Annotated in this window: 106 protein-coding genes, 1 tRNA gene and 8 pseudogenes (1 of these 115 cut by a window edge); 58 read left to right on the top strand and 57 right to left on the bottom strand. The window is 63.9% G+C overall.

What is annotated here, in order from left to right:
* Positions 1–176 precede the first annotated feature (176 nt).
* Positions 177–253 (top strand) — tRNA-Met (locus ACIU1A_RS24070).
* 286 nt (positions 254–539) lie between these two features.
* Here the strand turns inward: ACIU1A_RS24070 and ACIU1A_RS24065 are convergent.
* Together ACIU1A_RS24065 and ACIU1A_RS24060 are read right to left on the bottom strand one after the other, a co-directional pair.
* Positions 540–1,047 (bottom strand): annotated as a pseudogene (locus ACIU1A_RS24065) (Hsp20/alpha crystallin family protein).
* Positions 1,048–1,125: 78 nt separating this feature from the next.
* Entirely contained in the window at positions 1,126–1,608 is a 483-nt protein-coding gene (locus tag ACIU1A_RS24060) for an Hsp20 family protein (protein WP_140522628.1), read from the bottom strand.
* A 26-nt stretch (positions 1,609–1,634) separates the two neighbouring features.
* On the opposite strand from ACIU1A_RS24060, the gene ACIU1A_RS24055 reads away from it, so the two are divergent.
* A complete protein-coding gene (locus ACIU1A_RS24055) occupies positions 1,635–1,784 on the top strand; it encodes a hypothetical protein (protein ID WP_404925446.1) in 150 nt (49 codons plus the stop codon).
* A gap of 37 nt (positions 1,785–1,821) precedes the next feature.
* The gene (locus tag ACIU1A_RS24050) at positions 1,822–2,193 is read left to right on the top strand and encodes a DUF982 domain-containing protein (RefSeq protein WP_348642923.1); all 372 of its coding nucleotides are present in this window, start codon (positions 1,822–1,824) and stop codon (positions 2,191–2,193) included.
* 124 nt (positions 2,194–2,317) lie between these two features.
* On the opposite strand, the gene ACIU1A_RS24045 is transcribed toward ACIU1A_RS24050, so the two are convergent.
* Entirely contained in the window at positions 2,318–2,596 is a 279-nt protein-coding gene (locus ACIU1A_RS24045) for an usg protein (protein ID WP_404925445.1), read from the bottom strand.
* Between the two features lie 23 nt (positions 2,597–2,619).
* Complete coding sequence (locus ACIU1A_RS24040; RefSeq protein ID WP_246676616.1) at positions 2,620–2,961, bottom strand: hypothetical protein; 342 nt, start codon at positions 2,959–2,961, stop codon at positions 2,620–2,622.
* Positions 2,962–3,297: 336 nt separating this feature from the next.
* Between ACIU1A_RS24040 and ACIU1A_RS24035 the strand changes: the two genes are divergently transcribed.
* The 4 genes from ACIU1A_RS24035 to ACIU1A_RS24020 all read left to right on the top strand — a co-directional run bounded on the left by ACIU1A_RS24035 (position 3,298) and on the right by ACIU1A_RS24020 (position 6,320).
* Complete coding sequence (locus tag ACIU1A_RS24035; protein ID WP_140513826.1) at positions 3,298–3,612, top strand: co-chaperone GroES; 315 nt, start codon at positions 3,298–3,300, stop codon at positions 3,610–3,612.
* A 57-nt stretch (positions 3,613–3,669) separates the two neighbouring features.
* Entirely contained in the window at positions 3,670–5,301 is a 1,632-nt protein-coding gene (groL, locus tag ACIU1A_RS24030; protein ID WP_404925444.1) for a chaperonin GroEL, read from the top strand.
* Positions 5,302–5,373: 72 nt separating this feature from the next.
* Positions 5,374–5,685 (top strand): hypothetical protein, encoded by a 312-nt coding sequence (locus ACIU1A_RS24025; RefSeq protein ID WP_224655820.1) that lies wholly within the window; start codon positions 5,374–5,376, stop codon positions 5,683–5,685.
* Positions 5,686–6,023: 338 nt separating this feature from the next.
* On the top strand, positions 6,024–6,320 hold the full coding sequence (locus ACIU1A_RS24020; RefSeq protein ID WP_140513824.1) for a DUF982 domain-containing protein: 297 nt from the start codon (positions 6,024–6,026) through the stop codon (positions 6,318–6,320).
* An 86-nt stretch (positions 6,321–6,406) separates the two neighbouring features.
* Here ACIU1A_RS24020 and ACIU1A_RS24015 read toward each other — a convergent pair whose 3' ends face one another.
* Entirely contained in the window at positions 6,407–7,324 is a 918-nt protein-coding gene (locus ACIU1A_RS24015; RefSeq protein ID WP_404925443.1) for a LysR family transcriptional regulator, read from the bottom strand.
* A 134-nt stretch (positions 7,325–7,458) separates the two neighbouring features.
* Between ACIU1A_RS24015 and ACIU1A_RS24010 the strand changes: the two are divergent.
* Positions 7,459–8,098 (top strand): annotated as a pseudogene (locus tag ACIU1A_RS24010) (DsbA family protein).
* Positions 8,099–8,132: 34 nt separating this feature from the next.
* Complete coding sequence (locus tag ACIU1A_RS24005) at positions 8,133–8,744, top strand: NAD(P)-dependent oxidoreductase (RefSeq protein ID WP_140879511.1); 612 nt, start codon at positions 8,133–8,135, stop codon at positions 8,742–8,744.
* Positions 8,745–8,822: 78 nt separating this feature from the next.
* Here ACIU1A_RS24005 and ACIU1A_RS24000 read toward each other — a convergent pair whose 3' ends face one another.
* Positions 8,823–10,277, bottom strand: coding sequence for an ROK family protein (locus ACIU1A_RS24000; protein ID WP_404925442.1), 1,455 nt, complete (start codon positions 10,275–10,277; stop codon positions 8,823–8,825).
* Between the two features lie 35 nt (positions 10,278–10,312).
* A complete protein-coding gene (locus ACIU1A_RS23995; RefSeq protein ID WP_140558312.1) occupies positions 10,313–11,221 on the bottom strand; it encodes a tagatose-bisphosphate aldolase in 909 nt (302 codons plus the stop codon).
* A gap of 285 nt (positions 11,222–11,506) precedes the next feature.
* On the opposite strand from ACIU1A_RS23995, the gene ACIU1A_RS23990 reads away from it, so the two are divergent.
* From ACIU1A_RS23990 to ACIU1A_RS23975, 4 genes are all read left to right on the top strand, one after another.
* Complete coding sequence (locus ACIU1A_RS23990) at positions 11,507–12,412, top strand: sugar-binding transcriptional regulator (protein ID WP_404925441.1); 906 nt, start codon at positions 11,507–11,509, stop codon at positions 12,410–12,412.
* A 426-nt stretch (positions 12,413–12,838) separates the two neighbouring features.
* Positions 12,839–13,816: an ABC transporter substrate-binding protein gene (locus ACIU1A_RS23985; protein ID WP_140500438.1), complete on the top strand. Its 978-nt coding sequence runs from the start codon at positions 12,839–12,841 to the stop codon at positions 13,814–13,816.
* A 99-nt stretch (positions 13,817–13,915) separates the two neighbouring features.
* Positions 13,916–14,977: an ABC transporter permease subunit gene (locus ACIU1A_RS23980; RefSeq protein WP_140500436.1), complete on the top strand. Its 1,062-nt coding sequence runs from the start codon at positions 13,916–13,918 to the stop codon at positions 14,975–14,977.
* Entirely contained in the window at positions 14,970–15,716 is a 747-nt protein-coding gene (locus tag ACIU1A_RS23975) for an ATP-binding cassette domain-containing protein (RefSeq protein ID WP_140500435.1), read from the top strand. The genes ACIU1A_RS23980 and ACIU1A_RS23975 overlap by 8 nt, the downstream gene beginning before the upstream one ends.
* Before the next feature lie 12 nt (positions 15,717–15,728).
* Here the strand turns inward: ACIU1A_RS23975 and ACIU1A_RS23970 are convergent, their stop codons facing one another.
* The 7 genes and pseudogenes from ACIU1A_RS23970 to ACIU1A_RS23940 form a co-directional block, all read right to left on the bottom strand.
* Positions 15,729–16,235 (bottom strand): L-2-amino-thiazoline-4-carboxylic acid hydrolase, encoded by a 507-nt coding sequence (locus ACIU1A_RS23970; RefSeq protein WP_140500433.1) that lies wholly within the window; start codon positions 16,233–16,235, stop codon positions 15,729–15,731.
* Positions 16,232–17,023, bottom strand: a complete 792-nt coding sequence (locus tag ACIU1A_RS23965; protein WP_404925440.1) for an ATP-binding cassette domain-containing protein — start codon at positions 17,021–17,023, stop codon at positions 16,232–16,234. Before ACIU1A_RS23965 ends, ACIU1A_RS23970 begins: the two co-directional genes overlap by 4 nt.
* A pseudogene (locus ACIU1A_RS23960) lies at positions 17,020–17,583 on the bottom strand (ATP-binding cassette domain-containing protein); the annotation flags it as partial. The pseudogene ACIU1A_RS23960 and the gene ACIU1A_RS23965, both read right to left, overlap by 4 nt.
* Before the next feature lie 230 nt (positions 17,584–17,813).
* Positions 17,814–18,023 (bottom strand): annotated as a pseudogene (locus tag ACIU1A_RS23955) (ATP-binding cassette domain-containing protein); the annotation flags it as partial.
* Entirely contained in the window at positions 18,020–18,850 is an 831-nt protein-coding gene (locus ACIU1A_RS23950; protein WP_404925439.1) for an ABC transporter permease, read from the bottom strand. The pseudogene ACIU1A_RS23955 and the gene ACIU1A_RS23950, both read right to left, overlap by 4 nt.
* Positions 18,847–19,833, bottom strand: a complete 987-nt coding sequence (locus ACIU1A_RS23945) for an ABC transporter permease (protein WP_404925438.1) — start codon at positions 19,831–19,833, stop codon at positions 18,847–18,849. Before ACIU1A_RS23945 ends, ACIU1A_RS23950 begins: the two co-directional genes overlap by 4 nt.
* A 138-nt stretch (positions 19,834–19,971) precedes the next feature.
* A complete protein-coding gene (locus ACIU1A_RS23940) occupies positions 19,972–21,582 on the bottom strand; it encodes an ABC transporter substrate-binding protein (RefSeq protein ID WP_404928009.1) in 1,611 nt (536 codons plus the stop codon).
* Positions 21,583–21,949: 367 nt separating this feature from the next.
* Between ACIU1A_RS23940 and ACIU1A_RS23935 the strand changes: the two genes are divergently transcribed.
* Positions 21,950–23,137, top strand: a complete 1,188-nt coding sequence (locus ACIU1A_RS23935; protein ID WP_404925437.1) for a M24 family metallopeptidase — start codon at positions 21,950–21,952, stop codon at positions 23,135–23,137.
* 123 nt (positions 23,138–23,260) lie between these two features.
* Here ACIU1A_RS23935 and ACIU1A_RS23930 read toward each other — a convergent pair whose 3' ends face one another.
* Genes ACIU1A_RS23930 through ACIU1A_RS23915 form a run of 4 tightly spaced genes read right to left on the bottom strand, consistent with a single transcriptional unit; the run spans position 23,261 to position 26,299 of the window.
* Positions 23,261–23,734: a hypothetical protein gene (locus tag ACIU1A_RS23930; protein ID WP_140500419.1), complete on the bottom strand. Its 474-nt coding sequence runs from the start codon at positions 23,732–23,734 to the stop codon at positions 23,261–23,263.
* Between the two features lie 51 nt (positions 23,735–23,785).
* Positions 23,786–24,220: a cupin domain-containing protein gene (locus ACIU1A_RS23925; protein WP_140500417.1), complete on the bottom strand. Its 435-nt coding sequence runs from the start codon at positions 24,218–24,220 to the stop codon at positions 23,786–23,788.
* Between the two features lie 2 nt (positions 24,221–24,222).
* Positions 24,223–25,092, bottom strand: coding sequence for a phosphoenolpyruvate hydrolase family protein (locus ACIU1A_RS23920; protein ID WP_404925436.1), 870 nt, complete (start codon positions 25,090–25,092; stop codon positions 24,223–24,225).
* Positions 25,093–25,102: 10 nt separating this feature from the next.
* Positions 25,103–26,299, bottom strand: coding sequence for a Tm-1-like ATP-binding domain-containing protein (locus ACIU1A_RS23915; protein WP_404925435.1), 1,197 nt, complete (start codon positions 26,297–26,299; stop codon positions 25,103–25,105).
* A gap of 120 nt (positions 26,300–26,419) precedes the next feature.
* Here ACIU1A_RS23915 and ACIU1A_RS23910 point away from each other — a divergent pair, with 120 nt between their 5' ends.
* The 7 genes from ACIU1A_RS23910 (at position 26,420) to ACIU1A_RS23880 (ending at position 33,128) form a co-directional block, all read left to right on the top strand.
* Positions 26,420–27,103: a TetR/AcrR family transcriptional regulator gene (locus tag ACIU1A_RS23910; protein ID WP_140896811.1), complete on the top strand. Its 684-nt coding sequence runs from the start codon at positions 26,420–26,422 to the stop codon at positions 27,101–27,103.
* Positions 27,104–27,460: 357 nt separating this feature from the next.
* Positions 27,461–28,777, top strand: coding sequence for an ABC transporter substrate-binding protein (locus tag ACIU1A_RS23905; RefSeq protein WP_140500410.1), 1,317 nt, complete (start codon positions 27,461–27,463; stop codon positions 28,775–28,777).
* Between the two features lie 69 nt (positions 28,778–28,846).
* Positions 28,847–29,752 carry a carbohydrate ABC transporter permease gene (locus ACIU1A_RS23900; protein ID WP_140500408.1) on the top strand — a complete coding sequence of 302 codons (906 nt, stop codon included), beginning with the start codon at positions 28,847–28,849 and terminating at the stop codon, positions 29,750–29,752.
* Between the two features lies 1 nt (position 29,753).
* Complete coding sequence (locus ACIU1A_RS23895) at positions 29,754–30,713, top strand: carbohydrate ABC transporter permease (protein ID WP_140500406.1); 960 nt, start codon at positions 29,754–29,756, stop codon at positions 30,711–30,713.
* The gene (locus ACIU1A_RS23890) at positions 30,710–30,943 is read left to right on the top strand and encodes a hypothetical protein (protein WP_140513808.1); all 234 of its coding nucleotides are present in this window, start codon (positions 30,710–30,712) and stop codon (positions 30,941–30,943) included. Before ACIU1A_RS23895 ends, ACIU1A_RS23890 begins: the two co-directional genes overlap by 4 nt.
* Positions 30,940–32,043 (top strand): ABC transporter ATP-binding protein, encoded by a 1,104-nt coding sequence (locus tag ACIU1A_RS23885; RefSeq protein WP_140500402.1) that lies wholly within the window; start codon positions 30,940–30,942, stop codon positions 32,041–32,043. Before ACIU1A_RS23890 ends, ACIU1A_RS23885 begins: the two co-directional genes overlap by 4 nt.
* Complete coding sequence (locus ACIU1A_RS23880; protein ID WP_404925434.1) at positions 32,043–33,128, top strand: ABC transporter ATP-binding protein; 1,086 nt, start codon at positions 32,043–32,045, stop codon at positions 33,126–33,128. The genes ACIU1A_RS23885 and ACIU1A_RS23880 overlap by 1 nt, the downstream gene beginning before the upstream one ends.
* Before the next feature lie 328 nt (positions 33,129–33,456).
* On the opposite strand, the gene ACIU1A_RS23875 is transcribed toward ACIU1A_RS23880, so the two are convergent.
* From ACIU1A_RS23875 to ACIU1A_RS23865, 3 genes are all read right to left on the bottom strand, one after another.
* Positions 33,457–33,888, bottom strand: a complete 432-nt coding sequence (locus ACIU1A_RS23875; RefSeq protein ID WP_404925433.1) for a DUF4437 domain-containing protein — start codon at positions 33,886–33,888, stop codon at positions 33,457–33,459.
* A gap of 146 nt (positions 33,889–34,034) precedes the next feature.
* The gene (locus ACIU1A_RS23870) at positions 34,035–34,949 is read right to left on the bottom strand and encodes an AraC family transcriptional regulator (RefSeq protein ID WP_404928008.1); all 915 of its coding nucleotides are present in this window, start codon (positions 34,947–34,949) and stop codon (positions 34,035–34,037) included.
* Between the two features lie 162 nt (positions 34,950–35,111).
* A complete protein-coding gene (locus tag ACIU1A_RS23865) occupies positions 35,112–36,098 on the bottom strand; it encodes an AraC family transcriptional regulator (protein WP_404925432.1) in 987 nt (328 codons plus the stop codon).
* 91 nt (positions 36,099–36,189) lie between these two features.
* Between ACIU1A_RS23865 and ACIU1A_RS23860 the strand changes: the two genes are divergently transcribed.
* Complete coding sequence (locus ACIU1A_RS23860) at positions 36,190–37,404, top strand: MFS transporter (RefSeq protein WP_140664932.1); 1,215 nt, start codon at positions 36,190–36,192, stop codon at positions 37,402–37,404.
* A 120-nt stretch (positions 37,405–37,524) separates the two neighbouring features.
* Here ACIU1A_RS23860 and ACIU1A_RS23855 read toward each other — a convergent pair.
* A pseudogene (locus tag ACIU1A_RS23855) lies at positions 37,525–37,871 on the bottom strand (GFA family protein).
* Between the two features lie 120 nt (positions 37,872–37,991).
* Between ACIU1A_RS23855 and ACIU1A_RS23850 the strand changes: the two are divergent.
* A complete protein-coding gene (locus tag ACIU1A_RS23850; RefSeq protein WP_404925431.1) occupies positions 37,992–39,287 on the top strand; it encodes an amidase in 1,296 nt (431 codons plus the stop codon).
* Between the two features lie 18 nt (positions 39,288–39,305).
* Here ACIU1A_RS23850 and ACIU1A_RS23845 read toward each other — a convergent pair whose 3' ends face one another.
* From ACIU1A_RS23845 to ACIU1A_RS23825, 5 genes are read right to left on the bottom strand one after another with little or no spacing between them, the layout of a single operon-like run.
* On the bottom strand, positions 39,306–39,695 hold the full coding sequence (locus ACIU1A_RS23845) for a hypothetical protein (RefSeq protein ID WP_404925430.1): 390 nt from the start codon (positions 39,693–39,695) through the stop codon (positions 39,306–39,308).
* 41 nt (positions 39,696–39,736) lie between these two features.
* A complete protein-coding gene (locus tag ACIU1A_RS23840; protein WP_140500385.1) occupies positions 39,737–40,717 on the bottom strand; it encodes a hydroxyacid dehydrogenase in 981 nt (326 codons plus the stop codon).
* Positions 40,718–40,722: 5 nt separating this feature from the next.
* The gene (locus tag ACIU1A_RS23835; RefSeq protein ID WP_140513801.1) at positions 40,723–41,439 is read right to left on the bottom strand and encodes a FadR/GntR family transcriptional regulator; all 717 of its coding nucleotides are present in this window, start codon (positions 41,437–41,439) and stop codon (positions 40,723–40,725) included.
* A 2-nt stretch (positions 41,440–41,441) separates the two neighbouring features.
* Positions 41,442–42,611, bottom strand: coding sequence for a mandelate racemase/muconate lactonizing enzyme family protein (locus tag ACIU1A_RS23830; RefSeq protein ID WP_140500381.1), 1,170 nt, complete (start codon positions 42,609–42,611; stop codon positions 41,442–41,444).
* Between the two features lie 56 nt (positions 42,612–42,667).
* Positions 42,668–43,555 carry a sugar phosphate isomerase/epimerase gene (locus ACIU1A_RS23825; protein ID WP_140513800.1) on the bottom strand — a complete coding sequence of 296 codons (888 nt, stop codon included), beginning with the start codon at positions 43,553–43,555 and terminating at the stop codon, positions 42,668–42,670.
* 399 nt (positions 43,556–43,954) lie between these two features.
* On the opposite strand from ACIU1A_RS23825, the gene ACIU1A_RS23820 reads away from it, so the two are divergent.
* From ACIU1A_RS23820 to ACIU1A_RS23810, 3 genes are read left to right on the top strand one after another with little or no spacing between them, the layout of a single operon-like run.
* Entirely contained in the window at positions 43,955–45,010 is a 1,056-nt protein-coding gene (locus ACIU1A_RS23820; protein WP_140513799.1) for a sugar phosphate isomerase/epimerase, read from the top strand.
* Between the two features lie 55 nt (positions 45,011–45,065).
* On the top strand, positions 45,066–46,259 hold the full coding sequence (locus tag ACIU1A_RS23815) for a Gfo/Idh/MocA family protein (RefSeq protein WP_404925429.1): 1,194 nt from the start codon (positions 45,066–45,068) through the stop codon (positions 46,257–46,259).
* 34 nt (positions 46,260–46,293) lie between these two features.
* Positions 46,294–47,145: a sugar phosphate isomerase/epimerase gene (locus tag ACIU1A_RS23810; RefSeq protein ID WP_140657240.1), complete on the top strand. Its 852-nt coding sequence runs from the start codon at positions 46,294–46,296 to the stop codon at positions 47,143–47,145.
* Positions 47,146–47,490: 345 nt separating this feature from the next.
* Here the strand turns inward: ACIU1A_RS23810 and phnE (ACIU1A_RS23805) are convergent, their stop codons facing one another.
* The 11 genes from phnE (ACIU1A_RS23805) to phnG all read right to left on the bottom strand — a co-directional run bounded on the left by phnE (ACIU1A_RS23805) (position 47,491) and on the right by phnG (position 57,427).
* A complete protein-coding gene (gene phnE / locus ACIU1A_RS23805; protein WP_404925428.1) occupies positions 47,491–48,849 on the bottom strand; it encodes a phosphonate ABC transporter, permease protein PhnE in 1,359 nt (452 codons plus the stop codon).
* 3 nt (positions 48,850–48,852) lie between these two features.
* A complete protein-coding gene (gene phnE, locus ACIU1A_RS23800) occupies positions 48,853–49,809 on the bottom strand; it encodes a phosphonate ABC transporter, permease protein PhnE (RefSeq protein ID WP_404925427.1) in 957 nt (318 codons plus the stop codon).
* Positions 49,810–49,867: 58 nt separating this feature from the next.
* Complete coding sequence (gene phnD, locus ACIU1A_RS23795; RefSeq protein WP_224681368.1) at positions 49,868–50,776, bottom strand: phosphonate ABC transporter substrate-binding protein; 909 nt, start codon at positions 50,774–50,776, stop codon at positions 49,868–49,870.
* 91 nt (positions 50,777–50,867) lie between these two features.
* Positions 50,868–51,716 (bottom strand): phosphonate ABC transporter ATP-binding protein, encoded by an 849-nt coding sequence (gene phnC, locus ACIU1A_RS23790; protein WP_140500368.1) that lies wholly within the window; start codon positions 51,714–51,716, stop codon positions 50,868–50,870.
* 261 nt (positions 51,717–51,977) lie between these two features.
* Positions 51,978–52,595, bottom strand: coding sequence for a DapH/DapD/GlmU-related protein (locus ACIU1A_RS23785; RefSeq protein WP_404925426.1), 618 nt, complete (start codon positions 52,593–52,595; stop codon positions 51,978–51,980).
* Positions 52,592–53,299: a phosphonate C-P lyase system protein PhnL gene (gene phnL, locus ACIU1A_RS23780; RefSeq protein ID WP_404925425.1), complete on the bottom strand. Its 708-nt coding sequence runs from the start codon at positions 53,297–53,299 to the stop codon at positions 52,592–52,594. Before phnL ends, ACIU1A_RS23785 begins: the two co-directional genes overlap by 4 nt.
* A 205-nt stretch (positions 53,300–53,504) precedes the next feature.
* Positions 53,505–54,281 (bottom strand): phosphonate C-P lyase system protein PhnK, encoded by a 777-nt coding sequence (gene phnK, locus ACIU1A_RS23775; protein WP_140513793.1) that lies wholly within the window; start codon positions 54,279–54,281, stop codon positions 53,505–53,507.
* Positions 54,278–55,243 (bottom strand): alpha-D-ribose 1-methylphosphonate 5-phosphate C-P-lyase PhnJ, encoded by a 966-nt coding sequence (locus tag ACIU1A_RS23770; protein ID WP_404925424.1) that lies wholly within the window; start codon positions 55,241–55,243, stop codon positions 54,278–54,280. Before ACIU1A_RS23770 ends, phnK begins: the two co-directional genes overlap by 4 nt.
* Positions 55,240–56,352 carry a carbon-phosphorus lyase complex subunit PhnI gene (locus tag ACIU1A_RS23765; protein ID WP_404925423.1) on the bottom strand — a complete coding sequence of 371 codons (1,113 nt, stop codon included), beginning with the start codon at positions 56,350–56,352 and terminating at the stop codon, positions 55,240–55,242. Before ACIU1A_RS23765 ends, ACIU1A_RS23770 begins: the two co-directional genes overlap by 4 nt.
* Positions 56,353–56,354: 2 nt before the next feature.
* On the bottom strand, positions 56,355–56,966 hold the full coding sequence (gene phnH / locus ACIU1A_RS23760; RefSeq protein ID WP_404925422.1) for a phosphonate C-P lyase system protein PhnH: 612 nt from the start codon (positions 56,964–56,966) through the stop codon (positions 56,355–56,357).
* Positions 56,966–57,427, bottom strand: a complete 462-nt coding sequence (gene phnG / locus ACIU1A_RS23755) for a phosphonate C-P lyase system protein PhnG (RefSeq protein ID WP_140657250.1) — start codon at positions 57,425–57,427, stop codon at positions 56,966–56,968. Before phnG ends, phnH begins: the two co-directional genes overlap by 1 nt.
* Positions 57,428–57,558: 131 nt before the next feature.
* Here phnG and phnF point away from each other — a divergent pair, with 131 nt between their 5' ends.
* The gene (phnF, locus tag ACIU1A_RS23750) at positions 57,559–58,293 is read left to right on the top strand and encodes a phosphonate metabolism transcriptional regulator PhnF (protein WP_404925421.1); all 735 of its coding nucleotides are present in this window, start codon (positions 57,559–57,561) and stop codon (positions 58,291–58,293) included.
* A 123-nt stretch (positions 58,294–58,416) separates the two neighbouring features.
* Here phnF and ACIU1A_RS23745 read toward each other — a convergent pair whose 3' ends face one another.
* The 6 genes from ACIU1A_RS23745 to ACIU1A_RS23720 all read right to left on the bottom strand — a co-directional run bounded on the left by ACIU1A_RS23745 (position 58,417) and on the right by ACIU1A_RS23720 (position 66,028).
* The gene (locus ACIU1A_RS23745) at positions 58,417–59,436 is read right to left on the bottom strand and encodes a zinc-binding alcohol dehydrogenase family protein (protein ID WP_140513788.1); all 1,020 of its coding nucleotides are present in this window, start codon (positions 59,434–59,436) and stop codon (positions 58,417–58,419) included.
* Positions 59,437–59,498: 62 nt separating this feature from the next.
* A complete protein-coding gene (locus ACIU1A_RS23740; RefSeq protein ID WP_140500307.1) occupies positions 59,499–60,467 on the bottom strand; it encodes an ABC transporter permease in 969 nt (322 codons plus the stop codon).
* Positions 60,464–62,017 carry a sugar ABC transporter ATP-binding protein gene (locus ACIU1A_RS23735; protein WP_140657254.1) on the bottom strand — a complete coding sequence of 518 codons (1,554 nt, stop codon included), beginning with the start codon at positions 62,015–62,017 and terminating at the stop codon, positions 60,464–60,466. Before ACIU1A_RS23735 ends, ACIU1A_RS23740 begins: the two co-directional genes overlap by 4 nt.
* 62 nt (positions 62,018–62,079) lie before the next feature.
* Positions 62,080–63,075, bottom strand: a complete 996-nt coding sequence (locus ACIU1A_RS23730; RefSeq protein WP_140500303.1) for an ABC transporter substrate-binding protein — start codon at positions 63,073–63,075, stop codon at positions 62,080–62,082.
* Positions 63,076–63,411: 336 nt separating this feature from the next.
* Entirely contained in the window at positions 63,412–64,410 is a 999-nt protein-coding gene (locus ACIU1A_RS23725) for an aldo/keto reductase (RefSeq protein WP_140522562.1), read from the bottom strand.
* A 112-nt stretch (positions 64,411–64,522) separates the two neighbouring features.
* Positions 64,523–66,028 carry a UxaA family hydrolase gene (locus tag ACIU1A_RS23720; RefSeq protein WP_140513784.1) on the bottom strand — a complete coding sequence of 502 codons (1,506 nt, stop codon included), beginning with the start codon at positions 66,026–66,028 and terminating at the stop codon, positions 64,523–64,525.
* A gap of 253 nt (positions 66,029–66,281) precedes the next feature.
* Between ACIU1A_RS23720 and ACIU1A_RS23715 the strand changes: the two genes are divergently transcribed.
* From ACIU1A_RS23715 to gndA, 6 genes and pseudogenes are all read left to right on the top strand, one after another.
* Positions 66,282–67,184: an FCD domain-containing protein gene (locus ACIU1A_RS23715; RefSeq protein WP_404925420.1), complete on the top strand. Its 903-nt coding sequence runs from the start codon at positions 66,282–66,284 to the stop codon at positions 67,182–67,184.
* Between the two features lie 138 nt (positions 67,185–67,322).
* A complete protein-coding gene (locus tag ACIU1A_RS23710; RefSeq protein WP_140549462.1) occupies positions 67,323–67,679 on the top strand; it encodes a DUF2946 family protein in 357 nt (118 codons plus the stop codon).
* 102 nt (positions 67,680–67,781) lie between these two features.
* Positions 67,782–68,324 carry a copper chaperone PCu(A)C gene (locus ACIU1A_RS23705; protein WP_140522558.1) on the top strand — a complete coding sequence of 181 codons (543 nt, stop codon included), beginning with the start codon at positions 67,782–67,784 and terminating at the stop codon, positions 68,322–68,324.
* A gap of 38 nt (positions 68,325–68,362) precedes the next feature.
* Positions 68,363–68,881 carry a YcnI family protein gene (locus ACIU1A_RS23700; protein WP_224705828.1) on the top strand — a complete coding sequence of 173 codons (519 nt, stop codon included), beginning with the start codon at positions 68,363–68,365 and terminating at the stop codon, positions 68,879–68,881.
* Positions 68,882–68,934: 53 nt separating this feature from the next.
* A pseudogene (locus ACIU1A_RS23695) lies at positions 68,935–70,568 on the top strand (copper resistance CopC/CopD family protein).
* Between the two features lie 115 nt (positions 70,569–70,683).
* The gene (gndA, locus tag ACIU1A_RS23690) at positions 70,684–72,132 is read left to right on the top strand and encodes an NADP-dependent phosphogluconate dehydrogenase (RefSeq protein WP_404928007.1); all 1,449 of its coding nucleotides are present in this window, start codon (positions 70,684–70,686) and stop codon (positions 72,130–72,132) included.
* A 101-nt stretch (positions 72,133–72,233) separates the two neighbouring features.
* Here gndA and ACIU1A_RS23685 read toward each other — a convergent pair whose 3' ends face one another.
* Complete coding sequence (locus ACIU1A_RS23685; RefSeq protein WP_140500287.1) at positions 72,234–73,277, bottom strand: LacI family transcriptional regulator; 1,044 nt, start codon at positions 73,275–73,277, stop codon at positions 72,234–72,236.
* 403 nt (positions 73,278–73,680) lie between these two features.
* Between ACIU1A_RS23685 and ACIU1A_RS23680 the strand changes: the two genes are divergently transcribed.
* The 8 genes from ACIU1A_RS23680 to ACIU1A_RS23645 all read left to right on the top strand — a co-directional run bounded on the left by ACIU1A_RS23680 (position 73,681) and on the right by ACIU1A_RS23645 (position 81,649).
* Positions 73,681–74,919, top strand: coding sequence for an ABC transporter substrate-binding protein (locus ACIU1A_RS23680; protein ID WP_404925419.1), 1,239 nt, complete (start codon positions 73,681–73,683; stop codon positions 74,917–74,919).
* 99 nt (positions 74,920–75,018) lie between these two features.
* Positions 75,019–75,912: a carbohydrate ABC transporter permease gene (locus tag ACIU1A_RS23675; protein ID WP_404925418.1), complete on the top strand. Its 894-nt coding sequence runs from the start codon at positions 75,019–75,021 to the stop codon at positions 75,910–75,912.
* Complete coding sequence (locus ACIU1A_RS23670) at positions 75,905–76,840, top strand: carbohydrate ABC transporter permease (RefSeq protein ID WP_404925417.1); 936 nt, start codon at positions 75,905–75,907, stop codon at positions 76,838–76,840. Before ACIU1A_RS23675 ends, ACIU1A_RS23670 begins: the two co-directional genes overlap by 8 nt.
* Positions 76,840–77,940 (top strand): ABC transporter ATP-binding protein, encoded by a 1,101-nt coding sequence (locus tag ACIU1A_RS23665; RefSeq protein WP_404925416.1) that lies wholly within the window; start codon positions 76,840–76,842, stop codon positions 77,938–77,940. The genes ACIU1A_RS23670 and ACIU1A_RS23665 overlap by 1 nt, the downstream gene beginning before the upstream one ends.
* Before the next feature lie 39 nt (positions 77,941–77,979).
* Complete coding sequence (locus ACIU1A_RS23660; protein ID WP_404925415.1) at positions 77,980–78,726, top strand: sugar phosphate isomerase/epimerase family protein; 747 nt, start codon at positions 77,980–77,982, stop codon at positions 78,724–78,726.
* A gap of 11 nt (positions 78,727–78,737) precedes the next feature.
* Positions 78,738–79,880 (top strand): Gfo/Idh/MocA family protein, encoded by a 1,143-nt coding sequence (locus ACIU1A_RS23655; RefSeq protein WP_404925414.1) that lies wholly within the window; start codon positions 78,738–78,740, stop codon positions 79,878–79,880.
* Between the two features lie 134 nt (positions 79,881–80,014).
* Positions 80,015–81,061 carry an L-glyceraldehyde 3-phosphate reductase gene (gene mgrA / locus ACIU1A_RS23650; RefSeq protein ID WP_140560237.1) on the top strand — a complete coding sequence of 349 codons (1,047 nt, stop codon included), beginning with the start codon at positions 80,015–80,017 and terminating at the stop codon, positions 81,059–81,061.
* 183 nt (positions 81,062–81,244) lie between these two features.
* Complete coding sequence (locus tag ACIU1A_RS23645; protein ID WP_140500273.1) at positions 81,245–81,649, top strand: Fur family transcriptional regulator; 405 nt, start codon at positions 81,245–81,247, stop codon at positions 81,647–81,649.
* 39 nt (positions 81,650–81,688) lie between these two features.
* On the opposite strand, the pseudogene polA reads toward ACIU1A_RS23645, so the two are convergent.
* Positions 81,689–84,642, bottom strand: a pseudogene (gene polA, locus ACIU1A_RS23640) (DNA polymerase I).
* Positions 84,643–85,101: 459 nt separating this feature from the next.
* On the opposite strand from polA, the gene ACIU1A_RS23635 reads away from it, so the two are divergent.
* The 7 genes from ACIU1A_RS23635 (at position 85,102) to ACIU1A_RS23605 (ending at position 91,295) form a co-directional block, all read left to right on the top strand.
* Positions 85,102–86,499 carry a M20/M25/M40 family metallo-hydrolase gene (locus tag ACIU1A_RS23635; protein WP_404928006.1) on the top strand — a complete coding sequence of 466 codons (1,398 nt, stop codon included), beginning with the start codon at positions 85,102–85,104 and terminating at the stop codon, positions 86,497–86,499.
* A gap of 148 nt (positions 86,500–86,647) precedes the next feature.
* Positions 86,648–87,268 (top strand): ribonuclease D, encoded by a 621-nt coding sequence (locus tag ACIU1A_RS23630; RefSeq protein ID WP_404925413.1) that lies wholly within the window; start codon positions 86,648–86,650, stop codon positions 87,266–87,268.
* An 83-nt stretch (positions 87,269–87,351) separates the two neighbouring features.
* A complete protein-coding gene (locus tag ACIU1A_RS23625) occupies positions 87,352–87,555 on the top strand; it encodes a hypothetical protein (protein WP_140522542.1) in 204 nt (67 codons plus the stop codon).
* 110 nt (positions 87,556–87,665) lie between these two features.
* Positions 87,666–87,920: a GlsB/YeaQ/YmgE family stress response membrane protein gene (locus tag ACIU1A_RS23620; protein ID WP_140500262.1), complete on the top strand. Its 255-nt coding sequence runs from the start codon at positions 87,666–87,668 to the stop codon at positions 87,918–87,920.
* Positions 87,921–87,943: 23 nt separating this feature from the next.
* On the top strand, positions 87,944–88,090 hold the full coding sequence (locus ACIU1A_RS23615; RefSeq protein ID WP_140500260.1) for a hypothetical protein: 147 nt from the start codon (positions 87,944–87,946) through the stop codon (positions 88,088–88,090).
* A 137-nt stretch (positions 88,091–88,227) separates the two neighbouring features.
* Positions 88,228–90,492: a transglycosylase domain-containing protein gene (locus ACIU1A_RS23610; RefSeq protein WP_404925412.1), complete on the top strand. Its 2,265-nt coding sequence runs from the start codon at positions 88,228–88,230 to the stop codon at positions 90,490–90,492.
* Between the two features lie 50 nt (positions 90,493–90,542).
* Positions 90,543–91,295, top strand: a complete 753-nt coding sequence (locus ACIU1A_RS23605; protein WP_140500256.1) for an SDR family NAD(P)-dependent oxidoreductase — start codon at positions 90,543–90,545, stop codon at positions 91,293–91,295.
* A gap of 27 nt (positions 91,296–91,322) precedes the next feature.
* Here the strand turns inward: ACIU1A_RS23605 and ACIU1A_RS23600 are convergent, their stop codons facing one another.
* Positions 91,323–92,243, bottom strand: a complete 921-nt coding sequence (locus ACIU1A_RS23600) for a zinc-binding dehydrogenase (RefSeq protein WP_404925411.1) — start codon at positions 92,241–92,243, stop codon at positions 91,323–91,325.
* Between the two features lie 143 nt (positions 92,244–92,386).
* Here ACIU1A_RS23600 and ACIU1A_RS23595 point away from each other — a divergent pair.
* Together ACIU1A_RS23595 and ACIU1A_RS23590 are read left to right on the top strand one after the other, a co-directional pair.
* Positions 92,387–93,176, top strand: a pseudogene (locus tag ACIU1A_RS23595) (AraC family transcriptional regulator).
* Between the two features lie 91 nt (positions 93,177–93,267).
* Entirely contained in the window at positions 93,268–93,705 is a 438-nt protein-coding gene (locus ACIU1A_RS23590; RefSeq protein ID WP_404925410.1) for a VOC family protein, read from the top strand.
* Positions 93,706–93,809: 104 nt separating this feature from the next.
* On the opposite strand, the gene ACIU1A_RS23585 is transcribed toward ACIU1A_RS23590, so the two are convergent.
* A complete protein-coding gene (locus tag ACIU1A_RS23585; RefSeq protein ID WP_404925409.1) occupies positions 93,810–95,612 on the bottom strand; it encodes a cation:proton antiporter in 1,803 nt (600 codons plus the stop codon).
* Positions 95,613–95,827: 215 nt separating this feature from the next.
* Positions 95,828–96,277 (bottom strand): host attachment protein, encoded by a 450-nt coding sequence (locus ACIU1A_RS23580; protein WP_140500246.1) that lies wholly within the window; start codon positions 96,275–96,277, stop codon positions 95,828–95,830.
* A gap of 432 nt (positions 96,278–96,709) precedes the next feature.
* On the opposite strand from ACIU1A_RS23580, the gene cysG reads away from it, so the two are divergent.
* From cysG to ACIU1A_RS23555, 5 genes are all read left to right on the top strand, one after another.
* The gene (cysG, locus tag ACIU1A_RS23575) at positions 96,710–98,155 is read left to right on the top strand and encodes a siroheme synthase CysG (protein WP_140513764.1); all 1,446 of its coding nucleotides are present in this window, start codon (positions 96,710–96,712) and stop codon (positions 98,153–98,155) included.
* Positions 98,152–98,445 (top strand): DUF2849 domain-containing protein, encoded by a 294-nt coding sequence (locus tag ACIU1A_RS23570; RefSeq protein WP_404925408.1) that lies wholly within the window; start codon positions 98,152–98,154, stop codon positions 98,443–98,445. The genes cysG and ACIU1A_RS23570 overlap by 4 nt, the downstream gene beginning before the upstream one ends.
* Before the next feature lie 48 nt (positions 98,446–98,493).
* Positions 98,494–100,164, top strand: a complete 1,671-nt coding sequence (locus ACIU1A_RS23565; RefSeq protein WP_404925407.1) for a nitrite/sulfite reductase — start codon at positions 98,494–98,496, stop codon at positions 100,162–100,164.
* Positions 100,139–100,903, top strand: a complete 765-nt coding sequence (locus ACIU1A_RS23560) for a phosphoadenylyl-sulfate reductase (protein WP_140500238.1) — start codon at positions 100,139–100,141, stop codon at positions 100,901–100,903. Before ACIU1A_RS23565 ends, ACIU1A_RS23560 begins: the two co-directional genes overlap by 26 nt.
* Before the next feature lie 161 nt (positions 100,904–101,064).
* Positions 101,065–101,598 (top strand): DUF934 domain-containing protein, encoded by a 534-nt coding sequence (locus ACIU1A_RS23555; protein WP_404925406.1) that lies wholly within the window; start codon positions 101,065–101,067, stop codon positions 101,596–101,598.
* A gap of 108 nt (positions 101,599–101,706) precedes the next feature.
* On the opposite strand, the gene ACIU1A_RS23550 is transcribed toward ACIU1A_RS23555, so the two are convergent.
* Together ACIU1A_RS23550 and ACIU1A_RS23545 are read right to left on the bottom strand one after the other, a co-directional pair.
* Complete coding sequence (locus ACIU1A_RS23550; protein ID WP_404928004.1) at positions 101,707–102,729, bottom strand: fatty acid desaturase; 1,023 nt, start codon at positions 102,727–102,729, stop codon at positions 101,707–101,709.
* Positions 102,730–102,894: 165 nt separating this feature from the next.
* Positions 102,895–103,095: a hypothetical protein gene (locus ACIU1A_RS23545; protein WP_404925405.1), complete on the bottom strand. Its 201-nt coding sequence runs from the start codon at positions 103,093–103,095 to the stop codon at positions 102,895–102,897.
* 238 nt (positions 103,096–103,333) lie between these two features.
* Here ACIU1A_RS23545 and grpE point away from each other — a divergent pair, with 238 nt between their 5' ends.
* Entirely contained in the window at positions 103,334–103,969 is a 636-nt protein-coding gene (gene grpE, locus ACIU1A_RS23540; protein WP_140500232.1) for a nucleotide exchange factor GrpE, read from the top strand.
* Positions 103,970–104,142: 173 nt separating this feature from the next.
* On the top strand, positions 104,143–104,775 hold the full coding sequence (locus ACIU1A_RS23535; protein ID WP_404925404.1) for a trimeric intracellular cation channel family protein: 633 nt from the start codon (positions 104,143–104,145) through the stop codon (positions 104,773–104,775).
* Between the two features lie 117 nt (positions 104,776–104,892).
* On the opposite strand, the gene ACIU1A_RS23530 is transcribed toward ACIU1A_RS23535, so the two are convergent.
* The 6 genes from ACIU1A_RS23530 to ACIU1A_RS23505 form a co-directional block, all read right to left on the bottom strand.
* Positions 104,893–105,780: a GNAT family N-acetyltransferase gene (locus ACIU1A_RS23530; RefSeq protein WP_140500229.1), complete on the bottom strand. Its 888-nt coding sequence runs from the start codon at positions 105,778–105,780 to the stop codon at positions 104,893–104,895.
* Between the two features lie 183 nt (positions 105,781–105,963).
* Positions 105,964–108,273, bottom strand: coding sequence for a response regulator (locus ACIU1A_RS23525; RefSeq protein ID WP_404925403.1), 2,310 nt, complete (start codon positions 108,271–108,273; stop codon positions 105,964–105,966).
* 85 nt (positions 108,274–108,358) lie between these two features.
* Positions 108,359–109,351, bottom strand: coding sequence for an MDR family oxidoreductase (locus tag ACIU1A_RS23520; protein WP_140500225.1), 993 nt, complete (start codon positions 109,349–109,351; stop codon positions 108,359–108,361).
* 62 nt (positions 109,352–109,413) lie between these two features.
* Positions 109,414–109,902 (bottom strand): signal peptidase II, encoded by a 489-nt coding sequence (gene lspA / locus ACIU1A_RS23515; RefSeq protein ID WP_140500223.1) that lies wholly within the window; start codon positions 109,900–109,902, stop codon positions 109,414–109,416.
* 13 nt (positions 109,903–109,915) lie between these two features.
* Positions 109,916–110,776 carry an RNA methyltransferase gene (locus tag ACIU1A_RS23510; protein WP_140624417.1) on the bottom strand — a complete coding sequence of 287 codons (861 nt, stop codon included), beginning with the start codon at positions 110,774–110,776 and terminating at the stop codon, positions 109,916–109,918.
* Positions 110,776–111,849: a class I SAM-dependent rRNA methyltransferase gene (locus tag ACIU1A_RS23505; RefSeq protein ID WP_140566082.1), complete on the bottom strand. Its 1,074-nt coding sequence runs from the start codon at positions 111,847–111,849 to the stop codon at positions 110,776–110,778. The genes ACIU1A_RS23510 and ACIU1A_RS23505 overlap by 1 nt, the downstream gene beginning before the upstream one ends.
* Positions 111,850–111,983: 134 nt before the next feature.
* Between ACIU1A_RS23505 and ACIU1A_RS23500 the strand changes: the two genes are divergently transcribed.
* Positions 111,984–112,052, top strand: the 5' portion of a protein-coding gene (locus ACIU1A_RS23500; protein ID WP_140816785.1) for a YafY family protein. It continues 618 nt past the right edge of the window; only the first 69 of its 687 coding nucleotides appear in the window; its start codon is at positions 111,984–111,986; its stop codon lies off the right edge, out of view.

The following is a 112,052-nucleotide window of genomic DNA, read 5'->3' as shown; positions in this document are numbered from 1 at the left end:
CGCGTAAGCGGCCCTTTCAATTTGGCGGCGCGAAGCAGGCAATCGCCCGCTTCCAAACATCGAAGCAGAAACACCTGCTTCCAGAGATCGAAGCAGAAAACACCTGCTTCCAGAGATCGAAGCAGAAAACACCTGCTTCCAGAGGTCGAAGCAAGCTCACGCTTGCTCATAGGTGGCGCGGGGTGGAGCAGCCCGGTAGCTCGTCAGGCTCATAACCTGAAGGTCACAGGTTCAAATCCTGTCCCCGCAACCAAATCAAAACAGCCCGGCTCTCACCCCGGGCTGTTCTTGTATCCGGCTGATCGTGCCCGGCTGATTTGAACCCTCATCACGGGCCCGCAAACACCCAAAGCCGACGCCCAAGGTCAAAAAGAAATCCAAGCCAAGCCAAAGCGTTCAGCCGGCCACCGCACAAAAGGCAGACCTGTCGCCGAAGATAATCCAGCCAGCAAGCGATCGCGTCCGCAGTGTAAGCCGTCAATACTGCCGTCTCGACCAGAACCGGCGGGTGGGTTTGTCCCACCGCCGGCATAGGTGGTTCAACTCTTGATCTCGATCCGCTTTGCCTGCGCTTGCGCTCTCGCGGTCTTCGGCAATGTAACCGTCAGGACGCCGTTCCTGAAGCGCGCTTCGACATTGTCTTGCTCTACCTCGATGCCGAGCGGAATGCGGCGCTCGAAACGGCCGTAATAGCGCTCGGAGAACTGGCGCTCCTTGTCCTCGCTCTCGGACCGCTTTTCGCCCTTCAGGGTCAGCACGTCGTCATCGAGCAGGACCTCGATGTCCTTTTCCTCCATGCCGGGCACTTCGGCCGTGACACGGACCTCCTTTCCAGTGTCGGAGATCTCGACGCTCGGCCAGCGTCCGCCGTTCGCGGCAACGGAAGACAAGGATGGCAGACCGGAGCCGAAACCGCGGAAAACATCGTCGAAAAGACGGTTGACCTCGCGGTGCAACGACATGAACGGATCACGTTCGCCATCGCGCAAAAAGGCTGGGCACCTGTCCGCGTTCCCGGCCAAAAGGAATGAGATCACGTACGCTCATTGTCTTTCTCCTCTTTGCTTGCGTCTCCACCACCGGGCGACCGGCGTCCGGTTGGTGGAAGACCTGACCCGAATTGCCTCACGCGGCCTGTTTTTCCACTTGCACGGGCTTTGCCGCGGATTTTTCCTTGGCTTTGGCCATGCTGGTGCCGATCTCGATCTTGCGCGGTTTCATCTCTTCGGGAATCTCACGCTGGAGATCGACGGTCAGGAGACCGTTGACGAGGCCGGCGCCGGTCACCTTCACATGGTCGGCAAGTTCGAAGCGGCGCTCAAACGGCCGTCCGGCGATGCCGCGATGCAGGTATTCGCCATTGTCCTCTCCGGCACGCTCGCCGGCGATGACGAGCATGTTGGGTTCATGCACGATGCTCAATTCGTCTTGACTGAAGCCGGCTACCGCCATGGTGATGCGGTAGGCGTCGTCACCGGTCCTGGAGATATCGTAGGGCGGCCAGTTGTCGACGTTCGCCGTGCGGCTGGCATTCTCCAGCAGGTCGAAAATACGGTCGAAGCCTATGCTCGACCGATAGAGTGGTGAAAAGTCGAAAGCGGTTCTCATAGCCATATCCTCCTTCGCTGAGCAACATGGGTACGAGGAGTGCCAAGGATGCGGCACTCCTTGACCTGCCGGCCCTTTCGGCGCCGGCGGAATCGATCTGGGAACTGACGGGCGTGGCGTCAAGAGGCCTGATCGAACGTCTTACCGAAATTCCGGCGGCCCTTGACGCGGCCTGAACGGCTGACCATCTCGATCACGGATGGAGGGTCGCCGATGACGCCATCCGATTGCTTACTCGCAAAAAGACGTCAAAAAACGGAGGAAGTGATGAACGATATTCGGTTTCCTCAACCGATTACCCTCGAATTCTCGAATGCCCCGCGTAAGGTCGCCAGCAGCTTCGAGGCTCTGGAATGCCTGGATCAACAATGGCCGAAATGGGCGCGCGGACCAAGCTGGCGCGCCGCCGGTCGCGCATGCCGTGATGCGCTGGATGGCTGGCGCAGCGGGCGTGCTGCCTACAAGGCTTTCTTGAAGGCGGCCAAGCGAGCCGGCCTGACGAGGGGCCGCTCCCCTTCGCCTCGCCAACCCCGCTCCGCGAGGATGCCAGGGGCGGCCCCGCTGATGGCTGTCAGAGCAGGATAACACGAATTCCTACCGCCCATCCTGCTCGGAAGCTCTGACTTTAGGTATGCTCAATGGGGCCTTTGAGCGCGCCGCGTTGCAGGCGACGCGCTTCAGGTTTTTTGATCCGCTCAATGTGATCCGCTCAATGGATGGCAACGATGCCGTTAACGGCGCGCCATTCCGACGGTGTGATTAGACGATGATGTGCGACGCGCACGGAATGCAGCGCGCCGTCCAGTTCGCTTTCCCAATAGCCAAGGAAGCCCTTCAGCTCCGGAAAATCGGGAGCGAGGTCGTATTCCTGCCAGACATAGAGCTGCAGCAGGTTGGGGTAGTCAGGCATATGATAGTGAATCTCGGCCGTGGTCAGGCCGTAGCCATCCATCTGCAGGCGGAATTCTCTGCTGACCGCAGTCACCATATGTTTCTCCTTTCGCTGACGACCTATGCATTCATCCTGGCGAAGTCGTGCCGGAATTCGTCCGGCGTGGACCGCGGCGCCGGAACGTCGATGTCGAGCTTGCATAGGGCCTCCATGATGTGGTCGAAGCAAACCGGCCGCTCGACTCCCGGCGGCAGGCGCAGTTCCGGCATCGACTCCACCGCGCAGGCATCCGAGGCCCAAGACGACAGGATCGCCCGCTTTTCCCAGAGGTCGAGCGCGCCGTCTTCCAATACCTCGTCAGGATGTTTGAAGTGCCTCGCCGGCGAAAGCAGCCGGTCAAGCGAGGTGTCGGGCGTGTCAGTCAGGGAAGGCATGATCGGCGAAAATTTCTGTCGGTCCATCGCTGTCCTCCGTCTGCAAAAACTCCTCGATAGCGTCCAGTTTCCGGCTGTGCTTTGGCAGCGCCGGCCAGGATAATCTTGTTGGCTCTTCACCAAAATTCAAGCGGTGAAATCGTCGACCTGGCGAGAATCCCTGCATGATAACAACGCGTTGGCACTCTCATGCGACGAGTGCCAAAATTTTTGCGCGGACCTCTTGAAACCGGAAAATTCCAAAACTAGCTCGATATGCGCGCGCGATGCCTGAACAAGGGTCGCGGCACCTCTTGCTGGGCCGATATTGCCGGTCCGGCGCGGAGGAACCTCAAAAACTGTTTGTCCTTGAAGGAGAACGACATGACGTTCCGCCCATTGCACGACCGTATCCTGGTCCGCCGCATCGAAGCCGAGGAGAAAACGGCTGGCGGTATTATCATTCCCGACACAGCCAAGGAAAAGCCGCAGGAAGGCGAGGTGATCGCCGCCGGCCCCGGCGCCCGAAACGAAGCCGGGCAGCTACAGCCGCTCGACGTCAAGGTGGGTGACCGCATTCTGTTCGGCAAATGGTCCGGCACCGAGATCAAGCTCGGCGGCCAAGACCTGATCATCATGAAGGAAAGCGATGTGATGGGCGTGATCGAGCAGACCGCGACCGTGAAGAAGGCCGCCTGACGGCTTCTTGCCAAGTTATCAGTCAACGAAAGCTGCCTAAATTGAAGGAGTGATCCAATGGCTGCCAAGGAAGTGAAATTCCATACCGAAGCCCGCGAGAAGATGCTGCGCGGCGTCGACATTCTGGCCAATGCGGTGAAGGTGACGCTCGGTCCCAAAGGCCGCAACGTCGTTATCGATAAATCCTTCGGCGCGCCGCGCATCACCAAGGATGGTGTGACGGTGGCCAAGGAGATCGAACTGGAAGACAAGTTCGAAAACATGGGCGCGCAGATGGTGCGCGAAGTCGCTTCGAAGACCAACGACATCGCCGGCGACGGCACCACGACCGCGACCGTTCTGGCCCAAGCCATCGTCAAGGAAGGTGCCAAGGCCGTTGCCTCGGGCATGAATCCGATGGATTTGAAACGCGGCATCGACAAGGCCGTGGAGGCGGTCGTCGCCGAACTGAAGGCCAACGCTCGCAAGGTGACGAAAAACGATGAGATCGCCCAGGTCGGCACCATTTCGGCCAATGGCGATCCCGAGATCGGCCGGTTCCTCGCCGAGGCGATGGAGAAGGTCGGCAATGAAGGTGTCATCACGGTGGAGGAGGCCAAGACCGCCGAGACCGAACTGGAGGTGGTCGAAGGCATGCAGTTCGACCGCGGCTATCTCAGCCCGTACTTCATCACCAACCAGGACAAGATGCGCGTCGAGCTCGAAGAGCCCTACGTGCTGATCCACGAGAAGAAACTGTCCAACCTGCAAGCCATGCTCCCCGTCCTCGAGGCAGTCGTGCAGTCGGGCAAGCCGCTGCTGATCATCGCCGAGGATGTCGAGGGCGAGGCGCTCGCCACGCTGGTCGTGAACAAATTGCGCGGCGGCCTGAAGGTCGCGGCAGTCAAGGCGCCCGGCTTCGGCGATCGCCGCAAGGCGATGCTGGAGGATATCGCCATCCTCACCGGCGGCACGGCGATCAGCGAGGATCTCGGCATCAAGCTCGAAAACGTCACGCTGCAGATGCTGGGCCGCGCCAAGAAGGTGGTGATCGAAAAAGAAAACACCACCATCGTCGACGGCGTTGGCCGCAAGGAAGAGATCCAGGGCCGCATCGCCCAGATCAAAGCGCAGATCGAGGAGACCACCTCCGACTACGACCGCGAGAAACTGCAGGAGCGGCTGGCGAAGCTCGCCGGTGGCGTCGCCGTCATCCGTGTCGGCGGTTCGACGGAAGTCGAGGTGAAGGAGCGCAAGGACCGTGTCGACGACGCGCTGCATGCGACCCGTGCGGCGGTCGAGGAAGGCGTGCTCCCGGGCGGCGGCGTCGCGCTGCTCCGGGCCGCCAAGGCGCTCGATGCCTTGCCGATCGACAATGCCGACCAGAGGACCGGTGTCGAGATCGTGCGGCGTGCGATCGAGACCCCGGTGCGCCAGATCGCGGAGAACGCCGGCGCCGAGGGCTCGATCATCGTCGGCAAGCTGCGTGAGAAGAGCGAGTTCGGCTGGGGCTGGAACGCCCAGACCAACGAGTTCGGCGATCTCTACGGTCAAGGCGTCATCGATCCGGCAAACGTCGTGCGCACCGCGCTTCAGGACGCCGCTTCCGTCGCTGGCCTGCTGGTCACCACCGAGGCGATGGTGGCCGAGAAGCCAAAGAAGGAGGCCGCGACCCCTGCCATGCCCGCCGGCGCGGGCATGGACTTCTAGGACGCTGGGAGGCCGCCCGCTCCCACAAGTGGGAGCGGGCGCTTCCCGGGGAAAGTTTGGAGAGAGACCACTATGACCGGTATCGGTTCCGTTTCGGCGCCCACGCATCCGGCAAACGAATTTCTCGCCTACGAGGCAGAATGCAGGAGCGTGCTGGGGCCATTGTTGATGCGCGTTCTCGACATGGCCGAGTCCGCAGGCTGGAGCCGCCGTACGGCGGCGTCGACGCTGATGTTCCTGGCCGCGCAGCATGTGTCGGCAGCCTCGGAAAGCTCCGGCGGCTCAACCAGGGATGGAGGACGCGATCATCGGAGCCCCACAGCAAACGATGGACCGATGTCCGGTTGGGAGGAGGACCGACATGATCGTGGGCCAATTGCGTGAATGCCTGAAAACGTTGAGGTGGAAAGCGGCAGACCTCGTCGACGAGCTTGGTTGCCCGCAAAGCCAGGTCGCTGCCTGGCTCGATGGGCGGGCGCTTCCGCCGCTTTCCGTCCTTGCCTGGCTCGAGGCGCTCGCCAGGGCGCATAGGGCGCTACCGGCGCCCGGCCGAGGCTCGCCGGTGCTCAAGCCAAGCCCGGTCGAGCCAGCCGAGATCAGGCTCGCGGCTGCCGGAAATCCGACGACACCGGCGCACCCGCCCTATCCGCGCCGACCTGTCTTCGCGCACCAGGCTGCCCGACATGCTTCGGTTCGTTTGCCGTCGAATGGAGGTTTAAACCATGGCACAGATGCGCTTTGAAGAACCCGTGACGATCTTGGTCGGAATGGGGCTTCCGGTAACGATCGAGACTGCGATGGAAGCATATGCCGTGCTGCAGGACTGGCCCGTTGCCAGCCGGAACGGCGCCCATGCCGTCGCCCTCAACGCTTGCAAAGCCGGCATTGCCGGCGAGATCGATGCGGAAACCGTGCGGGCGACCTTGATCGCCTTCGCGCGCCGCAATGACATTCTGGTGCCGAATATGATCTCGCCTGCGAGTACCGCGCCCAGCGGCCGCACCGTGCGAGCGGATTGAGGATCTATACGCGACCTATCGGTGAGCGCCCGGCGACCAAAACGATCAGCCCGTCAGCCTTGAGCTGGCGGGCTGTCTCCGTCGCCTCAGGCCGTTTCGACGAGACGCGAGCGTTTCTTCTCGGCGGCCGCCAGCAACTCGACGAAGGCGCGGACCTTGGCTGGCCGGAACCGGGCCGGAGGGAAAACGGCATGGATGCCGCCGGCAGGCAACATCCAGTCGGCAAATACCGGCACGAGACGCCCCTCGGCGATATCGTCGCCGACACTGTAGTCGGGAAATACGCCCAATCCGATACCGGCGAGCACGCAGGCAAGAGCCGCCGGGCTCTTGTCGCACATGATGACCGGGTTGAGTTCGGTCAACACCGTTTCTCCCTCTCTTGAAAACAGCCATTGGCCGATGCCGCGCAGCTGGGCGTTGCCGACCCAGGCAAGCGATCTTGCCTGGCGCGGGGTGACATCGGGCGGCAGGCTTGCGGCGAAGGTCGGGTTCGCCACCACGACCTGCTGTATCGCGCCCAGGCGCCGCGCCTGATTGGACGAATCCGCAAGCCAGCCGACGCGGATGCCGAGGTCGATCTGCTCGTCCACCAGATTGCTGACGGCGTCATCGAAAATCGCCTCGACGCGCATATGCGGATAAGTTCGGAGATAGGCGGCCATGACCGGCGCAACGATCTTCGTGCCATAGTCGAGCGGCGCGGTCAGCCTCAGCATTCCCTTGGGTTCGATCGCCCCGTGCGAGATCTCGCCATAGGCCGCTTCGGCTTCGCGCAGGATGATCATCGCGCGGTCGTAGAACAGGCGACCCTCCTCGGTCGGCGTGACACGCCGCGTCGTGCGCCGCATGAGCGTCGCGCCCAATTCCTGTTCAAGCCTGCCGATCTGATGGCTGACCACGGCCTTGGCCACGCCAAGCCGGTCCGCCGCCGTGGTGAACGAGCCTGTCTCCATCACCGTGGTGAAATAGACAAGGCGATTGAGATTGAGGAGTTCGGTCACATGCTTTGTCTGATTAGATCAGACAGTTTGTATTATTGGGCACCGTTTATTGCAAGACCATCACCTGCCACATGTAAGCCAAGACATTTGGCGGACGGGGCAGCCAACGCCACGGTAACGGAGACCGGACGATCGTGAGCAATCCAGAAGTGACCTACCTTTTCGATCCGCTCTGCGGCTGGTGCTATGGCGCAAGCCCGATGCTCGAAAAACTGTCCGGCAGCGGCGTGCGCATCGAGCTCTTGCCGACCGGCCTGTTTTCGGGGGCAGGCGCCCGGCCGATGGATGGCGGTTTTGCCGCCCATGCCTGGGCGAACGACCAGCGCATCGAGCGGTTAACGGGACAGGTTTTCACGCAGGCCTATCGGGACAACGTGCTGAATGTTCGCGGCACGTTGCTGGATTCCCCATGCCGCGACCCTCGCGATCACCGCAGCGGGCCTGGAAAATCCCGGCCGCCGGCTGGCCGCGCTGAAGGCGATCCAGAACGCGCGCTATGTCGATGGGCGCGATATCGTCACGGTCGGCGGTGTCGCCGAGGTGCTCGCCGACGCCGGCATGGCCGATGCCGGCGAACTGGTGAAGGCGCCAACCGAAGGATTGCTGACAGCTCACCGCGAACTGGTCGGCCGAGGCCGCGCGCTGTTCCAGCGCCTGCATTCCAACGGCGTGCCTTCGCTCGCCATCATCAGCAACGATGCGCCGCGCCTCATCGGTTCGAACGCGCTGTTCGGCAGTTTCGACAATCTCCTCGCTCATATCGCGGCCGCGTGATCCCCAACCGACTCCAACAAGGATGGAAAAAGACATGGCAAAAGTCGCTCTCATCGGCGCATCGGGCGCAGTCGGTTCGCGCCTGCTCAAAGAACTCTCCGGCCGTGGCCACACGGTCACCGGCATCGCCCGCAATCCTGAAAAAATCGCGGCGCTGCCTGGCGTGACGGCCAGGAAGGGCGATGTCTTCGACATGGAAGGCCTGGCCAAGCTGATCCGCGGCCATGATGTGGTGACCAGTTCGGTGCATTTCCTCGACAGCGATGCCGACACGCTGATCGCCGCGGTGCGAGCCTCCGGCGTGAAGCGCTACCTGGTCGTCGGCGGTGCGGGCAGCCTTGAGGTCGCGCCCGGCAAGCGGCTGGTCGACACGCCCGAATTTCCCGACATCTACAAGGCCGAGGCGCAGAAGGGCGCCGACTTCCTCGACAAGCTGAAGACCATCGATGACCTCGATTGGACGTTCCTGTCGCCATCCGCCATGTTCATCCCGGGCGAGCGGACCGGCAAGTTCCGCCTCGGCAAGGACACGCTTCTGGCTTCGGACAAGGGCAGCAGCATTTCCTTCGAGGATTACGCCATCGCGATGGTCGACGAGATCGAGAAGCCCGCCCACATAAAGCAGCGCTTCACCGTCGGTTATTGACTAGGCAGGCCTGGCCAGCTCGAAAACGAAACGGCTTTTCAATTTGGCGAGCCCAACTGCTTCCTGTCCACCAACGTTCTAAACGTCGCCCGTCATCATCGCTCGCAGCCATGCCGTGATGGCGTCGAAGTCGATCGGTTTCGTCGTGTCGACGTCGAAGAGCGGGCCGCGCCGCAGCGGTTCGGCACGCCTGGCGAGTTCGATCAGTTCGGGGATATAGGACGCGCCTGGATGACCGGGGAGACGCTGGCCGAGCCGGGCGCCGTAACGCTCGGCAAGGACTTCGCCGGGCGCATGGCACCAGATTTCGACGGTCTGTTCGAGCCCGGCATTCCTGAGATGATCCTCGAGCAGCTCGGGCGGCTGGAAACCGAACCAGGCGTCGACGATGAATGTGGAGCCCGCCGGGGCTTCGCCGACGACGGACCAGATCGCCTGATAGCTGGCCCGGCCGAGCGTGCGGTTGAAGGCGCGGTCGCCGCCGCCGAGCGCTTCGAGAAACGGATTCTTGATCGTGTCGAGCGCAAGCAACGGCCATCCCATGCGGTCGGCTATGCCGCGCGACACCGTGCTCTTGCCGCTGGCCGGGATGCCGTTGACCAGCACGGCGCGCCTGGCCGCGCCGGCTTGCACAAAATGCCGGCCAAAAATCGGCGCTGTCGCCATGTCTGTTCCGGCCAGCGCCTGCAATCCCGCCCCGATCACGCCGGCGTCGTCGCCGAGCTGCGCCGGCTCGACCGGGCACTGGTACCACGGCGCCAGGGCCGGCGCGCGGCCGAGCGCCTTGTGTGCCGCCCAGCCAAGACCGCCGCCGAGCAGGACGACACCGGGGTCGAACATGGCGACGCTGGTATCGATGGCGGCACGTAAGGGCATTGCCCAGGCTTCGAGTATAGCGCGCGCCTGGATGTCTCCGGCGGCGTCGCGGGCAAAGAGCTGGTCGACCGGAAGGTCGGTACGCAAGCCGGCCCGCGCGATGTGACGGCCAAGCGCGGTGCCCGAACTGGTGGTCTCGACACAACCGCGCCGGCCGCAGGCGCAGATCTCGCCATTGACGTCGACAGTGATGTGGCCGAGCTGCCCTGCCGTTGCCCGGCCACGCACGATCCGCCGATCTTGAGCGACGGCGCCGCCGATGCCCGTGCCGATGGTGAACATGGCGATGTCGTCGTGGCCCCGGCCGGCGCCGAGCGCCATCTCGGCGATCAGTGCCATGTTGCAGTCATTGTCGATGACGACGGGCTTGCCGGCCATGTCCTCCAGGCACTGCGCCAGCGAGACGGAGGCCAGATTGACGTAGCCGCCGGACAGGACCGCGCGGCGATGCGCGTCGACGCGACCGGGAACACCGATGCCGATGGCCGAAACCTCCGATGCATCGAGCCGGCGCACCATCCCGGCGATCCGCGAGAGCACAGCCTGCGGGTCTGGCGCGCTCTTTTCGGACAGACGTTCGAGGATTTCGCCGGTGCCCGAAATGCGGGCGGCCCGCAGATTGGTGCCGCCTATATCTATCCCTATGCTGAGAGGCATGATGTCCTGCAGGTGCCGGTGATCCAACGCAGATATCAGGCGGCGGCCTTGCGCCGGTGATACCCGATCACCGCCTGGATCTCACGCAATCGCGGCACCGCGATGGTCTTAAGCCTTTCGCGCTGAATGTCACGATCGAGCGAGATGCAGTCCTTCCACAGCGAGCGGCCGGCGATGACGCCGGAGGCGCCGTTCTGCATGGCAATCTCGACCTGGCCGAGGAAGGTGGCGTGGTTGACGCCGGCCGAAAGCACCGCCCACGGCACCTCGCCGGCCATTCTGGTGATGTTGGCGCAGGCTTCCGGCGTTCCGGGATACGGAAGCTTCAGCACCTTTGCCCCGCACTCCAGCGATATCCTTGTGCCTTCCTCGACGAGCCAGGGGGTCTTCGCCGCATAATCTTCCGGGCTTTCGTCTTCGAGCTGATAGGTCAGGAATTCGACGACGAGCAACAAATCTTCCTGCCCGAAATCGGCGATGCATTGGCGCAGGATGGCGATGTTGTGCTCATTCGCTTCGGGCTTGTCGGCCCGCAGATACACCATGATCTTGCCGCCCGTGCCACCCAGTTCGCGCACGCGGCGCGCATCGATGCCGGGGACAAGGCGCGACAGGCGATAGCCTTCAGGCGAGACGTCGAAACCCGAGGCGTCGAGGCCGATAAGCAGCGCGGTATCGCGGTTCAGCACGCCCTCCTCGACAACCCGCGGCACCGCGCAGAGCGGGTCGAGCAGCACGCAGGACGCGGCACTTGCAAGGTAGCGCGTGATGTCGGCCTTGGTGTCGCCGAGCATGTCGTTGGTGATCCTGGCCTGTTCGGCCGGATCCGACGCCAGCAAGGTGCGCATGCCGCCGCGCTGGTCGCAGGCGATGGCCAGCATGGCCCCGTCCTTGCCGCATATCTGCTGATAGCCGCGCAGCTCCGCGGTGGTCATCTTTGTCATGGTCTCTGTCCGATGTTGGCGCTCTCTGGCCGAGGGCGCGGATCCCGTGGAAACAAGAATGTTCAGTTTTTGCCCGCCTGCCGGCAGGGGAGAATTGCCGTCTTGATGCGCCGTCGATTGCCCGGAAAAGCACACCTTGCCGGCGCCTGGGCAGGACGGCCTCAAGTTGCGGGTTCGCCGGATTTGCGCGATAACTCCCATCGGCGTATACGTGTGTAACACGTTGCTGAAAGGAATTGCAAGCTGGCTGTCCCTCCCATTCAGGATGCGACCGCATCGCGCACGATGCTGCACACGGTCGCCAAACTGCATTACGAGGCGGAGATGTCGCAGGTCGATATCGCGCGGCAGCTTGGCGTCTCCACCGCGACCATATCGCGCCTCTTGCAGCGGGCGCGGGCGGAAGGGATCGTCCGTATCGAGGTTCTCGACCTGGCGGCACCTGAGGAGATCACCGGACAGCTGATCGATAGGCTAGGCCTGCGTGACGCAGCGGTGGTCGAGACGCCGGCCGCAGGCGCGCTGACGGCGCTGGCCGGCCCGCTCGGCGGCCTTCTCAAGCAGGCGCAATTGGTGGCCGGCTCCGTGGTCGCCATCGGCTGGGGGCGCGCGGTGCGCGAGGTGATCCGCGCCGGCCTGCCGCGCATTCCGGGCGTGCTGACCGTTGCCGCCACCGGCGGCATGCAGCAGCACGCGGCGCATTTTCAGGTCAACGAATTCGTCCGCCTCGCAGCCGAGGAGTTCGGCGGGATACCGCACTTCATTCATGCGCCCTATCTGCCTTCCAGTGAATTGCGTGAAGTCTTCCTTGGTGATGCCGCCATCAGCGATGCCGTCGCGCTGTGGGACAGGACCGATGTGGCGATCGTCGGCATCGGCCTGCCGCATGCCATCAATGCACCCGAGGCGAGCGCCGCCACGCCGAGCGAGCAGGCGCTGGTCCATGCGGCTGGCGATGTCCTTCGGCATTATTTCGATGCCGATGGCGCGCTGATCGCCTGGGAAGGAGAGGGCCGGATGATCGCTATGTCGCCGGCGCAGCTCCGCGCCGTGCCGCTGGTGATCGGTGTCGCGGCGTCGCCGGAAAAGGCGACGGCGATCATCGGCGCCGCTCGCGCTCAGCTGATCAACGCCGTGATAACGGATACGAAGACGGCGCAAGCCATCCTCGCTACCCTGCCGCCGCGATAGTGCGCCCGCCGCCCCGCCGCCGCATTCCAGTTCGCGAGGGCGATTCTACGAAATCGGTTGTGCCGCCGAGAAGTCGAGGCAATAGTTCGGCGGGACTTTGTGGAGCAGTCGGATGTTGCGTGAAAAATCCGGCGTTGCGACCCGGAAAACCGAGTTGCAATTTATTTCTGCAAAGTGTTACAAGTTTGTGAACTTGGTGTGCAATGCATGCCGGGTGCTGTGGTTCTCTGACCCCACGGAGGCGAGGAAGTGACCGTGGCTATCGTGCCGGTCGGCTGGACCGGCTGACATATCGACTGGAGGGCGCTTGGGAGGAGCTGCCCGCGAAAAGCAAACAGGCGTTCCCGGCCGTCTTGTCCCAAGCGGACGACGGCCATTCGATGTCACTTGCAACGGCAGATCTGCCAACACAATGAGGAGGATGTCATGAAGAAGATCGTTGCCGCGCTCGCGGCTCTCGCCGTCAGCGCGACGGTGCTTATCGCGCCCGCGCAGGCGCAGGACAAGAAATACACCATCGCGCTCGTTCCGGGCCTGACCACCGACGGTTTCTACATCACCATGCGCAAGGGCGCCCAGGCCGCGGCCGACGCGCTTGGCGTGAACCTGGTCTTCCAGGGCGCTCCTGAGTTCAATCCGGTCACCCAGGTGCCGGTGCTCGACGCGGTCATCGCCAAGAAGCCGGACGCGATCCTGATCGCGCCTACCGACAAGGTCCAGCTGGTCGAGCCACTGCGCAAGGCCAATGACGCAGGCATTCCGGTCATCACCGTGGATACGTTCATCGGCACCGGCGCCTATCAGACCGGCGCGGGTGACGCCGATTTCCCGCTGGCCTACATCGCCTCGGACAATGTGCTGGGCGGCGAGATCGCGGCGCGGGCGCTTGCCAAGGCCGTCGGCGACAAGGGCAAGGTCTATGTCTCCAACGTCAAGCCCGGCATCTCGACCACCGACCAGCGCGAGGAAGGCTTCAAGAAGGAGATGGCCAACCATCCCGGCATCACCGTTCTCGAGACCCAGTTCAATGACGACGACGCCAACAAGGCGGCCTCGCAGCTGCAGGCGGTGTTCGCGCGCAACCCCGACCTCGTCGGCGTGTTCGGCGCCAATCTGTTCTCGGCGCTGGGCGCCGCCAATGGCGTCAAGCAGGCAGGGCAGACGGGCACCGTCAAAGTGGTTGCCTTCGATGCTCCGACCAGCATCGTCGACAACATCAACACCGGCCTTGTGGATGTGGCGATCGCCCAGCATCCCGCAGAGATCGGCTATTTCGGCGTCGTCTCGGCCTATGCCCACCTGACCGGCCAATCCATCCCGGTCACGATCGGCACCGGCTTCACGATCATGGACAAGTCCAACATCGCCGATCCGAACATCTCGAAGTATCTCTATTCCGAGTAAGTCCGGACCAGCTTGGCTCTTCCCGGTGCGCCGGGAGGAGCCTGTGCCGGTCCCGCCAGGGCGGGACCTGTTTGAAGGCAGCCGCGCCGCGGAGTACTCATGACCTCGACATCACCAGCACAGCCAGCCGAGAAGCATGTCGCCCCCCAGGCTGACCACGGCGATCCCGCCAGGAGCTGGATCGCACGCATCGCCGAGGGGCGCGCCTGGCTGTTTCTCGCCGGCCTGATCATCTGTTTCGAGATCTGGTCGCGGAGCGCCTTCGGTGCCACTTTCGTGCTCAATCCGTTCAATCTGCAATCCATCGCGATTTTCGCCGTGGCGCCGCTGCTTTTGGCGACCGGGCAGACCTTTGTCATCATATCAGGCGGCATCGACCTTTCGCTGGGCTTCATCATGGGCCTTGCCGCGGTCATCGCCGCGCATGCCACCAACATGGCGGGCGCCGCCATTCCGTTGCCGTTGGCCATGCTGGCCGGCATCCTTGCCGCGGTGATCGTGGCCGGCGTGCCCGGCGTCATCAACGGCTTGCTGATCTCGCGGCTCAGGGTTCCGCCCTTCATCGGCACGCTCGGCATGTTCGGCGTCGCCCGCGGTGTCGCCTTCCTGCTTGCCGGCGGCACGACGGTGCCGGTACAGAATTCCTGGTTCGCACTGCTCGGCAACGGCAAGTTCCATGGCGTGCCCTATCTGGTGATGATCGCCGCTGTCTTCGTCGTCGTGATGCACTATCTGCTCAGCCAGACCCGGTTCGGCCAGCACAATTACGCTATCGGCGCCAATGTGCAGGCCGCGCGCCGCGCCGGCATCGACATCAGGGGCCATATCCTGCGGCTTTATGTGCTGTCGGCAATGTGCGCCGGCCTTGGCGGCGCGCTCTATGCCGCGCGCTTCACGGCGGGAGCAGCGCAGGCCGGCGAACCGCTGCTGCTCGACAGCGTCGCGGCGGTGGTGATCGGCGGCGCCAGCCTGTTCGGCGGCTCCGGCACCATCTTCGGCACCGTCGCCGGCGCGCTGGTGATCGCGGTCATCCAATACGGGCTGGTCTTCGTCAATGTGGAGCCGTTCTGGCAGTTCATCGCCGTCGGCGTCGTCATCATCATTTCCGTTCTCATCGACCAGGCGCAGCGCCGGTTCAGTGGAGCCCGTCAGGATGAATAGCACCGAGCCCCTCCTCGAAGTCCGGAACCTTTCCAAGCACTTCGGTGCGGTACGGGCGCTCAACGATTTCTCCATGGCCGTGCGGCCGGGCGAAGTGGTGGCGCTTGCCGGCGACAATGGCGCCGGCAAGACGACCCTGATCAAGGCAATATCGGGCGTGTTCCAGCCGACGGGCGGAGAAATCCTGCTCAGAGGTCAGCCGGTGGCTTTCGCCACGCCGCAGGAGGCGCGCGAAAAGGGCATCGAGACGATCTACCAGGATCTCGCGCTGGCCGACAATCTGTCGATCGGTGCCAACATCTTCCTCGGCCGCGAACCGATGCGCAAGGCGTTCGGCTTCCTGCCGGTGCTCGACCGCAAGGCCATGGCCGAGGCCGCCAGGGAGACGATGAAGCGGCTGGACTTCCACGTCAGCCGATTGAACGCGCCGGTCAGCAATTTCTCCGGCGGCCAGCGGCAGGCCGTGGCCATCGGCCGCGCCGTCTACTGGGACGCGCAGATCCTGATCATGGATGAACCGACGGCCGCGCTCGGCGTGCCGGAGCAGCGCAAGGTGATTTCGCTCATCCATCAGCTCAAGGCGCAAGGGCGCGGCGTGATCTTCATCTCGCATAATCTGCAGGACATCTTCGCCGTTTCCGATCGCATCGTCGTGCTGCGGCGTGGGATCCAGGCCGGCGAGCGCAAGATTTCCGAGACCAACCATGACGAGGTCGTCAGGCTGATGGTCGGCGGCTAAGGCCGTCGATTGCTAGCCGGCATCGCGGTTGGTCAGCGCGATGTGGCAGCAGCCGCTGCCGTGGCCGGGCGTCCAGGTGACATTGTCGAAACGCACGCCGGTCGCCTCGAACAGGCCACGGTCGAAGGCGCCGGCGATGCGGCAGAGCGTCGCGAGTTTTTCCTCCCCGACGCCGGCCTCGACCCAGGCATCCTTGAGAGGGCAGCGTTTCACCTTGAAGGCGATGCGGTCGGGCCCTCGTTCGACATCGGTCGGATACATCCGGCCGTCATCCGGGCTGACCGACAGGAAAGCTTCGCCGATTGAGCGCGCGTCGTTGGGACCGAATGCGGCGAAGGCGGCTGCGGCCACTTCCTTGCCGCGCTGCTCGATGGTCCGGGTCATTATCGCCTCGGCTCTTTCGGCGCCCAGCTCTCCGGTCAACTCATCCAGGAACAGGCGATAAAGGTCGGCCCGGTTGCGGAATGCGGAATCGAGTTCGCGCGACAGTTTCTCGGCTCTGGCTTCGGGGTCGATCATGATGCTTCCTGCGTGGTTCTTCTGAGCTTTGGTGCGGCGGCCACAAGCGCCTTGCCGATAGCCGATCGCGGCGCGTCGATGACGGCACGGGCATCGCCGCTCTCGGCAATCCGCCCGCCATCGAGAAGGATGACGCGGTGGGCTACGGCCCTGACCACGCCGAGATCATGCGAAATGAAGAGATAAGCGATCCGTTCCTGGCGTTGCAGGTCGAGCAAAAGATCGAGGATCTGTCCGCGCACCGAAACATCGAGCGCCGAAACCGCTTCGTCGAGCACGATCAGCGAGGGTTTCGTGGCTATGGCGCGGGCAATCGCCACCCGCTGTCGCTGGCCGCCGGAGATTTCGTGGATGGCGCGAGAGGCAAGCTCCGCCGCAAGCCCGACGCGCTCCAGCAGGGCGGCGATACGGCGCGGGCGTTCGGAACGGGAGGCGAGCCCGTGGATGCGCAAAGGATCGTCAAGCACGCGCGCCACCGTGGCGCGCGGATTGAAGGCGGCAAGCGGATCTTGGAACACCATCTGCAGGCGAGCGCGACGCTCACGCAAGCCGGCGCCGCCCAGAGCCAGGAAATCATGGCCTTCAAACTCGATCCGGCCGGCATCCGGCTCGATCAGCCGCAGCACCAGCCGGGCGATCGTCGACTTGCCGCTGCCGGAGGGTCCGGCCAGCGCCAGCGTCTCGCCGGGCCCGATTTCGAAAGAAACGTCGTCGGCCACGGTAACTGTCTTGCCGCCACGGCGGTAATGCCTGGTAAGGTTGGAAACCGCCAGCACGGGGGCGCTCATGCCATCACACCGTGGTGCAGCGGTTCGGCGTCGAGGCCGATATGGGCCTCGAGCAGCGCGCGCGTGTAGGCTTCAGTTGGCGCACTGACGATCTGTTGCGTGGCGCCAAGTTCGATCAATTCGCCATGCCGGAACACGGCAATGCGGTCCGCCAGCTCGGCGGCCAGCGCAATGTCGTGACTGATGAACAGCAGCGTCATGCCGTCTTCTTCCACCAGCCGCCGGATCAGTGCGACGATCTCGGCCTGCACGATGGTGTCGAGCGCGCTGGTCGCCTCGTCGGCGATCAAAAGTCTTGGGCCGGCTGCGATCGCGGCTGCAATCGCCACACGCTGCTTCTGGCCGCCGGACAGCTGATGCGGATAGGCGCGCAGGGCGGAGTCCGGGTCGGGCAGACGGACGCGTTCGAGCAGATCCTTCGCCTTGGCGTATGCCTGAGACCATGTGAGACCGAGATGGGTGCGGGAGACTTCGGCGATCTGTTTGCCGACAGTCATGACAGGATCGAGGCTGGCGGACGGGTCTTGAAAGATGAAGCCGATATCGCGCCCGAGGAGGGGTGTGGGGCTTGGTTTGGAAGTGGTCTTTTGGACGCTGCGTTCTATGAGGCCCCCTCTGTCCTGCCTGACATCTCCCCCTCAAGGGGGAAGATTGCACCTTCATCTCGGCCTTCGCCAATCCCCAATGGTGCAGGGGAGCCATCGGCGAAGCTGCCAATCTCCCCCTTGAGGGGGAGATGTCCGGCAGGACAGGGGGGTGCCTTGGCACCCAATCTCGACGGTCGCAAAACCCAATCGATACGTCCGTCAATCCTGGCGCTCGCCGGCAACAAGCCTGCAATCGCCAGCGCCAATGTGCTCTTGCCCGAGCCGCTTTCGCCGAGGATGGCCAGCCGCTCGCCAGCCATGATGTCGAGGCTGATGTCCCTCAGCGCCACCACCTCGCCGTCGTCACGGCGGTAGGTCACCGCGAGGTTGCGGATCGAAGCCAGCGCGGTCACGACAGGCCTCTTCGGACCGCCGTGGTTTCAACGATGCCTTCGCCGGCGAGATAGACGCCGAGCACCGTCAGAACCAGTGCTATGCCGGGCGCGATCGACAGGAAGGGCGCGGTGTGCAGCACGGCGCGGCCCTCCGCTATCATGCCGCCCCAGGTGACCCGATTGGGGTCGCCAAGGCCGAGGAAGGACAAAGCCGCCTCGGTGAGGATCGCCGCTGCCACGATCACCGAGGACAGCGCCAGCACCGGCGGCAAGGCATTGGGCAGCACCTCGCGAAAGGCGATTTCCAGCGGATGCATGCCGATGACGCGCGCGCCGGCGACGTAATCGCGCTCGCGGATCGACAGCACTTCCGCGCGGGCCACGCGCGCGGGCCCGGTCCAGGTGCCGAGCGCTATTGCCGCCACGACGACGCCGAGCGAAGGGCCGACCACGCTGACGAAGGCCAGAGCGAGCAAAAAGCCCGGCACGGTCTGGAAGGCGTCGGTGACGCGCATCAGCACCTCGTCGGTGAGGCCGCCGGCAAACCCGGCCAGCGTGCCCACCATGGAGCCGATGGCCAGTGCGACGGCCGCTGCCGCAAGGCCGACGGCAAGCGACGTGCGAGCACCATGGAAAAGCTCGGCCAGCACGTCACGGCCGAGGCGGTCCGTGCCGAGCGGCAGCGACCAGTCCTGGAAGGGCGGCAGCAGCGCCGGGCCGGCGATGGCTTGCGGGTCGCCCGGAAACAGCAGCGGCGCCGACAGAGCCAAGGCGCACAACGCCGCCAGGAGGATGGCGCCGGCGACCGCCTCCGGCGTGCGCAGAAAGCGGCGGAGCGTGCTCATGTGCCGGCCTCGCTGGCGCCGACGCGCGGATCGAGAAAGGCATAGGCGACATCGACGAGAAGATTGATGACGATGACCAGGACGGCGCTGACGAGAATGATGCCGAGCAGCAAGGGCGTGTCGCGCGCGGCCACCGCTTCCTGCGCCAGCCGACCGAGGCCGGGCACGGCAAAGACGCTCTCGATGACGACGCTGCCGCCCAGCATCTGCGCCGACTGCAGGCCGAGCATCGTGACCAATGGCAGCAGCGCATTGCGGGCGACATGGGCAAGCACGATGCGGGGGCGCGACAAGCCCCTGGCGCGGGCGGCCAGCACAAAATCCTGCCGCCAGACCTCGGCCATGCCGGCGCGCATCATCCGCAAATAGAGCGCCAGGTAGATGAAGCCGAGGGCGCAGACCGGCAGGACGAGATGGATGGCGATGTCGGCTGCGCGGTCGAGACCGGCCTTGCCGGAGGCGATGGTCTCGATGCCGCCGATTGGCAGCCAGCGCAGGTCGACCGCGAAGACGACGATCAGCACCAGGCCGAGCCAGAAACCCGGCACCGCGTAGAGCGCCAGCGAACCGATGGAGAGAAAACGGTCGCGAAAACTGCCCGGCCTGGCGCCGGCATAGATGCCCAGCGCCGAGCCGAGGCCGAAGGAAAGCGCGGTGGCGCTGCCCATCAACAGCAGCGTGGTCGGCAGGCGCTCGAGGATCACGTCGCGGATCGGCCGCGAAAAGGTGACGGACTGGCCGAGATCGAGATGCAGCAGCGCCCAAAGATAGTTGGCGAGCCGCGTCAGCTCCGACTGGTCGAGGCCCCAGCGATGGCGCAACAGCTCGATCATGCCGGCATCGCCGCCGGTCGAGACGATATAGGCATCGACCGCGTCGCCCGGGGCGGCTTCGAGCAGCAGGAACGTGCCGATGACGACGATCAAAAGCACGAAGATGCTGCCGACGAGGCGACGGCGGAGGAGCGCGAGGGCGCGGTTCATGGCGGCGGCGAAGAGGTGGTGAGACGACTGAACAAAATGTCGCGCTTGAGCGCCGCCCTCTGTCCGGCAGGACAGAGGGGGGCCTCGTAGAACTCAACGCCTACGATGATTTCGCGAACGTTCATCCGCGAAATACTGTCACGATTCCAGATAGGTGTCCGCCCAGTTCGACACCGCCCAGCGCGGGTTGTTGGCGATGTTGCCGACAGTGTCGCGGGCGACGCTGATGAAGCTCCATTCGGCGACGTTGATCAGCGGCAGGTCGGCGGCCACCTCTTTCTGGAACTCCTTGTAGAGGTCGGTGCGGGCCGATGTGTCGAGCGTCTCGGAGGCCTTGGCGATGAGGGCATCGAGCGCATCGTTCTTGTAGCCGCCCTGATTGGAGAACGGCACGCCGTCCGGAATGCCGCTCTGCACCAGGATGGTGGTGGAGATCGCCGGGTCGCCGCGGAACACCGGCGGGCCGACGGCGAGGTCGAAAGCGTGGTCGGTGTAGACGGCCTTGATGTGCGCGGCGGAATCGTTGTTGACGAGCTGGGCATCGATGCCGATGGCGGCGAGTGCCTGGCGCAGATAGTCGCCGAACTGCTTGGTCTCGTTGAAATAGGGCGCCGGCAACAGCTTCAGCGAAAAGCGCCTGCCGTCGGGGCCCTTCTTGTACCCTGCCTCTTCGAGCAGCGCATTGGCCTTGGCGACGTCGAAGGCATAGGTCGGGACGTCGGCGGTATAGAACTGCGGGTCGTTTTTCGGCACCGGGCCGGTGGCGGTGGCGGCATAGCCGAGGAACACCGTCTTGACGACGAAATCCTTGTCGATGGCATGCGCGATCGCCTGGCGCACCTTCAGGTCGGCGAGCTCCTTGCGACGATGATTGATCTCGACGACGAGCTGGTAGGTCAGTCCCTCATAGCCCTTGGTGATCACCTTCAGGCCCGGCACTTTCGAGATGCGGTCAAGATCGGCCAGCGGCACGGCGGAGAAGGCGGCGAGCTGGATCTCTCCTGCTTCCAGCGCGCTCGCCGCCGAAGTGCGGTCGGGCAGCACCTGGTAGATGATCTCATCGAGATAGGGCTCGCCCTTGCCCCAATAATCCGTGTTCTTCGTCAGCCGGTAGTATTGGCCGGCCTTGTATTCGGCGAACTTGAACGGGCCGGTGCCGATGGGCGCGTTGTTGGCCGGGTTGTCCTCGATCTTGCCAACTTCGTAAACGTGCTTCGGCACCACGCTGCTCAGCGCCGGCAGAGCGTTGCGGATCAGCTGGAAGGGCGTGGGCTTGGCGAATTTGAACACGGCGGTCAATTCATCAGGGGTATCTACCGCGGCCAGATCCTTGAACACGGTGCGGCCGAGATTCTGCAGCGGCTTCCAGATCTGCAGCGCCGAGAAGGCGACGTCGGCCGAGGTAAACGGCTTGCCGTCATGCCATTTGACCCCTTCGCGCAGTTTGAAGGTCGCCGACAGCCCGTCGGCGGCGCCTTCCCAACTGACCGCCAGGCGTGGTGCAAGCCCGTCCTTGCCATCGAAGGAGGCTTCGGCCAGCGTTTCGACGATCTTGCTGGAGATGAAGAAGACGCCGTTGGAGGCGACGATGGCCGGGTTGAGGTTGCGCGGCTCGGAATCGGCGGCGAGCACCAGGCGGCCACCCTTCTTCGGCGTCTGCGCCCAGCTCAAGGCCGGCATCGCGGTGGAGGCCAGAAGCATGGCAGAGCCCGCAAGCACCGTGCGGCGTGAAATCCTGAACTCCGACATCATCCTATTCCCCCTCTATCTCATATCTTGCACGGAGGCCTTTCGGGCGTTTCCATGCACGTTTGATTATGGGCCTTGCCGTGGCTTTCGCCAGAGACGGAATTGGCGCATCGTGGCGTGGCTTTGAAATTTTTGTTCGCTGGACCAGTTACGGGAGAGTGGTCGATAAACCTGACCTGGTAAGACCAGGTCAGGTGATGCGCCTCACATTATCGGCACCGGCGACGGCCATCCGGCTGGGCGAGCCTGTTTCTGGCTGGACCAGATGGGCGAAAATGGTGCAGATTTGACCCGAAGTCGGAAGACCTATCGGGATCGGGCATCCGGCGGTCCAGCCGATCCGCGCGGACATTCAGGGAGAGAGACAATGAACATAGCTCCGGGGAAGAGTGCCGTCGGCGACATCCCATTCGACCACGCCAGGGTCGATGGCCTGATGGAAGAGGCTGATATCGACGTCCTGCTCGCGACCTCCAAGCACAACACCCAATATCTGCTCGGCGGCTACAAGTTCATCTTCTTCGCCGCCATGGATGCGATCGGCCACAGCCGGTACCTGCCGATCGTGATCTACGAAAAAGGCGGACCGGACCACGCCGCCTATATCGGCAACCGCATGGAGGGTGGCGAACACCAGAACCACCCGTTCTGGACGCCGACGCTGCATGCCGCCTGCTGGGGCACCCTCGATGCCGCCAATCTCGCCGTCGAGCATGTGCGCAAGATCGGCAAGGGCGACGCTCGCATCGGAATCGAGCCGGGTTTCCTGCCGTCGGACGCCTATGCCCTGATCCGCAAAGCGCTCCCCGACGCCAAGCTGGTCGATGCCACCGACATGCTGGAGCGCATGCGCGCCATCAAGACCGAGGCCGAGCTGGAGAAACTGCGGATCGCCTCCGAACTGATCACCGATTCCATGCTGGCCACCATCCAATGGGCGCGCGAAGGCACGACCAAGAGCGAGATGATCGAACAGCTTCGCCGCGAGGAGACCAATCGCGGCGCGCATTTCGAATATTGCCTGCTGACGCTGGGCTCCAGCCACAACCGCGCGGCGTCGCCGCAGGCGTGGAAAAAGGGTGAAGTGCTGTCGATCGATTCCGGCGGCAATTATCATGGCTATATCGGCGACCTCTGCCGCATGGGGGTTCTCGGAAACCCGGATGCCGAGTTGGAGGACCTGCTGGCCGAAGTCGAGGCGGTGCAGCAGGCAGCGTTCTCGAAGGTGAAGGCGGGCACGCTCGGCGGCGACATGATTTCCCATGCCGAAGGCGCGCTGAAAAAATCCAGGGTCGCGCCCTATACGGATTTCTTCGCTCACGGCATGGGCTTGATCACGCATGAGGCGCCGTTCCTGATGACCAACCATCCGGTGACCTATGAAGGCACCTATGCGGGCAAGCCGCTGGAGAGAAACATGGTGCTGTCGGTGGAGACGACCATGCTTCACCCGACGCGCGGCTTCATCAAGCTGGAGGATACGGTGGCGGTTACCGATACCGGCTATGTGATGTTCGGGGATCGAGGTCGGGCATGGAACCGGGGTGGCATGTAACCTGCCATATTACAAATGAGCGTGCCGGTCTCGATTGTCTCTAAAGCGCGTCGCGTCGAAACGAATTCATGCGCGGCGCTTTGTCGTTGCCGCTAAACAGAAGTCACTTTTGCGCGACATGCATTAAACCATTCCTGTGCAGACGACTTCCAATCTTCCGTCGATCGTCTGGGTGCAGCATATGGTAAGCCCCTCGGATGCGGAGACCACAGCGCAATCGGATGCAAACGTTGACGCCCACGGACTGCCGGACTTGGCGTTGCGATGGAACCAGGAGAGTTGGCTCTGAAGCCCGGCCATGATCATAAGCAGGGCATTGATGTCACGTTGATCCGGCGAGGGCGGTGTAAAAGCAATCTTGACCAGCGGATGCTTGTGGTCTTTGCAGTTGACCGTCCGTACCTGCTCGACCGTCTGGATCAAGCTCAGCGGCACGGGTATCCAGGATTCGCAGGACAAATCGGTCGAAAAGAGAAGCGTTGACGGGTCGGCGTCGTTGGCCTTGACAATACCGCCAACCGTCATGGCCGGGTTGCCGTCCGGCAGGCTGCCCGTTGCGAGCTTTTCCACGAATTCCTGGGGACTGAAACGCGTCATCGCTTCTCTCTCAAGGAGGCATGCTGGACGATAGCATATCGGAAGGGCGCCTCAAAGTCGCGAGCGAGGGGAGTTCCCGGCCGGCAGCAACCTGAAATCCGGCAGTTCGCGCAATCCCAGTTCGGGCCCTGCCGGCGAATAGACGACGAACAGCTGCATCGGCCCGTCGCCGGTGTTGAGCGTCGAGTGGAAGCGGCTCTCCGGCACGTAAATGGTGCAGCCGGGGCCGACCTTCTCGACCACCGGATTGCCTTGCTCGTCCTCGACCATCTGCTCGCCATGGCCCGAAATGACAAAGATGATTTCCTCCGCGCCCGGATGGTTATGACGGGTATGGCCCTTGCCGGAGGGCAGGTCGACGACGCCGCCGGAAAAGCGGGTCGCGCCGTTCACTTCCGGAGCGACCGTCAGGGACAACTTTCCCCAGTCGAATCCGAAGGCGCTGACATCCTTCGGGTAGACGAACACCTTGCTCTTGTCGGTCATTCTCATGATCCCTTCGTTTTCTTCGTGGTCGTCTTCAGGCCGCCAAGCGTGACGGCCTTGAAATCGGCGGTCTGCCGGGCGATCGCCGCTTCCGCCGGCAGCCGCTCCATCGAGCTCGCGCCATAAAAGCCGTGCAGGCCCTTGCAGCGTTCGAGGATGTAGCGGGCGTCGTCCGGCATTGAGATCGGCCCGCCATGGCAAAGCAGGATGACATCCTTGCGCACCGAACGGGCCGCTTCGGCGATCGCGTCGATGGCGACCACGCAATCGTCGAGCGACTTGGCAGAGGTGGCGCCGATCGAGCCCCCTGTCGTCACCCCCATATGAGCCACGACGATATCGGCGCCGGCCCTGGTCATGGCGCGCGCCTCCTCCGGGTTGAAGACATAGGGCGTGGTCAGAAGGTCGAGCTTGCGGGCTTCGGCGATCGTGTCGACCTCGAGCCCAAAACCCATGCCGGTCTCCTCGAAGCTCTGTCGCATGCTGCCGTCGAACAGGCCGATGGTGGGGAAATTCTGCACCCCGGAAAAACCCATCGTCTTCAGTTCGGAGAGTAGCAGCGGCATGATGACGAACGGATCGGTGCCGTTGACGCCGGCCAGCACCGGCGTCTTCCTGACCACCGGCAGCACCTCGTAGGCCATCTCCTTGACGATCTCATTGGCATTGCCATAGGCGAGCAGGCCCGCGGCCGAACCGCGACCGGCCATGCGGTAGCGGCCGGAATTGTAGATGATGATGAGGTCGATGCCGCCGGCCTCCTCGGCCTTGGCCGACAGGCCGGTGCCGGCGCCGCCGCCGACGATCGGCACACCCTTGTCGATCATTCCCCTGAATTTCTTCAGTATGTCCTTGCGCGGTATTGCCGGCATGTCTTGGATCTCACTGTCTGGCGATTTCGAGGAAAGCCGCGACCGCGGCCGTGGCGAATCGGGGATCATTGATGTGCAGCGGCAGACGCGTCAGCCGGCGCGTAGCGTTCGGCTTGATCGCGCGCTCGATGGCTTCGAACAGGGCGGCATCGGCTTGCGGGTCGAAGAAGGCGCCGCCTTCGATGTCGAGCGCGGAGACGCCTTTCTCCGGGATAAGGAAATGCACGGGCCCCTCGCAGCGGGCGAGCCTTGTGCCGATCCACTCGCCGATCTTGCGGCATTCCTGCGCTGTCGTGCGCATCAGCGTGACGTTCGGGTTGTGCTCGTAGAACAGCCGCCCGCGATAATGGTCCGGAATGGTCGCAGGCGCCCAGAAATTGACCATGTCGAGCGCGCCGACCGAGCCGACATAAGGCAGGCCGGTGCGGGCAACGGCACCGAAACGATCCTCCGTCGCCGGCAGCACGCCGCCGAACAGGAGATCGCAGACCTCAGTGGTGGTGATGTCGATGACGCCGGACAGCAGGCCGCTGTCGGCCAGTTTCTCCATGCTGCGGCCGCCGGTGCCGGTGGCGTGAAAGACCATGCAGTCATAGGTCGAACGGAGCTGATCCGCGATTGCCGTCACGCACGGCGTGGTGACGCCGAACATGGTGAGGCCGATCGACGGCTTGCCCTCGGGCGGCGGCGGCGGTCCGGCGGCCATGCCCGATATCGCCTGGGCCGCATTGTGCAGAACGACACGCGAGAGGTGGTTCAGCCCGGCCATGTCGGTCACAGATGGCATCATGATGATGTCCGAGATGTCGACATAGGGCGCGGTGTCGCCGGAAGCGAGCGTCGAGACCATGATCTTGGGCAGGCCGAGCGGCAGCGCGCGCATGCCTGCGGTGATGATCGACGTGCCGCCGCCGCCGCCGATGCCGATCATGGCGGCAATGTCGTTTCGCGATTGGGCAAAGCGAGCGAAGGCGATGCCCATGGCGGCGACGGCGATGCCGCGGTCATCGCCGGCGAGCACCGCGTCTCGCCCGCCGGGATGGTGGCCTGCCACATCCCCAGCGGCAATGTCGACCGGCACGCTCGCGGCGCGCGTTCCGACGTCGACCCGGCAGACAGCGGCACCCGTGGCGGCGATCGCGTCGGCCAGGAAGGCGAGTTCCTCGCCCTTGGTGTCCGCGGTGCCCACCACATAAATGCGCTTCATCGGTGCCTCCCTCTGCCGGTCCAAGTCACCCAAGGCTCAGTGCTCTACAGAGCGTCAACCTAGCCATTCCGAAAATGAGGAGGTCATTGCAATTTTTTGAGACGCGCGTATCATATTGATATGGATGTCTCACGTCAACACGCCGCAGCAAGCGACGACACCGCCGGGGGACCCGAACGCGGACCGCGCGCGCGCACGAAACGGCTGATGCTGGAGACGGCGACGAGGCTGATGCAGGCAGGCGCAACACCTTCGGTCAGCGAGGTTGCCGAGGCGGCGCAGGTGTCCCGCGCCACCGCCTACCGGTATTTTCCGAGCCAGGCGGCACTGGTGCAGGCAGTGGTTAACGAGGGGCTCGGGCCGATCCTCACCTGGAAATCCACCTCTGCCGATGCCGAGCGCCGCGTTGCCGAGCTCTTCGACACGGCCATGCCGCGCATCGAGGCTTTCGAGGCGACATTCAAGGCGGCATTGAAACTGTCGCTCGATCAGTGGGCGCGGCGCCAGGCCGGTACTTTGGGAAGCGAACCGGCCTTCAAGCGGGGCCACCGCGTCGAATTGCTTCAGGACGCGCTCGCTCCGCTCAAGGGCCGGCTGCCGCCGCGCGACCTCAAGCGGCTGGCGCAGGCGCTGTCGCTGATCTTCGGCGTCGAGGTGCTTATCGTGCTGAAGGACATCTGGGGACTGGACGGTCGCCGGACGATGTCCGTTGCCCAGTGGGCGGCGGTCGCCCTGGTGCGCGCGGCGATCGCGGAATCAGTGTCCGAAGCACAGGCAAGCCAACCAACAAGGGTCACGAAATAGCAGGTATCTGGTTCTACCAGATTTGCATACTGGTTGCCGATATTAACCGCAATGCTGAAGCATGAACAAGGCCGATGTCTATCAATGAGTAGGAAAATTTAGGAAAAACAGGCAGATAAGGCTGGAATTCGAGACTTCGAGCTGTCACCATTGCTCAAGAAAGGGCTTGACGGAGCTTCAAAATTGGTAATACCAGATCAAAGGAGAAAAGCGGATCGAAAGTGAGGGCTGCGATCCATTTCCGGACGGGCGAGGAGGCTCCAAACCGGAAGGCGCGACCAAGGGAGGAACTACCAGGGCCGGCCCAGTTTGCCGGTTCGCTTGATACGGTAGAATGCGCACAAGGGAGGAAACATCATGCGCAAGATAGTGACCAGCTTGCTTGCTGGTATCGGCTTGACACTTGCCTGCGGAACATCCGTCTACGCCCAGGACAAATCGCTCACCATCTTCTGGGCGGAATGGGATCCTGCCAACTACCTCCAGGAACTCGGCAACGAGTACGAGAAGGAAACCGGCGTCAAGATCACGGTGGAGACCACGCCCTGGGCCGACTTCCAGACCAAGGCCTTCACCGAGTTCAACGCTCATGGCGATGCCTACGACCTGGTCGTCGGCGACTCGCAGTGGCTCGGCGCCGGCTCGACCGGTGGCCACTATGTCGACCTCACCGACTTCTTCAACAAGCACAAGCTCGGCGAGGTGATGGCGCCGGCGACGGTGAAGTACTACGCCGAATATCCTGGCAACAGCGGCAAGTACTGGGCCATCCCGCTCGAAGGCGACGCCGTCGGCTGGTCCTATCGCAAGGACTGGTTCGAGGATCCCAAGGAGAAGGAAGCCTTCAAGGCCAAATACGGCTACGACCTCGACGTGCCGAAGGATTTCAAGGCGCTGCGCGACATCGCCGAATTCTTCCACCGGCCGGACCAGAAGAGATACGGCATCGCCATCTACACCGACAATTCCTATGACGCGATGGCGATGGGCTTCGAGAACGCGCTGTTCTCCTATGGCGGCGAACTGGGTGACTATTCGACCTACAAGGTCGACGGTTTCATCAACTCCGACAAGGCTGTCGCCGCGCTCGACGCCTATAAGGAGCTTTACAAGTTCACGCCTCCGGGCTGGGCCAAGTCGTTCTTCGTCGAGGACAACCAGGCGATCACCGAAAACCTGGCCGCGATGAGCATGAACTACTTCGCGTTCTTCCCCTCGCTGATCAACGAGGCGTCGAACCCGAACGCCAAGAACACCGGCTTCTTCGCCAATCCTCCCGGGCCGAACGGCGACCAGTTCGCCGCACTCGGTGGTCAGGGCATCTCCGTCGTCTCCTACTCGCAGAAGCAGGACGAGGCGATGAAGTTCCTCGAATGGTTCATCAAGGACGAGACCCAGAAGAAGTGGGCGGCACTCGGCGGCTACACCTGCAGCGCAGCCGTGCTCAAGTCCGAAGAGTTCCAGAATGCGACGCCCTACAACAAGGCCTTCTACGAGACCATGTTCAAGGTGAAGGATTTCTGGGCGGTGCCGGAATATGCCGAACTGCTCCAGCAGCTCAACCAGCGCGTCTATCCCTACATGATCGGCGGCGAAGGCACCGCCAAGGAAACGCTCGACGCACTGGCCGCCGACTGGAACGCGACCTTCAAGAAATACGGCCGCGGCCAATAATCGTTCATGTCCCACGGAGGGGGCGCTCATGCCTCCTCCGTTTCTTTTTCTTCAAGCGGGAGCAGGGTCTTGGCGACCACGATGATCACCACGCTGGACAGATCTTCACGCGCGGCCGCGCGTGGCCTTAGCGATATTTCGATCCGCAATCTTTTCATCATCCCGACGATCCTGTTCCTGATCGTCTTCAACATCTTTCCGCTGATCTATTCGCTCGGCTATTCCTTCACCGATTTCCGCGCCTCGACCAACGCGCCGGCGAATTTCGTCGGGTTGCAGAACTACCGCGACCTGCTCAGCGATCCTTATGTCTGGTCCAACTTCGCGATCACCGCCAAATACGTGATCATCTCGGTCGCCGGACAGTTGCTGGTCGGTTTCGGCGTGGCGATGCTGCTCAACCGCGATATTCCGCTGAAGGGGCTGCTGACGACCCTGCTGCTGCTGCCGATGATGCTGTCGATGGCCGTCGTCGGCCTGTTCTGGAAACTGCTCTACGATCCGTCATGGGGCGTCATCAACTATGCGCTTGGGCTTGGCAATTTCGAGTGGCTGGCCGACCCCAAGATGGCACTCTACGCGGTGGCGCTGACCGACATCTGGATGTGGTCGCCCTTCGTCATGCTGCTGTCGCTGGCCGGCCTCTCGGCGGTGCCGAAGCACCTCTACGAAGCCGCCGCTATCGACCGCGCCGGTCCGTTCTACACCTTCTTCCGCATCACCTTGCCGCTGGTCGCGCCGATCCTGATGATCGCCGTCATCTTCCGCACCATGGAAGCGTTCAAGACCTTCGATCTGGCCTATATCCTGACCACCCAGCCGACGGCTGAACTGATCTCGATCCGGCTCTACAAGATGGCGTTCCAGGAATGGCAGACCGGGCGCTCCTGCGCGCTCGCCTACATCGTGCTGATCATGGTGCTGGCCATCACCAACATCTACGTCAAATATCTGAACAAAGTGAAGGAGCGCTGAGATGGCCGCCGTCCGCACTTCTTCCGAGATCGCCCTCAACCGCGTCGCAATCGTCGCCGTGCTGGTGGCGACAGTGATCTTCCTGGCGCCGATCTACTGGATCGCCTCGACGGCGTTCAAGCCGCGCAATCTTGCCACCACCATCCCGCCGACGGTCGTGTTCCAGCCGGAGATATCGCCCTTCGTGAAGCTGTTCACCAAGCGCTCGCAATTGCGCAGCCCGCCTTCGCCGGAAGAATACGCGGCGGCGCCCTGGTGGGAACGCGTCGTCTTCGACGGCGGCGAAAAGATCGTGCGCGACGGCAAGGGCCAGGTGCAATGGTCGGGCTATCCGAACCGTTTCATGAATTCGCTGATCGTCGCGATCACTTCGACGGTGCTGGCGGTCGGCATGGGTACGTTCACCGCCTATGGCTTCTCGCGCTTTAGGGTCAAAGGCGAGGCGGACCTTTTGTTCTTCATCCTGTCGACCCGCATGCTGCCGCCCGTGGTGGTGGCGATCCCGATGTTCCTGATGTACCGGGCGGTCGGCCTCAACGATTCCCATATCGGGCTGATCATCCTCTACACCGCCTTCAACCTGTCCTTCTCGGTTTGGCTGATGAAGGGTTTTATGGACGAGATCCCGAAGGAGTACGAGGAAGCGGCGCTCGTCGACGGCTATACGCGCATGGAAGCCTTCTTCAAGATCGTGCTGCCCGAAGCCGCCACCGGCATCGCCGCGACGGCCGTGTTCTGCTTCATCACGGCATGGAACGAATATGCCTTCGCGCTGATCATGACCAATCGCCGCGCCCAGACCGCACCGCCGTTCATCCCGAGCCAGGTCGGCTCCGGGCTGCCGGACTGGACGGTGATCGCCGCCGGCACTTTCCTGTTCCTGCTTCCTGTCGCCATCTTCACCTTCCTGCTTCGTAATCACCTGTTGCGCGGCATGTCCTTCGGAGCGATCCGCAAATGAGCTTTCGCGCCATCAACCAGAAATATCTGGAACCAGGCAGCCAGGTGCTGATGGTGCTCGGCATCGTTGCGCTCTGCCAGCCCTGGAACTTGCTGCTGCACAGCTATGGGCTGACCATCATCCTGATCGGCCTGATCGGCTTCAACATCACCTCCAAGATCGCACCGCAAGAGGAAGCCGGAACCGGCCAGTCAGGCGATCCGCAGCGAAATCCGGGAGCGCAGCATTGACCCAGATCGAGCTTCGCGGCGTCCAGAAGTTCTTCGGCGCCGTCCAGGTCATCAAGGACCTCAACCTCAAGATCGAAGACAACGAGTTCATCGTGCTGCTCGGTCAGTCGGGCTGCGGCAAGACGACGACGCTGCGCGCCATTGCCGGGCTGGAGACGATCGACGAGGGCGACATCCTCATCGACGGCAAGCCCATCCAGCATCTGAAGGCCGCCGATCGCGACATCGCCATGGTCTTCCAGTCGTTCTCGCTGTACCCGCATATGAGCGTCTACGAGAACATCGCCTTTCCCTTGCGCGCCACGCGAAAGAGCAAGAGCGAAATCGACCAGGAAGTTCGCTCGGTCGCCAAGACGCTGCAAATCACGGACCTGCTCGGCAAGAAACCGTCGGCGCTGTCGGGCGGCGACATGCAGCGCGTGGCGATCGGCCGGGCACTGGTGCGGCGGCCGAAAGCGATGCTGATGGACGAGCCGATCGGCGCGCTCGACGCCAAGCTGCGCGAGGAGATGCGGGCCGAGATCAAGCGGCTGCACATCAAGCAAGGCTCGACCACCATCTACGTCACCCATGACCAGATCGAGGCGATGAGCCTCGCCGATCGCATCGTCATCATGCATGAGGGGGTTCTCCAGCAGGTCGGCTCCCCCGACGAGGTCTATTCGCACCCGGCCAACCTCTTCGTCGCGCAATTCGTCGGCAGTCCGGTGATGAACGTGGCCGACGCGGCGGTGGCCGAAAAAGCCTCGTCGGCCTCGGTGACGGTGGGCGATGCGCCAACCGGTTTCGAATTCCCGCGCGCGCTCCTGTCGAAGCTGAACGGCCATGCGGGCGGCCGGCTGGCACTCGGCATCAGGCCGGAAGGCGTCCTCATCAGCCGTGAGGCGGCGGAGGGCTTCATGGCGGTCGAGACGCAGATCGTCGAGCCACTCGGCTCGTTCGACATCGTCGACCTGAAAGTCGGCTCCAAGATGCTGCGCGCCCGCACCAAGAGCGGCTTCATTTCAGGTCCCGGCGAGAGGGTGTTCGCCAGGATCGATCCGACACAGGCGCATTTCTTCGACGCGGCGAGCGGCAAGTCGCTCGGAGTGAGACTCTGATGGCCCATATCCAGCTCAAGAATATCTCCAAGACGTTCGGCAATCACACGGCCCTGACCGGGCTCGACCTCGACATCGCCGATGGCGAGTTCTTCGTCCTGCTCGGCGAGACGGGCGCGGGCAAGACAACGACGCTGCGGCTGATCGCCGGACTGGAAAGACCGAGCGAGGGCCAGGTCTTCATCGACGGGATCGACGTTGCCGACTGGGGCGCCGCGGAGCGCGACGTGGCGCTGGTGCTACAGCAATATTCGCTCTACCCGCGCTATACGGTGCGCGAAAACCTCGAATTCCCGCTGAAGCCGAAGATCCGGCGGCTGCCCGACGCCGAAATCAAGGACCGCGTCGACCGCGCGGCGCGGACGCTCAGGATCGAGCATCTGCTCGACCGCAAGACCGACCGGCTGTCGGGCGGCGAGATGCAGCGCGTCTCGATCGGCCGGGCCATCGTGCGCAAGCCGCGCGTGTTCCTGATGGACGAGCCGCTGTCGGCGCTCGACGCCAAGCTGCGCGAGGCGCTGCGCACGGAACTGAAGAACCTGCAGATGCAGCTCGGCGCCACCTTCCTGTTCGTCACCCACGACCAGATCGAGGCGATGTCCATGGGCGACAAGGTGGGCGTGCTCAACCATGGCCGCATCGTCCAGACCGGCACGCCGCATGAGATCTACAGCAATCCGCGCGACACCTATGTGGCGAGCTTCGTGGGCTCGCCGCCGATGAACCTCATCGACGGCAGGGTGGTCAACGATCGTGCGGTCATGGCGCCGCTGAATTTCGAATTGCCGCTTTCAGGGGGAGCCAAGGCGAGTGCGGCGACCGACGGTCGCCCGCTCGTCTTCGGCATCCGCCCCGAGGACGTCTATCTCGAGACCGGTGCGCCGGTCGAGGCGCGCGTCCACGACGTCGAAAACCATGGCGTGGAAAAGATCCTGACGCTGCGCGTGGGCGAGACCACGCTGCGCGCCACGGTGCCGGCGCGGACCGATGTCGCGATCGAGCAGCCGGTGCGCTTTGCCTGGAATCCGGACAAGGTGGTGCTGTTCGACAAGGGCAGCGGCGTGAGTTTGCGGCACGCCGGATGAGGCGAATATCGCGAATGCGATGTTCCGGACAGCGCCCTAAACAGAAAGCCCGACTTGCGGCAGGGCAAGGAATCCGGGTTAACGGGTCCCTCCGGAGCCTTCGTCGGTGCGCTGTTGATGAAGCCTTGAACGGAAAAACCCGCCTGTGCGGCGGGTCCCTGGCGCAACTCAGCACCATAACCAAATATCTACCATAGTTGCCTTCACCCAGTCAAGAAAAAATTCCTATCATGGGAAACTGGCACAGCGGGACTGGCTGTGGTCAGGTCTTGTTAACCCGAGTTCTGAGCCCCCGCAGCAATGCCGGCCGGACAGCCGTCCCGCACCTCTACTTCGGCAGATAGGTCTCATAGGGCTCGGTGTTGATCAGCAGGATCACGCATTCCGTGTCCGAGAGGCAGGCGTCGGCATGCATCTCATTGGCCTTCTGGGTCCAGTAGGATCCGGGAGGCAGCTCGACCTTGCTCGCCTCGCCGCCGTCCATCTGCCAGTGCGCCCATAGGCCCTGGATCACCGCGGCGCGATAATCGGCGGTGTGCGCATGAACAGGGGCGTGCCAGTTGCCCGGGACTTTCAGCAAGGTACCCGCGGGGCCCTTGGCCCTTTCTCCCCATAGCGGTCCGAGACGCTGCGGTTGGTCCGGCGCCTCGGAAACATAGGGAATCTTGTTGGCCGGCAGATAGCTGTCCTCAAGGGCGGAGGCACGGCCGGGGACAGTGAGCATTGCGGCCAGCGTCAGGATTTTTAAGTGACTTGGCATCGCTTCTCCTCTTCGGGCCGACTTGCCGCCGGCGCTCGTCTGTTGGATGACAAGCTATTGCAAATGGCCAAGCCGGGAATGGCATTCTGTCCGGAACACTTGGCAATTCATCCAGGCCGGAAATCGCCACTGCAAACAGCGTTGATTTAGCCTTTTGCCGAGGCGCCGCCCGCGGCGCGCAAATGGCTGGGCGCGCTGCCGACGATGCGCTTGAAGGCCCGGCTGAACGACGCTTCCGAATCGTAGCCCAATCTGGCGGCGATCACCGACACCCGCATCCCTTCTTCCTCGAGCCACCGTCTTGCCTGATGCATGCGCACCCCGGCGACATATTTTGCCGGCGTCTCTCCGACGACGGCCGTGAAACGTTCGGCAAAAGCCGACCGTGAGGCGCCCATCTCGCGGGCCAGCGCTTCGACGGTCCAGTTCCTGTCAGGCTGCCGATGAATGGCGACCAGCACGCGGCCGATGTCCCGATCCTTGATCGCCGCGATCCAACCCGTGATGTCACCGGCGCTGTTCTCCACCCAGGAGCGGATGATGGCTGCGGCCAATACATCGGCCAGCCGCGCCAGCATCATGCCGGAGCCGGCCCGGTTCCTCGTCGCCTCGTCGGCCATGGCTTCCAGCAAATGCGGGATGCCTGGCTCGCCGGCCATCAGCTCCTTCGCGCGCAGCATATCCGGCATCATGGCCAGCAGTGGATGCGAGCCATCGTGGTTGAAGTGCATGCTGCCGCAGAACAGCAGCGTTTTTGCACCATGGCCGCCGTTCGAGACGGCGTAGACATTGTCCTGCAGGGGCTCGACGCTGTAGCTTTCGAGCGGTTCGGCTTGTACACCGGGTGCGCTGGCAAGGATATGCTCGGCGCCGCGCGGCAACAGCAATGCATCGCCGGCTTTCAGTTCCATCCATTCGCCTGGTGGCGAAAGCAGCCAGCATCCGGCACGGCCGATGAAGTGAAACCGCGCCGCCTTCTGCACCGGAAAGAGCACGGCCCAAGGCGCGCCCAGTTCGCAGCGGCCATAGTCGACGCCCTCGAGGCGCAGCGCGCGCAACATCTCGGTCAACGCACCCCCGGGGCCGGCACAGTGTCGTTGGGCGAGGTCAAGTCCATGCCGATTCCTACAGCAGTTCAGCGTCCCACGGAAACGCTGAACTGCTGTACCTCTTCGGGCAATTCCGGACGGAATTGCTCCAGCCTGGAGTCACGGCCTGCCGCTTCAGCCGGCCTGGCGGATCTCAGCATGTTCCTCGGCACGCAGGTGGCTGGGAGCCGAGCCGATGACGCGCTTGAAGGCCCGGCTGAAGGCGGCGTCCGACTCATAACCCAGGCGTGTGGCGACGACGGAAATCTTCTGGCGATCGCGCACCAGCCATTGTCGGGCCTGGTGCATGCGCACCTGGGTGACGTACCTGGCCGGCGTCTCGCCGACAATGGTGGCAAAACGCTCGGCAAAGCCCGATCGCGAGGCGCCCATCATCCTGGCGAGCGCCTCGACGGTCCAGTCGCGGTCCGGTTCGAGATGGATGGCGGCCAGAACGCGCCCGATGTCGGGATCCCTGACCGCCGCGATCCAACCGCTTGAATCGCCGCAGCCGCGCTCGACCCATGAGCGGATCACGGTGGCGGCAAGGACGTCGGCGAGCCGCGCCAGAATGCCGCCGGAGCCGACGCGCTCCATCGTCACTTCACGCGCCATCGAGTCCAGGAGATGCGGAATACCCGGCTCATAAGCTTCGAGTTCATGCGCGCGCATGACATCAGGCATCATGCCGAGCAGGGGATGTAGGCCATCGATGTTGAAGTACATGCTGCCAAAAAACAGCAGCGTGCCCGGACAGCGACCATCGGGGCACATGGCTTCATTGGACATGCAATAGACGTTCTTGCAGACTTCTTCGGCCGCGTAGCCCTGGATCGGCCAAGCCTTGGTGCCCGGTTCGCTTGCCAGCACATGCGCTGCGCCACGCGGCAGCAGCGCCGCGTCGCCCGCCTTGAGCTCGACCCACTCGCCCGAGGGCTGCATCAGCCAGCAGCCCTTGCGGCCGATGAAGTGGAATCGCGCCGCTGCCTGGGCCGGAAACTGGACGCCCCAAGGCTCCCGCATTTCGCAACGGGCGTAGTCGACGCCGTCGAGACGCAGCCCGCGCAATATGTCGGTCAGCGGATCGCCAGTGGTCGAAATTTTGGACGAACGGTCAAACATAATGGTGTTTCTAGCATGGAAACTCCAGGTCGTCACTCCCTATGTTGCAGTGCAGCCAAATGTTGCGCTGCAACTTCATCGGAGACTGACCATGGCCGAACCCGCGACGGGCGTCGTCGACGCCGCCCTATTGAACACTGTCGATCAGGAGGAACGAACCGAGCCGGCATGGGGCGCCGTCGTCTCGCTGGCGCTTGGTGTTTTCGGTCTCGTTACGGCGGAATTCCTGCCCGCCAGCCTGTTGACGCCGATGGCGAGCGATCTCGGCGTCAGCGAAGGCGTTGCGGGACAGGCGGTCACCGCGACCGCGATCGTCGGCGCCATTGCCGCTCCCACGATGGCGATCATAACACGGCGCATGGACCGCAGGCTGGTGATGTGGATGCTGACCGCGTTTCTGATCGCCTCGAACCTTTTGGCCGCCTTTGCCTCGTCGCTGTCCATGCTTCTGCTTGCCCGCGTCGTGCTCGGCGTTGCACTCGGCGGCTTCTGGGCTATGTCGGCGGCCATGGCGTTGCGGCTGGTGCCGATGCGGTTGATGCCACGCGCCATGTCGATCATCCTGACCGGCGTTTCGCTGGCCACCGTCACCGCCGCCCCTGTCGGCGCCTATGTCGGTGATATCTGGGGCTGGCGCACGGCTTTCATGATCGCCACGGTCGTCGCTGCGCTGGCGTTGTTGGTGCAGGTGGCCACCATTCCGAAACTGCCGCCGATGGGCGTGGCAAGTTTCCGCACTTTGCTCGAGGTGCTGGAGCGCCCGTCGATCAGGGTGGCGCTGCTGGTCGTGCTGCTGGTCGCTTCGGGGCACTTTGCCGGCTTCACCTATGTGCGCCCCTTCCTCGAGAAGATCCCGATGCTCGGCATCGAGACAATCTCGCTGGTGCTCCTGGCCTATGGCATAGGCGGCTTCTTCGGCAATATCGCCGGCGGCATCCTGGCCGAACGCAATCTCAAGGCCGCCGTCGCGCTGGCACCCCTGCTGATCGCAGTGGCCGCCGCCTCGATGCTGGTCTTCGGCGCCTCGCCGGCGATCGCCGCCGCCGCCGTGGCGGCCTGGGGCTTTGCCTTCGGCGCGGTGCCGGTCGGGCTGCAGACATGGCTGGTGCGGGCCGCGCCCGATCAAGCCGAGAGCGCCGGCGGCCTGATGGTCTCCACCTTCCAGGTGGCGATTGCGCTCGGCGCCGTCTTTGGCGGCCTGCTGGTCGATCATGCCGGCGTCGCCAGTGCCTTCGCCTATTGCGGCGTGGCGACTTTGCTGGCGGCAGTCGTGGTGTTTCTGCTCGGCCCAAAACGCGCCGAGTAGGCTCTCCCGACAACCATCCCTGACTTGCGCAACGGCCCGAGAACCATCATGGTTCTCGGGCCGTTGCCTTTGCGATGGCGGCGTCGCTGACAGGCAGACGCGGCAGGCTGCCGGCGAAATTCAGGCTGAACGCCCATCGAAGTCGAAGATCGACAAGGCGGACGGATCGACATCGGCGACACAGTTGACGTTGATGTAGGCGCTGCGTTCACTCCCCCGCGCACATCCTCGGCGAAAGGATGGATGCCGCAGGTGCGACAGAAGCGGTGCGCGATGGCGCGGTTGCCGAATGTGTAGGTGCCGATCTCGTCGCTCCAGGCCAGCACCCGCAGCGCCTGATGCGGAACGGCGCACAGCAAGGCGCCCTTGCGCGAGCAGATCGAGCAATTGCACCGCACGGCTCCGGTCAGTTCCGCCTCGAACTCGAAGGCGACCTTGCCGCAATGACAGCTGCCTTTGTAGAGCATCGTTTTCTTCCTTGCGTCCGCCAGGGGTGCAAAACCGCCCGCACCGGGTTAAGTCTCGGCACGCCACGCGCTGGCTGCTAAGCTTAAGACGTCCCAGAGGTCCGGAGTCCGACACCGAAGATGCAATCCGTCCGCGATCACCTGGAAACTATCCTTGCGCGTCTCGCCGCCCGTGCCGGTGAAGAACGTGTGTTCACGAAACTCTATACCGAAGCCGCGCGAGCCGCAGCCGATGCCTCCGACGCGCGGCGGAGGGCCGGCGTGAGGCTCGGACCGCTCGACGGAACGATCATTTCGATCAAGGACCTGTTCGATGTCTGCGGCGAGGCGACCACGGCCGGATCACTGCTGCTCAAGGATGCTGCGCCGGCAATTGGCGACGCCATGATTGTGCGTCGGCTGCGGCAAGCCGGCGCGGTGATCATCGGCAAGACCAACATGACCGAGTTCGCCTTTACCGCCATCGGCGACAACCAGCACTATGGCACGCCTGGCAACGCGACCGATGCCGACCGCATTCCCGGCGGGTCTTCCTCGGGCGCCGGCGTTTCCGTCGGCGAGGGGACGAGCGAAATCTCCATTGGTTCCGACACCGGCGGGTCGATCCGTATTCCGGCGGCACTCAACGGCGTCGTCGGCTTCAAGCCGACGGCGCGGCGGGTGCCGCTCACAGGCGCCTTTCCGCTGTCGGCCACGCTGGACTCGGTCGGCCCGCTCGCCCGCACCGTGGCGCAATGCGCCGCAGCCGATGCGGTGATGGCGGGCGAGGACTTGGCGCTGCCGGCGCCACTCGCCCTTGCGGGGCTGCGCATCGGTCTCCCGCGCGGCGTGCTTTTCGGAGAGACTGAAGGCGCGGTGGCAGCAGCGTTCGAGCGCTGCCTCGGCAAGATCGAGCAGGCCGGCGCACGGGTCGCGGACCTGTCGATCGACGACCTGATCGCGGACCTTCGCGCGGTCACAAAACGTGGTTCGATCGCCGCGATGGAAGGGGCTGAAGTGCATGCAGACTGGTTGGCGGCAGGCGCTCCGGTGCCGGTTGACCCGCATGTGAGCGGACCCTTGTCGCGGGCGGCAATGCTGCCGACCCCGGTTTACATCAGGGCACTGCGTCGCCGTGCTGCGTTGGCCGCCGCCACGGATGAGCGGCTGACGTCGGTCGATGTGCTGGCCCTGCCAACCACGCCGGTGACAGCGCCGACCATCGTCTCCCTGGCGCAAGATGCCGGTCTGCGCGATCGCACGGAGGGCCTGCTGCTGCGCAACACGCAGGTGGCCAACCAGTTCGATCTCTGCGCGATCTCGCTGCCGATACCAGGCATGGCGCTGCCGGCCGGCTTGATGCTGGTGGCGCGCCACGGCCATGACCGCCGTCTGCTGAGCATCGCCGCTGAAGTGGAGAGATTGCTGGGCGGCTGATCGGGACTGAACCGAATGTCAGTGTGAAGAGCAGTGCTTGCGTTCGCTGTCCTTGGCGGCGCGCTCGACGGCCGTCGCGATCAGCCACGGCAGGCTGTATTGCTTGCCGGTGATGGTCTGGGTGCGTCGCTCGATCGATCCCCTGACGACAATCTTGCCGGCAGAGAGCGCAGCCGACGCCTCGACCATCGCCTTGTCCTTCGTCGGCAATCCGCCGGTGTCGATCGACACGCCCTTGATGATCTTGCCGGTGGCGAGGTCGAGCACGCTGTTCGATGGGCAGGGAGCCTTGAAGCAGCGCAGCCCGTTGTCGCAATAGACATAGCTGCTTTCGGCCGCGGCGAGCGAGGGCAGCAGGCCCGCTGAAGTGGTGGCAAGGCAAAGGAATGCGAGGCGGAGAACGGACATGGCTCCAGCGTCGCGAAGAATTGGGGCGAAACGGCGATGGTCTAGCTGTCGGCGGGAAACCGTCGCCGATAGTGCCCGACCACTTCCGGGTTGCGCAGATTGACCGGCAATTTGCCTGCCAGCACCAGCAGGGCCTCGCCGGCCGCGCCAACGCCCATGCGCATCATCGATTCCTCGGTGATGCCGGCCATGTGCGGGGTGATGACGACGTTGTCGAAGCTGAAATAGGGATGATCCGGTGGCAGCGGCTGCGTCGAGAACACGTCGAGCGCGGCACCGCCGATGCGGCGCTCCCGCAAGGCCTCGATCAGCGCGTCGTCATCGACGACGGGCCCGCGCGACACGTTGATCAGCAGCGCGTTGGGTTTCATGCGCGATATGCGTTCGCGGCTGATCAGGCCGCGCGTTTCCGGCGTCAGCGGACAGCACAGGACGATGATGTCGCTCTGCTCGACCAGCGCGTCGATCGACAGGAAGCCGACCTTGTCCGGTGCCGGCTGCATGCTGCGGGTCGTTGCCACCACTTTCAGGTCGAATCCATGCGCGGCGATATGGCCAACGGCCTGTCCGACGGCGCCGAGACCGACGATGCCGATCGTCTTGCCGGCGAGCTCGATGTTGGAATTGGCGTGCTCGCGACCGGCAAGCCAACCCTTGGCGCGCAGGTCGCGGTCGACGACACGAAACTGCCGAAGCAGGGCGAGGGCTGCAAACATCACATGCTCGGCCACCGAGCGTGCGTTGACCGCCGGCACGTTGGCGACCAGCACACCTGCCGCGGTCGCTGCTTCCATCGGGATCATGTCGAGCCCGGCGCCATGGCGGATCGCTGCCCGCAACCTGGTGGCACCCTCGAACAACAGTGGCGGCAGGGGCGCGCGCACAATGACGATGTCGGCATTCCTCGCCTCGGCGGCCAGCGTGCCCGGATCGATGGCCGAGGCGACGACAAGCTCACCCGCCCCCGCCAGCATGGCCGCGGCGCGCGGATGCAGTCTGTGCGTCGACAGGATGCGCGTCATCCCCGTCAGGCCTGTTCGAGCGTCGGGTTTTGCGGCGCCGCCCCGAGGCCTTCGATCAGCCCCTTCCAGTAGCTTTCCGCGCCCTGCAGGTGGGCGCTCATCAGCGCCTGGGCGAGATTGCCGTCGCGCCGCAGCAGCGCCTCGTATATCTGGATGTGTTCGGCATGCGAGCGCACGCTGCGCTCCGGATCGTTGAAGTAGATCGGCAGGCGCTGCTCGCCCATCAAATAGTAAACGCTGCAGATGTTGTGGAAGACGCCATTCTTGGTGGCGCGCACGATCTCGAGATGGAATTCGCGGTCCTCCTTGGCGAGGCCTTCGCCTGCCGCGATGCGTTCTTCCGAGGCCTTCAGGATCTCGCGCAACCGTTCGAAATTCTCCTCGGTGGCACGCGAGCATGCAAGTTCGGCCGCCTTGATCTCATGGATCTTGCGCAATTCGACCGTCTCGTAGATCTGCAAGGGATCGAGCGGCAGGCCGGCGCGCGCGAACAGCGCCAGCGCCTCGACGCTGGCCTGCTTGGTGTCGATATAGATGCCGGACTTGGCCCTGCGCTCGACGATGCGCATGGCCTCGAGAATGGCCAGCGCCTCGCGGATCTGGCCGCGGCTGACGCCGAAATGCTCCGCCAGTTCGCGTTCCGACGGGGTTCGGCCCGTCTCCTTGTCGGAATGGGAGAACAGATAGGCGGCAAGCTCCGCGAGAAGGTTGTTTTCTTTCATCGTCAATTGCGTTGCGCGTGCGCCTCCAGGAATCGCTCCGAAATGGTGAATCCCAATCCGGGTTTTTCGGGGATCGCTATCATACCGTCCCTGGCTTCGACAGTCTCTTCGACAAGGTCGTGGATCATCGGATTGGCACCGAGCGAATATTCGACGGTGAAGCTCGACGGCGAGGCGGCGCAGACATGCAGCCCGGCGAAGAAGCAGGGCGCGCCGGCCCATAGATGCGGCGCAAAGCGCAGGTTGAAGGCGCTGGCGATGGTTCCGATCTTCATGGCCTCGCTGATGCCGCCGCAGAAGGCGGGATCGGGCTGGAAGATGTCGGCGGCCTTGAGCACGGCGAGGTCGCGGAAGGCATAGCGGGTCGCATCGCTTTCGCCGGTGGCGATCGGTATGGCGCCGGAGGCACGGACTTCGGCAAGGCCGGACTTGTCGTCGGCGATCACCGGCTCCTCGAACCAGGCAAGGTCGAGATCGCCGGCGAGATGGATGAAACGCTTGGCCTCCGCCACCGTATAGGTGCCATGGGCGTCGACCATCAACTCGACGTCGGGGCCGAGCGCCTCACGGGCGGCGCGAACGCGAGCGGCCGACACATGCGCGGCGCCATCCATGGCGCCGATGCGCATCTTCAGCGCCTTGAAGCCGCCCCTGGCGACATAGGATTTGAGCTGGTCGCCGATCGCGTCGGCGGACGCCCAGCCACCCGAGGCGTAGGCCGGCATGCGATCGAGCTTGCGCCCACCGATCAGCCGCCAGACCGGCTGCCCGAGCGATTTGCCCAGTATGTCCCAGAGCGCGATGTCGACGGCGCTGATGGCGGCCACGCTCATGCCGCGCCGCGCCAGCTGCGGCATGGCATGGCCGGCGCGCGCCGCGCTGTCGTGGCGCACGCCATTGTAGAGCATTTCCCAGATGATGCCGATATCGGCCGGATCGCGGCCGACGAGCTGCGGCCCGACCTCGCGGTTCAGCATATGGACGAGCGCACCATAGCTGCCGGCGCTGCCGGCGGCGTTCTTGCCTTCGCCCCAGCCGACCAGCCCGTCATCGGTTTCGATGCGCAGGATGGCGGCGTCGAAGGTCGTCACCTGACCGAAATCGCTGCGGTGCTGCTTGGCCGCCTCGATCGGTATGCGAATCCACCAGGCCTGGACGCTTTTGATGCGCATGGTCTTCCCCGGCCCTGCCGCCGGATGGCGGGAGGGCTCATTCCCAATCGGATCGGCTACTTGATCAGCGGCAGCAACGTTTCGGCAGTGATCCGCATCTGGTCGGTGTAGAACTTTTCCGTCAGCACGCTGGAGCCGTGATCCTGGATGAATTTGAGCTGCTCGGGCGAGATGTCGACCGGGTGGCGTTCGACCATGTCGGGGTAGGGCGCGGCCGGTGTGCGGTCGACAGGCGCGACGAACTCGTTGGTCAGCGCCCCGTCATAGCCGACCTCCCGCAAGGTCGCCACGATCTTCGGCCAGTCGATCTGGCCGAGGCCTGCGGCGAAGCGGTTGTTGTCGGCGACATGGAAGTCGAACAGGCGCTTTCCGACCTTACGGATCGCGTCGTAAACGTTAAATTCCTCCATATGGATGTGGTAGGCGTCCAGGCAGACGCCACATTCCGGGCTGACCGCGTCGGCCAGCGCCAAGGCCTGGGCGCCGCGATTGAACAGGTAGGTCTCGAAACGGTTGAGTGGCTCGACCGCGATCTTGACGCCGACCTTCTTGGCGTGGGTGAAGCACTCCCTGGTGGCATCGACCACCCACTTCCATTCCTCTTCCTCGGTGCCGTCCGGCACGACCTTGCCGACGGTCGCGGGAACCAGCGTGATGATCTCGCCGTCGAGTTCGCTGACCATGGTCAACACGTCCTTGACGTATTGCACGGAGCGCTCGCGCTGGCCCTGGTCCCGGGCGGCAAGGTTGCGTTCGCCCAGCATCAAGGTCACGGCGCCCCAGCAGCGTATGCCGTGCTCCTTCAGGAGCGCGCGCGTCTCCTTGGTCTTGTATTGGTCGGGCTCGCCGGAAATCTCGATCGACTCATAGCCGAATTTCTTGATGCGCTTGAGCGTCGTCTCCAACGGTTCCGCGCGCATCCAGTTGTGCGTCGAAAGATGCATGGTCTGTCCTTCCCGGATCGTCCCTAATGGTTCGCCTGCAACATGCCGTCACCGGATGTGACGGACGGTTCCTCCCCAAGGCGTTCCAGCATTTCTTCGCAAACTGGTTCGACCAATTGGGCCCAAGACGAGGTCTACAGCAATTTCCCACGCGCGGCAAGAACTGTGCGATGGCAACTTGATGTCTGGATTACTCCATTGATTATATTGGACTATGCTGCCCTCCCGTGGCACGGTGGAGGGCTCTGAATGTGAGTGGCAAGGCTTGACCAAATCGCCACGTTTGGTAATACCAGAATGACAATGCATGCAAGTGACCGTTGAGAACAGACCAAAGTGGCTGGCCCTGTCTTCAATCGGCGCTATGCTCGGGCGCGACAACAATGAGGGAGGATGCCGATGCCTACGACGATGAAGGGCCCTGGACTGTTCCTGGCGCAGTTCGCGGGCGATGCAGCGCCGTTCAATTCGCTTGCATCGATCACAAAATGGGCGGCCGGCCTCGGCTATAAGGGCGTGCAGATCCCGACCTGGGACGCGCGCTTATTCGACCTCCAGAAGGCTGCGTCTTCCAAGGCCTATTGCGACGAGGTGAAGGGCATCTGTGCCGACGCCGGCGTCGAGATCACCGAACTGTCGACGCATCTGCAGGGGCAATTGGTGGCGGTGCATCCGGCCTATGACGCGCAATTCGACGGCTTTGCGCCGGCTTCGGTGCACAACAACCCCAAAGCGCGGCAACAATGGGCGGTCGAACAGATGCAGTTCGGGGCCAAGGCGTCGCGCAATCTCGGGCTCGACGTCTCCGTGAGCTTCAGCGGCGCTCTGGCTTTCCCCTACCTCTATCCCTGGCCACAGCGGCCGGCCGGATTGATCGAAGAGGCGTTCGCAGAACTAGGCAAGCGCTGGAAGCCGATCCTCGATGTCTATGAGGACAATGGCGTCGACGTCGGCTACGAAATCCATCCCGGCGAGGATGTGTTCGACGGGGCGACGTTCGAGATGTTCCTCGACGCGGTCGGCGGCCACAAGCGCTGCAACATCAATTACGATCCGTCGCACTTCCTGTTGCAGCAGCTCGACTATCTCGAATTCATCGACATCTACCACGAGCGCATCAAGGCCTTCCACGTCAAGGACGCCGAGTTCAACCCGACCGGGCGGCAAGGCGTCTATTCCGGCTACCAGAGCTGGACGAACCGCGCCGGCCGCTTCCGCTCGCTCGGCGACGGACAAGTGGATTTCGGCGGCATCTTCTCCAAGCTGACGCAGTACAATTATGATTCCTGGGCGGTGCTGGAGTGGGAGTGCTGCCTGAAGCATCCGGAGGACGGCGCGGCCGAAGGCGCGCCCTTCATCCAGCACCACATCATCCGGGTGACGGAGAAGGCGTTCGACGATTTCGCCGGCGGTGCCACGGATAAGAAGGTGCTGCGCGCCATGATGGGAATCTAGCACGGGTTTTCCCTCTCCCTCGAGGGGGAGGTATCTCAGACACGAGGGAGACGACATGGTCGGTGCATCGAAGTCGGAAGCGGGAGGCGGCCCGATCCGCTATGGCATGGTCGGCGGCGGGCAAGGCGCATTCATCGGCGCGGTGCATCGGATCGCGGCGCGCATGGACAATGAGTTCGTGCTGGTCGCCGGCGCGCTGTCGTCCGATCCGGCGCGCGCCAAGGCCTCTGCCGCCGAGCTCGGGCTCGACCCTTCGCGCAGCTACGCGTCCTATGCCGAGATGGCCAAGGCCGAGGCAAAGCGCCCGGATGGCATCGAGGCGGTGGCCATCGTCACTCCGAACAATGTGCATGTGCCGGCGGCCAGGGCGTTTCTTGAAGCCGGCATCCATGTCATCTGCGACAAGCCGCTGGCGACGACGCTGGCCGAGGCAAAGAAGCTCGCGGCGATCGTCGAGAAGACCGGCAAGGTGTTCGTGCTGACCCACAATTACACCGCCTATCCGATGATCCGCCAGGCGCGCGAGATGGTGGCCAAGGGCGTGCTCGGCGACATCCGCATCGTGCAGTCGGAATATCCGCAGGACTGGCTGACGGAGGACCTTGCCGCCACCGGTCAAAAACAGGCGGCGTGGCGTTCCGACCCCAAGCAGGCCGGCGCCGGCGGCGCGCTCGGCGACATCGGCACGCATGCCTACAATCTTGCGCGCTTTGTCTCCGGGCTGGAACTCGACACTCTGTCGGCCGATCTCGACGCCTTCGTGCCGGGACGGCAGCTCGACGACAATGTCAACGTCATGCTGCGCTTCAAGCCGGTCGGCAAGACGCATGCGGCAAAAGGCATGATCTGGGCAAGCCAGGTGGCGCCCGGCCATGAGAACGGGCTGAAGCTGCGCATCTATGGTTCGAAGGGCGGGCTGGAATGGGTGCAGGCCGACCCGAACTATCTCTGGTATACGCCGTTCGGCCAGCCCAAGCAGCTGATCACCCGCAACGGCGCCGGCGCGCTGCCGGTGGCGGGCCGTGTCAGCCGCGTTCCCTCCGGTCATCCCGAAGGCTATCTCGAAGGCTTCGCCAACATCTACCAGGAGGCCGCACGCGCCATCCGCGCCGCGCGGCGCAAGGGCGGCAAACCTGCCAAGGACGTCGTGTTCCCGACCATTCAGGACGGCGTCGAGGGCATGGCCTTCATCGAGGCCTGCGTGAAATCGTCGAAAAAGAATGGAGTGTGGACGAAACTTCAAATTTGATCTCGCGGGGGGATCATTTGGGGGAGGGGCGTCGATGAAAATCGGCATGTGCATGTTCTTGTGGACGACGGCCGTATCGAAGAAGCACGAGCCATTGCTTCGCGACATCAAGGCCACCGGCTTCGACGGCGTCGAGATACCGATCTTTGCCGGCATGCCGGACGACTACAGGAAATTGGGCGAGCTGCTCGATCGCATAGGGCTTGAACGGACCGCCGTTTCAGCGATGGGCGATCCGGCGATGAACCTGATCTCGGCCGATGCGGCAACGCGCAAGGCCGGTGTCGACTACATGAAATGGGCGATCGATTGCGCAGACGCCCTCGGGGCCAGAACGCTGAGCGGCCCCTTGCATTCGACGCTCGGCGCCTTTTCCGGATCCGGCCCGACCGCGGCCGAGAAGAAACGCTCCGTCGCCTCGCAGCGCGCCATAGGCGATCATGCCGGCAAGAGGAACGTCACCATCGGGCTCGAGGCGCTCAACCGCTTCGAATGCTATCTCCTCAACACCATGGCCGACCTGTCGGAGCATGTCGATGCCATCGACCGGCCGCACATCAAGGCGATGTACGACACCTTCCACGCCAATATCGAGGAGGCCGACCCGATCGGCGCCTATACGAAGCATCGCAGGAATGTCGTGCATATCCATATATCGGAGAACGATCGCGGCGTGCCGGGTCGTGGCAACATCCCCTGGAAGGAAACATTCTCGGCCATCCGCAAGAGCGGCTACGACGACTGGCTGACGATCGAGGCGTTTGGACGTTCGCTGAAGGATCTTGCGGCGGCGACCAAGGTGTGGCGCGATTTTTCCGAGAGCCCGGAAGCGGTTTATCGGGATGGATATAAGCATATCAAGAACGGGTGGAAGAAGGCCGCCTAGGTGCCTTGGTCGGGCGATAGTGACGCAAACAAGACCTGCGTCGGCGACCCTTGGCGCAAGGCGAGACGATGATTGCGCCTGGCCCATTTTCCATACGTTCGCAGCGGTTGCCAGGTGGTTCCCCCACTCCGTCTCGGCTTCGCCGAGCCACCTCCCCCTCCGGAGGGAGAGGAAAGGGCCCCGGTGGCTCGGGATAGAAAGAAGCCTCCGCCTAGGATCGGCCAGGACGCCCTGGCGCTTTCCTCTCCCCCGTCGATCGGGGGAGAGGTGTCGAGCGCAGCTCGACGGAGTGGGGGTCGACCCTTGGCGCGGCACCATACGATGCCCGCGCTATGCGTCATAAGGTTAACCCAGTTCGGCCTGCAACCTGTTGTAGTCGTGAATCGTCCGGCTCAGCCTGCGGCGCAGGAAATTGGAAATGTTGTCGAAGATGAAGACCACGACCAGCGTCAGCAGCACCATGTAGAAGACGTTGGCCCAGTTGGAATTGGTGCGCATCGCTTCCCACAGTTTCAGGCCGATGCCGCCGGCACCGACGGCGCCGATGATGGTCGCGCCCCTGGTGTTGGATTCCCACTGATAGAGCGTCTGGCTGATGAACACCGGCACCACTTCCGGCAGCACGCCGTAGCGCTGCACCAGAAGACGGTTGGCGCCTGTCGACACAACACCTTCGCGCGGCTTGTCATCGATGTTCTCCAGCGCCTCGGAATAGGTTTTGCCGAGCGTGCCGATCTCGGTGAAGAAGATCGCGGCGCTGCCGGCCAGCGGACCCGGTCCGAAGGCGCGCGTGAAGAACAGTGCCCAGATCAGCATATCGATGGAGCGCATGAAGTCGAAGAAGCGCTTGAGCAGCTGGTTGACCAGCCGGTTGGGGGTGATGTTGCGGGCGGCGAAGAAGGCGAGCGGGAAGGCGACGATGCCGCCGAGCGCGGTGCCGAGAAAGGCCATGACGATGGTCTGCAACAGCTTTGTCCAGACATCGCCATGCTGCCACTGCGCATTGTTCCAGATGTTGTCGCCGGCGAGCGCCAGATTGGAGGTGCCCGGTTTCAGCTCGGGCCCCGATGTGATCAGCGATATCACTTCGCCGGGCGATTTTCCGAAGAAGGGCGAGCGTGTGTCGAAGACGAAGTTCGCCCAGCCGAGAAAGCGCTTGCGGATCCTGACGCGATCGGGGGCGACGCGGACCTCGCCGGCGAAGCCCATGTCGGCGACGACCTCATCCTCATGCACGGTGACCCAGTCGGGAACAGGTCCCGAGACCAGCGGCTTGCCGCTGTCCAGCGCCACCGCCACGCTCGTCCCAGCGGCGACGAGCGTCGCTCGTGCCTTGTCGAAGGTGACCGACTTGGCCGTGCCGTCGATCAGGACCGTCACCGAACCGTCGGCGTTGGTCTTGACCCAATCCGGGTGGGGATTGGGGCCGAGTACAGAAAAGCGGGGGTATTTGGCCGTTATCTCAGGCTCATCGAGGCGGAAGATTGGCTGCACGTCGTGGCTGATCCACTGGGTCAGGAACAGCGGCAGTCGCTCCCAATGCGATTCCCGCAGCACTTGCGGCAGATTGAAGAACCACAGCGCGTAGAGGAGGTAGAGCAAGATGCCGCCAAGCAGCAGCAGCGGCCCGAAGCGCCTGTGGAACGGCCGGCGGAACACTTGCGGGAAGCGGTCCTCGATCGACTGAATTTCGGCGGCGGTCATGGATCAGGCGCTCATCACAAAGGCTTGTTCGCCGACCAGCTTGCGGCGCAGCCAGGCGGAGAACTGGTCGACGATGAAGATGGTCGTGAACAGGAGCAGCACCAAGGCTATCGTCTTGGCGCCGAAGCCGCGCGAGATCGACAGCTTCAGCTCCTCGCCGATGCCGCCGCCGCCGACCGCGCCCATGATGGTGGAGATGCGCACGTTGATCTCGATCCTGAGCAGCGTATAGGACATGAAATTGGGCAGCACCTGCGGCAGGCCGGCAAAGCGCACCCGTTCGAACCAGTTGGCGCCGACGGCCCGCAGGCCTTCCTCGGCGCGCATGTCGATGTTCTCGTTGATCTCGTAGAACAGCTTGCCCAACGCGCCGATCGAATGCAGGCCGATGGCGATGATGGCGGCGATCGGACCTATCGAAACGATGGCCGCGAACAGGCCGGCGATGACGATCTCGGGAAAGGCCCGCAGCAGTTCCATGAAGCGCTTGACGACAAGCCGCAGCAGCGGATGCGGCGTCAGGTTGCGCGCCGCGATGAAGGAGAACGGCACGGCGAAGACGAAACCAATTGATGTCGAGACCAGCGCCACGTTAAGCGTGGTCAGCATCAGCTCGAAATATTCCGGGATGTAGAAACCGCCCCAGACATAGGCGCGGCCGAGCGGAAAGTTGAATTCCTGCGTGCCGGTGTCATGCGGGGAGGCGATGTCGAACAGCGCCCGCCAGACATCGTTCCAGTCCTTGGGAACGAGCCAGCTCAGGAAATCCAGAATATGCGGCAGCCGGTCGAAGAAGTGCCCGGCATTGGCCTCGTCGGCAAACCACATGGTGCCGCCGAGTGCGACCAACAACAGGCCGACGCCGATGGCGGTGTAGAGCCGGCGCAAGGAGGTCTGGCGACGCCAGGCGTCGGCCATCTGGTGCGTGGCGCCGGAAGGAGCTGTCAGGGAAAGGGTCATGGTCGGAGATGCAAGAAGGGCGGCGTTTTCTCGGCGCCGCCCTTCCTGATTTCTGCCTTTAGCCGCCGATGGCTGCCTTACGGGCTTCGACGATGACGTTATAGAAATCCGCCTTCACCGGAACGTAGCCGGTAAAATCACCGCCTTCGACGCCTTCGAAGCAAGCCTTGTCCTTCTTGGGCAGGTCGGTGAAGAAGGCCGCCAGCTTGGCCGTCATCTCGTCGCCGAGCGCCGTGCGCACGACCAGCGGACCGTTCGGGATCAGGCCCGAGCGCCAGACCTCGACGAAGTCGTTGGGGTCGACGGCGCCCTTGGCGACTTCCTTGTGGAAGGTGCCGGAGGTGTAGCCGTCCTTGAAGTCGCCGATGCCGGAGGAATCGTCCACGGCCACGTCGACCTTGCCGTCTCGCACGGCGAGCACATTGTTCTCATGGCCGCCATTGAACTGGGTCGAGGCGAAGAAGGTCTCGTTCGACGCGCCCGTGTCCTTCGGAATCTGCGTCAGCGGGATCAGATAGCCGGAGGTCGAATCCGGATCGGCGTAACCGAGCTTCTTGCCCTTGGCCGACTTGATGTCCGTGATGCCGGAGGACTTCAGCGCCAGGCCGATCGAATAGTAGCCGGTCGCGCCGTCGGTCTGCTGGGTTGTGAGGATCGGGGTTACCGCCTTGGGATCCTTGAGGACCACGCTGGCGTAACCGGAAGCGCCGAGTTCGGCGAAGTCGAGCGTGCCGCCGAGAAGTCCCTGGATGACGCCGTCATAGTCGGCGGCCGGGAACAGCGAGACCTTCTCGAAGCCGAATTCGGCCTTCAGGTGATCGGCCAGGCACTGGTAGTTGCGCAGCCGGTCGGTTTCGTTCTCGCCGCCGAGGATGCCGACGCGGAATTCCTTCATATCGGCGGCATGCGCCGCGCCGGTGGCCATTGCAAGCACCGAAACGGCGCCAAAAACCATTTTCCTGAACATCTGATTTCTCTCCTGTAGGTTCCGGCCCCGCGCCGGCGGCGTTGGTGATTTTGACGGGTGCCCTGACGCGGGCTGGCGATCCAGGTCGCTCTCAGTAACCCGGGAATGCGGGTTCGAGCGGTCCGGCGGATGCGGCGATTTTTTGCTTGAAGGCAACGCTGGTCGAGGTGATGGCCTCGGAGATTTCGCCGCCATTGCTGTCGGCGCCATAGACGAGACGGACGGCCTCGCGGTTAAGCTCCTCCGGCGGCCCGTCGAACACGACCTTGCCCGCGGCCATGCCGATGATGCGGTTGCAATAGGTGCGGGCTGTGTCCAGCGTGTGCAGGTTGGTGACCACGGTGATGCCCTCGCGCAAATTGATGTCCTGCAGCGAATCCATCACCACCTTGGCATTGAGCGGGTCGAGCGAGGCGATCGGCTCGTCGGCCAGGATCACCCGGGGCTGCTGCATCATGGCGCGGGCAATGGCGACACGCTGCTGCTGGCCGCCCGACAAGGTGCCGGCGGGCTGCAGCGCGGTACGGGCGATGTCGAGCCGCTCGAGGGCGGCGACCGCCTGCGCACATTCGGTTCGCGAGAACATGCCGAAAAGGTTCGACAGGGTCGGACGATGGTTCAGCCGGCCGAGCAGCACATTGGTCAGCACGTCGAGGCGCGGCACAAGGTTGAATTGCTGGAAGATCATGGCGCAGTCGCGCTGCCAGCGCCTGAGCGGCGAACCGCGCAATTGCGAGACCTCGGCGCCGTCGAAGAAAATCGATCCATGGCTGGGATCGATGAGGCGGTTGATCATACGCAGAAGGGTCGACTTGCCGGCGCCGGAACGGCCGATAACGCCGACCATCTGACCCTGCGGGATCGAGATGCTGACATCGTTGACGGCGGTGTTCTTGCCAAATCGTCGGGTGACGCCGCGGATTTCGAGCGTGGCTGACATGGTGCGTTCCCGTCCAGTCGCGGTTGAAGGTCCTGTTGACCCTCGCTAGCGCAGCGCCATGAACCTGCGGTGTCGGATTGATGTCAGTTTTGTTACCACCCACAGCCGTGTCGTGCGCGATCAGGCCAGGACCAATCAGTTCCTCGAAGTGCTTCCATGTCCCTGAAGCTGCGGAAGGCAGGCGGCTTGAGAAGACAGCCCCCTGCCCGAACTCTATGTAAGGAATGCGAATAGTGAGCAGCCCTATTCCATTCACCACCGTCATCCACCGTATTTTTCCAGGAAAGCTTCGGCCTCGAGCTGACGGAAATCGTCGAGTGCGGCGCGCAGCCTCGCATGGTCCCAATCCCACCAGGCAAGCGCCTGGTAGCGCTCGGCGGTGCGGCGGTCGAAGCGCTCGCGGATCGGCTTTGCCGGCACGCCGGCGACGATGGTGTAGGGAGCGACATCCTTCGATACCACCGCTCCGGCGCCGACCGCGGCGCCATCGCCGACGGTGATGCCGGGCAGGACTGTCGAGCCATGGCCAAGCCATGTGTCGTGGCCGATTGTGACGCGCCTGGCGCGGCGCTCAGCGAAAAATTCGCTCTCGTGTTCGGCATCGTCCCAATAGTCCGATGCGCGGTAGGTGAAATGGTGCAGCGTCGGTCGCCAGATCGGGTGGTTGGTGGCGTTGATGCGCACGCTTGCCGCGATGTTGGAGAATTTGCCGATCGTCGCGCACCAGACGGCGCAGTCCTGCATCACGTAGGAATAGTCGCCGAGTTCGCTTTCCGAAACCCGACAGCGGTCGGCGATTTCGGTCCAGCGGCCGAGCGTCGAATTCTGCACCTCCGCCGTCGGATGGACCAGCGGCGTCTCCGACAATTTCCTGCTCATGCGGCGAGCTTTCCCGGGGCGAAGGCGGTGACGTCGATGATGCGGTCGGCAACCGCTTCGCGCACATCATGGTCGTGGAAGATGCCGAGCAGGGCGACGCCTGCCGTTTTCTTGGCGGCGATGAGTTCGATCACCACATCGCGGTTCCTTGCGTCGAGCGAAGCGGTCGGCTCGTCGAGCAGCAGGATCGGGTGCTCGGTGATGAAGCCACGCGCGATATTGACGCGCTGCTGCTCGCCGCCGGAGAAGGTCGCCGGCGGCAATGCCCAGAGTTTTTCCGGCAGATTGAGCCGCGCCAGCAAGGCGCGCGCCTTGCTTCTTGCTGCTTCGCGATCCTCACCGCGCTCTACGAGCGGCTCAGCGACGACGTCGAGCGCCGATACGCGGGGCACGGTGCGCAGGAACTGGCTGACATAGCCGATGGTCTGGCGGCGCACGGCAAGCACGGTGCGCGGGCTGGCGCTGGCAAGGTCGATCAGCCCGTCTTCGTGCGTGACGATGATCTGGCCTTCGTCGACGGCGTAATTGCCGTAGAGCATCTTCAGGATCGAGCTCTTGCCGGCCCCGGACGGGCCGCCGAGCACGGTGCATTCACCGGCGCGGATCGAGAAGGAGACACCGGCGACGACAGGCAGTTTGATGCCGTCGCGCAGATGCATGGTGAAGCTCTTGGCGACGTCGGAGACAACGAGAGGCGTCGGCATCAGAAGGTACTCCAATCGTCACTCGTTTGCGGGACAGCGCCCCCCTCTGGCCTGCCGGCCATCTCCCCCTCAAGGGGGAGATCGAAATTCGCCCATCGCCTCGCCAATCCATTGTTTTGAAGAATAGGCGAGGCATCGAAACTGCTAATCTCCCCCTTGAGGGGGAGATGTCCGGCAGGACAGAGGGGGTGACTTGGCGCCATCGTCAAACCTGCAGAATCGAGGAAACAAGCAATTGCGTGTACGGCGCGCGCGGGTCATCGAGCACGCGGTCGGTGAGGCCGCTTTCGACGACGCGCCCGTCCTTCATCACCATCATGCGCTGTGACAAAAGCCGGGCCACCGCGAGGTCATGGGTGACGACGATGGCGGCGAGGCCAAGATCGGTGACGAGGCCGCGCAAGAGATCAAGCAGTCGCGCCTGCACCGAGACGTCGAGGCCGCCTGTCGGTTCATCCATGAACACCAGCCGCGGGCCGGTGACGAGGTTGCGGGCGATCTGCAGGCGCTGGCGCATGCCGCCTGAAAAGGCGCGCGGGTCGTCGTCGATGCGGTCTTCCTCGATCTCGACGCGCGACAGCCAGTCGACGGCGGTCGCGCGGATCTTGCCGTAGTGGCGGTCGCCCACCGCCATCAGCCGCTCGCCGACATTGGCACCGGCCGACACCGTCATGCGCAAGCCGTCGGCCGGGTTCTGGTGGACAAAGCCCCAGTCGGTGCGCATCAGGAAGCGGCGCTCGGCCTCGCTCATGCGGTAGAGTTCGCGGAATTGGCCGTCGCGCATGCGGTAGCTGGCGGTGCCGGATGAGGGCAACAGTCGTGTCGACAGGCAGTTGAGCAAAGTCGTCTTGCCGGAGCCGGATTCGCCCACGACAGCCAGGACTTCGCCCGGCCACAGATCGAAGGTGACGTTGTCGCAGCCGACCCGCGAGCCATAGAATTTCGAGAGCGCCGAAACGCGCAGCAAGGGTTCGTCGGTCATTGTATCTCCTTACCCTCCCCCTTGTGGAGAGGGTCGGCGCGCAGCGCCGGGGTGGGGGCTGCCGATGGGTCGCTACCGCCACCTTCGGTGGGACCTCCCCACAAGGGGGAGGTAGGGGCGCTGCGCCGCTTCTCGCAGTGGTCGGTGTCGGAGCAGACGAACATGTGGCCGCCGTGATCGTCGAGGATGACCTCGTCGAGATAGACGTCCTCGGCTCCGCATAGCGCGCAGGGCTGGTCGAAGGTCTGCACCTCGAACGGATGATCCTCGAAGTCGAGGCTGACCACGTCAGTGAAGGGCGGCAGCGCGTAGATGCGCTTCTCGCGGCCGGCGCCGAACAGCTGCAAAGCCGGCGAGCGGTGCATCTTGGGATTGTCGAATTTCGGCGTCGGCGACGGGTCCATCACATAGCGGCCCTCGACCTTCACCGGATAGGCGTAGGTGGTGGCGATGCGGCCGTGCTTGGCGATGTCCTCGTAGAGCTTCACATGCATGAGGCCGTATTCCTCCAGCGCATGCATCTTGCGCGTTTCGGTCTCGCGCGGCTCGAGGAAGCGCAGGGGCTCGGGGATCGGCACCTGATAGACCAGCACCTGGCCCGCGGCGAGCGGATGTTCGGGAATGCGGTGGCGGGTCTGGATGATGCTGGCGCTGGCCGTGTCGGTCGTCACCGCGACATTGGCGACCTTCTTGAAGAAGGCGCGGATCGAGACCGCATTGGTGGTGTCGTCGGCGCCCTGGTCAATGACCTTCAGCACATCGTCGGGGCCGATGATCGAAGCGGTAACCTGGACGCCGCCGGTGCCCCAGCCATAGGGCATCGGCATTTCGCGCGAGGCGAACGGCACCTGATAGCCGGGAATGGCGATGCCCTTGAGGATCGCGCGGCGGATCATCCGCTTGGTCTGTTCGTCGAGATAAGCGAAGTTGTAGGCGGCGATGTCGGTCGGTTGCGCGCTCATTCCGCGGCCTCTTTCTTTTCTTCAATCTTGCCGGGATTTTCGCGGGCGTCGTACTCGGCGCGCATGCGGCGCACGAGGTCGAGTTCGGCCTGGAAGTCGACATAATGCGGCAGCTTCAGATGTTCGACGAAGCCGGTCGCCTGGACGTTGTCGGAGTGCGAGATGACGAATTCCTCGTCCTGGGCGGCGGCGACAATGTCCTCGCCGAGTTCGCTTGCACGAAGAGCGCGGTCGCAGAGTGCCATGGCCATCGCCTTGCGCTCGCTCTGGCCGAAGACCAGCCCGTAGCCGCGTGTGAATTGCGGTGGCGCCTTGGCCGAGCCCTTGAACTGATTGACCATCTGGCATTCGGTAACGCGCGCGGTACCGAGCGGCACAGCGAAAGGCAGTTCGGGCACGTCGAGCTCCAGCTCGACCTCGCCGATGCGGATCTCGCCGACGAAGGGATGGTTGCGGGCATAGCCGCGCTGCGTGGAATAGCCGAGCGCCAGCAGGAAGCCCTCGTCGCCGCGCGACAGCGCCTGCAGGCGGATGTCGCGAGCCATCGGGAACTCCAGCGGCTCGCGGGTGATGTCGCCGGGGACATGGTCCTGCGGCATGTCTCCGTCCGGCTCGATCAGCCCATCGCGAGCGAGGATCGCCGAGACGCGCGGCATTGCCTGCGCTTCCGTCTCGCGCCGCAAGGGCGCGGCGACATCGGCGCCGGCGGCAAGCTCGGGATCGAGCAGCCGGTGCGTGTAGTCGAAGGTGGGCCCAAGCAACTGGCCGCCGGGCAGGTCCTTGTAGGTCGCCGAAACGCGGCGTTCGACCAGCATGGTGGCGGTGTCGATGGCATTTGTATAGCCAAAGCGCGGCAGCGTGGTGCGGTAGGCCCGCACCAGGAAGATCGCCTCGATCATGTCGCCGCGCGCCTGCACGATAGCGAGTGCGGCGAGTTCGCGATCGTAAAGCGAGCCTTCGCTCATCACCCGGTCGACGCCGAGCGCCAGCTGTTCGACGATCTGGTCGAGGCGCAGTGCCGGTACCGAGCGGTCACCGCGCCGACGGTCAGCGAGCAGGCCGTGGGCGTTGGCGATCGCGGCTTCGCCGCCTTTTACCGCAACATACATCGCTAGGCCTCCGTCGTCTTGATGCGTGTCGTACGCGGCAGGCAGGCGAGGCTGTCATGTGCCGCCAGGATGATGTCGACGCCGCGCGGAAAGCGGTTGATGTTCTGCTTCCACTGCTCGATGAAATGACGCAGCATGCGGGCTGGCGCGATCGTCGCCGTCTTCTCGATTCCCGGACCTTCGAGCAGCAGCGGCGTGCCTGACGTGAGATCGCCGACCTGCAGGATCAATGTTGTCGAGCGGTCGGGATAGTCCTGCGTGCCTTGCGAGAAACCGTCGAGTGCCATCATCTCGGCCGGCGAGGCCACAAAGGCGAAATGCGCGTCGGCCGGGGTGTTGGCTAGCGGCGCGCCGCTGTGAAAGCCGAGCCAGGACATGACCGCTGCCGAGGCGTGCAGGGCCGGGTCCAGCCAGAGCGGCGTGTCGTTGTCGCACAATGCCAGCGCAACCGCGCCCGATATCGCCGAAAGCGGCGCCGGCGGGCGGGCCAGGGCCGGCAAGGATTGCACGCTGCCCGGCCGCGCCATTGCGTCCATGACGGCGCGAAACACCGTCTGGGCGTTGAACACCGGATCGGCGAACCCACCCTCGATCGATTGCGCTGCGATATCCATCAATCTTCTCCGCGAACCATGGTGAAGAAATCCACCTTCGTTGCCGCCGTTTCGGCGCGGCGCTTTTCTCGTGCCGTGGTCAAGGCAGCCCGCAGCGGCCCGAGAAGGCCCGTTTCGACCGTCTGTCGATGAGCGGGGTCCTGCCACAGCGCGTCTGCGATGGCCGCCAGCTTCGCCTTCTGCTTGTCGCGGCCGAGCGCATAGCAATGGCCGACCTGTCCGGACGGCAGGCGCACGGTGGCACGGGTCACGGTAGCCTCGCCGACATTGAACGGCGCGCCGCCGCCGCCGATGCGGCCGCGCATGGTGACCAGGCCGGTCTCGGGACCGCGCAGCAGTTCGGCCTCGGCAGGCAGGCCGGATTCATTCCAGAGGCGAACGATGTCGTCGCCGCTGGACTGCGCCAGGGTTGCCATGGCCGCCTTGCGTTCGGCCTGGTCGCGCGCTTCCTGTCCTCGCATGAGCAACATCCTTGCTTCTAATTTGTCTATTGATATAGACAACCATACGAATTATACCCATTACCTAACGCGAGTCCATGACGGGTGCGTGACAGGGGCCGGCCAGGGGCGAAACCGTGAACGGAAAACACGTGGCTGACGGTATCGAGCGGCGCAGCGGCGTCTCGTTGTGGCGCCAGATCGCCGACCGAATCCTGCAATCGATCGCTGCCGGCGATTTCGCCGAGAATGCCGCGCTGCCGCCGGAGGTGGCGCTGGCCGAGCGCTATGGCGTCAACCGCCACACGGTGCGCAGCGCCATCGCGGCGCTCGTGCAAGACGGGGTACTGCGGGCCGAGCAGGGGCGCGGCACTTTCGTGCTGTCGCGCAAGCGGCTGTCCTATCCGATCGGCGCGCGCACGCGATTTTCAACCGGCTTGCAGGGCCAGGCGTCGGAGCGGCATATCGTGCTGCTGGCCTCATCGGTCGAGCCCGCCAGCCGGCGCGTCGCCGAAGCCCTGGGCGTTGCCAGGGGATCGGATGTGATTCGCCTGGAGACGCGCGGCGAGGCCGATGGGAAGCCGGTGTCGCGCGCTTCCGGCTGGTTCGACGCCAGGCGCTTCGCCGGCATCGATGTGGCCATGGCCGAGACCGGGTCGATCACCGCATCGCTCAAGCGTTTCGGCATAGACGATTATCTCAGGCAATCGACGGTGCTGTCGGCGCGTCACGCCGATGCTTCCGACCTTGCCGACCTCGATCTGCAGCCGGGCGGCATCGTGCTGGTCACGGTGGCCGTCAACATGACGCCGGACGGCCGGCCGATCCAATTCGCCGAGGCGCGCTTCCCGGCGGAGCGGGTGGAGCTGAAACTGTCGGCGCTGTAGGCGTGTCGGCCTAACGCTGGAATCAGACCAGCCCGGTCGCGCGCACTTGTCAGCGGCTTGGCGTTTGGGGGTCGACCTGCGCGGGGGTGTGGTCAATTCGGGCCGGGTTCACGGCCTGCCATGTTATGCCCCTACCTCGATCACGGCCTTGATCAGCCCGGATTTCTCATGCGCCCAGCGGGCGAGGTCACGTGGCGTGTCGGCAAGCGTGGTGCGGTGGGTGACGAGCTTGGCCAGCGGCACCGCGCCATCGCGGATCGAAGCGGCGACGTGGTCGAAATCGGCCCGCAAGGCATTGCGGCTGCCGACAAGCGTCATCTCGCGCTTGTGGAATTCGGGGTCGGAAAAGGCGATGTCGTCCTTGACGACGCTGACCAGCACCAATGTCCCGCCATGCGCGACATGAGCGAAGGCCGACTGCACCGAGCCGGTGTTGCCGGTGGCGTCGAAGACCACGTCGAAGCCTTCGCCTGATGTCGCTTCGCTGACCAGATCGGATGCCGCGCCGCGCGACCCGTCGAGGGTCTTGAAGCCGAGTTCATTGGCGGCGAAGCGGAGCCTTTCGCTGCTCATGTCGAGCAGCGTCACGTCGAGCCCGGCGATGCGGGCGAAGATGGCGGTGCCGAGCCCGATCGGTCCGGCGCCGATGACGAGCGTCCGTGCGCCGGGATCGGCACGCGAGCGCCGCACCGCATGGGCGCCGATGGCCAGGAATTCGACGGCCGCGGCATCGGCCAACGACAGGCCGTTGGCTGGATAGAGGTTTTGTTCCGGGATAAGGATCTGTTCGCACATGGCGCCGTCGCGATGCACGCCGAGCACTTCGATCCGGACACAGCAATTGGGTTTACCGTGCCGGCAGGCGATGCATTTGCCGCACGCCAGATAGGGATTGATGATGACCGGCTCGCCCGTGGCAAGACCAACGCCTTCGCCCGCCTCGACGATGGTCCCCGACACTTCATGGCCCATGATGCGGGGGTAGGCGAGGAAGGGATGCTTGCCCTCGAAGATGTGGTAGTCGGTGCCGCAGATGCCGACATGGCTGACCGCCACCAGCGCCCAGCCGGGAGGCGGCGAGCCAGCCGCGGGACGGTCTTCCACGACAAGGTCGCCGGGCGAACGGCAGACAACGGCTTTCATGCTTCAATCCAGTCGGTTCATGGAATCGCCGGCCGATTTTTCGACCCGGCCGGCGATCGATTTTACTTGCCACCTCGGCGGCGCAGGCCGTCGAAGTAGACGATGACGATGATCAACATGCCGGTGATGACGCGCTGCCAGAACGTGTTGACGTTGAGCAGGTTGGCGCCGTTGTTGATGGTGGAGAGGATGAACGAGCCGATCAGCGGCCCGTGCACCGAACCGATGGCGCCGAACAGCGACGTGCCGCCGATCACCGACGAGGCGATGGCTTGCAGCTCGTAGGTGTCGCCCTGCGTCGGATTGCCGATGCCGATGCGGGACGCGAGCAGCACGCCGACGAAGGCCGCGCACAGGCCGGACAGCACATAGGCCATGTAGATCGTGCGCGGCACGTTGACGCCGGAGAGGCGCGCGGCTTCCGCGTTCGAGCCGACGGAGAAGAGATAGCGTCCCCATCGCGTGTGGTGCAGGAAGACGTAGGAGGGCAGCGCAACCACGATCACCATCCAGAACAGATAGGGGATCCCCAGCAGCGAGCCGCGCGAAAACGCCTGGAACGCGTCGCTGTTGATCGATATCGAATTGCCATTGGTCATCAGGAGACCGATGCCGCGCAGCGAGGTCATGGTCGCCAGCGTGATGATGAAGGGCGGCAGGCCCATCCTGACGATGCCGAAACCGTGGAACAGGCCGATGGCGACCCCCACCAGCAGCGTCGCCAGAACCGCGATCCAGACCGGCCAGCCGGCATTGATCAGCAGTGCGACGATGACGGTGGCGAAGCCGACGATGGCGCCGACGGAAAGGTCGATGCCGCCGGTGATGATGACGAAGGTCTGGCCGACGGCCAGGATGGCGATCAGAGAACCCTGGCGCAGCAGGTTGGTGATATTGAGCGCCGAAGCGAAGGACGGCGTGGCGACCGCCAGGATGACCCACATCAGAAGCAGCAGGCCAAGCAGCGTCAGCCCGAACAGGGCATTGTAGTTGCGCTTCGGCTTTTCGGCAGGGATCGCCTCGGTGCTCATGTCTGTCCTCCCGTCTTTTCTTGTTTCTCGGCCAGGGCCTGGCTCAGAATGTCCTCGTGATCGGCGGTGCGGAAACCATGCGTGGCCACCAGCTTGCCGCGCCTGAACACATGCAGCGTGTCAGCCAGTTCGTAGACCTCAGGCAGATAGGACGAGATCAGGATGATGCCCGCGCCCTTGGACAACAGCACACTGAACAGCCGGTAGATCTCGGCCTTGGTGCCTACATCGACGCCGACCGTCGGCTCGTCGAAGATGAACAGTTTGGCGCCGTGCGCCAGCCACTTGCCGATGACGATCTTCTGCTGGTTGCCGCCCGACAGGCTGGAGGCCAGCGCGCCGCGCGTCGGCGTCTTGATCCTGAGGTCGGCGATCTGCCGGTCCGCCTCGGCCTTCTCCTGCGCAGACGAGATCAGCAAATTTTTCGATATGCGCTTGTAGATCGGCAGGTTGAGATTCAATGCAACCGGCAGGTTGAGGCACAGGCCCTGGTCGCGGCGGCTTTCCGGTGCCAGCGCCATGCCGAGCTTGATGGCGTCGTGCTCGGAGTTGACCTGCACCTCCTTGCCTTCCCACAACACCTGGCCGGCCGATTTGCGGTGGCGGCCGTAGAGGGTGGTGACGAATTCGCTGCGGCCGGCTCCGATCAGGCCGTAGAGCCCGACGATCTCGCCCGCGCGCACCGACAGAGAGACATTCTCGAAACCCTTGCCGGACAGGTTCCGCGCCTCGGCGATGACGGCGCCCGGCGTGAAATGCTCCTTGTGATAGATCTGCTCGATCGAGCGGTTGATCATCAGCTTGACCAGTTCCGGCTCATTGGTCTCGGCGATGTTGCGGGTGCCGACCAGCGTGCCGTCACGCAGCACCGAGACGCGGTCTGCGAGCTCGAACACCTCCTCCATGCGATGGCTGATGTAGATGATGGTGACGCCTTCACCCTTCAGGCGGCGGATCAGCGTGAACAGCTGGTCGGCCTCCTTGCGGGTGAGGTAGGCGGTCGGCTCGTCGAAAATCAGGAATTTGGTGCCGCGCACGGTGGCTCGGGCGGCGGCGATCAGCTGCTGCTGGCCGATGGTGAGATCGCCGAGCACGACATGCGCCGGCAGGTCGAAGCCGAGACCGTCGATGATCTTCTGCGCTTCCCTGACCATGGCTCGTTGCTGGAGGATGCCGAAGCGCGAGTTCTCCTCGCCGAGGAACATGTTGGCGGCGACGGTCAGGTGACGGCAGAGCACGACTTCCTGGTGCACGGCGTTGATGCCGAGCGCCATGGCTTCGTGCGGCGTCGCCAGGGCAGCCGGCTTGCCTTCCCACACAACCTCTCCGGAGGTGCGCGGGATGACGCCGGTCAGGAGCTTGATCAGGGTCGATTTGCCGGCACCGTTCTCGCCGACGATGGCGTGGATCTCTCCCGCCTTGAAGGCCAGGGTCACAGGCTTCAGCGCATGCGTGCCGGGATAGCGCTTTTCCAGACCCTGCAGCTCGAGGATGGTCCTACCGGGCTCCAGCACGGGGGCCGGATGCAGTTCCTGCGCGGTCGGCGTCATGGCAATCCTCCCTGTTGTTTCCGGGGCGCAGAGGCCCCGGAAACAGTTGCGCGTGCCGATGCTCAGTTGAGCTTCGGGTTGAGCAGCGCGTCGATCTTGGGATCCTTCATGTTGGCCTTGGTGACCAGGTTGGCGCCGGTGTCGACATTGGTCTCGACCTTTTCGCCCTTGGAGGCGGCAAGTGCGGTCTTGATGCCGTCGTAGCCCATCCGGTAGGGATCCTGGACGACGAGGGCGGAAATGACGCCGTCGTTGAGGAACTTGATCAGCTTCTCGTCGCTGTCGAAGCCAACCAGCGCCAGCTTGCCGCCGAGGCTGTTTTCGGCGACAGCCTGCCCGACGCCCTGCGCCATGATCAGGTTGGAAGCGAAAATACCCTTGAGGTTCGGATTGGCGGTGATCAGGTCGGTGGCGATGTTGAGGCCGGTGGTGGCCTGGCCGTCGGCATATTTGTCGGCGACCAGCTTCAGGCCCGGATATTTCGCCTTGAGCTGCTCGATGAAGCCCTGCTTGCGCTGTTCGAGCGAGCCGGCGCCAGGCGTGTTGGTGATCAGGGCAACGTCGCCCTCGATCTTGCCGCCATTGGCTTCGCCGATGGCCGCTGCGAGGCCGTCAGCGGCGACGCGGCCGCCCTGGACGTTGTCGGTGGTCAGGAAGGAGGTGAAGGCCTTGGAGTCGGCGCCGGAATCGATGCCGATAACCTTGACCTTGGCTGCGGCTTCGTCGATCGGCTTGCCGAGCGCCTTGAACTCGGTCGGCGAGATGACGATCGCCGCCGGATTGCTGGCAACGGCGTTTTCGAGAATCGAGATTTGGCCGTTTACGTCGGTTTCTGCCTGGGCGCCGAGCTCCGGCACGTTGACGCCGAGATCCTTGCCGGCCTTGCGGGCCCCGGCCAGGACGATCTGCCAGTAAAAGGACGTGGTGTCCTTGACGATGATCGGAATGGTCACGTCCGCCGCCGAAACCGGCGCCGGGTGCATGACGCCGGCAAGCATCGACGCGGCCGCCAGCGCCATGACAGCGCGGCGATTGAGAATGCTGGTCACGAATTTCATGGAATTCCTCCCTAGGTCGCCCGGTGAACGATACGGAAGCTCGGTTCGGATAGGCGTAGCCAAACAGAACTTTATCAATAAAAAACAGTTGCAGTATTTTGATAGTGCATCGATCCGGTCGATGCAAGCGGTGTTTATGCCATCCTCGGGGCATGGCGGTCATGACAGCACTGGCGCCTTGCTCTCCCCACGCTGCCCGACGCTTCCGTTTCGTGTGACTAACGTATGGAATATTAATTCCATAAATTAGTCAATATAGAATGCCCGTTCCTTCTTCGGTTCGCGGGATCGTGAAGCCCCGCGATCGCACGCCTTCGCCCGGGTGGATCGGACACTTCATGCCAATTCCTGCACTACGGTGTAGGGGCGGTATCTGGCGTAGTCCGCCTGAGGCACGTCGACATCGAGCAGTTCGAGATTTCGGGTCAGGTTCGCCAGCTTGGCGGTGCCGGTCAGCACGGTGGCGACCGAGGATTCCTGGAGGGGGAACTGGAACGCGGCGGCGGCGAGCGGGTAACCACCTTCGGCGGCGATCCGCTCCATCGCGCCGACGCGGTCGAGCACGTCACCGCTGGCGGGCTTGTAGTCGAAATGGGCGCCCTGCACCGGTCCGGTCGCCAATATGCCTGAGTTGAACACACCGCCGATGACCAGCGAAGTCTGTCGGGCACGGCAGAGCGGCAAAAGTTCGGCTTCGGCGCTGCGATCGAGCAAGGAATAGCGGCTGGCGAGCAGGATACAATCGAGCGGCGCGCGACGCATCACGTCGAGACATATCCGGACTTCGTTGACGCCGAGCCCGTAGGCGGAAATGACGCCGGAGTTTTTCAGTTCTTCGAGCGCCTTGAGCCCACCGTCCATCAACTGGCGAAAGTGCATTTTGGTCTTCTCGACGCCATGCGTGTACACGCCGATGTCGTGCACAAACAGGATGTCTATCCTGTTTAGACCAAGCCGCGCATAGCTGAAGTCGACCGAGCGCATGATGCCGTCATAGGAATAGTCGTAGTCGAGCGCGAAGGGCAGCGGATCGACATAGGAGTGATCGGGAACCTGATCTTCCGGAACGGGCCGGAACAGGCGCCCGACCTTGGTCGACAGCACATAGGAATCGCGCGGCTTATAGCGCAGGAAGTCGCCGAAACGCCGCTCCGACAGGCCGAAACCATAGAAGGGCGCGGTGTCGAAATAGCGCAGGCCCGCCTCCCACGCGCCTTGCAACGTTTCCATCGCCGCCTCGCGCGAACAGGCGCGGTAGAGCCCGCCGATCGCGGCACCGCCAAAGCTTACTTCGGTGACCTCGAGCGCCGTCTGGCCGATGCGGCGTTTTTCCATGCACAACCTCCCCGTTGCCCGCCATTATCCGGCGCGGCAGATTCCAAGACCTCAAGCCGCAGCATTCCAGGAAAGTTCGCGGCCACTTTCCGGACTGCGCGACTTCAAAGAGTTAGAGCGTCGCGCCGAGATGCCAGGGCACGAACTCGTTGTCGCCGTAGCCGAAATCCTCGCTCTTGGTCTTGCGACCGGAGGCCGTCTCGACGATCAGTTCGAAGATCTCGCGGCCCATGCCGGCGATGGTCTTCTCGCCGGAGGCGATGACGCCGCAATTGACGTCCATGTCCTCTTCCATCTGATGATACATGGTCGAGTTGGTGGCGACCTTGATCGACGGCGTCGGCCGGCAGCCGAAGCAGGAGCCGCGGCCGGTGGTGAAGACGATGATGTTGGCGCCGCCCGCCACCTGGCCGGTGGCGGAAACCGGGTCATAGCCGGGCGTATCCATGAACACCAGCCCGCTGCCGGTGACCTTTTCGGCATAGCCGAAGACGCCGTTGAGCGGCGTCTGGCCGCCCTTGGCGACCGCGCCCAGCGATTTCTCCAGGATGGTGGTGAGGCCGCCGCGCTTGTTGCCGGGCGAGGGGTTGTTGTCGATCGAGGCGCCGTGCTTGGCGACGTGGTCCTCCCACCACTTGACGTAGCCGTCGAGCTTCTTGGCGATCTCGGGCGTCGCGGCGCGATAGGCGAGCAGATGTTCGGCGCCGTAGATTTCCGTCGTCTCGGAGAGAATACCGATGCCGCCGACGCCGGCGAGGATATCGACCGCGGCACCTAGAGCAGGATTGGCCGTGATGCCCGACATGCCGTCGGAGCCGCCGCATTGCAGGCCGACGACGATTTCGCTTACCGGGATGGGTTCGCGCTTGAGCTCGCCGACTTCCTCGGCGATCTCGGCCAGTACGCCCATGGCCTTTTCGACCGATTTGCGCGACCCGCCGGCGTCCTGGATGTTGAAATGGCGTTTACCGGCGGCCGCACCCTTCTGGCCGTACAGCGTGAGCTGGTTGACCTCGCAGCCGAGCCCGACCATCAGCACGCCGCCGAAATTGGGGTGGCGGGCATAGCCGGCCAATGTGCGGTGCAGCACCATCATCCCGTCGCCGGTGGCGCTCATGCCGCAGCCCTGGCCGTGGACGATCGGGACGAAGCCGTCGATGCCGGGATATTTTGGCAGCAGCGTGCGGTTGGCCGCGTCGGCGATGGCGTGGCAGACGGTCGCCGAACAGTTGACGCTGGCGATGATGCCGATGAAGTTGCGCGTGCCGGCGCGGCCGTCGGCGCGGCGATAACCCATGAAGGTGCGGGCGCGGTCAGCCTCGGTCGCATGTTCGGCCTCGCTTGGCGGCACCACCGGCAGGCGGCCGGCCTCAAACACCAGATTGTGCGAATGGACATGTTCGCCGGGCGCGATGTCCTGCGTGGCGCGGCCGATTGCCTGGGCATATTTGACCACGGCGGACCCGGCGGGAATCGGCTTGATCGCCACCTTGTGGCCGGGCTCGATGATAGCGGCGGCAAGCGCTCCGCCGGGCAGCGCGGTGCCGGTCTCGATGCGGCCATTGGCGACCGCGACATTGTCGGCTGGGGACAGAAGAATTGAGTTGGAGGCGTTCACGGGCGTTTCCTGGGGTGATCCTGGGAGGCGCGGATTGACACGCGCTTGTTAAGAGTTAATGTCTTTTATCGTGAAAAAACAGTTTTACGTCAATTGTTTTTTCCGGCAGTTCCTGTGCGCCTGGATGAGTAGCGGCGCTGCAACCGGTAAGCGAGCCCCTCGGCAAAGCGATTCCGCTTTCGAGGGCGATAGGAACGTCATATTTGCGCTTCAAGCCGGCCGCCGCAAGCGCCGGCCAGCGATGGGTCAGGGCATGTCGAAGAGCAACAACGTTTACAAGGATGCCTATAACAGGTGCCTCAGGCTGCTCGACGAGAGGCGCAGCCTGCCTTCGGAACCGGAACTGGGTACGCTGCTCGGCGTCAGCCGCACCACGGTGCGCAGCATCCTTGGGCGCATGGAAGAAACCGGACTGATCGCCTGGAACAAGCGCGCCAAGACGGTGCTGCGTGAAACGCGCCCCGATGATTTCTTTCCCGAGGAAGAGACCGACACGCTGGCCGAGATCATCGAGCGGTCGTTCATGCGCAGGCTGCTCGCCGGCGGCGCCGAGGCCGGCATGCAGATCAACGAGCTCGAACTGGCGCGCGAGATCGGCGTCGGCACCACCAGCGTGCGCGAGTTCCTGATCCGCTTCTCCCGCTTCGGCCTGATCGAGAAGCGCCGTAACAGCCATTGGGTGCTGAAGGGTTTCACCCGCGCCTTCGCGCTGGAGTTGACGGAAATCCGCGAGATGTTCGAGCTGCGCTCGGCATCGGCGTTCACCGCACTGCCGCAGGACAGCGCGGTGTGGGTCGATCTCGACAATCTCGAAGAGGAACACCGCGGCCTCGCCCGTGACATCGCCACGCGCTTCAACGAGTTCTCGGAGCTCGACGAGCGCTTCCATCGGCTGATCCACCGCGCCTCGCACAACCGCTTCATCGTCGATTTCTATGATGTCATCGCCATGATCTTCCATTACCACTACCAGTGGAACAAGGCGCAGGAGCGCGAGCGCAACGAAATCGCGATCGGCGAGCATCTGGCTTATATCGCGGCGCTCAAATCACGCGACCTGGGCAAGGTCGATGCCGCCTGCCGCAAGCATTTGAAGTCGGCGCGCCAGACGCTGCTGACCTCGATCCCCGAGAGCCGGCACCCACAGAGGCCCTGATCGCGCCGCGTTGCCGCAGCACCGATTTGCCGATTTTCCGTCTCTTGCTGCCGTGGTAGACATCTTCCGGTGATCGCTTGAAGATGCAGATGGTTTGAACAGGCAAGTCATTTGACCAAAAAGGGGAGACGGTGGAGCATTCCGGTCGCGCTTGTCGCGGCCTACCTGCTGCTGCTTCAGTCGACGCTGAGCGCATTCGCCTTCGCCACCGGACCGGCCGCCTCGCAAATCGACGCCTTCGGCAACGTCATCTGCACCCACGAGGGCACTGCCCAGCTTCCCGATGGCGGCCCGCATCCGTCACATCTGCCGGCATGCTGCATGCTGGGCTGCAGCATGGTTTCAGCGGCCTTTGCGCCGCCACCCGATGCCGGGCTTGCGCTGGCCTCGCTTTCGTTCGAAGCCGTCGTTTTCATCTTTCCGGCGGCCACGCATCTCGATTTCGCGCGCCAACGCTCGCCGTCGAATCCGCGCGCGCCGCCGCTTTCGGCCTGAGCCTGCTGTACGCCCGGCGGAACCTTCCGCCGGTGCTTTCATCCAAAGAACGAATCGTTCGCGACCGGCCAACGGCGCGATCCCCTATTCATGGAGCAAACCATGTCCCAAGCTTTTCATATCGCGGCGCCTCCTTCGGGCGGCCGCACCAAATTCCTGCGCCGTTTCAATGAACGTGTCGGCCTTGCCGTGCTGGCGTTTGTGCTCTTGTTCTTCGGTGCCCAGGCCGTCTGCGCGCATGAATTCAAGGCCGGCGATCTCGAGATCGAGCATCCCTGGTCGCGCGCGACACCCACAGGCGCCAAGGTGGCCGGCGGCTATTTCACCATCACCAACAAGGGCAATGCACCCGACCGGCTGCTGTCGATTTCCTCCGACGTCTCCGAAAAAGCAGAGCTGCATGAAATGGGAGTCAAGGACGGCGTCATGACCATGCGGCCGGTGACGGGCGGCCTGGAAATCCCGGCCGGCGGCAAGGTGGCGCTAGCACCCGGCGGCTATCACCTGATGTTCATCGGCCTGAAGCGGCAACCCAAGCAGGGCGAAGAATTCGCCGCCACGCTGACCTTCGAAAAGGCTGGCGCCGTGAACGTCGAGTTCGCTGTCGAAGGCATGGGCGGCGGCATGGACGACCACGCCAATTGACCGCGCCATCCACAACTATTGAATTCAGAGGGACCATCATGAACAAGTATCTTTTGTCGGCCGGCGCGCTTCTGGCGCTGGGAACCAGTGCCGCCTTCGCGCATATCACGCTCGAAACACAGGAAGCGGCGGTCGGTTCGACCTACAAGGCCATCCTGCGGGTGCCGCATGGCTGTGACGGCAAGGCGACGACCGCCGTGCGCGTGCAGATCCCGGAAGGGGTGATCGCGGTGAAGCCGATGCCGAAGCCCGGCTGGACGCTGCAGACCAAGAAGGGCAAGTACGAGAAATCCTACCAGCTCTACGGCCAGGCGGTGGCCGACGGCGTCAAGGAGGTCGATTGGAGCGGCGGCAATCTGCCGGACGAATTCTACGACGAGTTCGTCTTCCGTGCGATGCTGACGGCAGACCTCCCGGCGGGTCAGAAACTCTATTTCCCGGTGGTGCAGGAGTGCGGTGGCGCCGCCGACCGCTGGATCGAAATCCCGGCGGCCGGGCAGGACGAAGACGCCCTGGAGAACCCCGCGCCCGGCATCGAGCTCACGCCGAAAAAGTAAGCTCTCGCGATGCGCTCCATTGTCAGGAGCGCGCCGCATTTCATGGCAATGACATGACGGTGATATTCCCTTCCAGGACGGTTCGCGCGACCGGCAAGCTCATCGGCCGAGCTGCCATAGGGCTGCTGACCTTGGCCATGCTGATTGCCGTGGCCACGACAAATCAGGCCTTTGCGCACGCCGCGCTGATCAAGACCGATCCGGCCGACGGCGCCGTGCTGTCGCAGGCCCCGGCGCAATTCGCGCTGACTTTCAGCGAACCGGTCTCGCCACTGGTGCTGACGCTGGTGAAGCCCGACGGCACGCCCGTTCCGCTGACGTCCTTCCGCCTCAGCGACCAGACCGTCGTGATCGACGATCCGCAGGCACTCGGATCGGGCACGCATGTGCTGAGCTGGCGAGTGATTTCCGCCGACGGTCATCCGGTCGGCGGCTCTCTGCTGTTTTCCATCGGCGCGGCGAGCCAGCCGCCGGCTGTTTCCGAAGCCGTCGACTGGCAATTGCGCTCGGCGATCTGGATCGGCAAGGTCTGCCTCTATATCGGCCTATTCCTCGGGGTCGGCGGCGCCTTCGCTCTCGCCTGGCTGGCGCGGGGTGGCCGCGCCGGACAGCGCTTCGTCGCCGCCGCAATCCTGTGCGGGCTGGTCGCGGCAACCCTGTCGCTTGGCTTTCAAGGGCTGGATGCGCTCGGCGCGCCGCTCTCGCATATGGCGCAGCCGGCCATCTGGACCGCCGGTCTCGGCACCAGTTTCGGCTGGACGGCGTTGATCGCGTTGATCGCGCTGGGGCTCGGTCTTTTGTCGCTGGCCGGGCCGCGCGCGGCCGCCAGGCCCTCGCGCTCGCCGGCCTGGCCGGAACGGGTCTCGCGCTCGCCGCCAGCGGCCACGCAAGTGCCGCCGAGCCGCAATGGCTGACGCGGCCGATGGTGTTCCTGCATGGCGCGGGCATTGCCTTCTGGGCCGGCGCGCTGGCGCCGCTCGGACTCGCGCTGAAACGGCAGGATGCCGAAGCCGTCACGTTCCTTCGCCGGTTCTCCGCCGCTATCATGCCGGTGGTGGCCTTGCTTGCCGCCGCCGGCGTGGTGCTGGCCGTCATCCAGGTGCAAACACCCGCAGCGCTGGTCAACACCGCCTATGGCCGGCTGCTGCTGGTCAAGCTCGCGCTGCTGGTCTTCCTGTTCACGCTCGCCGCCGTCAACCGCTGGAGGTTGACGGCAATGGCCGAGGCGGGGGCGACGGAAGTGCGGCGCAGGCTCACCCGTTCGATCGGCGTCGAAATACTGATCGTACTCGCCATCTTCGGTGTTGCCGCCGGCTGGCGCTTCACGCCGCCGCCACGGGCGCTGGCGATTGCCGCGGCGCAGCCGGTGTCGGTTCATATCCACGCGCTGAAGGCGATGGCCGACCTCAGCATCACGCCCGGCCATGCCGGGCCGGTCGCCGCCTCGATGATCATCATGACCGGCGATTTCGGGCCGCTCGACGCCAAGGAGGTGACGCTGGTGCTGTCGAAGCCGGACTCCGGCATCGAGCCGCTGAAGCGGGCCGCGACAAAGCCCGGCGACGGCAGCTGGCGTGTCGACGATCTCGTCATCCCGGTCCCTGGCCGGTGGACGGCGCGCATCGACATACTGGTCTCCGATTTCGAGATGGTGAAGATCGAGGCGCCGGTAGACATCAGGCCGTGATGGCTCTCCAACACAATTCGGCGAGGCGGTTGACGCGAGCCTGAAGGCCCGTCAATCATCCTGGCAGGATGCATCTTGGCAAAAACCCGGGCAATCGCGGGCTCGAACAAACAAGATCCGAAAGCAGGGAAGAAACATGGAAAAAGCCGAAATTGGCCTGATCGGCCTTGGCACGATGGGCTCCAACCTGGCGCTCAACATCGCCGAGCACGGGCACCGCATCGCTGTGTTCAATCGCACCAAGGCGCGTACGGATGCCTTTGTCGAGAATGCCGGCGCGCTCAGGGATATGGTTGTCCCCTGCTACAGCCTGGAAGAACTCGCCGCCGCGATCCGGCCGCCGCGTCCGATCATCATCATGGTGCTGGCCGGCAAGCCGGTCGATGAACAGATCGCCGCATTGCGCGGCGTGCTGTCCCATGACGACATCGTCATCGATGCCGGCAACGCCAATTTCCGCGACACGATGCGGCGCTTTTCCGAGCTGGCGGGCTCCGGCCTCACCTTCATCGGCATGGGCGTGTCCGGCGGCGAGGAGGGTGCGCGCCACGGGCCGTCGATCATGGTCGGCGGCACCGAGGAGTCCTGGAAGCGCGTCGAGAAGGTGCTGACGGCAATCTCCGCCAAGTTCAAGGACGAGCCATGCGCGGCCTGGCTCGGCACCGACGGCGCCGGCCATTTCGTCAAGACCATCCACAACGGCATCGAATATGCCGACATGCAGATGATCGGCGAGATCTACGGCATCCTGCGCGATGGCCTGGGCATGGCGCCGAAGGAGATCGGCGCCGTATTCGCCGGCTGGAACAAGGGCCGGCTCAACTCCTACCTGATCGAGATCACCGCCAAGGTGCTGGCGTCAGATGATCCCAAGACCGGCAAGCCGGTGGTCGACATCATCCTCGACCGCGCCGGCCAGAAGGGCACCGGCAAATGGTCGGTTATCGAGGCACAGCAACTCGGCATTCCGGCGACCGCCATCGAGGCGGCGGTGGCGGCACGCGTCCTGTCATCGATCAAGGACGAGCGGCTTGCGGCGGAAAAAGCCTATGGCAACATCGGCGTCACCAGGATTTCGGGCGACAAGGCAGACCTGCTCAAGGATCTGGAACTGGCGCTGTTCGCCGGCAAGATATCAGCCTACGCGCAAGGCTTCGCCGTGATGAGCGGCGCTTCGAAGGCGTTCAACTGGAACCTGCCGATGCCGACCATCGCCAAGATCTGGCGTGCCGGCTGCATCATCCGATCGCAGATGCTCGACACCATGGCCGGAGCCTTCGGCCGCGGCGGCGCTTCGACCAATCTCCTGATGGCGCCGGCCTTCATCACCATGATGCAGGAGGCGCATCCGTCACTGCGGCGCGTCGTGGCCAGGGCTTCCGAAGCCGGATCGCCGGTGCCGGCGCTGTCTTCGGCCCTTGCCTATTTCGACAGCTATCGCCAGGGCCGCGGGACCTCGAACCTGATCCAGGCACAGCGTGATTTCTTCGGTGCGCATGGCTTCGAGCGTATCGATGACAAGGGCGCCTTCCATGGACCCTGGGGGAGCGGCGCCGCCGGCTAGCGGTTCAGCGTTTCGCGGAACGGCGTACCGCTCTATCTCTTTGTTTTTGGGCAATGCCTTAGGAAAGCTACGCGGGAATTGCTCTGGCGGCGGGGCTTCAATCAGCCGCGATAGGCCACAACTTCGCCCGGCGCGCTGAGTGACTGCAGCGAGCCGGGCGCCGCGCCGCCGATCCAGCCGAGCACGGCGCGGGCGAGCTCGGAGCCGGCCAGCCGGAAGTTCTCGTTGACGATCAGCAGTTCCCGGCGGAACAGATGCAGCAGTTCCGACGACTGCTTCGACACCACGTCGATGTCGCGGCCGAGTTTCAACCCGGCGTCCTCGATGCCGGCAACAATGGCAAGCGTGGCGGCCGCGGCGCTGCTGACGATGCCGTCCGGCCTGATGTCGCGCCGCATCAGCTGCGCGGTCCTCATCCTGATCTGCTCGATCGAGTGGTCGATCGAAACGGTGTTGAACGGCACCTCCGAGGCGCCGACTTCGCTCAGCGCGTCGGCAAAGCCGTTCACGGTGTGGCCGTGATAGGTCAGGCCGACCGGCGGCGTCACCAGAGCCAGCCGACGCCGGCCCAAGCCGGCCAGATGGCGCACCGCCTCGGCCGCGAAGGCGTAATTGTCGAAATCATGATAGGGGTGCACGAGCCCCATATCGGTGCGGCCGTGCGTTGCAAAAGGTATGCCGCGCTCCAGCATGTAGCGGGCCCTTGGATCGTTGGGCTGCGTGCGCGAAATGATGACGCCGTCGGCGGAGCCGGTCTCCACCAGATAACGCACCGGATCCAGCGGATCCTGCGAGCGCGAGTAGGGCGTGACGATCAGATGGTAGGGCGTATCGGCGATGACTTCGGTGACGCCGTAGATGATGTCTGAGACAAAGCTCATGATCTCGTGCTCGGTGTTGAGCACGAGGCTGATGACGTTGGTCTTGCCGGTTCGCAGGCGCACGCCGGCGCGGTTCGGCCGGTAACCGATCTGCTTGGCCACGAGCTGGACGCGGCGCCTGGTCTCGGCGCCGATCTCCGGCGCGTCCTTCAGCGCCCGCGACACGGTGGTGACGCCGAGCCCGGTCATGAAGGCAAGCGTCTTCAGCGTCGGCCGCTCCCTGGCCGACGTCTCGTCATCGCTGTCCGTGCGCCGTCTGTCCATTCATCCCGCCCCGTCAGGCGCTTAGCAGCCGCCGGCCAGGCCGGCAATCGCCGCCGTCGCTCCCATGGCGCGTCTCCTTAGCTGAACAAGCCTATACTGAAACGTTACAGATTGTCACGACCGGTGTTCGACCAGGCTGTGGCCGAGGTCGAAAGTCCGCATGGGCTCGCTGCCGAAAAGCGTTGGGAATCAGCAGGAAAGGCATTGGGAGCAAGCTTCTTGCGAGCTTTCTGTCTTACCATGTGGGATTTTGCGTATTGCGCTGCACAACGGGCTCCATCCCGAAAGGATTTTGTTCGCGGCTCGAAAAATATCGAACTGACTTTCAAGGGAAGGGTTGCGCATATCTTGCAATTGCCGTATCGAAAATCTGTAACGTTTCAGATTCTGGGAGGAAACCGAAATGCGATACGAATTCCTGACCGCCGCGCTTGCGGCGACGGTGGCGTTGAATTTTGCCGGGCCGGCGGCCGCAACCGATCTGGAAGTCACCCATTGGTGGACATCCGGCGGCGAGGCCGCGGCGGTCGCCGAACTCGCCAAGGCCTTCGACGCAACCGGCAACCACTGGGTCGACGGCGCCATCGCCGGGTCCGGCGGCACGGCGCGGCCGATCATGATCAGCCGCATCACCGGCGGCGACCCGATGGGCGCCACCCAGTTCAATTACGGCCGGCAGGCGGAAGAGCTGGTGCAGGCAGGCCTGATGCGCGACCTCACCGATGTCGCCACCAAGGGCAAGTGGACCGAGGTCGTGCGGCCGAAGAGCCTGCTCGACGGTTGTACCATCGACGGCAAGATCTATTGCGTGCCGGTCAATATTCACTCCTGGCAGTGGCTGTGGCTGTCGAACGCGGCCTTCGAGAAGGCGGGCGTGCCGGTGCCGAAGAACTGGAACGAATATGTCGCCGCCGCCCCGGCGCTGGAAAAGGCCGGCATCGTCCCGCTCGCGGTCGGCGGGCAGGCCTGGCAGGCATCGGGCGCATTCGACGTACTGCTCGCCGCAGTGGGCGGCACGGACACCTTCCTCAAGGTCTACAAGGACAAGGATGCGACGTTCGCCGCCGGTCCCGAAGTCGCCAAGGTCTTCAAGGCGGCCGACGATGCGCGCAAGATGGCCAAGAACACCAATGTGCAGGACTGGAACCAGGCGACCAACATGGTCATCACCGGCAAGGCCGGCGGCCAGATCATGGGCGACTGGGCGCAGGGCGAATTCCAGGTCGCCGGCAAGACCGCCGGCAAGGACTATACCTGCCTTCCCGGGCTTGGCCTGAACGAGGTCATCGCCACCGGCGGCGACGCCTTCTACTTCCCGCTGCTCAAGGACGCCGACAAGTCCAAGGCGCAGGAAGTGCTGGCCGAGACCTTGCTCGATCCCAAGACCCAGGTCGCCTTCAATCTCAAGAAAGGCTCGCTGCCGGTGCGCGGCGACGTCGACCTCAACGCTGCCAATGATTGCATGAAGAAGGGGCTCGACATCCTGGCCAAGGGCGCTGTCATGCCCTGGACGGACCAACTGCTCTCGCAGGACAGCCAGAAGCAGAAGGAGGACCTGTTCTCGGAGTTCTTCGCCAAGCCCGACATGACGCTTGAAGAGGCGCAGAAGCGCTTCGCCGACATCATCGCCTCGGCCGATTGACCGCCGACGAGCCGTCTCGCTCCCGACCCGGCCACCGCAGGGCCGGGAGCGAGACGTGCTGACCTTGCCGCCCTTACCCGATCCAGCATGGCTGCACCGATGAGCAAGAGCGAACGCCCGAGCCAACTCTTCCGCAATCTCAACGCGAAGGTCGCCTCGATCCCGATGATCCTCACCGCGCTGGTGGTGTTTGTCGGCGGCACGGCCTGGACGGTGCTTTATTCCTTCACCAATTCGAAGCTTCTGCCGCGGCTGCATTTCGTCGGGCTCGACCAGTACTACCGGCTGTGGGCGACGCCGCGCTGGCTCGTCTCGATCGAGAATCTCTTGATCTACGGCGTGCTGTCGCTCGTCTTCTCGCTGGTAATCGGCTTCCTGCTCGCCGCCCTGCTCGACCAGAAGATCCGTTTCGAGGACACGTTCCGCACCATCTTTCTCTATCCCTTCGCGCTTTCCTTCATCGTCACCGGCCTCGTCTGGCAATGGCTGCTCAATCCCGATTTCGGCATTCAGGGAGTGGTTCGCGACCACGGCTGGACAAGCTTCAATTTCGATCCGCTCTACAATTCGAGCATCGTCATCTACGGCATATTGATCGCCGCGCTGTGGCAAGGCACCGGGCTGATCATGTGCCTGATGCTGGCCGGCCTGCGCGGCATCGACGAGGACATCTGGAAGGCCGCGCGGGTGGACGGCATCCCCACCTGGAAGACCTATCTCTTCATCATCATCCCGATGATGCGACCGGTCTTCATAACCACGCTGGTGATCATCGCGTCGGGCATCGTCAAGGTCTACGACCTCGTCGTCGCGCAGACCAGCGGCGGTCCCGGCATTTCCTCTGAAGTGCCAGCCAAATATGTCTACGACTACATGTTCTTCGCCCAGAACCTCGGCCAGGGTTTTGCCGCCTCGACCATGATGCTCCTGTCGGTGATGATCGTCATCGTGCCGTGGGCCTATCTCGAATTCGGAGGCCGCAAGCGTGTCTGATCATGCCGTCTCCCTGGCCGCGTCCCACGCCGCCATTCGCGCCGATGCCTCGGGGCCGAGCGGACCGAAGCCCCGGCACATGTTGTCGCGCCGCAACATCTTCCTGTACGGCACGCTCATCGTGGTGGCGCTCTATTACCTGCTGCCGCTCTATGTGATGGTTGTCACCTCGCTCAAGGGCATGCCGGAAATTCGTCTCGGCAACATCTTCTCGCCGCCGGTCGAGATCACGTTCGAGCCGTGGGTCAAGGCATGGTCGCAGGCCTGCACCGGTCTCAACTGCGACGGTCTCTCTCGCGGCTTCTGGAACTCGGTGCGCATCACCGTGCCCTCGGTGATCCTGTCGATCGCAATCGCCTCGGTGAACGGCTACGCGCTCGCCAACTGGCGCTTCAAGGGCGCCGACACGTTCTTCGTCATCCTGATCGTCGGCGCCTTCATCCCCTATCAGGTAATGATCTATCCGATCGTCATCATCCTGCGCGAGATCGGCCTCTACGGCAGCCTGAGCGGCCTGGTGATCGTGCATTCCATTTTCGGCATGCCGATCCTGACGCTCTTGTTCCGCAACTATTTCACCTCCATGCCGGAGGAACTGTTCCGGGCGGCGCGCGTCGACGGCGCCGGCTTCTGGGGCATCTATCTGCGCATCATGTTGCCGATGTCGCTGCCGATCTTCGTCGTCGCCGTCATCCTGCAGGTGACCGGCATCTGGAACGACTTCCTGTTCGGCGTCGTCTATACGCGCCCCGACACCTATCCGATGACGGTTCAGCTCAACAACATCGTCAACTCGGTGCAGGGGGTGAAGGAATACAATGTCAACATGGCCGCCACCATCCTGACCGGGCTGGTGCCGCTGGTCGTCTACTTCATTTCCGGCAAATTGTTCGTGCGCGGCATTGCCGCCGGCGCGGTGAAAGGGTGATGTCGATGGCGGCAAACGGCACCAGCGTTTCGATCCAGGACCTGTCGCTGAACTTCGGCTTGGTCTCGGTGCTGCAGACGCTCAACCTCGACGTCGCCGAGGGCGAGTTCATAGTGCTGCTCGGACCCTCGGGCTGCGGCAAGTCGACCTTGCTCAACTGCATCGCCGGACTGCTCGACATTTCGGACGGCCGCATCTTCATCAAGGGCAAGAACGTCACCTGGGAAGAGCCCAAGGACCGCGGCATCGGCATGGTGTTCCAGTCCTACGCACTCTATCCGCAGATGACGGTGGAGAAGAACTTATCCTTCGGGCTGCGCGTCGCGGGCGTGCCCAAGGACGAGATCGCGAAGCGCATAGCGCGCGCCGCCGAGATCCTGCAGATCGAGCCGTTATTGCAGCGCAAGCCCGCGGCGCTCTCCGGCGGCCAGCGCCAACGCGTGGCGATCGGGCGCGCGCTGGTGCGCGACGTCGACGTGTTCCTGTTCGACGAGCCACTGTCGAACCTGGACGCCAAGCTGCGCTCCGAACTGCGCGTCGAGATCAAGCTTTTGCACCGCAAATTGCAGAATACCATGATCTACGTCACGCATGACCAGATCGAGGCGATGACGCTGGCCGACCGTATCGCGGTCATGCGCGGCGGCGTCATCCAGCAACTCGACGCGCCGCAGACCATCTATAACAAACCGGTCAACCGGTTCGTCGCCGGCTTCCTCGGCTCGCCGGCGATGAACTTCATCGACGGCAGGCTCGAGAAGCACGCTGGCGACTGGTTTTTCGGGGCCGATAATCTCAAGGTTCCACTCGGCACCTATCAATTCGACAAGCAACCGGACGCCGGCCCTGCCGTGTTCGGCATCAGGCCCGAGCATGTCAGCCTGAACAGCGGCACGGGCTGGCCGTTCTCGACGGCGGCCAATGTCGAGGTGGTCGAACCGATGGGGTCCGACACGCTGGTGTGGCTGAAACTTGCGCAGCAGAATTTCAGCGTCCGGGTCACCTCAGAACGCACGCCCAAGAACGATGAGGCGGTGACGGTGGGCTTCGACCCGATGCGCGCCTCGCTTTTCGACGCCCAAACCGGCAGCCGAATCTAAAGCCCGATAACCATCCCCCAAGCAGAACGGACAAAGACGATGAACTGGTCATTCCAACTTTACAGCGCACGCAATTTTCAGCCCTGGGAAGGCGTGCTCGAGATGCTCGGCAAGCTCGGCTACACAGAGGTCGAAGGCTTCGGCGGCGTCTATGACAATCCCAAGGCCTTCCGGGCCGAACTCGACAAAAACGGCCTTGCCATGCCGACCGGGCATTTCTCCATCGATGCGCTGGAGAAGGATTTCGACGGCGTGCGCAGGATAGCTGAAGCGCTCGGCATCAAGCTTTTGATCTGCCCCTACCTCATGCCTGAGTCCAGGCCTTCGGACGCTGCCGGCTGGCGCGGCTTCGGCGAGCGCCTGGCCAAGGTCGGCGAGACGGCGAAGAAGGCCGGCTACGGCTTTGCCTGGCACAATCATGATTTCGAGTTCAAGAAGCTCGCCGACGGCTCGCTGCCACAGGCTCACATCCTGGCTTCCGCGCCCGACATCGGCTGGGAGATGGATGTCGCCTGGGTGGTGCGCGGCGGCGCCGATCCGCTGCCCTGGATCGAACAGCACGGCAAGCGCATCGTTGCCGTCCACGTCAAGGACATGGCAAGGCCGGGCGAGGGGCTGGACGAGGACGGCTGGTCGGATGTCGGCCACGGCACGATCGACTGGGCCGGCCTGATCGAGGCGCTGCGGGCCAAGAGCGCGGCCAAATACTTCGTCATGGAACAGGACAATCCCAATGACATCGAGCGCTTCGCCCGCCGTTCGATCGCAACCGTAAAGGCCTATTAGGAACAAGCATCATGGCAAACAAACTTGGCGTCGGCGTCATCGGCTGCGGCAACATCTCGAAGGCATATTTCTCGCTGGCGCCGCTGTTTCGCGGCATCAGGATGCGGGCTTGCGCCGATATCAACATGGACGCCGCGAAAGCGCGGGCGAAGGAGTTCAAGCTGCGCGCCGAGACGGTCGAGGACCTGCTCAAGGCCGACGACATCGACATCATCGTCAACCTGACCATTCCGGCCGTGCACTATGAAGTGTCGAAACAGGTGCTCGACGCGGGCAAGCATGTCTATTCGGAAAAGCCCTTCGTGCTTTCGGTCAAGGAGGGGCTCGACTTGAAGAAGCGGGCGGAGAAGAAGGGACTTCGCATCGGCTCGGCACCCGACACCTTCTTCGGCGGCGCGCATCAGTTGGTGCGCAACCTGATCGATACCGGCAAGCTCGGCAGGATCACCAGCGGCACCTGCCATGTCATGGGGCACGGCATGGAGCACTGGCACCCCAATCCGGACTTCTTCTTCCAGCCGGGCGCCGGCCCCGTGCTCGACATCGGGCCGTATTACATCACCAATCTGATCCAGCTGATCGGACCGGTGAAGCAGGTGGCGGCCTTCGCCACAACCCCGGCCAAGGAACGCACGATCAGTTCGAAGCCGCGCGCGGGCGAAAGGATCCCGGTCAACACGCCGACAACCATCCACGGCCTGCTGGAGTTCGAGAACGGAGCCGTGATCACGCTCAACACCAGCTGGGACGTCTGGAGCCATGGCCATGCGCCGATGGAGCTCTATGGCGAGATGGGAAGCGTGTTCGTACCGGATCCGAACTTCTTCGGCGACGACGTGCGCTTCACCGAAGCGGCCAAGCCGGTCAAGAAGCTGCCGAAATGGCAGCATCCGTTCGGCGTGCCCAATGAGATGCATTCGCAGGGCATGATGGCCAATTATCGCACCGCCGGCCTCGCCGACATGGCGATTGCGATCTCCGAGGGCAGGCCGCACCGCTGCTCGATGGAGCTGGCGCTGCACGCCGTCGACGTCATGACGGGAATCCTGCGCTCGGGCGAAACCGGCAAGTTCGTCGCCATGCAGACCACCTGCGAACGTCCAGCCGCGCTCGGCATCAAGGAAGCCAAGGCGCTGATGGCGAAGAAGAACTAGATCGCGGATTATCGATAATTTTGATGAACCCTCTCCCCGTTTTCGCGGGGAGAGGGTAAGGGTTGGGGCGCAGGGCCTGCGCGTCGCGTTCGCGATGACAGTGCCCAGTCCATCCAGCTTCGAGGATTTTCCCCATGCCCTATGTCGCCGCCGAAAACCGCTATGAAAAAATGGTCTATAACCGCTGCGGGCGGTCCGGCCTGAAGCTGCCGGCGATCTCGCTGGGGCTGTGGCACAATTTCGGCAACGACACGCCGCACAGGACCAAGCAGGCGATCGTGCGCAAGGCCTTCGACCTCGGCATCACGCATTTCGACCTCGCCAACAATTACGGGCCGCCGCCCGGCTCGGCCGAAATTGCGTTCGGTGAGATGCTGCGCACCGACTTCGCCGCCTACCGCGACGAACTCATCATCTCGACCAAGGCCGGCTACGAGATGTGGGCGGGGCCCTACGGCCAATGGGGCGGACGCAAATATTTGCTGGCCAGCCTCGACCAGAGCCTGAAGCGGATGGGGCTCGACTATGTCGACATCTTCTATTCGCACCGCTTCGATCCGGATACGCCGCTGGAGGAAACGATGGGCGCGCTCGACCATGCGGTGCGCGCGGGCAAGGCACTCTATGTCGGCATCTCATCCTACAATTCGCAGCGCACGCGCGAGGCGGCCGATATACTGAAGCGGCTCGGCACGCCTTGCGTAATCCATCAGCCGAGTTATTCGATGCTGAACCGCTGGGTCGAGGACGATGGCCTGCTCGATACGCTTGATGGGCTGGGCGTCGGCTCGATCGTATTCTCGCCGCTGGCACAGGGCATGCTGACCGACAAATATCTCGGCGGCATCCCCGAGGGCAGCCGTGCCTCCCAGGGCAAGTCGCTGCGGCCGGCCTTCATCAACGACAACACCATCGCCAACATACAGGCGTTGAACGCGATCGCGGGCCGCCGTGGCCAGACGCTGGCGCAGATGGCGCTGGCGTGGGTGCTGCGCAAGGGCAAGGTGACATCGGCGCTGATCGGCGCCAGCCGGCCGGAGCAGGTGGAGGACTGTGTCGGCGCGCTGGAGGCGCCCGACTTCAGCGACGCCGAGCTTGCCGAGATCGACAATTACGCGCGCGAGTCCGACATCAATCTGTGGGCAGCCTCGGCCGAGCGCAACGGCCCGCCGAGGAAGTAGGCATCGGAGCCGGCAAACGACAACGGTGGGAGCCCTCCCGCCGTTGTCATTCGCGGAATGCCGCGCCAGCGCGTTTCAACAGAGGAGTAGCAAAGACAGCGGTTCGTCGCTATCTGAATGGGACGGGCCGTTTGCATATGGAAACGGCCCGTATGTGACACAAGGCAGGTCGGAAACAGGATCATGGCGGCAAGGGATGTGCTGACGAAGAACCAGCTGTGCGTGCTCGAGAAACTCGAGGCCGCCAGCGGGCCGCTCAGCGCCTACACCTTGCTTGACCAGCTGCGCGAGCGGGGTTTCCGCGCGCCGCTGCAGGTCTATCGCGCGCTCGACACGCTGGTGAAGTCCGGCTTCGTGCATCGGCTGGAAAGCCTCAATTCCTTCGTCGCCTGCGTCGAACCGCACGATCACAGCCATTCCATGACCGCTTTCGCCATCTGCGACACATGTGGCCAGGTGAGCGAAATGTCCGACCATGATGTCGGTCACCGGCTGGACGAATGGGTGCGCTCCACCGGCTTTGCCGCCAAGAAGGCGGTGATCGAGTTCCGCGGGACCTGTGCCAAGTGCCGGGCGCAAGCTGCCTAGTCTAAGGTGTATCGATATTCAGGTGATGCCGGCCTGGCGCTAGTGCGCCTCGTCCCAATTGTTCGCCGCTCGAGCGTCCACATGCAGCGGCACCGACATCGACACCGCCGGCATGGCCGCGTTCTCCATGACATGGCGCACGACGGGGATCGTCGCCTCCACTTCCGCCTCGATCGTCTCGAAGATCAGCTCGTCATGCACCTGCAAGAGCATGCGGGCCGAAAGCCTGGCCTTCTCCAGCGCCTCGTCCATGCGCACCATGGCGCGGCGGATGATGTCGGCGGCGGTGCCTTGCAGGCGCGCGTTGATCGAGGCGCGCTCGTTGAAGGCGCGGATCGAGGGATTGGAAGACCGGATCTCGGGGTAGTGGATGCGGCGGCCGAAGATGGTTTCGACGAAACCGTGCTCGCGGGCATAGGCCTTGGTCTCTTCGATATAGTCGCGGATGCCGGGGAAGCGCTCGAAATATTTTTTGATGTAGTTGCTGGCCTCCTCGCGCGGGATCGACAGCTGGTTGGCAAGGCCGAAAGCCGAGATGCCGTAGATGATGCCGAAATTGATCGCCTTGGCGCGGCGGCGCACTTCCGAAGGCATGCCCTCCACGGGCACGTTGAACATTTCCGAGGCCGTGATGGCGTGGATGTCGGCGCCGTCGGCGAAGGCCTGCCGCAATTGCGGGATCTCGGCGACATGGGCGAGCACGCGCAATTCGATCTGGCTGTAGTCGGCCGAAACCAGGCGGTTGCCCTTGTCGGCGATGAAGGCCGTTCTGATCCTGCGCCCCTCGGCGGTGCGCACCGGGATGTTCTGCAGGTTCGGGTCGGAGGATGACAGCCGCCCCGTCGTCGTCGCGGCGAGCGCGTAGAGAGGTGTGGACGCGCTTGGTGTCCGGGTTGACGAAGCCGGGCAGCGCATCGGTGTAGGTCGATTTCAGCTTGGTCAGCTGGCGCCAGTCGACGATCTTGCGCGGCAGTTCGTGGCCTTCGGCGGCGAGGTCTTCCAGAAGCTGCGCCGAGGTCGACCATTGGCCGGTCTTGGTCTTGGAGCCGCCGGGCAGACCCATGCGGCCGAACAGGATATCGCCGAGCTGCTTGGGCGAGCCGATGTTGATGCGCTCGCCGACGAGCTGATAGATTTCTTCCTCGAGCCGGGCTGCGCCCTGCGCCAGTTCGCCCGACAGCCGCGACAGGATCTGCCGGTCGACCGAGATGCCGCGCTGTTCCATGCGCGCCAGCACCGGCACCAGCGGCCGTTCCAGCCGTTCATAGACCGACACCAGGCCCTTGGCGGCGAGCCGCGGCTTCAGCACCAGCCAGAGCCTGAGCGTCACATCGGCGTCCTCGGCCGCATGGGCGGTCGCCTTGTCGACATCGACCTGGTCGAAGCCGACCGAATTCTTTCCGGAGCCGGTCACGTCCTTGAGCCGAAGCGGACTATGGCCCAGCCATTTCTCGGCAAGCGCGTCCATGCCGTGGCCATGCGAGGTGCCGGCATCGAGCACGTAGGAGATCAGCATGGTGTCGTCGAAAGGGCCGACGTCGATACCGTAGCGGCTCATGATGACGAGATCGTATTTCAGGTTCTGCGCGATCTTGAGGACAGACTTGTCCTCGAGCAGCGGTTTCAGCACGGCCAGCGCCTCGCGCAGCAGGGATCTGGTTGTCGATCGGACCACCGCCGAGCAGGTCGCCATTTCCGCTCCTGTGGGCGAACGGCACATAGGCGGCGCGACCTGGCGCCGTCGCCAGCGACAAGCCGATCAGTTCGGCCTGCATCGGATCGGGCGACGTCGCGCGGGCATCGAAGGCGACGATGCCGGTCTCCAGCGCCTCGGCGACCCAGGCCTTCAGGCTGGCGACGTCGCGGATGCACTGATAGGCCGAAATGTCGATCTTGCGGGCGGTGGCGGCCTCCAGGCGAAGCGCCGACAGAAGCGAGGGGGTGTTGCCCTCCTTGGTGCCGCCGGCTGCGGCCAGGGCCGTCTCGCCGTCCTGCTTCGCCTCGGCGCTGGGCGCGACCGGCGCGCCGGCGCCGACATCGGGCCCATGCGCGGAGTCGGCGCGTTCGACCGTCACAGCGATCGCCTGGACGTCGCTTGCCTCGGTTCCCGTCGTTTCCGCCACGCGGCGGGTCAGCGAAGAGAATTCCATGGTCTTGAGGAAGCCGATCAGCTTCGGCCCGTCCGGCGCGTGCAGGACGAATTCGTCCAGCCCCTGGGCCACCGGCACATCGTTCTTCAACGTCACCAGCTGGCGCGAGATGCGCGCCTTGTCGACATTGGCGATGATGGATTCGCGTCGTTTCTCCTGCTTGATCTCGCCGGCGCGCTCAAGCAGTCCGTCGAGGTCACCGAACTGTTCGAGCAATTGCGCCGCGGTCTTCGGTCCTATGCCCGGCACGCCGGGAACATTGTCGACGGAATCGCCGGTCAATGCCTGCAGGTCGATCATCTTCTCCGGCGGCACGCCCCATTTCTCGATGACCTCGGGAATGCCGATCTGGCGATCCTTCATCGGATCGTACATGCTCACCGTCGGGCCGACCAACTGCATCAGGTCCTTGTCGGAGGAGATAATGGTGGTGTCGCCGCCGGCCTCGCAGGCCAGACGGCAATAGGTGGCGATGAGGTCGTCGGCCTCGAACCCTTCCATCTCAAGGCAGGGCAGGTTGAACGCCCTGGTCGCCTGACGGATGAGGCCGAATTGCGGGATCAGGTCTTCCGGCGGCGCCGAACGGTTGGCCTTGTATTCGGGATAGAGGTCGTTGCGGAAGGTTTTCGACGAATAGTCGAAAATGACCGCGAAATGCGTCGGCACGATGCCGACATCGGTGTTACGCGCATCCTGCATCAGCTTCCACAACATGTTGCAGAAGCCGGACACGGCGCCGACCGGCAGGCCGTCGGACTTGCGGGTCAGCGGCGGCAGCGCGTGATAGGCACGGAAGATGTAGCCGGAGCCGTCGACAAGAAAGAGATGATCGCCTTTTTTCATGCGGGCAGGGATAGCGCGGCGCGGCGGCTTGGTCCATGCCAAAGGCACCGCTTCCAGCAACACCCTGACAGGCAGGCGACAGGTTGGTTGGAAAGAGGTGAAATCGGCATTATTTTCGCCCGCGGGACTGCCTGGCTCCGTCCGTCCAACGGCAGCTCACGGCCATGTTACAAAAGTGTAATATTCGTGCCCTTGAATCGCCACGTTCGAGGACACAGATAAATGGCATCGGCAATTTTCGCCGACGTCCGGAGCAAGGCCCGTCCCCCGCCTATCCCGGACACCTGCGGCAGCCTATCCCCCCCTCTCCGGGCTGCCGCATCGTTTCGAGTAGAAGGGCCGCCGTGGTTTCCCCTCCACCACGGCGGTCTTTTTTGTTTCGAATACGCGCTTGAGCCCGTGGTCCAATGGTCCCGGGCTTTTCGTTTGCCCGCTCTGCCTTTACGGTTCCGGCACTGAATCGAAAGGCTCGCCAATGTCAATTTCCCCGTTCTCGACCGTCTCGACAAGAATCTCGACCAGAGCCTGGAGCGCCTCTTCGGTCTGCTCCGGATCAGGTCAATCTCCACCGATCCGGCCTATGCCGCCGATTGCCGCAAGGCGGCTGAATGGCTGGTGGAAGAACTCAAGGTGATCGGCTTCGACGCCAGCGTGCGCGACACGCCCGGCCACCCGATGGTGGTTGCGCATCATGATGGGCCGGCCGGTTCACCGCATGTGCTGTTCTATGGCCACTATGACGTACAGCCGGTCGATCCGATCGAGCTTTGGGAAAACGACCCGTTCGCGCCGGCGGTCAAGGAGATCGAGCCCGGCCACAAGGTGATCACCGGGCGCGGCTCGGCCGACGACAAGGGTCAGTTGATGACCTTCGTCGAGGCTTGCCGGGCCTGGAAGCAGGTGCATGGCAATCTGCCGTGCCGCATCACCATCCTGTTCGAGGGCGAGGAGGAGTCGGGCTCGCCGTCGCTGAAGCCCTTCCTCGAAGCCAATGCCGATGAACTCAAGGCTGATTTCGCGCTGGTCTGCGATACCAGCATGTGGGACCGCGACACGCCGTCGATCTGCGTGGGGCTGCGCGGGCTGGTGGGCGAGGAGATCACCGTGAAGGCCGCCGACCGCGACCTGCATTCGGGTCTCTATGGCGGCGCCGCTGCCAACCCGATCCGCATCCTGGCCAAGGTGCTGGCCGACATTCACGACAAGGACGGCCATATCACCATCCCGGGCTTCTATGACGGCGTCGAGGAAACGCCGTCGCAGATCCTGAAATCATGGGAAACGCTGGGCGAAACGGCCGAGACGTTCCTTGGCCCCGTCGGCCTTTCGATCCCGTCGGGCGAAAAGGGCCGCTCGCTGCTGGAACTCACCTGGGCACGGCCGACGGCCGAGTTCAACGGCATCACCGGCGGCTATACCGGCAAGGGCTTCAAGACGGTGATTGCGGCGCAGGCCTCGGCGAAAGTATCTTTCCGCCTCGTCCACAAGCAGGATCCCAGGAAGATCCGCGCCGCCTTCCAGCAATTCGTCAAGGAGCGCATTCCGGCCGACTGTTCGGTGGAGTTCCACCCGCATGGCGGCTCGCCGGCGATCCAGCTTTCCTACGATTCGCCGTTCCTGGCCAAGGCCAAGACGGCGTTGTCGGACGAATGGCCGAAGCCGGCGGTGACAATCGGCGGCGGCGGCTCGATCCCCGTGGTCGGCGACTTCCAGACCTATCTCGGCATGGAATCGCTGCTGGTCGGTTTCGGCCTCGACGACGACCGCATCCACTCGCCCAATGAAAAGTACGAGTTGAGTTCCTTCCACAAGGGCCAGCGCTCCTGGGCGCGCATTCTGGACGCGCTCACGCGCTGAGCCGGGAACTCACGAAAGGCGGGAAAATCAAGTTTATGTTGATTTTTCCGCCGATCACGGCAAGGACGGGTTGCCAGCGCAACGTGCTGGAGCGCGCGCGTCCGCTCGATGGATGCGCGATGCCGAAAGCGCGACCCCGGAGAAGACGATGAGCGATATCCGTTTCCACAAAAACGATCTGCCCGACCTGTCCCGCTACAATGTCGGGGCGGTTGCCATCGATACGGAAACGCTGGGACTGAACCCGCATCGCGACCGGTTGTGCGTGGTGCAGATTTCACCCGGCGACGGCAGCGCCGACGTCATCCAGGTCGCGCCGGGCCAAAAGGAAGCGCCGAACCTCGTCAAGCTCTTGGGAAACCACAGCGTGACCAAGCTGTTCCACTATGGGCGCTTCGACCTTGCCGTGCTCTACCATGCGTTCGGTGTGATGCCCGAGCCGGTATTCTGCACCAAGATCGCCTCGCGGCTGACCCGCACCTACACCGACCGGCATGGTCTCAAAGACATCTGCTTCGAGCTTCTGGGCGTCGGCCTGTCCAAGGCGCAGCAATCGTCGGACTGGGCGGCCGAAACGCTGTCGCCCGAACAACTCGAATACGCCGCATCCGACGTGCTCTATCTGCACCGGCTGCGCGACGTGCTGGCGGCGCGGCTGGCGCGCGAGGATCGCACGAAAGAGGCCGACGCCTGTTTCCGCTTCCTGCCGACACGCGCCAAGCTTGACCTCATGGGCTGGGACGAAGAGGATATTTTCGCTCATAGCTGACGGCGTCGCGGCGCTGCCGCCGATGTTCCGTCCGGGACCAGATGCTGGCCGCCGTGTTCCGTCGGCCCGAAAAGAGGGATGACATGACGGACAGGAAGCCCATATCGACCGCGCCCACCGACGGTTCCAAGGTCACCGTGACCTGGAAGGACGGCGACGGCGTGCTCAACGAATCCATCGCGCAATACCGGGACGGCGGCTGGTGGGTCTACATCGACAGCGATACGCAGAAGAAGGTCGAGCCGACGAGCTGGCGGCCCGCCGCGAGCGACGACGGCGACCAATGAGCAGGCCGCTGGCGAGGCCGGCCGCTTTCGCATAGCCTGAAGCCGTTGATATCGAGGCCGATTCGGGGCTTTCCGCTCCGCGCTCGCCTCTTGCTCGGAGGGAAATCGCCATGGGCGTCGAAAGCCTGCTCGTCTTCATCATCATCGGTGCCATCGCCGGCTGGCTCGCCGGTCTCATCGTCTCCGGTTTCGGCTTCGGCCTGATCGGCAACATCATCGTCGGCATCATCGGCGCGTTCATCGCGGGCTGGCTGTTCCCGCGGATCGGCTTGTCCATCGGCGGCGGCATCCTCGCCTCGATCATCCACGCCACGATCGGCGCCATCATCCTGCTGATCCTGGTCAGGGTCCTGAAGCGAGCCTGAGGCCGGGCACCGAGGAGCGCGCCATGAAACAGAATACGCTTTATCTCGTCATTGGCGCGCTCGTCGTCGTGGTCATCGCGCTCGGCGTCTACGTCTACCGCGAACAGACCAAGCCGAAAGGCGTGGAGCTCAAGATCGACGACAAGGGCATCTCGATCCAGCAGAACTGAACGGAGCCCGGGCTTGCCGGCTCCGCATTGCTCCCCACGCCTGACTATCGCTGCCTGCCGGATTTAACCCGCCTTTAAACCGCCGCATCTACTCTGCAACCCGAACGCCATAGGCATCGGGATATCAAGCGCAGCGCATGGCGAACCGCAGAGACAGCCGCATCGAACCCAGTTTCGAGGGACCGCCACAAGCGAGATCCCAGACCGGTCTTTCGGTGAGCGAGGAGGATCGCGTCGTGCCCAGCAACCGCAAAGCCTCCGCCAAACGCAAACCGCCGAAGGCAAAATCGTCGCGTGCCAGGCGCGACCGAAGCCGGCGCGGCCTGTTCGGCGTGCTCGGCCGGCTGGTCTACTGGTGCTTCGTGCTGGCCATCTGGGGCGGCATCGCGGTGGCCGGAGTCGTCGTCTACTACGGCGCCAAGATGCCGGCGGCCACGACCTGGTCGATCCCCGATCGCGCGCCCAACATCAAGATCGTCTCCGCCGACGGCCAGCTGCTCGCCAATCGCGGCATGAGCGGCGGCGAGGCGGTCGGCCTGCACGAAATGTCGCCCTACATCCCCGAGGCGGTCATCGCCATCGAGGACCGCCGCTTCTATTCGCATTTCGGCGTCGATCCGATCGGCCTGTCGCGCGCCATGGTCGCCAACCTCGCCGGCGGGCATTTCTCGCAAGGCGGTTCGACGCTGACGCAGCAACTGGCCAAGAACCTGTTCCTGACGCCGGACCGTACGCTGGAGCGCAAGGTGCAGGAGGTGCTGCTGGCGCTGTGGCTGGAGCACAAGCACACCAAGGACCAGATCCTCGAAATGTACCTCAACCGGGTCTATTTCGGCTCGGGCGCCTATGGCGTCGAAGCGGCCTCGCGCCGTTATTTCGGCAAGAGCGCGCGCGACGTCACCTTGTCGGAGGCGGCGCTGCTTGCCGGTCTCCTGAAGGCGCCGTCGCGACTGTCGCCGGCGCGCGATCCCAAGGCCGCCGAGGACCGCGCGCAGCTGGTGCTCGCCGCTATGCGCGACGAAGGCAAGATCAGCGCCAAGGAACTGACCACGGCGATGAGCGCGCCGGCGACGCGCGCGCCGTCCTACTGGACAGGCTCGGAAAACTACGTCGCCGACACCATCATGGAAGAGCTGCCCGATCTGATCGGCGACGTGCGCGGCGACATCGTCATCGATTCCACCGTCGACCTGAACCTGCAGAAGCTCGCGGAACAATCGATCCGCCGGCTGATCGACGAAAGCGGCAAGAAGCTCAACGTCACCCAGGGCGCGCTGGTGTCGATCGACGATTCGGGCGCGGTGCGTGCCATGGTCGGCGGCTACGATTATTCGACCAGCCAGTTCGACCGCGCCTCGGAAGCGCGCCGGCAGCCCGGTTCGGCGTTCAAGCCGTTCGTCTACATGGCCGCCCTCGAGGCCGGCCGCACGCCCGACAGCGTGCGCAACGATGCGCCGATCAAGATCGGCAAATGGACACCCGACAATTACGGCGGCAAGTATTTCGGGAAGGTGACGCTGGCAACCGCCTTGGCGAAGTCGCTGAACTCGGTGGCGGCCCAGCTGACCATGGAAGTGGGGCCGGACGCAGTGGTCGAGGCGGCGCATCGCATGGGCATCCAGTCCGATTTGCAGGCCAACACCTCGATCGCGCTCGGCACGTCGGAAGTGACGCCGCTGGAGCTGACCTCGGCCTATGTGCCTTTCGCCAATGGCGGCTACAAGCCGGACATCCATTTCATCCGCCGCGTGACATCAGCCGAGGGCAAGGTGCTGTACGACGCCGGCAGCGGCAGCGCGCCGCGCGTTGTGAAGCCCGAGATCGTCGGCATGATGAACTCGATGATGACCGGGACGGTGGAGATCGGCACGGCCAGGAAGGCGGCCTTCACCTGGCCGTCGGCCGGCAAGACCGGCACCAGCCAGAATTCGCGCGACGCCTGGTTCGTCGGCTACACCGCCAATCTCACCACCGGCGTATGGTTCGGCAATGACGACGGCAGCCCGATGAAGAAGGTCACCGGCGGCGCGCTGCCGGCGCAGGCCTGGCACGAGTTCATGGTCGCCGCGCATGAGGGCGTGCCCTTGCGGCCGCTGCCTGGTACCTGGAAGTCGACGCCGGCCGATAGGATCGTGCCGGACGAAATCCCGTCGGCCGATGCGACACAGCCGGCTCCGAAGCCGCAAGCGCCTGTCGGCCAGTCGGCGCCCGCTGCCGTCGCGGCGCAGCCAGCGCCGGTTCGCGCGCCCCGCCCGGCCCAGACGGTCGACGCCGACGGTTTCGATATGCCGGGCGACTCCGGAACCACCGCCTCGGTCGGACATCCGGTGCCGCCGGGCAGTGTCGGCGGTCCGCTCAAGAAGCGGCAGACGTCGATCCTCGACATTCTCGGCGGAGGCTAGCGGCAACTCGCCTCTCGCCAGCGCCACACCGTTCGGCTACACCTCCCGACATGGCAGAGATCGACACCAGGAAGACCATTGTGCTGACCGGCGCCAGCCGTGGCATCGGCCATGCCACGGTCAAGCGTTTCTCGCGCGAGGGCTGGCGCGTCATCACCTGCTCGCGCCAGGCGTTTGCCGAGGATTGCCCGTGGCCGGCCGGGCCCGAGGACCACATCAAGGTCGATCTCGCCGACCAGGAGGATGTCGGCATCGCCGTCTCCGAAATCCGCCACCGGCTCGAGGCGCATGGCGGGCAGCTGCACGCGCTGGTCAACAATGCCGGCATTTCGCCAAAGCTCAAGGACGGCAACAGCCGCATGAACTCCATCGACACGCCGATGCATGTCTGGCGCGACGTGTTCCAGGTCAATTTCTTCGCGCCGATCATGCTGGCGCGCGGGCTGTTCAAGGAACTGGCATCGGCGAAAGGGTCGATCGTCAACGTCACCTCGATCGCCGGCACCCGGGTGCACCCCTTCGCCGGCACCGCCTATGCGACATCGAAGGCGGCGCTCGGCTCGCTGACGCGCGAGATGGCGCATGATTTCGGCCCGCACGGGATCCGCGTCAACGCCATTGCGCCGGGCGAAATCGACACCGCGATCCTGTCGCCGGGCACGGACAAGATCGTCGAGACCATTCCGCTCAGGCGGCTGGGCACCACGGCCGAGGTCGCCGACATCATCTTCTTCCTGTGCTCCGGGCAGGCGTCTTATGTGACCGGCTCGGAAATCCACATCAATGGCGGCCAGCACGTGTGATGGGGCAGGTCTCAGCCTAGGGATCGTTCATCCGGTCATGGTGAGAACGGCCTTGCCGCTGAAGCTGCGCTGTCGCAGAGCGTCCAGGGCTTGGGCGATGTCGGTCCATGGCATGGTCAGGGCGACGCGGGTTTCCAGCCGGCCGGCCGCAACGAGAGCGAGCAGCGAGGCGATGTCCGAGCCAATGCCCGCGCCAGACGTGTAGTAGGCGAAAGTCTGAAGCCTCGCCCCCTCGTGACCCGGAACGAACTGGCGGAACCCAATTGGCGTGAGTTCGCCACTGCTCGAGCCGAACATGACGATCGTCCCGCCAGGAGCGACGCGTTCGATCGCGTGGGCGAGGCTTTGGCCGCCGACCGACTCGGTGATCAGCGAGAACGCCCCCTCAGCCAGTTCGATCGACTCGACGACTTGCCCGGCACCCAGGCGGCGGAGATCCTCGCCATGCCGGGAGGCCGCGACCGCGGTCACGCTCGCGCCCTGTTCGCGCGCGATCTGGATCTGGAAACGGCCGACCGCACCGCTTGCGCCGGTGATCAGGACCCGTTGGCCGGCAAGGTCGCCGCCATGGCGCAAAGTCCTGAGCGCGGTGGTGCCCGCGACCGGAAGCGTAGCCGCGGAAACGAAGCTGACGTCATCCGGCAGGACGGCGAGGCGGTCGGTCGAAACCGCGACGCGTTCGGCCCAGCCGGCTTGGTCCACCAGAGCCGCGACCCGGGAGCCCACGGCTGGCCCGGAGCCGTCGGCCGCTCGCCGTTCGACGATCCCGACGATGTCCTGGCCGGGTATCCAGCCGTCCGGGCGTATGGTGAGCAGGCGCAATTCGCCGCGATTCAACGAGGTTGCATGGACCGAGACAAGCGCCTCGTTTGCGAGAGGCCGAGGGTCCTCAACCTCGGCAAGCGTCAGTCCGGTGGGGCTGTCGGAAGACATGACTAGGGCGCGCATGGGACGTACCTTCCTGCTGGTTTGTGGACGCAAAGCGCGGTGGCATCCTGATCAACCGGGTGCATAGGCAAGCTGGAACCTATCGACTTCCCAACTTGAGGAATTTAGCTATCCTGGCGTTTAATCGCTAAAAGCCGTCAATCATGAGACAACCTCTTCGCTACCCGTGGCTCGATTTCAATGTGGATGACGTCCTCGCACCGGCAATCGCCGTGCGCGTCGACGTTACCGAAACCAGGGCCGAAGTCCCCTCCCATCGGCATCGCAAAGGCCAACTCGTCTTCGCGCTAAGCGGTGGCGTTACATGCCGCGTCCCGAGCGGCCTGTGGATGGTGCCGCCGCATTGCGGGGTGTGGATTCCCGGCGACATGGAGCACAGCAATATCGCGACCGCCAACGCCCGGATCTTCTTCGTCTACATCGAGCCGGGAGCCGCCGAATTGCCGGACCGGTGCTGCACCCTTTCGGTCTCGCCGCTGCTGCGCGAACTGATCATCGAACTGTCCGATGGCGTGGGGGATGATGAGGCGAGGGATGCGCTTTTGATCATGACGCTGCTTGCCGAGCTGCCGCGCATGCCTGTCCAGCGGCTGCATCTGCCGATCTCATCCGAGCCGCGATTGAGGCGGATCGCCGAAGCGTTGGCGCAGGATCCCGCCGACCGCAGCACATTGTCGCAATGGGCCAGCCGGGTTGCGCTCAGCGAGAGCAGTCTCGCCCGTCTCGTCGTGAAGGAGACTGGCCTAAACTTCGGACGCTGGCGCCAGCAGTTGCATCTGATCGTCGCAATTCGAGAACTGGCCTCCGGTGCGAGCGTGCAGCAGGTCTCCGGCGATCTCGGCTATGATTCCGTCACCGCCTTCGCTTGGCAAGCCGCCGGCAAAATACCTCGGCAGCGTCGCGCAAAATGGCGGCTCTGCCTTCGTGGCGTGATCAACCTGGCTCCAGGCGGAGCACCTCGAGCATACATTGTTGGACCAGGCGACGCCTTGTAGATTCGAACGACACCTTGGAGATTGGAAACATGGCGCTCAAGCGAATGGACAACGTAGGAATCGTCGTCGAAGACCTCGGAGACGCGGTTGATTTCTTTCGCGAACTCGGCCTCGAGCTCGAAGGACGGGCCACGATCGAAGGAGAATGGGCCGGACGTGTCACCGGACTGGGCGATCAGCATGTCGAGATTGCCATGATGCGCACACCGGACGGCCATAGCCGGCTCGAGCTCTCCCGGTTCCTCAGGCCGCCTGTCGTCGCAGATCACCGGAACGCCCCGGTCAACGCCCTAGGGTACCTGCGCGTCATGTTCACCGTGGATGACATCGACGAGACGCTTGAAAGGCTCCGCACGCGCGGCGCGCAGCTCGTAGGCGAAGTAGTCCAGTATAAAGACGTGTATCGGCTCTGCTACATCCGTGGGCCTGAGGGATTGCTCATCGGACTCGCCCAAGAACTCGGTTGAGCGCGATACGAAGACAAATGGCAGGAGTGACCGATGTCAGCCGGCGCGTCCAAGGCCGCCCCACCTGTTCGAGGTCCAGCCCTCCACGGTAGGCCGCGTTCTCGCTAAGCACGGACTAGTTCCGCGTAGGCGGACGGTTCAGCCGCCCGCGGCTTGTGACCAAGCACCTCTTCCACGATGCCGCGCGCGATCTCGCGTTCGCCCATGATCACCGTATCGGCGCCGAGCCCCTTGAGATGCTCGACCTCGGCATCGGAATGGGCGCGGGCGACGACATTGATGGCGGGATTGGCGGCGCGCGCACGCAGCACGATCTGACCGGCCTCGAAGGCATTGGGGATGGCCAGGATCAGCCGTTTTGCGCCTTCGGGATTGGCGGCTGCAAACACTTCGGCATTGGCGGCGTTGCCGGCCACGGTCTCGATGCCCTCGGCCCTGAGCTTCACCAGTGTCTTGTCGGCATCCTCGACCACCAGGAAGGGCAGCGCGGCTTCCTTCAACGCAGCGCCGACGAGACTGCCGACACGGCCGTAACCGATCAGGATCGCGTGGCCGCTGAGGGCTGTTCTTGGCGGCGGCCCATCTTCCTGCTTCGCCGCCGAGGCGACGGAAGCCACCTGGCCGGGCTCCGTCGCCGGGCCGACCGGTTTGGGCTCCACAGGCGGCGCCGTCCTGGCGGCGCGGGCCTCGAGCCATGGCTTCATCCAGTCGATGACCAGGAACATCACCGGGTTGAGCACGATCGACAGGATGGCGCCCGCCAGGATGAGATCGCGCCCTTGTTCGGGCAGCAGTTTCAGCCCGACGCCGAGTTCGGCCAGGATGAAGGAGAACTCGCCGATCTGGGCAAGGCTCGCCGAAATCATCAGCGCCGTCGCCAGGGGATAACCGAAGGCGACGACGATGAGGAAGGCCGCCAGCGACTTGCCGACGACGATGATGGCGAGCGTTGCCAGAATCGGCAAGCCGTTGCTGAACAGGCTGAACGGGTCGAACAGCATACCGACCGAGACGAAGAACAGCACCGAGAAGGCATCGCGCAACGGCAGCGATTCCTCCGCGGCGCGGTGGCTGAGTTCGGACTCGCTCATGATCATGCCGGCGAAGAAAGCGCCCAGTGCCAGCGAGACGCCGAACAGCTTGGCCGCGCCGAAGGCGACGCCAAGCGCTATCGCCAGCACCGAAAGCCGAAACAGCTCGCGCGAGCCGGTATGGGCGACATAGTGCAGGATCCAGGGAATGACGCGGCGGCCTACCACCAGCATGACGATGACGAAAGCGGCGACCTTGGCCAGCGTGATGCCGACGACACCCCAGATGCCGTAGCTCGCGGGCAGCGACAGCAGGCCGCTCGCATGGGCATCCGCCTGCTCCTGGCCGCCAAGCACGCCGGCAAGCGCTGGCAAAAGCACCAGGGCCAGCACCATGGCCAGGTCCTCGACGATCAGCCAGCCGACGGCAATGCGGCCGCGCTCGGTCTCGATCAGGCGGCGCTCCTGCAGGGCGCGCAGCAGCACCACGGTCGAGGCCACCGACAGCGCCAGGCCGAAGACCAGTCCTGCTCCCGCCGACCAGCCGAGCATCCAGGAAAGCCCCGCGCCGAGTGCCGTGGCAAAGCCGATCTGGACGATGGCGCCGGGCACGGCGATGGCGCGGACCGACAGGAGATCCTTCAGCGAAAAATGCAGGCCGACGCCGAACATCAACAGGATGACGCCGATTTCGGCGAGCTCATTGGCAAGGCCGGCGTCAGCGACGAAACCGGGCGTGTTCGGCCCAACCAGCACGCCGGCCACGAGATAGCCGACCAGCGGCGGAATGCGGAAGCGGTTGGCGAGAGCGCCGAAGACGAAAGCGAGCCCCAGACCGGCTACGATGGTGGCGATAAGGGGAGTGTCATGCGGCATTGTCTATGGAGCGCCTTTCAAGCCAGCGATGCAGGATATGCGCCGCCCGAAGCCGCCGCCTGTTTGCAATATGGTGGATTGGGTGTCGGCCACGCAACCCCGCAAAACCGGGAATTGCCGGTGAAGCGACAAATACCTCGCCGGTGGGCAAGCAAGCCGGAATTCGAGGTCAGCCGAAATCATGCGCCGCAACGGCGGCGCTCGATCGCCAACGATCAAGCTGCCCGCAACAGGGCCTCGATCTCGAATACCGCGTGGTTGGTCAGCGTCTTGGGAATTTCCGCGCTGACCTTGTCGCTGACTTCCTTGTGCAGGATCTTGCGCATCGCGCCGAGCACGAGCGGCGGCGCGATGAGGATGATTTCGTCAAAAGAGCCTCGATGAGCCAGCTTGTAGAGCCGTTCGGCGAGTTCGTCGGCAAAGCGCTCCTTGCCGATCCGATGCCAATCCGTCTCCTCGACCGCGCTGCGGTGAACCGAGGGACCGTCATTGTAGCGACCGGGACTGTCGCTGCCTTGCTCGCGCGTTGGCGGGTTGTCCTGCCTCACTTCCTGCACCACTTCGAGGTTCGGAAATTTGGTGTCACCTGCATTTCTGAGGAAGAGCGCTTTTTCTCCGTCGGCCACCATGATCCAGATGCCGTGCTTCAACTTGATCGCGCTCATGACGCCGGGCTCCTTCCTTCGCTGCCGCCACGCTTGGCTTCACGCCGCGGCCAGGTATGATTTTGAATTGCGCATGCGGAAGGAACGCGCCTCGATCCGGTAATGTTCCAGCCAAAAAGCCAGGTCATACGGGCGCTCCGTCGAGGTGGAGGCGCGCGCACGACCGCCAGGCAGCTTTAATCTACTAAATTAGTAGAATTTAGAAAAAACGGTTTTGTCATAAAGCGCGTTCGGCCCAAAAAAGAGGAGAAATCAAGGCCCGCGACAGCGGCTTGATGCCGGTCTCCGCAACAAGGTGGAATATTTTTCTCTTGGCTGCGGCCCTTTAGAAAAAGCGATTGCATCCCGGAAGGTGATGCGCGAGTGGGTTTCTTCAGCTTTTTCGCGCCCACGCGTAGAAGTGAAGACCAGATCAGGATTCCGTTCGTATCCATGCCGCAGCCCGCCCCCAAGCTCAATGCCTTCCCCGTCTTCGTACGGGTCGAGGACGAAGCCGTAACGATCGTCGGCGGCGGCGACGAAGCGTTGGCCAAGGCACGATTGCTTGGGCAGTCCAGCGCTACGCTGCGCATCGTCGCGGAGAGCGCCTCACCGGACATGCTCGGCTTCATCGCGCAGAGCGGCGCCACCCACATCGCGGCCTATGAGGCGAGCCGGCTGGAGGGCTCGGTGATGGTGTTCGCTGCCAGCGGCGATGAGGCGCTCGACCGGCGCGTTGTCCAGGATGCGCGCCGGCTCGGCATCCCCGTCAATGCGGTGGACCGGCCGGAGCTTTGCGATTTTTTCACCCCGGCGCTGGTCAATCGCGCACCGGTCGCGATCGCCATCGGCACGGAAGGCGCTGGGCCGGTGCTGGCGCAGATGCTGCGTGCCCGCATCGACCGCATGCTGTCGCCTTCGTTGGGCAGGCTGGCGGCTCTCGCCGCGTCGTTCCGGGCCGCCGCTGAAAGCCTGCCCAGGGGCAATTCGCGCCGCCGGTTCTGGAGCGAGTTCTTCGGCGGTGCGCCGGCGCGCGCCGTCGAAGCTGGCAAGCTTTCGCAGGCGCATGACGCAGCCGCCGATCTTCTGCGTTCGGCTGCATCCGCTTCAGGCCATATCGCCCTGGTTGGCGCGGGCCCCGGTGCCGAGGACCTTTTGACGCTGCGTGCGCATCGCCTGCTGATGGAGGCCGATGTCATCGTCCACGACGCGCTGGTGCCGGAGGCTGTCGTCGCCATGGGCCGACGCGACGCCGAGCGGCTGGCGGTCGGCAAACGCAAGGGCTGTCACACCAAGAGCCAGGCCGAGATCAATGCGCTGCTGGTCGAGCTTGGCCGCGAAGGCAAGCGTGTGGTGCGGCTGAAGTCGGGCGATCCCCTGGTGTTCGGCCGGGCCGGCGAGGAGATGGCGGCGCTGCGTGATGCGGGCGTGGCCTATGAGGTGGTTCCGGGCGTCACCGCTGCTTTCGCCGCCGCCGCCGATTTCGAATTGCCGCTGACGCTGCGCGGGGTTTCCTCCTCGATGGTGTTCACCACCGGTCATGATCTCAAGGGCAATTCGCTGCCCGACTGGGCCAAGCTTGCCATTTCGGGTGCTACCGTTGCTGTCTATATGGGCCGCTCGGTGGCCGCGGAGGTTGCCGGCCGGCTGATCGAGGCCGGGCTTTCGCCCGATACGGCGGTAGCCGTGGTCGAGAATGCCAGCCTCGGCAATCGCCGCCGTTTCCACGGCACGCTTGCCGACCTGCCGTCGTTGGAAGCGCGCGCCGATCTCTCAGGTCCGGTCATGACCATCATCGGCGATGCGGTCGCCGGCGCCAATTTCGAACGGTCCGAACCGCTCGCGGCACACAGGCATGAAGGTGCGCCCATAGCTGCCACCGAGGGAGTTCAGCAATGAAGATACTGACCGCCAACCGGCTCGCCGACGGCATCGCCGTCTGGTACGCAGACGGCGGCTGGGCCGAGAGGGCGGACCATGCCGACCTCGCCCATGACAAGGCGGCCGAGGATCGCATGGAAGCGATCGGTGCCAAGGCCCACGCCGACAACGAAGTCCTCGACGTCAACCTCATCGATGCCGAAATCGTGAACGGCGTTGTCGAGCCGGTGCGGTTGCGCGAGAAGATCCGCGCCGCGGGCCCGACCATTCGCAACGATCTTGGCAAGCAGGCCTCCCGGGCGGCGTAAGCCCAGACCAGAAGTGAACACGGGCGGACGCGCCCTGAAAGACGAAGCATGTACCGCTACGATGAGTTCGATCACGATTTTGTCCAGGCCCGCGTCGCCGAGTTCAGCGACCAGGTCCAGCGCCGGCTCGCCGGCGAGATCACCGAGGACCAGTTCCGGCCGCTCAGGCTGATGAACGGCGTCTACCTGCAATTGCACGCCTATATGCTGCGCATCGCGGTGCCCTATGGCACGCTGAACAGCAAGCAGTTGCGCATGCTCGGCCACATCGCGCGCAAATACGACAAGGGCTACGGCCATTTCACCACGCGCCAGAACATCCAGTTCCACTGGCCGGCGCTGTCCGACATTCCTGCGATCCTGGCCGATCTGGCGAGTGTCGAGATGCACGCCATCCAGACCAGCGGCAATTGTATCCGCAACGTCACCGCGGACCATTTCGCGGGTGCGGCGGCCGACGAGGTCGCCGATCCGCGTCCCTATGCGGAAATCCTGCGCCAGTGGTCATCTGTTCATCCGGAGTTTTCCTACCTGCCGCGCAAGTTCAAGATCGCGGTAACCGGCGCGGAGCGCGACCGCGCCGCCATCCAGACCCACGACATCGGCCTGCACCTGAAGAAGAACGCGGCCGGCGAGCTCGGCTTCGCCGTCTATGTCGGCGGCGGCCAGGGGCGCACGCCGATGATCGCCAGGAAGATCCGCGATTTCCTGCCGGAAGCCGACCTTTTGTCCTACTGCACGGCGATCCTGCGCGTTTACAACCTGCATGGCCGCCGCGACAATAAGTTCAAGGCGCGCATCAAAATCCTGGTCCACGAGACCGGCGTCGAGGAGATCACGCGCCAGGTCGAGGCGGAATGGCAGCAATTGAAGGACGCCGAGTTGAAGCTGCCGGAAGCAGACATCCGCGCCATCGACGCCTATTTCGCGCCACCAGCGCTGACCGCGCGGCCGGACGGCGACGAGGCTGTAAAGCTGGCACGCCTCGATTCCAAGGGCTTCTCGGATTGGCTCGACCAGAACGTGGTGACGCATCGCCACCCCGACTATGCGGCGGTGACCATCTCGCTGAAGGGTATCGGCGAAGTGCCGGGCGATGCGACCGACAGCCAGATGGAAGCGATTGCCGATATGGCCGAGAAGTATGGATACGACGAGTTGCGCGTCAGCCACGAGCAGAACCTGATCCTGCCGCATGTGGCGCGCGCCGACCTGAAGGCGGTCTATGACGCGCTGGTCGATATCGGCCTGGCGACCGCCAATTCGAACCTGATATCGGACATCATCTCGTGCCCGGGCCTCGACTATTGCGCGCTGGCCACAGCGCGTTCGATCCCGATCGCGCAGGAGATCTCGCGTCGCTTCGCCTCGCTGGAGCGGCAGCGCGAGATCGGCGAGTTGAAGCTGAAGATCTCCGGCTGCATCAATGCCTGCGGCCATCACCATGTCGGACATATCGGCATTCTCGGAGTCGAAAAGAAAGGCACCGAGCTGTACCAGGTGACGCTTGGCGGTTCGGCCGACGAGAACACTTCGGTGGGCGAGATCATCGGCCGCGGCTTCTCGTCGGAAGAGATCACCGACGCCATCGAGCAGATCGTCGAGACCTATCTCGGCCTTCGGCTCAACTCACAAGAGAAATTCATCGACGCCTACCGCCGTGTCGGTCCAGCGCCGTTCAAGGAGGCGCTCTATGCTGGCGAAGCCAAGGCCGCTTGACCCTATCGTCGACGCCGATGACGGCATCGCCGCCAAAGCGGCGGGGTTTGACGCGCTTTACGGCCACCTGAATCCGCTCGACATCATCGAACGCGCGGCAGGCGACCTGTTTCACGACGAGATTGCCGCGGTGTCTTCCTTCGGTGCCGATTCGGCCGTGCTACTGCACATGATTTCCGAAGTCGATCGCTCGCTGCCGGTCATCTTTCTCGATACCGGCAAGCATTTCGAGGAGACGCTCGGCTATCGCGACGCCCTGGTCGCCGATTTCGGGTTGACCAACATCCAGGTGATCAAGCCCGACGAGGCAGCACTCGAGCGGATCGATCCGACCGGCAATCTGCACCAGACTAATACCGACGCCTGCTGCGATGTGCGCAAGGTCGAGCCGCTGGCTCGGGGCGTAGCGCCTTTCCGCGCCTGGTTCACCGGCCGCAAACGCTTCCAGGCCTCGACGCGCGCAGCACTTCCGGTGTTCGAGGCGGTCGGCCCACGTATCCGCATCAATCCGCTGGCGCACTGGACGACGTCGGACCAGGCGGACTACATGCGCGCGCATGCACTGCGGGAAAATCCGCTGGTCGCCTATGGCTATCTGTCGATCGGCTGCTTCCCGTGCACCCAGCCGGTGCAGCCGGGCGAGGACGCGCGCAGCGGCCGCTGGGCCGGCCATGCCAAGACCGAGTGCGGCATTCACCTGTCGGGACTGGAGAAGTCGCTGACCGACGCATCGCTATAGGGTATGCTGATATTCAGGTGAGGCCGGCCTGCAAACGGCGGCTTCGGGGGCTCACGTACTACAAGTACGCTCCGCTCCGGCTCTCGGAAGCTATCGTTTCGACTAGGGCCTGCTTGAATCTCAACACACACCTTGAGCTCTTTGAATTTTAGGAAATTTCGATGACTGAACCGACGATACCGGAGACCCGCCTCTGGACCCCGATGGGTTTTCGCGAGGATGAGTGGGCTCATGCCGAAGGCGCGGAAGCACTGTCTGGCAATGGCCGCTTCATCCTGCCGCTGCAGGCGTTTCTCGATCTCGATCCGGAGGTGCGCCGGTCGGCCAAGGAAAGGATCGGTGTCGTGCTGCAACCCGGCGATCAGCTCGAAAGGATTGCTGGCCTGCTCGACCAACTGTCGCTGGTGGCGCTGGCTTTTCCGTCGTTCAGCGATGGCCGCTCCTTCTCAAAGGGCGAATTGCTGCGCAGCCGACATCATTTCGAAGGTGCCGTGCGCGCCACCGGCCAGGTGCTGGTCGACCAACTGCCGCATATGCTGCGGCTCGGTTTCGATGAATTCGAAATCTCCAATCCCGTGCTCTTGAAGCGGCTGGACGAAGGCCGCACCGGCGGATTGGGACTCTACTACCAGCCTGCCGCCGTGCCGAAGCCCAAGGGACCAAAATACTCCTGGCGTCGGCTGCGTGCCGGCTGACGTCACGACACTTCCAGCGACAGGTTTGCGGCCGCCTGTCCTCTCCCGTCGCGACGACAGGAGGTGCCCGCCGGCGGATCGGGGACAGCAGAGCCAGGCAGAAGATGGCTACGCCGCCATCCGTGCCTGGCGAAACGACACCAGCTTGCCGCTGTTTTCATCCCACAGCGCCAGCTTGACGCAGCGCAGGCTCTCAAGAAGGGTGATGCGGCCTATGCCGCGCAGTTCCGGATAATCGCGCAGCACTTCCTGCAGGCGGTAGCCTGGCACCTTCGCGGAGAGGTGATGGACATGATGGACACCGATGTTGCCGGTGAACCAGTTCAGCACCGGCGGTAGGTCATAATAGGAGGATCCGTGCAAGGCGGCACGCTGGAACTCCCACTCATCGTCCTTCGCCCATTCGGTCTCCTCGAACTGGTGCTGGACATAGAACAGCCAGATGCCGGCCGATCCGGCAAGGATGACGATCGGCAGGTGGACGACCAGAAAAGCGCCAATACCGACGAACCATATCAGGATCGACGCTGCCAGCACGATGGCGAGGTTGGTGGCCATCGAGGATACCCAGGGCTTCAGGCCACCGCGCATCATCCCGACCGGCAGCCTTTGCTCGAAGATGAAGAGCCATATCGGTCCCAGTCCGAACATGACCAGGGGATGGCGATAGAGACGATAGGCGAGGCGACCTCTCCAGGACATCCGCCGGTACTCCGCGACCGTCAACGTCTTGATATCGCCAACGCCGCGCTCGTCGAGATTACCCGCGCTGGCATGATGGGTGGCATGAGCACTCCGCCAGCAATCATAAGGCGTCAGCGTAAGCACGCCCAGGACGCGGCCTATCCAGTCATCGGCGGTGCGGTTGGCGAAGAAAGATCCGTGCCCGCAATCGTGCTGGATCATGAAAATCCGCACCAGGAAGCCCGCCGCCGGCAAGATCAGCACCAGCCCCCACCAATGGCCATAGGCAAAGGCGATCGAGGACAGCGCCCAGAGTGCTGCGAAAGGGATCAGGGTGATCGCCAGTTCGACGGCGCTGCGCCGCCTGTCCGGCTTCTTGTAGCGCGCCAGGATCTTCAACCAGGCGCGCTTACTATTGGCGGCAGTCTCAGGGGAAATCATCTTCATCATGAAGCATAGGCGGAGGGGCCCGGCTCCCGCAAGGCTAATCACGAGAAATTACCGCGCGTAATTGTCGCGATGGGGCGCGGGATCCTCGATCCAGGCCGCGACTTCAGGTTCTGTTCTAACCCTTGCAACTCTGCCAACCCGGATCGCATCCGGTCACATGCATCAATGGCGCACGCCGCCAGCCATGCTGTTTTCCAGGCCGTCGAGACGTTCGAGCTGGTCCCGGAAGCGGTCGGGAATGTCTTTCTCGGCGCGAAAGGCCGGCAGCGCATGCAGAAAGCGTCTCACCGCCGCCGTGCCTAGCTGGCGCCGGATTTCGGCGGCGATCCGATCTTTCTTTTCGCCCTTGTCGCGGGGTGTCATTTCAAAAATCCTGTGTCGGTTCGAAAATCCTCCAGCCAGCAAATGGTTCCCCGATCGCGCCGCCGGGGCAAGCAAAGGTGGAAGCTATGGTAAAGTTTGAATTAAAATCGAAGCATCGCACTGACCGCCATTCGGTTTGAACGGCTGGGCCTGTGCCTTCGCTTACCCCTTGATTTTTGCCCACCAAACCTCGATATCGGGCTCAAAATCCACACTATTCGAGATGATGGGAAACGGCATGAGCGACCAGGCAAAAGACGAACGCGCGCCCGACGAAATTGAGGCGACCGAAGCCAATGCCGAGCGCACGGAAGGTGGCGTCGATGGCGATTATGAAGCGGTTGTGCGGCTCCTGAAGGAGAATGAAGAGCTGAAGGACAGGGCGCTTCGCGTTGCGGCCGAGATGGAGAACCTGCGTCGCCGCACCGCGCGCGACGTGCATGACGCGCGTACCTATGCGGTCGCGAACTTCGCCCGCGACATGCTGTCGGTTTCGGACAATCTGCGCCGCGCGCTGGACGCGATTCCCGCCGAGGCCAAGGCGTCCGGCGATGCGGGTTTCAAGGCGCTGATCGACGGCGTCGATCTCACCGAGCGTGCCATGCTGTCCGCACTGGAGCGGCACGGCGTCAAGAAGCTCGCGCCGGAAGGCGAGAAGTTCGATCCCAATTTCCACCAGGCCATGTTCGAAGTGCCCAATCCCGATGTGCCGGCCAACACGGTGGTGCAGGTCGTGCAGCCGGGCTATTCGATCGGGGAGCGGGTGCTGCGCCCGGCCATGGTCGGCGTTGCCAAGGGCGGCCCGAAAATCGCCGCCGGCGAAGCGCCGGTCGAGCCGGGGCCCGTCAACGAGCAGGCGGAGAAGGATGCGTAGTTAGGGGAATAGGGAATAGGGAATAGGGAATAAGGCACTAAGGCACTAAGGCACTAAGGCACTAAGGCACTAAGGCACTAAGGCACTAAGGCACTAAGGGGCGTATCAAGAGTACGGCTTCGTGCTAAACATACTCCCCTACTCCCCTGCTGCCTTACTCCCTGGTCCCGCCCTTGAACCCCATCGCGCTTCTCGACTATGCCGGCGTTGCGGTCTTCGCGGCGACAGGTGCGCTTGCCGCGTCGCGCAAGCAGCTCGACGTTATCGGCTTCCTTTTCCTGGCGTGCGTCACCGGCATCGGCGGCGGCACTCTTCGCGACGTCATCCTTAACCTGCCGGTTTTCTGGATCGCCAATTCCAGCTATGTGCTGATCTGCGCGGCGGTTGCGGTGCTGGTGTTTTTCAGCGCACACCGTGTCGAATCCCGCTGGAAGTGGCTGCTCTGGCTCGATGCCGTCGGGCTGGCCGCTTTTTCGGTGATGGGTGCGGCCAAAGGGTTGGCCATCACCGGTTCGGCGGTCGTTTCCGTGATCACCGGCGTGCTGACCGCCACATTCGGCGGCATCCTGCGCGACGTGCTGGCAGGGGAGCCTTCGGTGCTGCTGAGGCCGGAAATCTATGTCACGGCCGCCCTGGTTGGCGCGTCGATCTTCACATTGGGCGATGTCGCCGGACTGCCGCAGATCGTGTCAGGCTTGGCCGGTTTCGCCGCGGCATTCGCCGTGCGCGGCGGCGCGCTCAAATTCGGCTGGTCGTTTGCGTCCTACAAGAGCCGGCCCGGCAGGCGGCCGGAGGATATTTCGTGAGAGAAGGGATTAGGGATTAGTGAGTAGTGAGTAGTGAGTAGTGATTAGTGATTAGGGTTAATCAGTAGGTGTAAATTATGATGTCTTCACTACTGACTACTGACTACTGACTACTGCTCACGCAGCAAAACGCTGCGCTTCCCCGCCGTAATAGTTGACGTAGCGGGCGCCGATCTCCTTGACCGGCATCACCACGAACACATCGACCGTCGAGAATTCACGATCGATGACGCAGCCGTCGCCGATGCGGGCGCCGACCCTGAGATAGCCCTTGACCAAGGGCGGCATCGCAGCGATCGCTGCCTTGGCATTGACCGCCTCGATCGGCATCAGGTCCATGGAACAATAGCGCCCGGCGACGGCGCGCACGTCCCAGGCCGAATTCGTGCGGCAGTGATGCGCCAGATAGGTGAGCGCCTCGGCATGGGCCGCCGGCACCGTGCCCTGGAAAGACGCACAGCCGGTCATCACGCCAATGCCGTAGTGGTTGATGTAGGCCCAGATGCCTTGCCACAACGCCTCGATGGTGCGCTTCGAACGGTATTCCGGCAGGACGCAGGAGCGGCCGAGCTCGAGAAAGCGCTGGCCGGGGTGACGGGCGATGAGCTTGGTCAGCTCGAACTCGCCTTCGGAATAGAAGCCGCCGGCGGCCGCAGCGATTTCTTGCCGCAGCAGCCGGTAGGTCCCGACGATGCGGCGATGTTCGGGGCCGGAAAGCGAGGTATCGAAGACGAGCAGGTGATCGCAGTGCGGATCGAAGCGGTCCGCATCACGGCGGTCCTGCACCTGAAACAGGTTCTTCCTGGCGCCAAGCTCGTCGTAGAATACCCGGTAGCGCACTTCCTGCGCGGCCGCGATCTCGGCCTCGTTGCGGGCCAGCCGCACTTCGAGGTTGCCGATACGGCCGAGCGCTGCGCCCTTTGTGACGGAATCGACATTGCGCCCGGCAAGCAAGGCGCCGCCGGCGTTCGGCCGAGTGTCACATTCCGGCATAACTGTATGCACGAGTGATTCTCCTTCGAGCCATCCCTCTTGGCACGGGGATACGGTGTAGGTGCAACAGGATTGTGACAGTACCGTGATACGGCGTCGCGGGCAATACTTCGTCGGCTGGCGAATACGGTCAACCGGCTACGTTATGCAAAAGCAAGGTGGCGCCGCTCGGCAGGAGATTGATGAAAAAAAGTCTCAGGCGGCGACCTGCCCCTCGATGGCGTCGACCAGTGCATCGGGGTCGAGCGGCTTGGTGACAAAGCCGCTGGCGCCGTGGGCGAGCACCGCATGGCGGGTCTTTTCCTGGCTGTCGGCCGACAGCACCATGATGGGCACTGGCGGCACGGCGGTCTCCTCCTCATGACGGCGGATGGCGGCGATGGCGTCCATCCCATCCATCACCGGCATGTGCAGGTCCATCAGCACCACGTCGAAGCGGTGTTTGTGTCCGGCACCGGTAACGGCCTCGACCGCCGCCTTGCCGTTGCCGACAACCTTGACGCGATGACCGGCCTTCAGCAGCGTGGCGCGAGCGAGCATGGCGTTGATGTCATTGTCCTCGGCGATCAGCACCGACAGGCCACGCTGGCGATCACTGGCGGCGCGAAGCGCCGGCGGGTGGGGCTTTTCCGGCCGTGTCGGGGCAAGCGCCGGCGCATGGCTGCTCAGAAGCACACGCAAAAGTGTTCCGCCTCGCACCGGTCTGGCGAGGAAGGTCGCGTAGCCGCTGGCGCGGAACTCGCCGAGCATGCCGCGATCGGTCGGGGCGATCAGCGTGATGGCTTCGCAATCGGAAAAACCGCTTTGGCGCAGCCGCTTGAGCAGTCTTCCGTCGCCCTCTTCCATGGCCGCGTCTACGAGCAGCACGTCGCAATCGCCGGAGAACGATGCCGCCTGCGCCACGGTGGTGGCGATATCGACCGCGCCGCCATTGGCGCGGATGCTGCGGGCGATGGCGTCGGCCTCGACGATATTTCTCGACAGGATTACCGCGTGCCTGCCCTGAAGCGCGTCCATGCGGCCCGGTGGTGGCTCGCTCGCGGAGATGGCCGGGATATCGAAGACGAATTCCGAACCCTGACCCAGCCGGCTGGAGACGGAAATCGTGCCGCCCATGGCGGTCACCAGGCGCTTGGAGATGGCAAGACCGAGACCGGCTCCGCCATGCGCGCGCGTCGAGGTACCGTCGGCCTGCTCGAACTCCTCGAAAATGCGCTCCATGTCGTCTTCATGCAGGCCTGGCCCGGTATCCGCGATGGTGAAGCATATGCGGTCGGTGGTTTCAGTGCGGGCGCGCGCTATACTCACCAGCACCCCGCCGCTGTCGGTGAACTTGATGGCGTTGCCGATCAGGTTGAGCAGCACCTGCCTGACCCGGCCCGGATCTGCGGTGATCAATTGCGGCACGTCGGGCTCGACATGGCAGCCGAGGCCGATATCCTTGGAGAAGGCGCGCGCGGCGAGGAGCTCGACAACGTTGTCGGCGATCTCGCGCACCGACATTGGCTGCGGTTCGGGATCGAAGCGTCCCGCCTCGATCTTGGAATAGTCGAGCAGGTCCTCGATGAGGGCCAGCAGGGCGCTGGCCGAGGTCGAAATGGCGCCGACATAGGTCTGCTGCTCCGGCGACAGGCTGGTATCGGCCAACAGCCTGGCCATGCCCATGATGCCGTTCATCGGCGTGCGGATTTCATGGCTGACGGTGGCGAGGAAGCGCGATTTGGCCTGGCTTGCGTATTCGGCCCGCTCGCGCGCGGTGATCAGCGAGGATTCGGCACGCTTGCGGGCGGTGATGTCGCGGGCGATGGCGCGATGCGAGACAGAACCGCTGTCCTTGTCGCGCACCGACAGTTCGATCCACGAGAACCAGCGCGAACCGCCGGGGGTGCGGATGGCGACGTCGGTGGAACTCAGGCATTCATGGTCGGAAAAGGCGGCGTCGGGAACGATACCGACTTCGATGCCAAGTTCCGCCAGGGTCTTGCCGGCGAGGTCGCGCTGGTCGACCTCGACGAGATCGGCGAACACCTTGTTGGCATAGACGATATAGCCGTCGCAGTCGCGGTGGATGACGAGATCGCCAAGCGCGTCGATCAGACCGCGAAAGCGCTCTTCGCTCTCCTGCATCTCCCACATGCGATCGGCCAGCGTCTCGATCTCGGCACGGCTGCGAGCCGTGGTTTCATCAAGCAGCGCGGCGGTGCGGTATTCGTTCCTTCTGGCGCGCAGGTGCAGGCCGAAGCCGGCAAGGCCGGTCGCCAGCAAAGCGAGGCTGATGAAGATCGGCGCGCCGGTCAGGTGCGTCAGCCCCGCCAGCATGATGATGGCGACGAAGGTCAGCAGCGGCAAGCCTTCGCGGCCGGCCAATCGCGGCTCATTCCTGGCCTGTTGCGGCTCAGGCGCCAGCGGCGGTGCGGCGACGAACCGCCGCGCCGACGCCGGCGGAGGTACCGCATCGACGTCTTCGCCAGTCTCCACTTCCTGGATGCCGGATTCCGCGACCATGCGAAAACCCTACCGGACAGAAATTATGGAAGCCTGCGGGGGATCGTTCGAATTTTAGCGGATAGGTTGTTTTACCCCGGCGAACTCACTGCATGTCTACGACGACGCGGCCGCGGATCTTGCCGTCGACGATGTCGCGCGCGGCGTCGATGATGTTGTCGAAGCCGATGGTCGTGGACAGGCTGGCGAGCTTGCGCAGATCCAGGTCGGCGCCGATGCGGCGCCAGGCCTCGAGCCGCACCGGTTTCGGCGCCATCACCGAATCGATGCCGAGCAGCGAAACGCCGCGCAGGATGAAAGGTGCCACGCTCGACGGCAGGTCCATGCCGCCGGCCAGGCCGCAGGCCGCGACGGCACCGCCATAGGAGGTCATAGAGAGCACATTGGCCAGTGTGTGGCTGCCGACGGAATCGATGCCGCCCGCCCAACGCTCCTTGGCGAGCGGCTTGGTCGGCTGGCTGAGTTCGTCGCGCGATATCACCTCCGCGGCGCCAAGATCGATGAGATACGGGCTTTCGGCATTGCGCCCTGTCGAGGCAATGACGTGATAGCCCAGGCTGGACAGGATGGAGACCGCGACCGAGCCGACGCCGCCGGCCGCGCCCGTCACCACCACGGGCCCGCGATCGGGCACGATGCCGTGCCGCTCCAGTGCCATGACGCACAGCATTGCGGTATAGCCGGCGGTGCCGACCGCCATCGCGTCATGCGCGCTGATGCCGTCGGGGAGCGGCACCAACCAGTCGCCGTTGACGCGGGCGCGCCCGGCATAGGCGCCAAAATGCGTCTCGCCGACACCCCAGCCGTTCAGGATGACCTTGTCTCCCTTGCGCCAGTCGGGATGGGAAGAGGATAAGACCGTTCCGGCGAAATCGATGCCTGGCACCAAGGGCCAGCGGCGAATGACCGGCGCCTTGCCTGATATTGCGAGCCCATCCTTGTAGTTCACCGTCGTCGCTTCGACTGCGACGGTGACGTCACCGTCCATGAGATCGGCTTCGGTGAGGTCGGTCACCGCCACCGACTGTTTCTTTTCGGCGTCGCGCGAAACGAGGATGGCTTTGAAGGTTTCGGGCATTTTTCTCTCCTCGATCTATCGACGTTTGGACTCTGCTGCGGCGGCCGCGCCGGGTCAATCGGTCAGGCGTCGGGACCCTGGGGCTTGGGCTGGCGCCGCCAGCCCAAAACTTCGTCAAGCACGACCAGCGCGGCGCCGACCGAAATGAAGGCATCGGCGAGATTGAACACGGCGAAGGACCAGACCGGAGTGTGGAACAGGATGTAGTCGATGACGTGGCCGTAGACGGCGCGGTCGATCAGATTGCCGAGCGCGCCACCGATGATCAGGGCAAAGCCGGTGCGGGCAATAACATGGCCCGCTGGCGTGTGCGTGGCCAGATAGAGCACGAAGGCGACGACGAGAACGGCGATGATCACCAGCCCGGTATCGCCGAAGGATGAGAACATCGAGAAGGCGATGCCGGTATTATAGGTGCGAAACAGCGCCAGGAAGGGCAGGAGATCGAGCTTTTCCTGAAAGGGAAGGCCGATCTCGACCAAATGTTTTATCCACTGGTCGAGCGCGATGGCCGCGACGACCAGCAGCGCATAGGGAGACCATGATTTCACGATTGGGCAACCCTCATTGCGAATCCACCATAGGGTCCAGTTTCAGCGCGCCGCGGCGGATCTCGAACAGCATGACGCCGGTGGCGACGGCAAGATTGAGCGAATCGGCACGCCCTGCCTGCGGAATCCTGAGCAGCCTGTCGCAACTCGCCGCCAGGCTTTCGGGCAGGCCTTGCTGTTCATTGCCCATCATCAGCAGCACCGGCCCCCGGGAAAAATCGACCGAGCGGTAGTCGACCGCGCCTTTGAGGTGTGTGCCGGCGACGAGACCCGAAAACCCGCCGCGCCAGGCGAGGAATGCCTCGGTCGTCGCCTTGGCCACCGGAACGGCGAAGATAGAGCCCATGGTGGCGCGCACCGTCTCCACCGAAAAGGGATCGGTGGTGTCTCCGACCAGGATCACGCCCTTGGCGCCGACGGCGTCCACCGTGCGGATGACGGTGCCGAGGTTGCCGGGATCGCGCACCCGGTCGAGCGCCACCCAGACATCGCCATTGTCGGCGCGGATATCCTTCAGGGCCAGGAATTTCTGCGAGAAAACGCCGATCACCATTTGCGGATTGTCGCGGCGGGTTATGGCGACAAGCACTTTTTCCGAGACTTCAAGCACCGTGCCGCCGGAAGCCACCGTGCGCGCAGCGACCTTCTCCACCGCCGCGTTGCCGCGTCCGGCCTTGGCGAAGACCAGGGTCCTGATCTGCCAGCCGAGGTCGAGCGCATCGATGACCAGCTTCAGTCCCTCGGCCATGAAGGCGTTCTGCTGGTCGCGGAATTTTTTCAAGGCCAGCGCCTTGATGTCCTTGACCAGCGGATTGGCGAGGCTGGTGACCTCTTTCACCTGCCCGACCGGACGGGCGCCGTCATATCCACTCATCAGGCCACCCAGCGCGAGAACAGCGAGGTCGACAGCGCGCGGCCCGCCGATTTTTCGCGGATGATCAATTCGCCCGATTCAACCCTGCCGCCCATGCCGGCAAAGGTGTCGCGCATGAGGGCATGGATGGCGAAGAAGGAGGCGCGGATCGAATAAGCGGTCAGCACCACGGCAAGCGGTTTCGGGGTCAGGATCGATCGGCAGAGATCGGTCAATGCCGGCAGGTCCTCGAACAACTGCCAGACCTCGCCCTTGGGGCCGCGGCCATAGGCGGGCGGGTCGAACAGAACAATGTCATAGCGGCTGCCGCGGCGCTCCTCGCGCTCGGCGAATTTCACTGCGTCTTCGACGATCCAGCGGATCGGCTTGTTGCCAAGCCCGGCCATCTCCTGGTTTTCGCGAGCCCAGCCGATCGCCTTTTTCGAGGCATCGACATGGGTGACCTCCGCGCCGGCGCGCGCCGCTACCAGCGAGGCAAGGCCGGTATAGCCGAACAGGTTGAGCACCTTGACCGGCCGCCTGGCCGCCGCGATCAGTCCGGCCATGTGATCCCAGTGCGAGGCCTGCTCGGGAAACACGCCGACATGGCGAAACGAGGTGAAGCGGCCGAGATAATCGATGCCGTCGTGCTTCATCGGCCAGGTCTCGCCGAGCGGCGTCCCGGGGAAGCGCCAGCGGCCAATGCCTTCCTCGTCGGTATCGCCGGTGAAGACAGCGTCGGCGCGGTCCCATTCCCTTGCCGGTAGCGCCTTCTGCCAGATCGCCTGGCCCTCGGGGCGGACGATCCGATAAGGACCGTATTGTTCGAGCTTCTGGCCGGCGCCGCTGTCGAGCAGCGCATAATCGGCATTGGGTGCCACTTCGAGGATCAGCGGAAGCTGTTCGGCCGGAAGAGCGCCGTCGCGACGGGCCAGGATGCGGGGCGCCGACTTCGGTTCCGGGCGCTCGTCGGCCCTGGCCTCGGGCCGCTCCTGCGGCCTGGCCGTTCCACGGCCTTCATGCGGACGCACCCGTTGCGCACCGCTTTTTGCGGGCGGACGGCTGTCGCGGCGTTTGTCGCGAAAAGATTTCAAGCAGGAGCATCTCCGAGGCGTGGCCGCTTTTGACATAGGGCAACCGGCTTCGCAACCAAGTCCGCCGCGCAAGCGTCGCCTGGTCATGTCGGCTTGCGATGGACCAATGTCAAAGAAACAGGCAAATTTTCGATATGTCCCGCTCCGAACGCCTGCTCGACCTGATCCAGACATTGCGCCGGCATCGCATGCCGGTGAGCGGG

The organism is Mesorhizobium maamorense, from assembly GCF_044998965.1.
Taxonomy (GTDB): Bacteria; Pseudomonadota; Alphaproteobacteria; order Rhizobiales; family Rhizobiaceae; genus Mesorhizobium.
The sequence above is the reverse complement of the archived record's forward strand: the minus strand, read 5'-3'. Positions and strand labels throughout refer to the sequence as shown.

Bases quoted from the DNA above. Each gene is read 5' to 3' on its own strand.
- ACIU1A_RS23850 (WP_404925431.1), top strand. From the start codon at position 37,992: ATGCAATCCGTCCGCGATCACCTGGAAACTATCCTTGCGCGTCTCGCC.
- ACIU1A_RS24025 (WP_224655820.1), top strand. From the start codon at position 5,374: ATGACCGGTATCGGTTCCGTTTCGGCGCCCACGCATCCGGCAAACGAA.
- ACIU1A_RS23835 (WP_140513801.1), bottom strand. From the start codon at position 41,439: ATGAAAGAAAACAACCTTCTCGCGGAGCTTGCCGCCTATCTGTTCTCC.
- ACIU1A_RS23820 (WP_140513799.1), top strand. From the start codon at position 43,955: ATGCCTACGACGATGAAGGGCCCTGGACTGTTCCTGGCGCAGTTCGCG.
- ACIU1A_RS23975 (WP_140500435.1), top strand. From the start codon at position 14,970: ATGAATAGCACCGAGCCCCTCCTCGAAGTCCGGAACCTTTCCAAGCAC.
- ACIU1A_RS23810 (WP_140657240.1), top strand. From the start codon at position 46,294: ATGAAAATCGGCATGTGCATGTTCTTGTGGACGACGGCCGTATCGAAG.
- ACIU1A_RS23740 (WP_140500307.1), bottom strand. From the start codon at position 60,467: ATGAGCACCGAGGCGATCCCTGCCGAAAAGCCGAAGCGCAACTACAAT.
- ACIU1A_RS23700 (WP_224705828.1), top strand. From the start codon at position 68,363: ATGAACAAGTATCTTTTGTCGGCCGGCGCGCTTCTGGCGCTGGGAACC.
- ACIU1A_RS23705 (WP_140522558.1), top strand. From the start codon at position 67,782: ATGTCCCAAGCTTTTCATATCGCGGCGCCTCCTTCGGGCGGCCGCACC.
- ACIU1A_RS23845 (WP_404925430.1), bottom strand. From the start codon at position 39,695: ATGTCCGTTCTCCGCCTCGCATTCCTTTGCCTTGCCACCACTTCAGCG.
- ACIU1A_RS23865 (WP_404925432.1), bottom strand. From the start codon at position 36,098: ATGTTTGACCGTTCGTCCAAAATTTCGACCACTGGCGATCCGCTGACC.
- ACIU1A_RS23860 (WP_140664932.1), top strand. From the start codon at position 36,190: ATGGCCGAACCCGCGACGGGCGTCGTCGACGCCGCCCTATTGAACACT.
- ACIU1A_RS23620 (WP_140500262.1), top strand. From the start codon at position 87,666: ATGGGCGTCGAAAGCCTGCTCGTCTTCATCATCATCGGTGCCATCGCC.
- phnD (WP_224681368.1), bottom strand. From the start codon at position 50,776: ATGTTCAGGAAAATGGTTTTTGGCGCCGTTTCGGTGCTTGCAATGGCC.
- phnG (WP_140657250.1), bottom strand. From the start codon at position 57,427: ATGCGAGGACAGGAAGCGCGCGACCAGGCCGAACGCAAGGCGGCCATG.
- ACIU1A_RS24060 (WP_140522628.1), bottom strand. From the start codon at position 1,608: ATGAGAACCGCTTTCGACTTTTCACCACTCTATCGGTCGAGCATAGGC.
- ACIU1A_RS23570 (WP_404925408.1), top strand. From the start codon at position 98,152: ATGAAGATACTGACCGCCAACCGGCTCGCCGACGGCATCGCCGTCTGG.
- ACIU1A_RS23605 (WP_140500256.1), top strand. From the start codon at position 90,543: ATGGCAGAGATCGACACCAGGAAGACCATTGTGCTGACCGGCGCCAGC.
- ACIU1A_RS23565 (WP_404925407.1), top strand. From the start codon at position 98,494: ATGTACCGCTACGATGAGTTCGATCACGATTTTGTCCAGGCCCGCGTC.
- groL (WP_404925444.1), top strand. From the start codon at position 3,670: ATGGCTGCCAAGGAAGTGAAATTCCATACCGAAGCCCGCGAGAAGATG.
- ACIU1A_RS23985 (WP_140500438.1), top strand. From the start codon at position 12,839: ATGAAGAAGATCGTTGCCGCGCTCGCGGCTCTCGCCGTCAGCGCGACG.
- ACIU1A_RS23610 (WP_404925412.1), top strand. From the start codon at position 88,228: ATGGCGAACCGCAGAGACAGCCGCATCGAACCCAGTTTCGAGGGACCG.
- ACIU1A_RS23970 (WP_140500433.1), bottom strand. From the start codon at position 16,235: ATGATCGACCCCGAAGCCAGAGCCGAGAAACTGTCGCGCGAACTCGAT.
- ACIU1A_RS23765 (WP_404925423.1), bottom strand. From the start codon at position 56,352: ATGTATGTTGCGGTAAAAGGCGGCGAAGCCGCGATCGCCAACGCCCAC.
- cysG (WP_140513764.1), top strand. From the start codon at position 96,710: ATGCCGCAGCCCGCCCCCAAGCTCAATGCCTTCCCCGTCTTCGTACGG.
- ACIU1A_RS23980 (WP_140500436.1), top strand. From the start codon at position 13,916: ATGACCTCGACATCACCAGCACAGCCAGCCGAGAAGCATGTCGCCCCC.
- phnH (WP_404925422.1), bottom strand. From the start codon at position 56,966: ATGGATATCGCAGCGCAATCGATCGAGGGTGGGTTCGCCGATCCGGTG.
- ACIU1A_RS23680 (WP_404925419.1), top strand. From the start codon at position 73,681: ATGCGATACGAATTCCTGACCGCCGCGCTTGCGGCGACGGTGGCGTTG.
- ACIU1A_RS23715 (WP_404925420.1), top strand. From the start codon at position 66,282: ATGTCGAAGAGCAACAACGTTTACAAGGATGCCTATAACAGGTGCCTC.
- ACIU1A_RS23520 (WP_140500225.1), bottom strand. From the start codon at position 109,351: ATGCCCGAAACCTTCAAAGCCATCCTCGTTTCGCGCGACGCCGAAAAG.
- ACIU1A_RS23840 (WP_140500385.1), bottom strand. From the start codon at position 40,717: ATGACGCGCATCCTGTCGACGCACAGACTGCATCCGCGCGCCGCGGCC.
- ACIU1A_RS23870 (WP_404928008.1), bottom strand. From the start codon at position 34,949: ATGTTGCGCGCGCTGCGCCTCGAGGGCGTCGACTATGGCCGCTGCGAA.
- ACIU1A_RS23555 (WP_404925406.1), top strand. From the start codon at position 101,065: ATGACTGAACCGACGATACCGGAGACCCGCCTCTGGACCCCGATGGGT.
- ACIU1A_RS23995 (WP_140558312.1), bottom strand. From the start codon at position 11,221: ATGACAAAGATGACCACCGCGGAGCTGCGCGGCTATCAGCAGATATGC.
- ACIU1A_RS23965 (WP_404925440.1), bottom strand. From the start codon at position 17,023: ATGAGCGCCCCCGTGCTGGCGGTTTCCAACCTTACCAGGCATTACCGC.
- phnE (WP_404925428.1), bottom strand. From the start codon at position 48,849: ATGACCGCCGCCGAAATTCAGTCGATCGAGGACCGCTTCCCGCAAGTG.
- ACIU1A_RS23825 (WP_140513800.1), bottom strand. From the start codon at position 43,555: ATGCATCTTTCGACGCACAACTGGATGCGCGCGGAACCGTTGGAGACG.
- ACIU1A_RS23665 (WP_404925416.1), top strand. From the start codon at position 76,840: ATGTCGATGGCGGCAAACGGCACCAGCGTTTCGATCCAGGACCTGTCG.
- ACIU1A_RS23590 (WP_404925410.1), top strand. From the start codon at position 93,268: ATGGCGCTCAAGCGAATGGACAACGTAGGAATCGTCGTCGAAGACCTC.
- ACIU1A_RS24055 (WP_404925446.1), top strand. From the start codon at position 1,635: ATGGGTACGAGGAGTGCCAAGGATGCGGCACTCCTTGACCTGCCGGCC.
- ACIU1A_RS23940 (WP_404928009.1), bottom strand. From the start codon at position 21,582: ATGTCGGAGTTCAGGATTTCACGCCGCACGGTGCTTGCGGGCTCTGCC.
- ACIU1A_RS23815 (WP_404925429.1), top strand. From the start codon at position 45,066: ATGGTCGGTGCATCGAAGTCGGAAGCGGGAGGCGGCCCGATCCGCTAT.
- ACIU1A_RS24040 (WP_246676616.1), bottom strand. From the start codon at position 2,961: ATGGACCGACAGAAATTTTCGCCGATCATGCCTTCCCTGACTGACACG.
- ACIU1A_RS23725 (WP_140522562.1), bottom strand. From the start codon at position 64,410: ATGGAAAAACGCCGCATCGGCCAGACGGCGCTCGAGGTCACCGAAGTA.
- ACIU1A_RS23785 (WP_404925426.1), bottom strand. From the start codon at position 52,595: ATGAGCAGGAAATTGTCGGAGACGCCGCTGGTCCATCCGACGGCGGAG.
- ACIU1A_RS23550 (WP_404928004.1), bottom strand. From the start codon at position 102,729: ATGAAGATGATTTCCCCTGAGACTGCCGCCAATAGTAAGCGCGCCTGG.
- ACIU1A_RS23895 (WP_140500406.1), top strand. From the start codon at position 29,754: ATGGCCGCCGTCCGCACTTCTTCCGAGATCGCCCTCAACCGCGTCGCA.
- ACIU1A_RS23560 (WP_140500238.1), top strand. From the start codon at position 100,139: ATGCTGGCGAAGCCAAGGCCGCTTGACCCTATCGTCGACGCCGATGAC.
- ACIU1A_RS24045 (WP_404925445.1), bottom strand. From the start codon at position 2,596: ATGGTGACTGCGGTCAGCAGAGAATTCCGCCTGCAGATGGATGGCTAC.
- ACIU1A_RS23545 (WP_404925405.1), bottom strand. From the start codon at position 103,095: ATGACACCCCGCGACAAGGGCGAAAAGAAAGATCGGATCGCCGCCGAA.
- ACIU1A_RS23770 (WP_404925424.1), bottom strand. From the start codon at position 55,243: ATGAGCGCGCAACCGACCGACATCGCCGCCTACAACTTCGCTTATCTC.
- ACIU1A_RS23890 (WP_140513808.1), top strand. From the start codon at position 30,710: ATGAGCTTTCGCGCCATCAACCAGAAATATCTGGAACCAGGCAGCCAG.
- phnE (WP_404925427.1), bottom strand. From the start codon at position 49,809: ATGACCCTTTCCCTGACAGCTCCTTCCGGCGCCACGCACCAGATGGCC.
- ACIU1A_RS23585 (WP_404925409.1), bottom strand. From the start codon at position 95,612: ATGCCGCATGACACTCCCCTTATCGCCACCATCGTAGCCGGTCTGGGG.
- ACIU1A_RS23645 (WP_140500273.1), top strand. From the start codon at position 81,245: ATGGCGGCAAGGGATGTGCTGACGAAGAACCAGCTGTGCGTGCTCGAG.
- ACIU1A_RS23580 (WP_140500246.1), bottom strand. From the start codon at position 96,277: ATGAGCGCGATCAAGTTGAAGCACGGCATCTGGATCATGGTGGCCGAC.
- ACIU1A_RS23510 (WP_140624417.1), bottom strand. From the start codon at position 110,776: ATGAGTGGATATGACGGCGCCCGTCCGGTCGGGCAGGTGAAAGAGGTC.
- ACIU1A_RS23915 (WP_404925435.1), bottom strand. From the start codon at position 26,299: ATGAAGCGCATTTATGTGGTGGGCACCGCGGACACCAAGGGCGAGGAA.
- ACIU1A_RS23685 (WP_140500287.1), bottom strand. From the start codon at position 73,277: ATGGACAGACGGCGCACGGACAGCGATGACGAGACGTCGGCCAGGGAG.
- mgrA (WP_140560237.1), top strand. From the start codon at position 80,015: ATGCCCTATGTCGCCGCCGAAAACCGCTATGAAAAAATGGTCTATAAC.
- ACIU1A_RS23660 (WP_404925415.1), top strand. From the start codon at position 77,980: ATGAACTGGTCATTCCAACTTTACAGCGCACGCAATTTTCAGCCCTGG.
- ACIU1A_RS23880 (WP_404925434.1), top strand. From the start codon at position 32,043: ATGGCCCATATCCAGCTCAAGAATATCTCCAAGACGTTCGGCAATCAC.
- ACIU1A_RS23655 (WP_404925414.1), top strand. From the start codon at position 78,738: ATGGCAAACAAACTTGGCGTCGGCGTCATCGGCTGCGGCAACATCTCG.
- ACIU1A_RS23925 (WP_140500417.1), bottom strand. From the start codon at position 24,220: ATGACCGACAAGAGCAAGGTGTTCGTCTACCCGAAGGATGTCAGCGCC.
- ACIU1A_RS24050 (WP_348642923.1), top strand. From the start codon at position 1,822: ATGACGCCATCCGATTGCTTACTCGCAAAAAGACGTCAAAAAACGGAG.
- ACIU1A_RS23525 (WP_404925403.1), bottom strand. From the start codon at position 108,273: ATGGTCGCGGAATCCGGCATCCAGGAAGTGGAGACTGGCGAAGACGTC.
- ACIU1A_RS24000 (WP_404925442.1), bottom strand. From the start codon at position 10,277: ATGCCTCTCAGCATAGGGATAGATATAGGCGGCACCAATCTGCGGGCC.
- ACIU1A_RS23675 (WP_404925418.1), top strand. From the start codon at position 75,019: ATGAGCAAGAGCGAACGCCCGAGCCAACTCTTCCGCAATCTCAACGCG.
- phnL (WP_404925425.1), bottom strand. From the start codon at position 53,299: ATGCCGACGCCTCTCGTTGTCTCCGACGTCGCCAAGAGCTTCACCATG.
- ACIU1A_RS23630 (WP_404925413.1), top strand. From the start codon at position 86,648: ATGAGCGATATCCGTTTCCACAAAAACGATCTGCCCGACCTGTCCCGC.
- ACIU1A_RS23745 (WP_140513788.1), bottom strand. From the start codon at position 59,436: ATGAAAGCCGTTGTCTGCCGTTCGCCCGGCGACCTTGTCGTGGAAGAC.
- ACIU1A_RS23935 (WP_404925437.1), top strand. From the start codon at position 21,950: ATGAACATAGCTCCGGGGAAGAGTGCCGTCGGCGACATCCCATTCGAC.
- ACIU1A_RS23830 (WP_140500381.1), bottom strand. From the start codon at position 42,611: ATGCGCATCAAAAGCGTCCAGGCCTGGTGGATTCGCATACCGATCGAG.
- ACIU1A_RS23905 (WP_140500410.1), top strand. From the start codon at position 27,461: ATGCGCAAGATAGTGACCAGCTTGCTTGCTGGTATCGGCTTGACACTT.
- ACIU1A_RS23920 (WP_404925436.1), bottom strand. From the start codon at position 25,092: ATGCCGGCAATACCGCGCAAGGACATACTGAAGAAATTCAGGGGAATG.
- ACIU1A_RS23945 (WP_404925438.1), bottom strand. From the start codon at position 19,833: ATGAACCGCGCCCTCGCGCTCCTCCGCCGTCGCCTCGTCGGCAGCATC.
- ACIU1A_RS23625 (WP_140522542.1), top strand. From the start codon at position 87,352: ATGACGGACAGGAAGCCCATATCGACCGCGCCCACCGACGGTTCCAAG.
- phnK (WP_140513793.1), bottom strand. From the start codon at position 54,281: ATGACCGACGAACCCTTGCTGCGCGTTTCGGCGCTCTCGAAATTCTAT.
- ACIU1A_RS23735 (WP_140657254.1), bottom strand. From the start codon at position 62,017: ATGACGCCGACCGCGCAGGAACTGCATCCGGCCCCCGTGCTGGAGCCC.
- ACIU1A_RS23730 (WP_140500303.1), bottom strand. From the start codon at position 63,075: ATGAAATTCGTGACCAGCATTCTCAATCGCCGCGCTGTCATGGCGCTG.
- phnC (WP_140500368.1), bottom strand. From the start codon at position 51,716: ATGTCAGCCACGCTCGAAATCCGCGGCGTCACCCGACGATTTGGCAAG.
- ACIU1A_RS23990 (WP_404925441.1), top strand. From the start codon at position 11,507: ATGCTGCACACGGTCGCCAAACTGCATTACGAGGCGGAGATGTCGCAG.
- ACIU1A_RS24005 (WP_140879511.1), top strand. From the start codon at position 8,133: ATGGCAAAAGTCGCTCTCATCGGCGCATCGGGCGCAGTCGGTTCGCGC.
- ACIU1A_RS23875 (WP_404925433.1), bottom strand. From the start codon at position 33,888: ATGCCAAGTCACTTAAAAATCCTGACGCTGGCCGCAATGCTCACTGTC.
- ACIU1A_RS23615 (WP_140500260.1), top strand. From the start codon at position 87,944: ATGAAACAGAATACGCTTTATCTCGTCATTGGCGCGCTCGTCGTCGTG.
- ACIU1A_RS24020 (WP_140513824.1), top strand. From the start codon at position 6,024: ATGGCACAGATGCGCTTTGAAGAACCCGTGACGATCTTGGTCGGAATG.
- ACIU1A_RS23950 (WP_404925439.1), bottom strand. From the start codon at position 18,850: ATGAGCACGCTCCGCCGCTTTCTGCGCACGCCGGAGGCGGTCGCCGGC.
- ACIU1A_RS24035 (WP_140513826.1), top strand. From the start codon at position 3,298: ATGACGTTCCGCCCATTGCACGACCGTATCCTGGTCCGCCGCATCGAA.
- ACIU1A_RS23910 (WP_140896811.1), top strand. From the start codon at position 26,420: ATGGATGTCTCACGTCAACACGCCGCAGCAAGCGACGACACCGCCGGG.
- ACIU1A_RS23930 (WP_140500419.1), bottom strand. From the start codon at position 23,734: ATGACGCGTTTCAGTCCCCAGGAATTCGTGGAAAAGCTCGCAACGGGC.
- ACIU1A_RS23600 (WP_404925411.1), bottom strand. From the start codon at position 92,243: ATGCGCGCCCTAGTCATGTCTTCCGACAGCCCCACCGGACTGACGCTT.
- grpE (WP_140500232.1), top strand. From the start codon at position 103,334: ATGAGCGACCAGGCAAAAGACGAACGCGCGCCCGACGAAATTGAGGCG.